Genomic DNA, 100404 nt, shown 5'->3' with positions numbered 1-100404 from the left:
GGGATATCAGTTACTACCTGATGGATTACTACAACTGGCGGCGTCCCCATCAACACAATGACGGGATCGCGCCAGCAAAAGCCGAGGATCGGCCTAACCAAGTGTCCGGATTTAGTTGACCACTACATACTGTCCCTTGCCGGTGAGCCGGGGCGTAAACCTCAGCCAAGTCTTCCCCTTTACCAGGACGGTTGACTCAACCACCGTAAAACAACCCCGGTACTGATGGCCACATCCAACTAGCCCAAAATAGAAAATGGATTGGACACCATCGGACCAGCTTTCTCCTCCACCACCGCCAACCATCGGATTGCGCCTGACGCAATCATCATCGCAAGAGATGAATTCCACCGCAGCCCCTACAGGGGTGACAGCTTCCTAAGAACGGCTAAGGAGCCCTCAACTTGATGCGTGAACTGCCAAAATCACGAGTACCGTTCGGCCTAAATCCCTTGCCTCTTGCCTTGGCGAGGTAACTGGCGCGATAGACGGCCTCAGCCAACAACGCAGGTAGGTCGATGAAGAGGTATGGTTTCGTAGGTACCGAGGTGGTTCCCCCCCTGCGTACCCAGATCTTGTCAAGCGCCTCAAGCAGCTTGCCCGGGTGCCTGATCTTGTCACCATCCAGCATCAAGACCAGGTGGTAATGCGGGTGCGGGACCTTCTCCTGCTCCCTCACCCACAGGAACCCCATATGCTTTGTTTGGTAACAGCGCAGAACATACTTGCGGGCAGCCTCAATGAACGCACTGACGTGTTCGCTGGTAGGTGCTGACTGAGGATGGTGAAGATCAATCCGGATAAACAGTACCCGCCGATAGATACTGACCATGGTGGTAAGTTGCTCGATGGCTCGCCGCAAGATCTGGGTATAGCAGCCCGACTTGGTCGAGTTGATCGGGTAGCTGGTGCCTGCGTAATGGTATTCGCCCTGGTGCGTCACGTGGTCATAGCGCTCACCTTGTTTGCGCTTGGGGCTGCCGGTCACCTTGGCAGCGACTGCAGACGGCAGTACATCGCCATCAGACATGTGCCGCCCCCCAAGAATGATACCTTTCGTGTACTACTACTTCTTTAGGGACATAAACCCCATTAACCCCCTCATAGATATTATAAAAAACCGCTATTTTTTTATGATTAACATTCCCCGCCAACCCGCCCCATTGCTGAAGATCTGCCCTTCTTTGTGGCGGGATTACCATGGCGGGATTAGCGCAAATCGTGCGAGGCGTTGAGATGGATTCTGTGGAGGCCATCTTGTGGTGGTTAGCCAGGGTGTGGTGGTCAACGTCGGACGGGGGCAATGGGGAACGGATGTGCAGATAGGATGGAACCAGACCATCATAGGCTGGCCCCACCACGGTGACAGATTCACGCATCCACATCGGGCGAGCCCCAACACACATCACGCGCCAACTCAGTACAGGGTGCCAACTCAGTACAGGGTGCCAACAACGTGGACAGCTGTTTCTTACGCTCAGTGAAGGGCATACCAGCATCCAAGAAGATGGCATTGTTATGCTCCAGATAAGCGATTTGCTCCAGCTGATCCACCGTCAGGTGGCGGCGCAACTCCCCCTCCAGCCCCTGCTCGGCAAGCCATTGCTTACTCTCCATCCCCAACACCAAGCGGTTAACCATGTTCGACTCGTTGATGTAGTGATGTTCAGCAGTCTCCTTGCCTAGTCGGGTGCGATGCTGCTGCAAGGCATGGCACATCAAGGCGTGATGGTATTTGGTGACCTTGCGTTTGGCTTGCCAGTGGTCCAAGGGGTGGGGTGCTTGGCACAGGCAGCGCTGGCTGTCGTTAGCCTCGCTGCACTGCTTCATGTATTGGAAGGGGGGCATGTTAGTTGGTCCCCTCATCCAACCGCTGGGATACCCACTGGTGGATCTCCTCAGAATCCCAACCAATGGCACGGATGCCGATCTTGCGAGCTTGGGGGAACTCGCCACGCTTCATCAGCTCGTAAATCCAGGCGCGACCGAAACCAGTGACGGTCTTGACCTGCGGGAACCGCATGATGCGGCGCTCGGGGGTGGGGGAACGAGTAGACATTGCTAAATCTCCTTGGTGCCCGATAGGGCTGAGTGGACTTAGCTTTTCCATTATATGTAGAGAAATATTACTTACAAAGTAAGCCATATTTCTCTACACACTTTATCTCTCTACTGACGTAATCCGACCTGAGCGTGTGGTAACGCATCCAGCACACGGCACAGACATTTCTCTACTACCAACGGCTAAATCCCCCCCCCAGACCACCCCGATTGAGGGGGATCATTGGTAGGGGCGCAGGAAATCATGAGCCAAGACGTTCACCTCGCTTGTCATTGAGCGAGGGTTAGATCCGACAACATCGACGGGCAACGGTTCAGCAGGTGAATGAATAGTGTCGGTCTGCTGGTCATGCGCAGAGCGCCCTGGCTATGTAGTCAGAGCGGCGCTGAGGTATTGATGAGCTGGGAGGGGATGCTTGGGAAGCGGTAATGCCAGAGGGGGCAACCGTAGCTAGTTTTGACGCTTACGCTTGCGTGCGGCCTCTTGATGGTTCATACAAAGTTTCACATACTTCGCGGCAGGTTCGCGCAATTGTTCGTTCTCCTGCTTTAGGGCCTTATTCTCACGTAGAAGTCTTCGGATCTCTTCGTGGCATTCCTCACGACTGCCGGGGAGGCGAATACCCCACTCTTCATCGTTGACCGAAGCAATTTCCTCTACACTATCCCGCAAAATTGGCCGAGGTAGATCGGCGAGCTTGACTAACCAGTCTACACCACTGACTTTCAGCGTCCGTGCCCAGGCAGCCATCACATCAATTTTGAACCGTTTCTCCACCTTCATCAGTTTTTTAGCGTTCACCGCGTATTCGATTCGTTTTCGCCAGCGGTCTATCCCCTGACGCAGGTCTTCACCTGACCGTTTGTCGCGTTGCGCCAGCAGGGTGGCGGCTTCGTTGAAGGTGAGCCAATCCCCACTTTGATATGTACGCAATGTTGGTTCTTTGCCACGCCTAACAGTCTTCATTTGAATGCCATTTGTAGGGTGTTATCGGTCTGATCAGTAGTGGCGTACCGTGCCCAATCCGCCATCAGCGGACGGCGCTTCTCCAGCAGGTCTGAACGGGAATAGGCAGATTCAGTCTCGTCGCGCTCATCGTGGTCCAGTGCCAACTCGCAAATTTCGCGTGGATAGTCGGTGAGCTCGTTGGCCCAGTCCCTGAAGCTGGAACGAAAGCCGTGTCGGGTAATATCGCAGTAACCCAACCGGTGCAATAAGGTGCGGATGGCGTTGTCATGCATCACCCCACTCTTGCCCTGGCCTGGAAACAGATAGGGACTTCCTTCCATTCGTTCCATACCCTGCAGCAAGATAATCACTTCGTGAGCTAGCGGGATCTTAAACGCATCGCGCATTTTCATGCGGCTGGCTGGCAGCGACCACACCCCAGTCTCCAAGTTAAATTCCGACCACTGGGCGAAGCGGATCATTTTGGCGCGGGCGCCGGTTAGGATCAACAGACGGGCCGCTGCAGCATCACGGCAGGCAAGTGATGACAATTCAACCATAAGCTTGGGAATGTCACACCAGTGCATGGCTGGGAAGTGCTGGCACTTCCGTGCTTTCTTTTTCTCCGACCTGCTCAGCAAATTGGACAAGTGGCCACGCCAGCGAGCGGGGTTGTCTCCATCGCGAAATCCACGAGTTTTAGCTGCATCCAGGATCTGCTCAATTTGCCCGCGGATTTCGTCAGCTGTGCGGTTCTTGATTGCCCAGATCGGGCGCAGAACGTTCAGGATATGCTCGGTCTGGATGGCATCCGCAGATAGGTGGCCAATGAGGGGAAAGACATGCAGATCCAGCTTGCGCAGCCAGCCTTTACGCCACTTTTCCGACCACAAAGCACTATGGGCAGAGTGATAATCTATGGCCAATTGTTGGAAACTCACCCGTCTTGCTGCAGCTTGGCGTTCCATCTCAAGCTGTACTGCGCGCTCAGCATCACGGGCCGCCAAGGGGTCGATCCCCAAGCTCAATAATTTTCGCGCGTCAGCAGCAAGCAGACGGGCCAGTTTCAAGGATACTGACGGGTATTTACCCAATCCCATCTCACGACGCCGACCTGCCAACTGATAGCGAAATATCCAGGACTTAGTCCCTTTGGCTTTGACCACCAACCGTAAGCCTTCACCATCTTCATAGGTGCCGGCGTCGACCAGATTCTCCACTTGCTTGGATTCGAGTTTTCCCATGCCATTCTCCTACCCAGTGGGGGATAAATAATATCCCCCCATTCATCCCCCCACCAATTCACCGGAAGACAGTCATTTTGAGTGGACAGCACTGGACAATATTCAGTCTAAATTTGTTTGTTTGTCAACACACTGATGGATTTAGGTGGAATGGGGTAGACATAAAAAAGGCCGCTCGATGAGCGGCCTTTTATCAGTGCAATCAGGACTTAGCTGTCGCGGCGCTTGTTGCCACCGAACTTGCGATCCTTGTTGAAGCCACCTTCACGGCGCTCCCCGCTCTTGTTGAACGGACGGTCACCGGCAGGACGGCGATCCTTGTTGAAAGGACGGTCCTTGTTGAAGGCAGGACGATCACTGGAAGGACGGGGGGCAGTGTTGGTGCCGGCCGGTACTTCGGTGTAGCGAGTGATCTGCAGCGGACGCTGGCAGACACGGGCCTTCTTGATCACTTCCAGCACATCGGCTGTCATGCCCTTGGGCAGATCGACGGTGGAGAAGTCATCGGCGATGTCGATGTTGCCGATGAAACGGCTCTCGATGTTCGCTTCGTTGGCGATGGCGCCCACGATCTGGCCCGGCTTGACGCCGTGATGGGCACCCACGTCTACGCGGTAACGCTCCATCTCTACGTCAGGATTGTCTTTGAGCGGGCGCGGCTCCAGGGACGGCATGCGACGGGCAGGACGATCACCACGGTCGGCGAAATCACGGGGAGCACGATCACCGAAGTCACGGCGCTCGAACTCACGGCCAGCACGATCGCTTGCCGGTTCAGTGATGGAGTCATCCAGCAGCAGCGGTTGGTCACCTTGCACCAGCTTGGCCAGGGCGGCAGCCAGCTCCAGCGGATCGGCAGAATCTTCTTCGATCAGCTCGTTCACCAGGTTCACGTAGATCTCAAGCTCTTCGCCCATCATGGTTTCCCGGATGCGCTCCTTGAACTTGGTCATGCGGTGCTGGTTGATGTCCTCGGTGCTCGGCATCTTCATCGGCTCGATGGCCTGACGAGTAGCGTGCTCGATGGCGCGCAGCATGCGGCGCTCGCGAGGAGCCACGAACAGGATGGCCTCACCCTTGCGACCGGCACGGCCGGTACGGCCGATACGGTGAACATAGGATTCGGTATCGTACGGAATGTCGTAGTTCACCACGTGAGTGATGCGCTCGACGTCCAGACCACGGGCGACGACGTCGGTGGCGATCAGGATGTCCAGCTGGCCTTGACGCAGCTTGTCAACGGTACGCTCACGCAGCTTCTGCGGGATGTCACCGTGCAGGGCTTCACAGGCGTGGCCACGGGCGGCCAGCTTGCCGGCCAACTCTTCGGCGGCATTCTTGGTGCGCACGAAGACCAGTACGGCTTCGTACGGCTCGACTTCCAGCAGACGGGTCATGGCGTCCAGCTTGTGCAGACCGGTTACCTGCCAGTAACGCTGACGGATGGTCGGTGCAGTGGACGTCTTGGAGACGATCTTGATCTCTTTCGGCTGCTTCAGGTGCTTCTGGGCAACACGACGGATCTGGTCCGGCATGGTGGCGGAGAACAGGGCAACCTGACGGCCGGCCGGGCACTGATCCATGATCCAGTCCACGTCGTCGATGAAGCCCATGCGCAGCATTTCATCGGCTTCGTCCAGCACCAAGGCTTTCAGACCGGAGAGATCCAGGTTCTTGCGACGGATCAAGTCCATCACACGACCCGGGGTACCCACGACAACCTGAGCACCACGACGCAGGGCGCGGGTCTGGGTTTCGTAGGAGGAACCACCGTAGATCGGCAGGACATGGAAGTCCGGCATGTGCTTGGCGTAACGTTGGCACGCCTCAGCAACCTGCAGCGCCAGTTCACGGGTCGGTGCCAGCACCAAAACCTGGGTGTTACGGTTACCAGCTTCCAGACGAGACAACAGAGGCAAGGCAAAAGCAGCGGTCTTCCCTGTACCGGTTTGCGCCTGCCCCAGCAGATCGTGTCCCGCCATCAGGTGGGGGATTGCTGCGGCCTGGATGGGAGACGGGCGCTCATAGCCCACGTCCTGCAGCGCTTTCAATACAGGCGCGGCCAGTCCAAGCTCACTAAAAAGGGGCAGTTGTTCGGTATCAGACATAGATTCGATTCTTCCAGATTAAGGCAGGCGGCTAACACCGCGGAATAGCAAAAAGGCGGCGATTATAGCGCCACTTTGTTCTGCTGTCTTGAAAAATGTGATAAGCATCTCAAGACGTTGGCAATTATAGAGGGATCTCGCGACTATGGCTTGCTTATTTTGCACGCATGGTGCGTTATTGCGGATCACTCCTCACGAAAGTCCTTGTCCCGCTTGTGTTTGAGCACGGCCATGGTCAGCCGGCTGGTGCACAACAAACGCATCCGTTCATCCCGGATCTCGATCTGCCACACCTGAGTCGTCGCCCCCAGATGCAAGGGGGAACAACGCCCCGTCACCACCCCTTCCCGCTTGGCCCGCAGATGGTTGGCATTGACCTCCAGTCCCACGCAATAGCTGTCTTCCCCGACCGCCATATTGGCCGCCAGTGACCCTAGCGTCTCCGCCAGCACCACCGAGGCTCCCCCGTGCAACATGCCAAGGGGCTGGTGGGTGCGGTGATCCACCGGCATGCTGGCCTCCAGCCAGTCGGGGCCAAAGTCCGTGTAACGGATGTCGAGATGGGCCATCAGGGTATTGCGGGAGCTGGCATTGAGCCCGTCTAGGCTCATGGGTTTGCGCCAGATGGGGGCGGTCTCTTGACTCATGACAGTCAGACTCCTTATGTGATTAATGAGTATGATCAATGGGTTGCCATTAACGATATCAAAATGGCCCGGGTCAGCGCAAAACGGTTTGATAAGAAATGCCCCGACAGGGGCATTGAACGAAGCAATCGGCCTCACCAGGGCCAGGTCAGCGTCACCAGGGATAGGCGACCCCAGGCCACTCGTCCCAGGGGATTTCCCGCCCCGGCAAGCGCGGGGCTGACCAGCGCCACGTCTTGCCAAGCCAGGCGCGCAACTCGCGCTCCAGCTCGCCATCGCTGAGCGGTGCCTCGGCCACCTTCCAGAAGAACAGCTCCACCTCCACCTCCGGCAATACCGAGGGGTAGAGATAGACCCCGCCCCAGAACTGGGGCTCCCGCTCCGGGCTCCACAGGCCATAGGCGAAGGAGCGCTTGGCCAGAAACTCGGAGCGCTGCCACTCCAGATCGGCCTCGTGCTGACTCAGGCTGAAGTGGGCGGAGGGCCAAACGTCGTCTCGGCGAAACAGCCGATGCAACTGCTCGCGCTCGCGCAGCATGGCCACAAACTCCACCACCGCCTGCTCCGGGCTGGTCGGCAACAACAGAAAGCGCGGGTGCCGACAGGCTTGCGGCACCCGAAACCGCTTGGGCAACGTCAGCATCAGAGCAGTTCCAGCAGGGCCTGCAACGGGTGCTTAAGTTTCTCCCCCTCCATCCGTTTCACCTGGCTGCGGCAGGAATAGCCGGTGGCCAGACAACGCTCCTTGGGCAGACGGGAAAGCGGCTCGGCCCAGCTTAAGGAGTAGATCCCCTTGGAGTTGTCCACCTGCTTGGCGTCGTGGCCATAGGTACCGGCCATGCCGCAGCAACCGACCGATACCGGCTGCAGCCGGGCGCCAAAGCGCTGGAACAGCGTGCTCCAGTCACCGTGAGTCGAGGGCTTGGCGGTCTTCTCGGTGCAGTGGGCGAACAAATACCAGGGCTCGGTCTGCTCGCCATCCACCACTTTGGCTTCAGGGGCGGGCAAGGTGTCTGCAGGTAAAGAGAGCAGCCACTCCTGCGGCAGCAGCACCTGGAAGTCGCCACGGGCGGGGCCCAGGGCCTTGGCATATTCATCGCGATAGCAGAGCACCAGGGAAGGATCGACCCCCACCATGGGAATGCCCAGGGCCGCTATCTTGTTGAGGAACTGGGCACTGTTGGCCGCGGTGCGGGCGAAGGCGCGCAGGAACCCCTTCACGTGCTGGGGCTTGCCGTTGGGCTTGAACGGCAGCAAATATGGCTGAAGCCCGAGTTTGCTGGCAAGTTTCACCAGATCCCGCACCACGGGGGCATCGTAATAACTGGTGAAGGGGTCCTGCACGATAAGAACCACTTTTTGACGCTGCTCGGCGCTCATGGCCTCTAGCCCCGGCAGGTCGAAGTAACGGGCGCGGTGATCGCGAAGAGAGTCCGCCAGGGTCGGCACCGAGAGCAGCGGCACATCCACCATGCCGATGCTCTTCTCGGTCGCCTTCTGGGCCCACTCTTTTTCCAGGAAGAAGTTGACCAGCTTCGGCGCCTTGGCCAGCAGCGGCGCATAACTCTCGACGGTGCCGACGAAGTAATCCTTGGGGCCACGCAGATAGCGGCCGTGATAGAGCTGCATGAAGCGGGCGCGGAAATTGGGCACATCCACCTTGATGGGACACTGGCTGGTGCACGCCTTGCACGCGAGACACCCCTCCATCGCCTCCATCACCTCGTGGGAGAAGTCATACTGGCCACGGGCGCGGGCCACCGTATTGCGGAACTTGTCGACGATGGCCTTGATGCGCAGTCCGCCGCTTTGCAGCGCCACCTCCTCAGCGAGAGGATCGAAGCCCTGCTCCGCCAGCTGGCGCAGCCATTCGCGCATCAGGCCCGCCCGGCCTTTCGGCGAGTGGCGCCTGTCCTTGCTGATCTTGACCGAGGGGCACATGGGGGAGTCGGTCTCGAAGGTGAAACAGAGGCCGTTGCCGTTGCAGTCCATGGCGCGGGTGTAGCTTGTCCGCACCGCAATCGGGATCTGGCGGTCGAACTTGCCGCGCTTGGGGCCGTCTACCGACACCAGCTCGGCGCCACTGCCATAAGGTATACAAATTTTGCCGGGGTTGATGCGGTTGTCGGGGTCGAAGGCCCCCTTCACCCGCTGCAACTCCTCCCACAGCTCGCCGAAGAAGGCGGGGCTGTACTCGGAGCGGAAACCCTTGCCGTGCTCGCCCCACATCAGGCCACCATATTTGGCGGTGAGCGCCACCACCTGATCCGAGATGCGGCGCAGCAGCACCTCCTGCTCGGGGTCGCACAAATCCAGCGCGGGCCGCACGTGCAGCACGCCGGCATCGACGTGGCCGAACATGCCGTAGTCGAGGCCATGGCCGTCGAGCAGGGCGCGAAACTCCATGATGAAGTCGGCGAGGGATTCCGGCGGTACTGCGGTGTCTTCGGTGAAGGCCACCGGCTTCTTGCGCCCCTCGGCGTTGCCGAGCAGCCCCACCGATTTCTTGCGCATGCCGTAGATGGTCTCGATGCTCGGCAGGTGGCTGCACACCTGATAGCCGATGATGCCGGCCTCGCCGCGCGCCAACAGCCCATCGATGCGCCGGCACAGCTCGGCCACCTTGGTCCGGTGCTCGCCCTCGTCGGTGTCGGCAAACTCGACGATGTTGAGCCCCTGCAGATCCTTGCCGGGCACGTCCTCAATGAACGCCTTGACCGAGTGCCAGATGATGTCGGCGCGGGCCAGCCCCAGCACCCGGGAGTCCACCGTCTCCACCGACAGGGCGTGGGCCTGCACCATGAAGGGGGCATTCCTGAGGGCCGAGGGGAAGCTGTCGTACTTGACGTTGACCAGGGTGCGATAGCGCGGAATGGCCGTGATATTGAGTCTGGCCTCGGTGATGAAACCGAGGGAGCCTTCAGAGCCGCACAACACCCGACTCACATCGAGGGTGTCGCTGTCGGGCTGATAGAGATGCTTGAGATCGTAACCGGTCAGGAAGCGGTTGAGCTTGGGGAAGATCGCTTCTATGTCGGCGCGGCGCTCCTTACCGATGCGGTACAGGGTGCGGTAGATCTCCCCTTCCCGATTCTCGAGGGCCAGCTTGTCGGCCAGACGCGAGCCGGTGACAGGCTCCGTGCTCATGAGATCGCCGTTTTCCAGCACGGCTTTCAGGCCCAGCACGTGATCCGAGGTCTTGCCGTACACCAGGGACCCCTGCCCCGAGGCATCGGTGTTGACCATGCCCCCTAAAGTGGCGCGGTTGGAGGTGGAGAGATCCGGCGAGAAGAAGTAGCCGTGGGGTTTCAAATAGGCGTTGAGCTGATCCTTGATCACCCCGGCCTGGGCCCGTACCCAGCCCTCCTCCAGATTAATTTCCAGGATCTGGTTCATATGGCGCGAGAGATCGACGATAATGCCGCCGCCCAGGGACTGGCCATTGGTGCCGGTGCCGCCGCCGCGAGGGAAAAAACTCAAGGCGGCATAGGCGCTCTCCTGAGCCAACCTGAGCATGACCACAATGTCATCCGCGCTGCGCGGATAGAGAACCGCCTGAGGTACGACCTGATAGACGCTGTTATCCGTCGCCATCGCCAACCGGCTTGCATAAGACTTTTCGATATCACCACGAAATGCGCTGCGTCCTAGCAACTCAAGAAACTGCAGGGTTGTGGGTGACAAACTGTCCTGGTAATCGAGTCTCGGGATCATGAATCCTTGTTCCCATCCTTTGCTTGATGCCGGAACTCCGGCGACAACGACCGCCAGGCCCGCCTCTATCGGGCTGCCTTGGCCGATCCGCTCACTGAGCGGGCAGTATATCAGCTAGAAAACCGCTTGCGCTCTGCAATCTTCACCATTTGAAAGGAGGACTTTTATGGCTCACCACAGCCATGTTATCAGTACGTTTGTCAGCACCGAGAAACAGGCTCTGACCCTGTCACTGTTCGGCTGCATCAGCTTCGCCATCTTCGGGATCGGCTACGGCCTGTTCGTCGGTTCCAACGCCATCATGCTCGATGGCATCTTCACCCTGTTCAGCATGGGCATGACGGGTTTAGGGTTAATCACCGCCTACCTGGTGACCCGCCCCTCCGACGATCGCTTCCAGTACGGCTACGCCCACTTCGAACCCATCACCAACGTCATCAACGGCACCGTCATCCTGCTGCTCTGCCTCGGCGCCTTCTATAGCGGCATCACCTCCTTGCTGGAGGGCGGACGGGAGATCGATCTCGGCCACGCCCTCATCTACGCCGCCGTCTGCACCTTCTTCTGCGCCATCATCTACCGGATCGAGGCCGGCGTCGCCGAGCGGCTCGACTCTGAACTGGTGCGGGTCGACTCCAAGGAGTGGCTGGTCGACACCCTGCTCAGCGCCACCCTGCTCATCGGCTTCGTGGTCGCCATCGGCCTCGAGGCCATCGGTTACGGCCACTACAACCGCTACATAGACCCCGTGCTGGTCACCCTGCTCGCGCTGTGCGCCACCCTGATCCCCATCAAGGTGCTGAGCCGCAACCTGCGGGAGGTGCTCAAAGTGGCGCCCAAGGGGGATGTGCCCCAGCGGGTCGAGCACGAAATAGAGGCCCTGCGCCAGCGCCATGGCATCGAGTGCTACAGCCATCTGGCCAAGAGCGGGCGCCGTTTCGATCTCGAACTCAACATCCTGGTCGCCCCGGATCAGGAGTGGCCCGTCGAGCGCCAGGACGCCCTGCGCCAGGAGCTCTGGTCCCGCCTCGGCGACACCCTGGGTGATGCCTGGCTCTCGGTCTGCTTCACCCGCGAGAAACGCTGGCTCTGACCCGCGTTTCGCCAATCCATGCCACGCGGGGCCCGGCCCCGCGTGTCTATGTGGCGTATCGGTCCCGGCGATGCCATGGCGCGGCGCCACGCCTCCCCCACCCAGGCCAAGTTGCCCATCGCCCAAGCCTTCCACTGCCCAGCCGCCATCGTTCTCTCCACTTTTTGTGCTTTCCCCTCATGGCTCAATATGATCTGAATAGGGATATCTCCCGGCAGAAATACGTGCCCCGCGGATAAGGAATCAAGAAGCATTATCAGCACCAAAAATAAATAACAAAAAATTCGTTGCTAAAATTAAGTGTCGCGGTTATTTATTTCCGGCACGGATGAAAGGCTATCGCCGCTCGACAATGGAATTGTTACCCGTCGGAAAAATAAAATAATAAATAACGTATCATTTTACAGTTAAGGTAATGTCCATGAAGAAAATACTGATGACAGTCATAACCCTGACCATGGCGGGCACGGCCCATGCCGCGCTTCCTCAATTGAACTATCAGTGTCCGGGCCAGATCCAGATGCACAGCGATGAAGGCGGCTCCGTCTATATCAACGGCCAGGCAGCCAAGCTCAAGAAGTACAGCGATGACTTCTATGAGGCCAAGGGCGCGGGCGTGACCCTCTCCATCAGCAAGACTGGGAGCCAATACGATGTCTCCTACACCCGCAAGAAAGCCTCTGGCATCTGCCAACCTGTCTCGGGCACCGTGGCCAAGAGCACCCCTGCCAGCAAGGCCAGCCCTGCCGAGAAGGCCTGCCTGAAGGCGGTCTCTGACAAGACCAAGGTGGCCCAGAGCCAGCTCAAGGTGACCGATGTGATGGACTCCGAAGCCGGGGTCGGTGTCACCATTCAGGTGCCGGGTGCCGATGCTCCCTGGTCTTGCCTGAGTGACAAGAAAGGCCGGGTTCAGGGCGCCGCCTACACCGGCAACTGATCTGCATGGGTGCCGCGTCCTGCGCGACTCGCCATAAACGATGTGTGATTCCAAACGAGGAGGCATGGCCTCCTTGCTTTATTTATCGGGTCTTATTTTGCGACTGACTATCGTCACATTAGTAAATGCGGCGTTAAAGAAAGAATAAAGACTCTATATTTACTCGATGTTAACAGACGCCTGTTTAAGCCATTTGCCATGGCATTTAAATATTCCCTCCAGGAATGATGAGACATATTTAGTTACAATTTTTAGTCTGGCCAGATAATCACCAATATGATCCGAGATCCTGCCTGTCGATAATGGTGACTCCCATGCATAGGTTTTATGGCTATGGCAAGATGCCGCCAGATCGTTGGCACAGTTTTCAGCTCCGGGTTACAACCTGAATATAAAGAGTACCGTTTGCCGCTGCCCGGCACAGGCACCTGCCCCCCCCACGGACGGCACCGATGAGCGCGGCCGCGAGATGAGATGGCCAACCAGCACCGATCGCGACCTTAGATCCTCATCACCCCTCTTGCCAAATCAGCGACAGCCGTTATCATCAGGGCTCATTTTTCACCCGAGGTTTTATTGCCCATCATGGACAATCCCCGAAGTTGCCCTTCGATTTTTCCCATCAAAGCTTATCTTTACCTGCTCAATCAGCGCCTCTGAACCGCCTCTGTGTTTTGCATTGCCACGGCCCTTGCCGTGACTGACATCCACTGCGTCTGTTTTTATTGAGGTTTATGACATGGAATTCTTGCTGGACCCTTCTATCTGGGTCGGTCTCTTTACCCTGATCATCCTGGAGATAGTGCTCGGGATCGACAACCTGGTGTTCATCGCCATCCTGGTGAAAAAATTGCCCCCCGCCCAACGGGACAGGGCCCGCATCATAGGCCTGTCGCTGGCACTGCTGATGCGCCTGGGGCTGCTGAGCGTGATGTCCTGGCTGGTGACCCTGACCCAGCCCATCCTGCAATGGGGTGAACTCTCCTTCTCCGGTCGGGATCTCATCCTGATGGGGGGCGGCCTGTTCCTGCTGTTCAAGGCCACCACTGAGCTGCACGAGCGGCTCGAAGCCAATCCCGAAGAGCATGGCCAGGTCGGCGTCTACGCCGGTTTCGGGGTGGTGATCGCCCAGATCCTGGTGCTGGATGCGGTCTTCTCCCTGGACTCCATCATCACCGCCGTCGGCATGGTGGATCACCTCGGCGTCATGATGGCCGCCGTGACCATCGCCATGGTGGTGATGGTGCTGGCCTCCAAGCCGCTGACCCGCTTCGTCAACGCCCATCCCACCGTGGTGGTGCTCTGCCTGAGCTTCCTGCTGATGATCGGCTTCAGCCTGGTGGCGGAAGGTTTTGGCTTCCACATTCCCAAGGGTTATCTCTACGCCGCCATTGGCTTCTCGGTGCTGATCGAGTTCTTCAACCAGCTGGCCCAGCGCAGTGCCCAACGCCATGAGTCCAGGCAGCCCCTGCGTGAACGCACCACCGCCGCCATCTTCAAACTGATGGGGGGCAGCAAGCACGGCGCCCACCCGCAAGAGGATGAAGCAGAGGAGCAGGACAGACCCCTGCCCCTCAGCTTCGGGAAGGAGGAGCGCTACATGGTGACCGGAGTGTTGTCGCTGGCCGAGCGCTCCATCCGCACCATCATGACCCCCCGCGCCGAGATGGCCTGGATCGACGTGAACGACAGTGCCGACGAGATCCGTGCCCTGCTGCAGCGAGTCCCTCACAGCCTGTTCCCGGTCTGCGACGGCGGGCTGGACGATCTCATCGGGGTGGTCAAGGCACGGGATCTGCTGTTTGCGCTGAACGAGGGCCAATCCTTGAGCGAACTCGCGCGCCAGAACGATCCCGTCATAGTGCCGCAGTCCATCAACGTGATCCGGCTGCTGGCGGAGCTGCGTCAGGCCAGGGGCAGCCTCATCCTGGTAACCGACGAGTTCGGCATCATCCAGGGGCTGGTCACCACTCACGATCTGCTGGAGGCCATCGTCGGCGAACTGCCGGATGAGGACGAAACCCCGGACGTGGTGGCCGAGGGAGAGGGCTGGCTCATCAACGGCAGCACCAACATCCACCAGGTGGAGCAGGCGCTGGGCTGCGACGGCCTGGTGAGCGACAGCGACGAGTACGTGACCCTCGCCGGCATGCTGCTCTCCCACTTCGGCAGCCTGCCCAGTACGGGCCAGCAGCTGCGGCTCGGCCAGTTCTGCTTCGAGGTGCTGGCGGTGAGCGAGCGGCGCATCGAGCGGGTGCGCGTCACCCCGCAGAGCCTCTGACTCTCTGACGAGAGCAGATGCAGCTGATAACGAAGAGAGGGAGGCATAGCGCCTCCCTCTCTTTTTTCATCTCCGCTCTGCCCCATCCAGATGAGCGTCATCAGTGCACCGCAATCCGGTGGCCTCTTTGCTTGCTCCAGCGCTATTGCTGCACGACTGGCAATTCTCTTCTGCGATTGCCCCTCTTTTTCACAATGACATCCGGACGTAGAGTGGCCCCAATCCCAAATGAGGAATTCAAGATGAGCCACGACAACCTGTTCTGCCCCCTGCGCCTCGGTCAATTGCACCTGAACAACCGTATCGTCATGCCCCCCATGACCCGCTCCCGCGCCAGTCAGCCGGGTGACGTGGCCAACGCCATGATGGCGACCTACTACGCCCAGCGCGCCGAGGCCGGCCTCATCGTCTCTGAGGGCACCCAGATCGATCCCCTGGGCAAGGGTTATGCCTGGACCCCGGGCATCCATAGCGCCGAACAGGTAGCAGGCTGGCAGCTGGTGACAGACGCGGTGCACGCCAAGGGCGGCACCCTCTTCGCCCAGCTCTGGCACGTGGGCCGGGTCACCCACCCGGACAACATCGGCGGCGCCCAGCCCATCTCGGCCTCCGCCATCCCGGCCGCCGGGGTCCGGGTGTTCGTCGATAACGGCAGCGACGCCCCCGGCTTCGTGGAAACCGCCACCCCGTGCGCCATGACTCAGGACGACATCGATGCGGTGGTCGGCCAGTTCCGCCAGGCGGCCCGCAATGCCATGGACGCCGGTTTTGACGGCATCGAGCTGCACGCCGCCAACGGCTACCTCATCAACCAGTTCCTGGACTCCGAGTCCAATGCTCGCACCGACAACTACGGCGGCTCTCTTGAGAACCGGCTGCGCTTCCTGAAAGAGGTGACACAAGCGGTCAGTGCCGAGATAGGGGCAGACCGCGTGGGCGTGCGTCTGGCCCCGCTCACCACCCTCAACGGCACAGTGGATGCGAATCCGGAGCTGACCTATCTGGCTGCCGCTCGCCTGCTGGGGGAGCTCAACGTCACCTATCTGCACATCGCCGAGGCGGATTGGGACGATGCCCCCCTGATGCCGGAGAACTTCAAGCAGGGGCTGCGGGCGGCCTTCCCCAACACCCTCATCTACGCGGGCAAATATGATGGCGAGCGGGCGCGTGCCGCCCTCAAGGCGGGCTGGGCCGACATGATTGGCTTCGGTCGCCCCTTCGTGGCGAACCCGGACCTGCCAAACCGGCTGCGCCACGGCTACCCCTGGGCCCAACACGATCCGGCCACCCTGTTTGGCGGCGCCGAGCAGGGGCTCACCGATTACCCGACCTATCAAGCCGAGACAGAGTCCCAGCCAGCCTGATCCGGCCCCCCGTGCCAGTCACAAAAACAGCGCACCCGCCATCGCGGGTGCGCTGTTTTTTCAGGGGGCCTGATAGACGCAGGCACTGCGCGCCGCTCAGCAAGCGAAACCCCATCCCTCTCCTGCCGAAGGCAGTCACTGACGTCCGTTTCCTAGATAGAGACACCGTGACTGGCCCCGTGGGCATGAATGTCGTGGGTCAGCCGCGCCTTGTCCGCGAAGCCGAGCCAGCTCGCTTCCACCGCGTTGAGGCTGAGCCGGCAGAGCTGCGCCCGGCTGGCGCCGAGATCCCGGGCCAGCGCCTGGAAATTGGCCCCCAGGTAGCCGCCGAAATAAGCAGGATCATCTGAATTGATGGTGATACATAGCCCCCGCTCCAACAGGGTTAGCACATTGTGCTGCCTCATGTCCTCGAACACCTTGAGTCGGGTGTTGGAGAGCGGGCAGACGGTGAGCGGCAGCCGGGTGTCGGCGAGGTAGCGCAGCAGCGCAGGGTCATCGACGCAGCGCACCCCGTGATCGATGCGCCTCACCTGCAGCTCGTTGATGGCCTGCCAGATGTAAGACGCCGGCCCCTCCTCCCCGGCATGGGCCACCACCGGCAACCCCAGCGCCCTGATCTCGGCAAAGACCCCGGCAAACTTGGTCGGCGGGTTGCCCAGCTCCCCCGAATCGAGCCCGACCCCGTGAATGCGCGCGAGATGGGGTTCGGCCTCGGCCAGAGTGGCGAAGGCCTCTTCCTCGCTCAAGTGGCGCAGGAAGCTCATGATCAGCCGCCAGCTGATGCCGAAGGTCTCTTCGCCTTCCTGCAGCGCCCGCTCTATGCCGCCGAGGACGGTGGCGAAGGGCACACCACGGGCGGTATGAGCCTGGGGATCGAAGAAGATCTCCACGTGTACCACCCGCTCGGCGGCGCAGCGCTTCAGATAGGCGAAGGTGAGATCGAAGAAATCCTGCTCGGTACGAAGCACGCTGGCACCCAGGTAGTAGAGATCGAGAAAGGATTGCAGGCAGTCGAACTCGTAGGCGGCCCGCACGCGCTCGACATCGGGCCAGGGCAGGGTCACGCCGTTGCGGGCGGCCAACGCAAACATCAGCTCGGGCTCCAGGGTGCCCTCGATATGCAGGTGCAACTCCAGCTTGGGCAAGCCGGCAATAAAGTTATCCATGGTGGCGGCCTCCTTGTCAGACTCCGGGCGCTCAGGCGGCTTGGACACCGGCTGCACGCCCCTCCATCACCATTGTGCACCCATCCCGTGCGCCGGGGGAGACTTGTCATCAAAGCGTCTTATAATGGCGGCACAAAAACCATAACCGATTGAAGACATTCGAGGTTGGCCATCGCCTCCCCCCTACAAGGAGTCCCTATGAAGAAAAACGTCATCTGCGATATCGACGGCGTCATACTGCACAACAACGATCTCATCCCCGGGGCCGACCGCTTCGTGCACCGCCTGCTGGAGCAGGGCAGCAAGCTGCTGTTTCTCACCAACTACCCGGCCCAGACCCAGAAAGATCTGCAGAACCGCTTCCGCTCCGCCGGCATCGAGGTGCCCGAGGAGTGCTTCTATACCTCCGCCATGGGCACCGCCGACTTCCTCAAGCGCCAGGATGGCAAGAAGGCCTATGTGATCGGCGAAGGAGCCCTGACCCACGAGCTCTACAAGGCCGGCTTCACCATCACCGACATCGACCCCGACTTCGTGGTAGTAGGCGAGACTCGCAACTACAACTGGACCATGATGCAGCTGGGCGCCAAGTTCGTGGATCAGGGGGCGCGCTTCATCGCCACCAACCCGGACACCCACGGCCCCATGATGTACCCCGCCTGCGGCGCCCTCTGCGCCCCCATCGAGCGGATGACCGGCAAGAAGCCCTTCTACGTGGGCAAACCGAGCGCCTGGATCATCCGCGCGGCGCTCAACCGGATGGAGGCACACTCCGATGACACCATCATCATCGGCGACAACCTGCGCACCGACATACTGGCGGGCTTCCAGGCCGGCCTGGAAACCGTGCTGGTGCTCTCCGGCGTGAGCAAGGTGGCGGACATCGACCGCATGCCATTCAGACCGAACCACATCTTCGACTCAGTGGTCGACATCGATATCGTCTGATCCCGCTTCCCGCTTCCCGGGTCGCAGGACGGCCCCTCTTGGCAAGGCAGGGCAGATCGTTTAACTTAAACGCAACATCGTTAAGAAAAGTAAACGACCGCGGGATCAGGACGATCCCGTTGCCCCCTTAGCCCTTGCAAGGAAGCCCCATGAAGAGCCTGAACGACTGGATCCTGCTGGACGATCACTTCGTCACCCCCACCCCTCTCACCCCACCGACGGATCGCATCAAGTCCGGTAACCCGAGCCAGACCCTGTGGAACCACTACTCGGATCCGAGCCAGCAGTTTCACGTGGGTTTCTGGGCCTGCGAGCCGGGCCGCTGGGCCGTGCACTACACGGAGCACGAATATTGTCAGCTGCTGGAGGGCGAGGCGCTGATCCACGACGGCCAGGGCGGCAAGCTGCACCTCACCCCGGGCAGCCAGTTCATCATCCCGGCGGGCTTCGTCGGCGAGTGGGAGACGCTGGTGGCCTGCCGCAAACTCTATGTGATCTTCGAGCCCGCGGCGGCCTGACGCGCGCGTCAACCCAGCCCCTTCTCACCACCTTATTCTTATGCCGCCAGCTTGACGCTCGCGGCATGATTTTGTGCGGTTTTCCCGCTTGCAAAAGGGTTTTGCGCTAGGCATTGTGATTGGCGAGGAATGTAAATGGAATTTCGAGCCCAAACGTGGGGGGCTCCATAAAAATCAAGAGGATTACCGCCAATGTGTTCTATTTTCGGCATTCTGGACATCAAATCCGATGCAGCAACCCTGCGTAAATCGGCGCTGGAAATGTCCAAGCGACTGCGTCACCGCGGACCCGACTGGTCCGGCGTCTACAGCTCCGACAAGGCCATACTGGTGCACGAGCGCCTGGCCATCGTCGATCCGGGCAATGGCGCCCAGCCGCTCTACAACCCCGAGCGCACTCACGTATTGGCCGTCAACGGCGAGATCTACAACCACAAAGAACTCGAGAAGAACCTCAAGGTCGACTTCCAGTTCCAGACCCACTCCGACTGCGAGGTGCTGCTGGCACTCTACAAGGAGAAGGGCCCGGCTTTCCTGGACGATCTCAACGGCATCTTCGCCTTCATCCTCTATGACGCCGAGCAGGATGCCTACCTGATTGGCCGCGACCACATGGGGATCATCCCCCTCTATACCGGCCGCGACGAGCACGGTAACTTCTATGTCGCCTCCGAGATGAAGGCCCTGGTGCCGGTGTGCAAAAGCGTCGAAACCTTCCCGCCCGGACATTACCTCTGGAGCAAGGATGGCGAGCTCAAGCAGTGGTACCAGCGCGACTGGATGGAATATCAGGCGGTCGAGCAGAACGTCAGCGACAAGGCGGAGCTCAAGGCCGCGCTGGAAGCGGCGGTCAAGCGCCAGCTGATGTGCGACGTGCCCTACGGCGTGCTGCTCTCCGGCGGCCTGGATTCCTCCGTCATCTCCGCCATCACCAAGCTCTACGCCGCCCGCCGGGTGGAAGACGATGGCAAGAGCGAGGCCTGGTGGCCGCAGCTGCACTCCTTCGCCGTCGGGCTGGATGGCTCGCCGGACTTGGCCGCCGCCCGCAAGGTGGCCGATCATCTCGGCACCATTCACCACCAGATCCACTTCACCGTGCAAGAGGGTCTGGATGCCCTGCGGGACGTCATCTATCACCTCGAGACCTATGACGTCACCACCATCCGCGCCTCCACGCCTATGTACCTGATGGCGCGCTACATCAAGGCGATGGGCATCAAGATGGTACTCTCGGGCGAGGGTTCGGACGAGCTGTTCGGCGGCTACCTCTATTTCCACAAGGCGCCGAACGCTAAAGAATTCCACGAAGAGAACGTGCGCAAGCTCGCCTCCCTGCACCTCTATGACTGCCTGCGCGCCAACAAGTCCATGGCCGCCTGGGGCGTGGAAGGCCGCGTGCCCTTCCTCGACAAGGAGTTCATGGACGTGGCGATGCGCCTGCAGCCCGCCGACAAGATGTGTGGCAACGGCAAGATCGAGAAGCACATTCTGCGGGAAGCCTTCGAGGAGCTGCTGCCCCACGAAGTGGCCTGGCGCCAGAAGGAGCAGTTCTCCGACGGCGTGGGTTACTCCTGGATTGACAGCCTCAAAGCCATGGTCGAAGTCGAGGTGACGGATCAGATGTTCGAGGCGGCGGCGTTCCGCTTCCCCATCAACACTCCGCTCACCAAGGAGGCCTACTACTATCGCGCCATCTTCGACGAGCACTTCCCGCTGGAAGCGGCCGCCCGCACAGTACCTTATGGCAAGTCGGTCGCCTGCTCCACCCCGACCGCGCTGGAATGGGATGCCAAGTTCAAGGAGATGGCCGACCCGTCCGGTCGTGCCGTGATGGATGTGCACCAGCAGAGCTATTAATTTTGGCAATGTTGATCTTTATATAGCTGACCCAACCTACGCAGATTGTTTGCTGGCGTAGGTTGGGCTGAGCAAAGCGAAGCCCAATCTTTAAGTCGTTCATGTGTGTATATCAGCGATAAATTAGAGAGGGTACCATAGTCGTGCTTGGCATTGTTCCTCATGTCGAATATTTTAGTGGTAGAAAACTATGTCACTTTTTGAATTTTGGGGGCAACTGGATAAGAGTGAAAACTATATTCATCCTGATGATCAATTGGTACTTAATGAGCTAAATGAAAGTCATGATGTTGATTTTAATTTCGATTTTCCACCAGGTCACTATTTTGGTCCATTAAAGACAGCAAAAATCGTTCTATGTTATGCAAATCCAGGCATAGATACCCCATCATTATCGGCCATTAAAGATGCGGATAATCGTAAATTTCTTCTGAAACAATTGAGCGGAGAAGAGCATTATCCATATAAAATCCCGGGTTGGTTTGAATGGTTCAGTAAAGTAGCAAATAGTTTATTTCTTGGTGACATTGAATTGGCAAGCAGTACCATTGCGGTTGCAAATTTACTTCCGTATGCATCAGTCAACATGGATAAATCAGAAGTCATTGCAAACTGCTTACCAAGTGCGTGGGCTATGCAAAATCACTTAAGAGAGAACCTGATACCCAGAGCTAAACATGGTGAGATCTTACTGATCATGTGTAGATCGAGTCATTTATGGGGATTACGTACATCACATAACGCAGAAAATATAATTATAAATAACACCAGAACAGGTTTTACCAAGAAAACAAAATCAAAAGTGTCTCACTTCATCGAAAAAATAAAAAATTAAACACCTATTTTACCTCTCCTCCAATTACACACCGCTAATCGATCCCACGATAAATATCATCCTTCACCTGCGTCTTGGTATTCCCCCCATTGCCCGCTATTTGTTGGGCTTCACTACGCTCAGCCCAACCTACGACTCCCTTCTCCCTTTGCGGGAGAAGGGCTGGGGATGAGGGGAAATCAGGCCTGCGCATCCGGCTGATTGGCGGGGGCGGCCTTGATAAAGGCCTGCAACTGCTCGCAGTTGGCGACGATGCGGGCGATGGTGGGGTAGTCGTCCAGGGTCATATTGAAGCGGTGGGCGTTGTAGACCTGAGGCACCAGCATGCAGTCGGCCAGGGTCACCTCATTGCCGACGCTGTAGACACCGGCGGTGGTCATCAGCAACTGCTCGAGGGCGGTGAAGGTCTCGTCAATCCAGTGGCGATACCAGATGTCCCGCGTCGTCTTGCCCTGCCCCAGCTCCTGCTCCAGATAATTGAGCACCCGCAGGTTGTTCAGGGGGTGGGTATCGCAGGCAATCATGTTGACTATCTGGCGCACCCTGGCCCGATCGATGGGGGCCGAGGGCATCAGGGGATAGGCGGGATAGGTCTCGTCGAGGTATTCCATGATGGCCACGGACTGGCCAATCTGCACCTCGCCGTCGATGAGGAAAGGTACCAGCCCCTGAGGATTGAGCCGGCGATAGGCTTTCTCTTTCTGTTCGCCCTTGCCCAGATGCACCGGGTGCTGCTCATAACCGAGTCCCTTGAGTTGCAACACCAGACGCACCCGATAGCTGGCCGATGAACGCCAATATCCAAACAACTGCAGCATATTCTGTCCCTGTGATGGCAGGTGTCCGCCACCTGCCTTGTCGCCTGCCGGCCTTGTACCGGCCCAGGCTTCCCTAGCTTGTCTGACTGGCCTCCATTTGCGTGACGCGCTGAAAAATGGTGCCAAACAGACTCATCCCGTTGCGATCCTGCATCGCGATGGACACTGTATCACCAAAGCGCAGGAAGGGTGTAGTGGCTTGACCTGACTCGATAATTTCCAGCATGCGCAGCTCGGCGAGGCAGGAAGAACCCCTGCTTCTGTCGTAGTTGGAAACGGTGCCGGAGCCGATGATGCAGCCCGCCCCGAGGGGGCGGGTTTTGGCGGCGTGGGCCACCAACTCGAAGAAGTTGAAGGTCATGTCGAGCCCCGCATCCGGGGCACCAAACAGGGCGCCGTTGAGGTGGGTCAGGAGCGGCAGGTGCACCTTGCCTTCGCGCCAATCCTGGCCGAGCTCGTCCGGGGTGATGGCCACCGGTGAGAAGCCGCTGGACGGCTTGGACTGGAAGAAGCCAAAGCCCTTGGCGAGCTCGCCGGGGATGAGGTTGCGCAGGCTGACGTCGTTCACCAGCATCAGCAGCTTGATGTGCTGAGCGGCGGCTTCCGGGTTGGTCCCCATGGGAACGTCGTCGGTGATGATGGCCACCTCGGATTCAAAATCGATGCCCCACTCCTCGGATCCCATGAGGATGGGGCCCCGGGGGGCGAGGAAGCTGTCGGAGCCCCCCTGATACATCAGGGGATCGTGCCAGAAGCTGTCCGGCAGCTCGGCGCCACGCGCCTTGCGCACCAGCTCCACGTGATTGACGTAGGCGCTGCCATCGGCCCACTGGTAGGCCCGGGGCAGCGGCGAGAGGCAGGCTGCCTCATCGAACGCAAAAGCATCGGCGCAGGCGCCGTCATTGAGTGCCTGATAGACAGCCGCAAGCTCTGGGGCCAGCTCGGCCCAGTCATCGAGGGCCGCCTGCAGGGTCGGGGCTATCTGGGTCACGCGCACCGCGAGGCTCAGATCGCGACTCACCACCACCAGGGCGCCGTCGCGCTTGCCGTTGTTCAAGGTTGCCAGTTTCATAGGGGATCCTTATTTGCCGCTTGGCGCTGTAGAGGGGTCGGGACGCAGCCAGCTGTTGACGTAGCGGGGGTTCTCCACCCCCTCGCACAGACCGCCCACACTCAGGGCATCGCGGGTGTCGAGCATCACCGCCACCTCGTCGGTGAAGGTCTTGGCGTGGGCGCGGCCGGCCGCAAACGCCTTGGGATGGGGACCGTGGGTGAAGCCCGCGGGATGGAAGGTGACCATGCCCCGCTCTATGTTGTCCCGGCTGAAGAAGTCCCCGGCGTGGTAGAAGAGCACCTCGTCGAAGTCGTCGTTGCTGTGGTAGAAGGGCACCCGCAGGGCGCCGGGGTCGCTCTCGATGGGGCGCGGCACGAAGGTGCAGACCACGAAGCGGCTCGCCACGAAGGTGGAGTGGGCCGAGGGAGGCAGGTGATAGCGGTGGCTCATCAGCGGACGGATGTCGCGCCAGTTGAGGCGCACTACACACAAGTCCCCGTGCCAGCCCTGGGCATCGAGCGGGTTGAAGGGCCAGGTGACGACCGAGACCTGGTTGTGGCGTTTGATCTGCAGGGACCAGGGATTTTCATCCTGCTGGGCCAGGAAGGCCGGGTCTATGGCGGGCACGTCCAGCGCCGCCGGATCGAAGATGGCATGATTTCCCACCAGGCCCTTGTCCGGCAGCTGATAACTGTCGTCGGTCGCCTCGATCATTAGAATAAACATCGGCTCTGCTGGCTCTATGCGCCACATTGTGCCACGAGGGATCACCACATAGTCCCCCTCTTTCAGCGTGAGATGGCCGTAGTCGCAATAGAACTCGCCGCTCCCCTCGTGGATGAACAGCAGCTCGTCGCCGTCGGCGTTGCGCACCAGAAACGGCATGGCATCGGCCAAGCGCCAGACCCGGTAGCGGCAGTGGGCATTGTGCAGTATGTCCGGCATCACCCAGGGGGAGAGGGAGCTTATCTCTTCCTGCAGACCGTTGAGATCGAAGGCTCTGGGCCGCAGCGGCCCCTCCCAACCCACCCAGTCGGTGGGAGGGTGCTTGTGGTGCATGTGAGTGGCGGGGCCGAAGAAGCCGGCACGCCCGAGCTCGCGCTCGTAGATGGCCTGCTCGGGCAGGTCGGCGTGGGCCTGACGGGAGTGGGTCCCCTCCCGGTGGGGGAAACTGATCCAGTTACGCATCGTTCAGTTCTCCGTTCTTCTCGCCATGCCCCTCTCCAGTCAGCACGCCACGGCGAATTTGGTCCAGCTCGATGGATTCGAACAGTGCCTGGAAGTTGCCCTCACCGAAGCCTTCGTTGCCCTTGCGCTGGATGATCTCGAAGAACACGGGGCCGATGACGGTGTCGGTGAAGATCTGCAGCAGGATGCCATCTTTGGTCGGCGAGCCATCGATCAGGATCCGCAGCGCCTTGAGCGCTTCCAGATCTTCCTGATGGCCCTCCACCCGGCGGTTCACCCCCTCGTAATAGGTATCCGGTGTCGGCATAAAGCCGGTGCCCCGCCCGCGCAGGGTGCGGATGGTCTGGTAGATGTCGCTGGACGCGAGGGCGATGTGCTGGATCCCCTCCCCCTTGTACTGGCGCAGGTACTCCTCGATCTGGGACTTGTCGTCGGAGGACTCGTTGATGGGGATGCGAATTTTGCCGCAGGGGGCCGTCATGGCGCGGGAATGCAGGCCGGTCAGCTTGCCCTCGATGTCGAAGTAGCGGATCTCCCGGAAGTTGCCGATCCGCTCGTAGAACTGGGACCAGAGATCCATGTTGCCGCGCTGCACGTTGTGGGTCAGGTGATCGATCTCGACCAGCCCGGCATCCACCGCCTCCATGCGCGCCTGCCAGTCGGGGTAGAAGACGAAGTCCACCTCATAGATGGAACCCTTGTCGCCGTAGCGGTCCACAAAGGACAGGGTGCTCTCGCCGATGCCATAGATGGCGGGGATGTTGAGCTCCATGGGCCCTATTTTGCCGACGAAGGGCTTGGCCCCCTTGGCGATGGCATACTGCTGGGCACGGCCCGCATCCGACACTCGAAACGCCATGCCGCAGACGCTCGGCCCGTGCGCACTGGCGAACTGCTCCGCCTGGGAGTGAGGCTCGGCATTGACCACAAAGTTGATGTCGCCCTGACGGTAGAGCCAGCACTGCTTGTGCTTGTGCTGCGCCACCTCGGCAAACCCCAGGGAGATGAACAGCGCCTTGAGGGCGGCAATGCCTGCGGCCGTCGGCGCCGTGTATTCGACGAACTCGAAGCCGTCCGTGCCAAGGGGGTTGATGGTGTGGGAAGAGGAAGAAGAGGGGGTCATGATGCGCTCCTTGCGGCTGGCCTGGGAATAAAATCGGGTAACACCGGATTGACGGAGCGGGCCAGGGCCAGGATGCTCGCCAATCCAGGTTGTTAACAACTTGTTTCATTAGAGGCGTGGGAACGGCAGAAGAAAAGAGGCGGGATCCAGATAGTCTTGTTGGCTTGTGCTCGAAAAAATGTAAATGGATTGTGACATTGAGGTGGAGGCCTTGCGGGCAGCCTCCTCAGGATCCGGGAGGCTGTCAGCTTTGCCTTACAGTGACCAGCGTTTGGGCAGGATCCGGGGCAAGTGCGCCTGTATTTTTTGCAGACGCGCAGGATTAGGGTTGATGAGCCAGGCCTGCTCACCCAGCGCCAACAGCGGCAGATCGTGCGGGCTGTCGCTCAAGGCGAGAGACGGCTTGAGTGCCAGGATCTCCGGCAGCAGCTTGTGCTGGCCGTGGCAGTAGAAGCGTGGCAACAGGCCACCAAGGCGGTAGTGCATCCGCGATCCCAGGATGCGGTGAGGCAGCCGGCCAGGCAGTTGTCTATGAAGCTGGGCGCGCACCAGGCCGCGGGGGCTGGCAGAGATCACCCAGCAGCGCGCCCCTTCTTCCAGTAACAGGGTTCTCGCCTCCCGATAGAGGCCGGATCGGGTGTGGCAATAGGCGCGCACCATTGTGCGCCAACCCAGGGGCGAGAGCCCGAGGGTGATGGCCCACCAGATAAGCGAGATTCCCTGACGCCGCAGGCTGGGCACCAGATAAACCAGGCCACCCAGTGCGATCACCGGCAGCAGCAGGAGTGGCCAGAGGCGGCGGCGCAAGATGAACCGTAGCAGGCCGGCGTGGCTGTCATCCGGCGCCAGGGTGTCGTCAAAATCAGCCAGGATCCAGCCCTTGGGCGGCACTGCCTCCACCCGGCTCATTCACCCAGCCCGGCGATAGCCCCGTGCAGCTCGGGCAGGAGGAACAACTGCCCCTCATCCGGTGGGCAGACGAAATCGAATGCCTCCTCCCCCAGAGAGAACGAAAGACGCCAGGCGTGCAGATAACCGCGATCTCCTGCTGTGCCGCCGTAGCGCTCGTCCCCGAGGATAGGGGCACCTATGCTCTTCAGCGCGACCCGGATCTGGTGGGTCTTGCCGGTCTGGGGCTTGATGCGATAGAGCCGCAAGCCCTCGCGCACCGGCGCCGAGTCGAACCAGCTGATGGCGGGATTGTCCAGGCTGCGGGCCAGCATCCAGCTGCCGCCGCGCCCCTTTTGCATATCCCCTTTGATCCAGCCCTGCTTCTTCTTCGGCTTCCGATCGGAGAGGGCCAGATACTGCTTGCTCACCTCCCGGGCGGCAAAGGCCATGCTGAGTGCGCGGTTCGCCTCCGGGGTACGGGCCAGCAGCACCAGCCCCGAGGTCATCTTGTCGAGGCGATGAACGGGGTAGAGCTCCAGTCCAGTCTCGGCACGTACCAGATTCACCAGGCCGGGTTCACCCGCCTCATCGTGCATGCCAAGGCCCGGGCCCTTGTTGATCACCATGAAATCTTTGTGCTGCAACTGTATCCGGTACATCTATAACCCTTTAGAATGTGATTTGTTAACAAGTTGAATGCGGGCCTGCTGGCCACCCCATGGATCCTCAGCACAAGAATCGCACGGATGAAGAGATACTTGTTTTGGCTGCTATTGCTTGGCGCCAGTTACGCTTCCCCTGTCCTGGCAAGTGACCGTCCCCATGAGCGTCCGGATCGGGTCGTCTTGCAGTTGCGCTGGCTGCATCAACCCCAGTTTGTGGGTTACCACATGGCCAAGGCGAAGGGATTCTATGCCGACGCCGGACTGGACGTCGAGATAAGACCCGGTGGCAAGGGGATAAGCCCGGTGCAGGAGGTGCTGGCCGGGCGCGCCGACTTTGGGGTCGGCAACACCGAGGTGCTGACCAGCTACGCCAGTGGCAAACCCCTGCTGGCGCTCGCCAGCGTCTATCAGCATTCGCCATCCATCTTCCTGGCCCGACGCGACAGCGGCATTCTCACCGTTGCGGACATGCGTGGCAAACGGATCATGATGTTTCCCGGCCACCAGGACGCCGAGCTGCTCGCCACCCTCTACTATCAGGGGCTGCACGAGCGTGAGCTCACCCCCGTTCCCACCTCGGTCAATATCGACGATCTGATCGCGGGCAAGATCGATATTTTCAACGCCTATCTGAGCAATGAGCCCTTTTATCTGGAGGAGCGCGGCGTCCCGATCTCCATCATCAATCCCCGCAACTACGGTGTCGATTTTTACAGTGACATCCTGTTCACCACCCAGGCCGAGGAGCAGGCCAACCCGGAGCGGGTTGAACGTTTTCGGGCCGCCAGCCTGAAGGGGTGGCGCTACGCCCTCTCCCACCCGGCCGAGGCCATCAGCCTGCTGCGCCGGGAGTATGGCGTCCAGCGCTCTCAGGCTCATCTGGAGTACGAGCTGCAGATGAGCAAGGAGATGATCCAGCCGCTCTATGTGGAGATCGGGTATATGAACCCGGATCGCTTCGCCCACATCATGCAGCAGCTGACGGAGATAGGCCTCATTTCAGGGCCCATACCGCTGGCGGATTTCCTCTATCAGGCCCCCTCGGAGCAGTGGACATTCTGGCGCCCCTGGTTCTTGTTGAGCCTGGGGGTGGGCACCCTCATCCTGCTGCTGGCCATCTACCTGTTCGTCAGCAACAAGCGGCTCAATCGGGAGGTCGCCCTGCGCAAGCAACGGGAAGAAGAGATACTGCAACTGGCCCGCCATGATCCCCTCACCGGCCTGCCCAATCGCCTCAGTCTGATGGAGCAGCTGGAGCGGCAGGTCCAGAGCCCCAATCCCGGCTGCCTGCTGTTTTGCGATCTCGATGACTTCAAACGCATCAATGACAACTTTGGCCACAGCCAGGGAGATGCCCTGCTCTGCCAGCTGGCCAGGCGGATCGACGATGCCATCGATCATCGCTGCTTCTTTGCCCGGCTGGCGGGGGACGAATTCATCCTGCTACTGCCCGACTACAGCTGCCGTCAGGCGCAGGATGTGACCGAGGTGATCCGGCTTGCCATGCAGTCGCCGTTCGAGGTGGATGGCCAGCTCATGCACATCGGGATCAGCATAGGCGTCAGTCACTACCAGAGCGGCTGGAGCGCAGAGCAGTGGCTCATCCAGGCGGACAGGGCCATGTATGATGACAAAAGCGGCAGCTTCGCCGCCTTGGCGGAACAATCCGGCTGACCCCACAGCGCGAGCGTGACACAGGCGCTGGCAGCGCCCGAGCCAGCTCAATACAGCCTCTGCCCATAAGCGCCAATCCACACTCCCAAAGAAACAACGAGGCCACCCTGGGGTGGCCTCGTTGCATGCGCGTCTTCATGGTGATTAACCGAAGGTCTGCCCCAGGGATTTGAGCTGCCGCGCCTTGGTGAGCAGGATGTCGCTCGACGCATCCATGTCCTGCATCTTGCTGCTGTTGGTGTGGGAGTGCAGGGAGATGGCGTTGACGTTCTGGCTGATGTCTTCGACCACCGCCTGCTGCTGCTCGGCCGCCGCCGAGATCTGGGTCGAGAGATCGACCACCTGCTCTATCTCCGCCAACACCTGATGCAGGCTCGCGGAACCCTGCCGGGTCAGGCTCACACAGGACTGGGTCTGATCCAGATTCTGCTGCATCATGCCCTTCCAGCCGTTCAGGGTGCGCTGGATCTGCCCTATGCTGCCCTGGATCTGCTCCGTCGCCTTGTGGGTGCGAGTGGAAAGGGTGCGCACCTCGTCGGCCACCACCGCGAAACCGCGCCCCTGCTCGCCGGCGCGCGCCGCCTCGATGGCCGCGTTGAGCGCCAGCAGGTTAGTCTGATCCGCGATCCCCTGGATCTCGCTCATCAATACCCCGATGCGATCCGACTCCTCCGCCAGCGCCACCGCTGCGCTGAAGGCCTGCTCGGCCTGGGTGGCCAGTTCGGTGACCCTGTGCTGGGTGTCCTCCAGCTGCTGGTTGGTGTGCTGGCAGTGCACCTTGGCCTGGGCTATCTGGTTGTCCGTCTCCTGGATGTTACGGGCTATCTCGTGGGCGGTCGCCGCCATCTCGGTGATGGCGGTCGCCACCTGCTGGGTCTGGATATCCTGCTCGGCGATGTCGGCACTCGCCTCGCTGGACGCCGTCTTGAGGTGCACGGCCAGCTCCTGCAGGGAGAGCGTCGCATCGTCGACCCGCCCGAGCACGGTCCGGATCCTGGCCTGCAGCAGCTTGATGTGGAAATCGGCGATGGCGCTGGGCTCGTCCCCCGAGTAGATGAGCCGGGTCAGGCTGTCATACTCGCGGGTCAGCTGCCCCAGATAGCGGGGGGTGGTGATGATCTCGTGCCGATAGATGAGGCCAAGCCACAACAGTGGCAGCAACATCAGCAAGGATTCCCAGCCCCCCATCCAATAGGCGCCCCCCACCAGCATCAGCACCAGCCCGACGATGGCCAGCCCATGGCGCATAGGACCGAGGGAGAAACCGGCCTTGCGCTCCCCTCGCTCCACCGCCTTCAACCTGGCGTAGGTGCGGGCGGCGATGGCCTTCATCTCGGGCTCGGCGCGGTTGCGCACCGACTGGTAGCCGTTGATCCGGCCCTGCTCGAAGATGGGGGTGACATAGGCATCTACCCAGTAGTAGCGGCCATCCTTGCAGCGATTCTTCACCATGCCGCGCCAGGGCTTGCCCTGTTTCAGCTTGCCCCAGAGATCGGCGAAGGCCGCCTTGGGCATATCGGAATGGCGCACCATGTTGTGGTGCTGGCCTATCATCTCGGCCCGGCTGTATCCCGCGACCCGGCAGAAGTGATCATTGGCATAGGTGATGACTCCCTGCAGATCCGTGGTGGAGACAAGTTGTTCATTTGCTGGAAAATCCACCTCTTCATCCACGAGATGAGTCTGGGTTTTATTCATGACGCACGCCTCTTGTGTGATAACTCAACTAGCGTAGTCAAGCCCATGGGGCCAAGCAACGCGGCCCCTCAGACAATGAGGATGCCTGAGGGGCCGCTGTGGGATTTTATGATGCTGCGCTCAGTTTTTGCTCGGCGTACTCAGCTCCTGCTCACGAATAAGCTTCTTGTTCACCTTGCCGACGCTGGTCTTGGGGATCTCCTGGACGATGCGGATCTGGCGCGGAATGGCCCAGCGGTTGATGCGGCCGCTGTCGACAAACCCTTGCAGATGCGTCTTGATGGCCTGACTGTCCAGGCTCTCCCCCTCCTTGCCAACCACCAGCGCCAGCGGGCGCTCTCCCCACTGCTCGTCAGGTACCCCCACCACGGCCACCGAATGCACCCCGCCGTGCGCGCTGATGAGATTCTCCAACGCCAGCGAGCTGATCCATTCGCCCCCGGTCTTGATCACATCCTTGATGCGGTCCTTGATCTCCACAGTGCCATTCGGCGTGATGGAGGCCATGTCCCCGGTGTGCAACCAGCCACCCTGCCAGAGTTCGGCCCCCTTGTCCGGCTCCTTCAGATAGCCCTGAGCCAGCCAGGGTGCGCGCACCACTATCTCCCCCATGGTCTCCCCATCGTGCACCACCTCGCGGCCCTGCTCGTCGATGATGCGCAGATCCACCAGCCCGATGGGCTTGCCGGTGCGGATCCGCAAGGGCAGTTGCTCGTCCATGGGCAGCGCCAGCTCGGCCTCGCCGAGGTGCACCACGCACAGCAGCGGGCAAGTCTCCGACATGCCGTAGCCCGCGTGCACCAGAATGCCCTTGTTGCTTGCCTGAGTGGCGAGGCCAAGTGGCAGCGCACTGCCCCCGAGCAGCATCTTCCAGCCGTCGAAGGAACCCTGTCTGGCCTCGTCGCAATCGAGGATCATCTGCAATATGGTCGGCACGCAGTGGGAGAAGGTCACCCCCTCTTCCCGATAGAGCCGCACCAGCTTGTTGGGCTCGTAGCGCCCCGGATAGACCTGCTTCACCCCCAGCATGGTCGCCACGTAGGGGACACCCCAGGCGTGCACGTGGAACATGGGGGTGATGGGCATGTAGACATCGTGTGATTGCAGCAGCGACTGCCCCGCATGGGCCGCCAGGGTGCCCAGTTCATTCAGGGTGTGCAGCACCAGCTGACGGTGGCTGAAGTAAACCCCCTTGGGATCCCCCGTGGTGCCCGTGGTGTAAAACAGGGTCGCCACCGAGTTTTCATCAAAGTCGGGAAAATCGAAGTGACCATCCGCCCCGGCCAGCAGCGTCTCATACTCCCCCAGCACCGGCAGGCGGGTCGCCGCCGCGTGCTCGTCGGTCAGCTGGACATAGCCTCGCACCGTGGGCAGCTGATCCGCGATGGACTCCAGCATCGGCACGAAATCGTCGTGCACCAGCACCAGGTGATCCTCGGCGTGGTGCATGGTGTAGGCAATCTGCTCCGGCGAGAAGCGCACGTTCACCGTGTGCAGCACGGCGCCGATCATAGGTACCGCGAAGAAGCATTCGAGGGAGCGGTGGCTGTCCCAGTCCAGCAGCGCCACGGTATCGCCGGGACCCACCCCCGCCGCCGTCAACAGGTTGGCCAGCCGGTGGATCCGCTGATTGAGGGTGCGATAGTCATAGCGCAACTTGTCTGCGTAGACGATCTCCTGATCGGGATAGTAACGCCCCCCCGACAACAGCAGGCTCTTGATCAGCAGCGGATAGGCATGGGCTCCCTGCGCTGGCGGTATGACCCTGGTCTTCACCATATGGACTCCTTTCGATTCATGCTCACAGAGCTGTGGACTGCCGGGGAAACTCCGTCCCCTTGAAGAAATAGATATTCAGCTATCGAGGCGCGCCAGCAGCGCCTGGGCCTGGGGCCAGGGACCGAAGCCACTGGCCGGATTGAGATGACCCACGGCCCCCGCATCGACCAGCTCGCTCCCCCAGTCGAAGGCCATGGCCTGCACCGCCTCACGGCTTGCCAGGGGATCGTTGTGGCTCATCACCACCAGGCTCGGGAACGGCAGCCGGGTATGCGGCAGCGGATGCCAGCCACCAGCCTGCATGGCGTCTGCACTCGGGTACTGGGCTGGCCAGGTGGCGCCGAGATCCGGCGGCGTCACCAGCAGGGCGCCCTTGATCTGGCGCTGGCTCTGCGCGGCCCAGTGCACCGTCATCAACACGCCGGCGCTGTGGGCCACCAGGATCACCGGCCCCTCGATGGAGGCAAGCGCCTGCTCGATGGCCTCGACCCTGGCCCGACAATTGAGCTTGTCCGAGGTTAAAGGCGACACAATGACCACCTTGTCCAGCTCGGCGGCGAGCAGCGTCTGCCAGTGCTCCGCCACATGCTCACGCAAACCAGGCACTATCAGCACCGTGGCCTTGGGTTGCCATTGCTTCATCTCACTCCCCTCTCCAGATGACCCGACGACGACCGGGTGATATGGGCATCACAGTAAGATGCCCTGCGCCCGGCTGCTTTACCTTGGGTGCCATGGACTTGTCTTTTTGTGACAGAGGCGCAGCCGCCTTATGATGGCGCCGTAGCCGCCGAATGACAAAAATGCAACCCTATGATGACAAAGAAGAAGCGGCGAACGGCTCGGCGAAAGGGCCTGAAACACAGGGTTATCCAGTGATACCGGTGAGCATCTTAGACTAATAGACCTATTAATAAGCCTTTTCATGATGTAAACAAGATGATAAAAAACAGTTAACAACCAGCAGATGAGCTGTCGCCATGGGAACCGCATTATGACCCTCCTTGCCAGAGCCGCCACCCTCACCAATTATCTCGACGTCGCCCGCCAACTGGGCCTGAACACCCCCAACCTGTTGTCCCAAGCCGGACTCAGCGCCTCCATTCTGGATGTCCCCAATCAGCGCATCCCGGTCGCCACCATCGTCAACCTGCTCGAACTCTCGGCCCGCACCGGTGGCTGCCAGAGCCTGGGGCTGCGCATGGCGGAGCATCGCCAGCTGTCGGATTTTGGCGAGGTCAGCCTGCTGCTCGGCTATCAGCCCAACCTGCGCGAAGCCTTGCAGGTGATGGTGCAATACATCCACCTGTTCAACAATGCGCTGGCCATCTTCATCGAAGAGGCGGGCAAGGCGGTCATCATCCGTGAGGAGATCATAACGGACGCGCCCATGCCGTCGCGCCAGGCCACTGAGCTCGCGGTCGGCGTCATGTTCCGCTTCTGCGCATCCCAGGTCGGGGTGGGGGCTAACTGGCATCCCATCAGCGTCAACTTCACCCATGATGCCCCGGCGGATCTCTCCATCCACAAGCGCCTGTTCGGCTGCAAGCTGGAGTTTGGCAGCGAGTTCAACGGCATCGTCTGCCACTCCGCCGACCTGGACATCCCCAACCCCCTGGCCAACCAGGCCATGGCCCGCCACGCGCGCCAGTATCTCGACACCCTGCTGGTGGAGACCCAGCAATCCTTGCTGACCGACGTGCGCAAGGCCATTTACCTGCTGCTGCCCATGGGGCGCGCTACCATAGAGCAGATCGCCCGCACCCTGGGAATGAACGTGCGCACCCTGCAGCGCCATCTCGAGGAAAGCGGTGCCACCTTCAGCGAGCTCATCAACGAGGTGCGCCGGGATCTGGTGATGCGCTACCTGCAAAACTCCGGTTACTCCCTCGGCCACATCGCCGACATGCTGGGCTACTCCATGCCAAGCTCCTTTACCCGCTGGTTCAACGCCCAGTTCGGCATGCCGCCCGCCACCTGGCGCACCCGCCACAAGATAGTGCCCCGAGTGGCCCAGAGCGCGCGCACCAGCCTGGCCTACGGCTAGACATCACATCTTGCGCCAGACGCAAAGAGGGAGGCTTAGGCCTCCCTCTTTGTATTTCCCTCTCCCATCCCCCGTGAGTCACTCGTCCTCGGCACCGGAGCTAAGGGGGCATCGCGACTCCTCCTATCTCCTATCCCCTTTCCTGCTCCCCCCGACCTTGCACTATCAACCCTAAAAGAAGAGGGAGGCACAGTGCCTCCCTCCTTGCATTCCCGTTAGCGAACCCTCAGTCATCAGCGGGCATCCGCCGACAGCGGTTTCGCCACCACGCTTTCCTGAGGTGCGCTGTGCTCCCCGTTGTTGTGCGGCGCCTCTGCCTCCGTCTTCGCCACAACCTGCTTGGGATCCCGGAGCAGGAAATAGGAGAGCGCAGGCACCCCGATCAGCGCCCCCAGCATGTTCCACAGGAACATGAAGGTGAGCAGTATCCCCATATCTGCCTGGAACTTGATCGGTGACCAGGCCCAGCCCACCACACCGGCGGCCAGGGTGATCCCCACCAACCCCACCACCCGGCCGGTAAAGGCCACGGCGTTGCGGTAGGACTCCACCAGCGAGAGGCCCTGGCGCTGGTAGTGCAGTTGCACGCTCAGCAGATAGAGCGCGTAGTCCACACCGATACCGACCCCGAGTGCGATCACCGGCAGGGTCGCCACCTTGACGCCTATTCCCATGAAGACCATCAACGCCTCGCACAACACAGAGGTGAGCATCAGGGGCACCAGGGCCACCACGGTCGCCCGCCAGCTGCGGAAGGTGATGAGGCAGAAGACGGTCACCGCCAGATAGACGTAGAGCAGCATGGTGCGGTTCGCCTCGTGCACCACCAGGTTGGTGGCGGCCTCGATGCCCGCCGAGCCTGCTGCCAGCAGGAACTGGCGATCCGCCGTGCTGTTGTCACGGGCAAACTGCTCGGCGATGGCGACCACGCCACTCAGGGTCTCGGCCTTGTGATCTTTCAAGTAGGCAATCACCGGCATCAGGGAGCAGTCAGTGTTGAACAGCTCGGGGCTGTTGACCGAGGCCTGTTGGGCGGCGTAGTTCAGCACGTTCTGGTTGCGCTGGATGCTGGCGAGCTTGGGGTTGCCCTCATAGGTGCCGGCGGTGATCTGGCGCACCGCATTGACCAGCGAGGTGGTGGCCTGCACCCCGGGATGCTGCTGCAGCTCCCAGCCCAGGCGATCCGCCAGGATCAGGGTCTTGTAGTCGAGACAGCCTTCCGGCGCCGTCTTGATCATCACCGCAAACAGGTCGCTCGAGAGCGCATAGTGGCTGGTGATGTAGCCGTTGTCCTTGTTGTAGCGGGAATCGGCGCGCAGCTCCGGCGCCCCGCTGTCCAGATCGCCGACCTTGAGGTTCAGGCTCATCAGGTAGCCGCCTATCCCCATGGCCAGCCCCAGCGCCACCACCAGGGTGGCCCACTTGCGCTCGGTGCAGCGATCGAGCAGATCCCAGAGTCTGCCAAAACCCTTGTGGGCGGCAGCGTTGTTCTCCATCCGCAGGGCCCGCTCGGCCGCCTTGCGACCGACCCCCACATAGGAGAGGGCTACCGGCATCAGCAAGAGGGAGGTGAAGATGAGCACGGCCACCCCGATGCTGGCGGTGATGGCGAGATCCTGGATGACGGGAATATCGATCAGCATCAGCACGGCGAAGCCCACCGCATCGGCGAGCAGCGCAGTGACGCCGGCCAGGAACAGGCGGCGGAAGGTGTAGCGGGCCGCGATCTGGCGATGGGTGCCGCGGGCGATATCCTGCATGATGCCGTTCATCTTCTGGGCCGCGTGGGAGACCCCGATGGCAAAGATCAGGAAGGGCACCAGCACAGAGTAGGGATCGATGGCGTAGCCGAGCCAGGCGACGATGCCGAGCTGCCAGATCACCGCGATCAGGGAGCATCCCACGACCAGCAAGGTGCTGCGCACGCAGCGGGTGTAGAGGAAGATGATGAGGAGGGAGGTCACCACCGCCAGGGCGAAGAACATGATCACCTGAATGAGGCCATCGATCAGATCCCCCACCAGCTTGGCAAAGCCGATGACCCGGATTTTGTACTTGCCGGTTCCCTCCTCTCCCACCTGGTGGGGATGGCCGTCAAACTCGATTGTGCTGCGCAGTTGCTCGATACGCTGGGAAAACTCGTGATAATTGAGGGGCTTGCCGGTGGCGGATGCCTTGTCCAGCAGGGGCACTATCAACATGGTGGACTTGAAGTCGCTCGCCACCAGGCTGCCGACGATGCCGGCTCGGTTGATGTTCTGGCGCAGCTGTTCGATGTCGGCAGGCTTGCCCTGATAGGCATCCGGCATCACGGGCCCGCCCTGGAAGCCCTCTTCGGTCACCTCGGTCCAGCGCACCGCCGGACTCCAGAGGGATTTCATCCAGGCCCGATCGACCCCTTCGGTGAGAAACAGCTCGTCATTGACCTGCTTGAGCACGCCGAGGTAGTCGGGGTCGAAGATGTCCCCTTGGGTGTTCTCCACCACCACCCGCACCGAGTTGCCGAGACCGCGCAAGGAGCTGCGGTTCTCCAGGAAGTTTTTGATGTAGGGCTGGCTCTGGGGGATCATCTTCTCGAAGCTGGGTGCCAGCGCCAGGCGAGTCGTCGCCATATAGCCAAACACCAGGGTCGCCAGCGTCATCAACAGCATAAACAGGGGTCTATGGTTGAACACCAGCCGCTCCAGCAGGTTGCCGGAGCGCCGATCGAACTGTGCCAACTCGTGGATCACCGGCATCGAATCTTGCTTCACATGGCCCATGTCTGGATCCTCATTCTCTTGTTATCGTTATCGGCCGTCATTCCATGACGGCTTTATTTGACGGTCAGGGTACGCACACCGCGACTGCCGACCAGCGCCAGAACCCCATCCGGGGTCAGCACGGCGCCCGCCACCGGTGAGGGCTCTGCCTCTGCCACCAGCTGCAGCGGATCGTTGCCACGCTGGCGCAACATATGTCCTGCCTGGGTAAAGAGGCGGAAATGACCCTCGGCATCCTGCACCGCCGCACTGATGCTGATGGGTACCTGGCTCAGGAGCCGGGTCCAGTTTTCGCCCCCGTCCGTGCTGCGATAGACGTGACCGCGCAGGCCATAGACCAGCAGTTCGCCGGGTTGGCCGATGAGGCCGAAATAACTGCCCTCGTAGGACGTCGGCAGGGCAACGAAGCGTTGCGCCGCCTCATCCCACTTGCGCAGCAGACCCTGCTCGCCGGCGAGGTAGAGCCCCTCCCCCGTCGAGTTGATAGCATTGAGGTGGAGCCCATCCGGGTTGTCGGTACGATCCTGCATCGGCGTCCAGTGCTGGCCGCCATCCTCGGTGCGCAGAATGAGGTTGAAGACTCCGACTACGTAGCCCACCTTGTCGTCTTGGAACCAGACGTCGAGCAGCGGCTTGTCGGCCCCCTCCTCCACCAGCCGCTGGCCCTCTTCCACCAGCGCGGCCCACTGTTCGTTGTCCGGCTCGATCTCAACCTTGGCGGCATAGAATGTGCGCACCAGCTCGCCAATCTGGCGGCCGTCCAGCTGCTTCTGCCAGCTGGCGCCACCGTCCTGGCTGTGCAGAACAACCCCATCCCCCCCCACGGCCCAGCCCTGCTCGGCCGTGGGGAAGGCGACGGCGGTGAGATCCGAGCTGACCGGCACCTTGGCCTGTTGCCAGTGCTGCCCCTCGTCGTCGGAATAGAGGATGTGACCCCGCTGCCCCACCGCCACCAGCCGGCTGCCGGCACGAGCCAGATCCAGCAAGGGGCTGCGCTGGGCCAGCGCGCTCGGTTTGGCCGGCAAGTCCAGCACGTCCACATACTCGGTCGCCTGCCCCGCAGTCACCCCTGTGCTCTGCATCAGCAGGGCGCAGCAGATCAATGGCGCCAACGTCTTGAATGAACCCATACCACGTCCTTGTCTCACTGTGCGGCGGGACGCCAGAGGGCGGCCCGACGCCAACATCGAGGAGCCTGGTTCGCCAATGACGAACCAGGCTCCCGTGACGGCTTAGCGGATCCCGGCGCCAGCCAGGGACTCCGGTGACCACTTCGCCTTCGACAGGGAGGCGCCGTACTTGATACCGCCGTAAGGCCCCACCACGCCGTTGATGTTGTAGGTCCCCGCCACCAGGTCATAGATCATGAAGGGGGTGGCATCCGGGGTCTGCTTGTCGTAGCTCTGGCTCAGGAAGGCGAAGGAGCCGCGATAGAGCTGACCACGGGCGTCGTACTGATCGGAGGCCAGGGCCACCCAGCTGTCTTCGTCCAGATAGAAGCGGCGCTTGGCATAGATGTGGCGCTCGCCTGCCTTGAGGTTGCCCTCCACCACCCAGACCCGGTGTTTCTCCCAGCGCACGTGATCCGGCGACAGGAAGTTCGGGGTGGTCAGCGCCTTGGCATCCTGCTCATAGGTCAGCTTGTAAGTGTTGTAGGGCACGATCATTTCCTGCTTGCCCACCAGCTTCCAATCGAAGCGGTCCAGCGCGCCGTTGAAAACGAAGACGTCGTCATAGGTACCGGCGCCCGAGGTGCCCGGGTTCGGGGTGTCGTAGGCCAGGTTCGGCGCCAGCTTGACCCGGCGCTGCCCCGGCAGGTACTGCCAGGCCTTGCGCGGCTGCTCCAGGGGGTTGGCGGCATCGCGCAGCATGATGGCTTCACCGGCCCGGCGGGCGGGCCCGGTGTAGTACAGCTTCATCTGGTAGTAGGTGTCCTTGGCCGAGATGGGCTTCTTCATGTCCTCGTAGATGGCGTAGTTGATGAACGCCTGCCCCGTGGTGGACAGCGCCGCCACCCCGGCGGCATCGACGTTCCAGGAGTCGTATTTGGTGGCGATGTTCACCCCCTGGTAGCGCAGCAGGAAGTTCCACATCGCCTCGGCCCCTGTCTTGGGGATCGGGAAGGGAATGCCCGGCAGCACCTGATCCACCGCCATGCCCCCTTCAAGGGTCTTGGCGTTCAGGGCGTTCTGTTTGGTGTTGTCCAGCACCGCCTTGGGCAGCGCCACGCTGCGGTGAGTCGGGTAGACATCGACTCTGAAGTCCGGGAAACGGCTCAGCAGCTCGGCGGTGGTGGCGGTCAGCTCGCCCTTGTACTTGGCTGCGTTCTTGCCGTCGATCACCAGCAGCGGCTTGTCGCCCGCATAAGGATCCGGGCGCATGCTGTCACCGGCCTTGAAGCCGGCGGGCGCGGTGGTCAGGCCGCCGGTATAGGCGGGGATGGAGCCGTCGGCGTTGGCCGCGGCATCGGCGCCGACCTGGGTCAGGTTGGTGCCAAGTGCTTGTGCCTCGCTACTGGAGACAGCCGCCTGGGCCTGACTGGTGAAAGCCAGGGCGAGGGACAGGGCCAGCATGGTCTGTTTATGTTTCATCATCTTGTTCTCCGACTCGGTCGCTTGACTCAATAAGTGGTCTTCAGGGTCAGGTAGACGGCGCCTCTGTCTTCCGTGGTGGCGCCGCCACCGGAGAAGGAGGAGTAACCACCGGCATAACAGGTGTTGCGCTGGGTCGCATCCAGGGCGTTGGGGGTGGAGCCATCGGTGGCGCCATCGTTACAGTCGGCAGACTTGCCGAAGGAGTCCACGTACTTCAGATCGACGAAATACTGGTTGTAGATGGTGGCACCGAGGCCGACCGCGTAGTTGCCGGTGTCTTTGGCGCCGCCGCCCTGCACGGGGGATACCCCCGCCAGGCCGAGGTTGACCGACAGCGGCATGCTCATATCGACACCGGGGAATACCTGATACCAGATCGGGGTGAAGTTGACCGCCAGACCCCAGTTGTCCGTGGTCGACTTGTCGAGACCCTGATAGCTGTCCTCACCCTTGTAGAGCGCCTTGTTGTGATCGTTGAGGCTCAACAGATTGCTGTAATAGAGCTCGGCCAGCAGAGCAGCGCCGTCAAACAGCGGAGAGTCGGCCATGGTCATCAGGCCGTTGATAGTCCAGTGCAGGGTCTCGCCGGTGGCGCTGTAGCCATCGGTGTCATCGGTGATCACCCCGGTGTTGGCGTTGCGCGGTGGCAAGGCACCGAAGCCACTGGCCAGGCTGTCAGATCCGGCGGCACTCAGCAGGGCCGGGATGCTGGAGAGCGGCATGTTGTGGCGATAGTTCAGATCGCTGCCAACGCTGACCCCGGCGATGTCCTTGGACAGGCTCAGCCCCAGGATGTCGATGTTCTCACCGTAGGCGAAGCTGTAGCTCGCCGTGTCCACCGAGTTGCGCAGCAGCGGCACCCCGGCCAGCCCTCTGCCACCGGTGTTCAGGCCACGAGCGTCCAGTACCGCCTGGGGCAGGATGTCGGCGGTGCGGCGATAGTAGGCACCCAGGGTGGCATCCAGCGACTCGGGGGACCACTTGGTCATGATGCCCCAGTCTCCGTGCTTGCCCGGCTCAATGTCTTCGCCGCGGCGAATGTTGCTCAGGGTACCGCTCGGGCCGGCCAGGCCGGGGCCGCCGGTGTGGCCCAGCAGGAAGGCGCGGGCACCGAAGCCCACCAGATCGGAGCCACCGTAGAAGGTGCCGGCCTCCGGCAGGCGGGCTGCGTCCCAGTCGAAGAAGTACTGCGCGGCAAAGGTCCACTCCGGATTCAGGGTGAAAGAAGCGGAGATCTGCTTGCGGGGCATGAACAGCTCTTTCGCCTCGGTGCCCGGGGACGCCGCGAGTTTGGCGAGATCCAGGCCAGACTGACCGTAGCTGATGGAGTGCACCGGGTTGAGCAGGGTCTCGCCCCAGAAGATGTTGTGCTGGCCAATCTTGACGCCGAGCAGCGACTCGTCACCGATCTCCATGTTGTGGAACACGAAGGCGTCGAGGATCTCGCCGGAGGGGCCGTTGTAGTAGCGATCGGCATAATCGCTCAGCCCCGGCTGGCCAAACATGGCGGGAGCGCCCGGGCGACCGGCCCAGCCGGCGATGCCAGAGCGGTCACCGTTGTTGTTGAGGAAGGGGTTGTCACTCGCGCCGACGTCGTCATAGGCATAGTCATACCAGCTCGCCGCACTGATGCGAAAACCGGTGTTGCCCTTGTTCACCACGTCCAGCTCGGTCAGCAGATCGAAGCGGGTGGTGACGGTGTCGCCAGAATCCTTGAAGTTGTAGTCACCGTCGTTGTTGTTCGGGGTGGCGAGCATGCGGGAGTCCGCGCTCTCGGTGCGTACGCCGTAGTTGAACTTGCCGGTGTTGTCGAAACGTACGGACCAGTCTTCACTGTCCGTGTCGATCTCCACCGCCTGAACGGTTGGCAGGAGAACGGCCGCGATGGCCGTCGCCAGCAGGCTGAGGCGCAGGGCACCGCAACCATGACTCGTGTGCTTGTAATCCATTACAGTCTCTCCGAGTATCGTCATCTGTTATTTGTTATTTGTTGTTCTGTGTTTAATCGCCGTTTCCGTTGGCTTTTTCTTCATGCAAGTGGAGATGACCTTCCTCATGGCGCACCACCTTGTTTGGCTCTCGAGGATGCAGCTCTGTTTTGCATCGGCCCCGGGGTGTCGCTCACTGTGATGAGACAGTCTTTCTCTCTTGTGTGCCGACTGTAAGGCCTAGCTTCAGGGCCGCGCTTGCCATTGAACGTCAGCCACTTTTCATTTGATGACAGGGGATGCAAGCGCTGACAAAGGCCCCTGAAAGCGGTGCCAGACAGCCCCTACACAGGGCCTTCAATCGATGAAGAGACAGAGAGGGTAGGTCTCAGGGGAGGTCACCTGTTGTCACGACCAGAGAAGATATGGGGGCGCTGACGTAAAAACGGCGGGGAAGGCCCAGGCCCCCTTCCCCACCGAAAACTCACGGCACTAGCGTGCTATGGTGCAGCCGGTCGCGGCCTGCAACTGCTCGAAGGCGATGCCGGGGGCCATCTCCACCAGCTTGAGGCCGGTCGGCGTCACATCCAGCACGGCGAGATCGCTGATGATGCGATCCACCACCCCGACCCCGGTCAGCGGCAGCTTGCACCACTCCAGTATCTTGTGCTCACCGCCCTTGGCGCAGTGCTCCATCAGCACCACCACCCGCTTGACCCCGGCCACCAGATCCATGGCACCGCCCATGCCCTTGACCATCTTGCCCGGGATCATCCAGTTCGCGAGATCCCCGCGCTCGGAGACCTGCATGGCCCCGAGTAGTGCCAGGTTGATGTGCCCGCCGCGGATCATGCCGAAACTCTCGGCGCTGTCGAAGAAGCTGCTGCCAGGCAGGGTGGTGATGGTCTGCTTGCCGGCGTTGATGAGATCCGGGTCCAGCTCTTCCTCACTCGGGAAGGGGCCGATGCCGAGCAGGCCATTCTCGCTCTGCAGCCAGACCTCCATGCCGCTCGGGATGTAGTTCGCGACCAGGGTCGGCAGGCCGATCCCCAGATTGACGTAGAAGCCGTCTTGCAGCTCCAGGGCGGCGCGTTGCGCCATCTCTTCACGGGTCCAGGCCATGTGATAAGTCCTTTCTCACTGTGCGCAGGTCGCTGCGCTGTTCAAAATGGGGGGAATCGAGTGCCCGTCGCGGCACCTCAATGCCGGTATGAGCGCTCGGTCAGCTCCTCAGGGTGCGCACCTCGATGCGCTTCTCGGGATGGGGATTGAGCACCAGCCGCTGCACATAGATGCCGGGCAGGTGGATCTCGTCCGGAGCCAGCTCCCCCACCTCGACTATCTCCTCCACCTCGGCGACGCAGACGCGCCCCGCCTTGGCACAGAGCGGGTTGAAGTTGCGCGCCGTCTTGTTGAACATCAGGTTGCCCGCCTTGTCGGCCTTGGCCCCCTTGATCAGCGCGATGTCGGCGGTCAAGGCGTGCTCCATCACGAACCACTCGCCGTCGAACTGGCGGGTCTCCTTGCCCTCGGCAATGAGCGTGCCGTAGCCGGTGCGAGTGAAGAAGGCGGGGATGCCGGCACCGCCGGCCCGCAGCTTCTCGGCGAGCGTCCCCTGGGGGGTGAACTCCAGCTCCAGTTCGCCCGCGAGATACTGGCGCTCGAACTCCTTGTTGCCCCCCACGTAGGAGGAGATCATCTTCCTGATCTGGCGGCTGTAGAGCAGCGGCCCCAGGCCAAACTCGTCCACCCCGCAGTTGTTGCTGATGATGGTGAAGCCGCGCTTGCCGGTCTCACGCAGCGCCTCGATGAGTTGCTCCGGGATGCCACACAGGCCAAACCCGCCGGAGGCGATGGTGATGTCGTCCTGCACCAGATCGCCAAGAGCGGCCTGGGCGCTGGGATAGATCTTGTTCATAAATACCTCTCTAGGGTCTACTGACGTTTCGGCGCAAGCCGCGTTGCCGCGTCAAAGGACGCCAGGCTAGGCGCGGGGTGCAGGTAATGGTTATTCCCTTGGCAAGCCCCGCAACAACGCATGGCGTCTTTTGCCGCACAACCCGCAGGGACGGGCCAGTTTTTCCGCGTAACGTTGTTACTCGGCGGCTCGTTTGGACTACCAAACTTCACGCCTCGCGCCTAGTTTCGCGAAAAAACTGACGCCGTCGCGGTCGTGATGGAACGTCAATAGACCCTCATCCATTGGCCACGGGGGCGCTGTCGTTGTTACTACGATTCTTCTTTATTTGGCGTGGTGCCGCGAACGTCCGTCATCATGGCTTGATGCCCCAATGCATCAGCGTCAGCACCAGGGCGATAAGGAACAGGGTCTCCCCCACCATCAGCAGGATGGGTTTGATGCCCACCGCCGCCAACTCCTTGAGCTGGGTCTTCATGCCGATGGCGGCGATGGCGATCACCAGACACCAGCGCGACAGCTCGTTGACCCCGCTCTGGATGACGGGGGGCACCCAGCCTGTGCTGTTGATGCAGGCCAGCACCAGGAAACCCACCGCAAACAGGGGCAACAGGGGCGGACGCTTGCCGGAGGCGGGATCCGCCCCCTGCATCCGGGTGATCATGGCGGCGACGACGATCACCGGTAGCAGCATGGCGACCCGCATCAGCTTGACCACGGTCGCCACGTCCCCGGTCTCGGTGGACATGCTGTAGCCAGCGCCGACCACCTGGGCCACGTCGTGAATGGTGGCGCCGAGGAAGACCCCCGCCTCCACCGGCGTCAGCTCGAAATAGCGGGCGATCATGGGATAGGTGATCATCGCGATCGTCGAGAGCACCGAGACCCCGATCACGGTGAACAGGGTGGCGCGCTCTTTTTGCGGGTGATTGGGCAGGGCGGCGGCCAGCGCCAGGGCGGCGGAGGCCCCGCAGATCGCGGTGGCACCACCGGTCAGCATGCCGAACAAACGCTGGAAGCCCATCAGCTTGGCCGCGACCACGGAGAGGCTGATGGTCACCACCACCAGAGTCACCACCAGGATCACAGGCATCCAGCCGAGCTCGGCGATCTGGCCGAGGGTGATGCGCATGCCGAGCAGGGCGACGCCGATGCGCAGCACGCTGCGTGCCGTGAACTCGATCCCCTTCTTGCAGGTCCCCTCGGCGCTGAGGAAGTTCAGCGCCATGCCGAGCAGCAGGGCAAACAGCAGCACGGGGGCGCCATAATGTTCGGCCAGGAAGGTGGCGGCGGCGGCCACCACCAGACTCACTGCCATACCGGGGGCGAGCTCGCGCACCCGCGAGAAACGGGCCGTCAGAGCGAGGGCGTGCATGGGAGGCTCTCCTGTGAGGCGATGACGATGAAGAGACTGTCCCCCTCCTGCTCGACCGGGTAGCGGCCGACCTTGAGCTGGTTCGATCCCAGCAGATAACCGGTGCGCAGGTTGAAGCGCAGGCCGTGGGAGCGGCACTGGACCACCTCCCCCTCCAGCTTGCCGCCACACAGGGAGGCGCCCTGATGGGGACAGCTGTCATCAATGGCATGAAAAGCGCCGTCGACGTTGAACAGCACCAGGCTCTTGCCCTGCTCTTCGATGAGGACGCGCTGGCCGGGGAGCGGTATCCGGCTGGCGGGCACCTCGATGCGGGTCTGCGCCGCCCCAAGCTGGGTGGCCACGGCCTGGCGCAGGCTGGCGAGCAGTCGCTCCACCGGCTGGGCGCCGGAGAGGGTCAGCGCGCCGTCGATCACGAAGCTGGGGACGCCCTGACCGGCGGGCCCCAGGGCGATCCCCTGGAAGGGGCTACCATCCCCGTGCAGGCCGCTCACCAGCGTCTCCAGCGCGAAACCGGCCTCTTCGGCGAGCCTCAGCAGGGTGCTGCCGTCACCCAGATCCCCTCCTTGCTGGAAGTGGCAGGCGAACAGCCGCTCCAGCAAGGCCTCTTGCTGAGCCGGCGAGCCTGACTGGCTGGCCTGCTGCCACAGGCGATGTGCATCGGCGGTGTTCGGCATCAGGGGGATAGTGGTGAAGTCCAGACTCAGGCCGACGCTGGCCGCGGCCTGCTGCACCTGGGCCTGGCGCAGGCGCACCGCCTGCTCGCCCCCGAGTCTGCGCAGATAGAAGGCGTGGAAATCCTCCCCCTGTGCCGGCAGGTAGGGCAGCAGTTGCACCCCGTGCCAGCGCAACTCCACCCGCAATTCGGGCCGCTCAGCCCGCAGCAGGGCCAGGGCCTGATCCAGCTGGCGTTTGCCAATCAGGCACCAGGGGCAGATGAAATCGAAATAAATCTCTATTTTCAGCGTCTTTTGCAGGGTACTGCTCATGCCCTTCTCTCCGTGTTATCAACTTCAGTCCGGCGAGTCGCCGCCGGACAGATAAAACTCACTGTGCTCCAGCGGGCGTCGTCAGGCCCTCGCCTCCGTGGGCGCCGGGTCGATGAGGGGGGCATCGGCGGCCTGAGGCTGCTGCTCCCCTTCCAGCCTGGCCACGTCCTTGTGGTAGTGGCGCTTGGCATAGAGGAAGACGATGGCCGCCGCGATGCTGATGAGCGGCACCAGCTGGAAGGCCTTGTCCAGGCCGATGTGATCGGACACCTTGCCGGTGATGAAGGGGCCAGGTGCGAGGCCGAGCAGGTTGTTGGCAAGCGTCAGGGTGGCAAAGGCGGTGCCGTGGATACTGGCGTGGGTCAGGTTAGCCACCATGGCGCCGGCGGGGCCCGAGGTGCCGGTGGCGATGAACATGCCGAGGCAGATCAGGAGCACCTGCGGCACCCCCACCGGCAGGGCGAACGCCAGGGAAAGCAAGGCACAGCTGCCGAGGCAGTAGCCGATGGCGAGGCTTATCTTGTGATCCGGCCGGGCCTTGCACAGCTTGTCGCTCAGCATGCCGCACAGGATCATGCCGGCGCCGCTGCACAGCACTATGATGGCCGCCGCCGCCCCCGCCTTGTCCGTCTCCATGCCGTAGTAGCGGTTGAAGTAGCTCGGCATCCAGACGATGACGGTGCCACCGACAAACAGCTGCAGACCGCTGCCCACGTAGGCGGCGATGACCGAGCGGCTGGAGTAGAGGCTGCGCAACGGATTGCGGCCCCCGCAGCCCTTCGAGGTCCGGTTGGCCTGGGCGATGCGGTCCTCCTTGACGATCAGGGGGTAGAGCGCCGCCAGCAGCAGACCGAACAGGGCCATGCCGGCGAAGGCCCAGCGCCAGCCCATCAGGTGGGCCAGTACGCCCCCCGTGGCCATGCCGAGCACGGAGCCGAACAGGCCGCCGGAGATGAAGGCGCCGGAGAGGGTGGCCCTCATCTCCCGCGGGAAGACGGAGACCACCACGGCGATGCCGACGCTGCCGTAGGCCGCCTCCCCCACTCCCACCAGGAAGCGGGCGATGAACATCTGCTCGTAGTTCTGGGCCAGGGCGCAGCCCAGGGTCGCCAGGCTCCAGAGCGCGGCCATCAGGGCCAGGCTCTTCACCCGGCCGAAGCGATCGGCGAGCAGGGACAGCGGGAAGGTCAAGAGCCCGACCATGAGCGCGACTATGCCGCTGAGCAGGCCAAGCTGGGTGTCCGAGAGCACCCACTCCCCCTTGAGCATGGGGAAGACGGCATTGAGCACCTGGCGCGACATATAGTCGGAGATGAGCAGACCAAAGGTCAGTGCAAACACTATCCAGGCATAACGACGGGGCACGGCAACCTTGCCAGCCTCTGCGTCATCATCGATATGATACGTAGCCATACAATCCCTCGCGCTACCACAAGTTGGGTTGGGTTCTCGGTCGACGAACCGGTGGACAGGCCCCCGGCTCGACAATATTGATTCATCGCTCAATTGCCTGAGGACTGCATAGTGCAAGGACAACCGGCGTTTGGCAAACAGAGTTATCGGGCCGCTGCGCCTGCCTTGGCGCGCAGCGGCCCAAGTGGGTTAGCCGCGTTGCGGCACCCCGGTTTGACCCGGCTTGCGGTTCGGCGCCATGCCGTTGGCCAGCAGCGTCTCTTCGATGCTGTCGTACTGCACGCCGATGCGGTAGATGGCGCGGGCCTCCTTGCCGTTGGCCACCTCACGACCCAGTTCATGGGCAACGCGCACGCACTGCTGGATCTGCTCGACCGAGCTCATGCGCTGACCGTGCTGACCTATGATGGTGTCCTCGATGCCGCAGCGCGGGTGCAGCCCCATGGCCATGGCCATCATATTGAAGGGCAACACGTTTTTGAGCAGCGACTCGGCGGTGACGCAGGCACCGTCCGGCGCACGGTGGACGAAGTTCATGAAGTTGAACGGGTTGGGGCCGTCGAAGCCGCCGCCGATGCCGATCCAGGTCAGGTTCAACGGGCCGCGGTAGATACCCTTGCGCACCAGGCGCTCCAGGGTCTCCAGGGCGTGCATGCCGGTCAGCTGGAAGTGCGGCTGGATGCCGTTCGCCATCAGGCGCTTGAGGTGCTCGGCCACCCAGGCCGGGCCGGCCGGGACCGTCATCTCGCTGTAGGCGGCCTGATAGGCCGGGTTCGCCAGAGAGGTACCTTCCAGGTACTCCGGGTAGAGCAGCTCCATGATGTTCATCTGGGTGGTGTTGATGGCGACCGTGACCTGATCCGGTTTCGGGGTCAGCTCGGCCAGCATGTGGCGGGTGTCGTCACTGAGCCACTTGGCCGCCTCGCCCTCACCCTCGGGGGCGAAGGAGATGGAGCCGCCGACCTGGATGATCATGTCCGGCACCGCCTTGCGTACCCCGGCGATCAGCTCGTTGAACTTGGACAGGCGCTTGGAGCCGGTACCGTCCAGCTCACGCACGTGCAGGTGCAGCACGGTGGCACCGGCTTCGTAGCAGTCGACCGCCTTCTGGATCTGCTCCTCCATGGTCACCGGGATGTCTTCCGGGAAGTCTTCCGGTGCCCACTCGGGGCCATAAGGTGCCACTGTGATGACCACTTTTTCCTGGTTTTCCGGGTGCAGGGAATCGTCAAAGAATTGCATCTGTTCTTTCCTTGAATAGTCAGGCCTTGCATCAAGACCCTTGAGTGGTGTGTTCACCCGGACAATCCTGCCCGGGCAGAGTACGGTTTCAGAACGGGGTGTCGCCCATGATCCCGGCCCGCTCCATCTTGCGATGGCAAGGGGGGTAATCCATGGCGGCGTAGTGCTGGGTGCTGCGGTTGTCCCAGATGGCGATGCTGCCCGGCTGCCAGCGCCAGCGCACCTGATACTCCGGGATATAGGCCTGGCTTATCAGGTAGCGCAGCAGATCGCTGCCCCCCATGCTGTAGTCCTGGCCGACCCGCACATGGGCCGGGGTGTGGAAATTGGTGAAGTGCGTGGCGAAGGCGTTGACGAACAGGATCTTCTCGTCCGTCTCGGGATGGGTGCGCACCACCGGGTGCTCCGCATCCGGGAACTGCGCCTTCAAGGCAAGCCGCTTCTCGATGGGCATGGCCGCCCCGAAGCTCGCCTCTATGCTGTGGCGGGCCCGCAGCCCCGCGATCTTCTGCTTGATCTCTTCCGGCAACTGCTCGTAGGCCACCACCATGTTGGCCCAGAGGGTATCGCCGCCCACCGGCGGGGTCTCCACGCAGCGCAACACGCAGCCCATCGGGGGTTGAGCGCGCCAGGTGGCGTCGGTGTGCCAGGCGTTCTCGTAGCGATCGTTTTGCACCTCCGGCGACTTGTAGATGCGCACCAGCCCGGGATGCTCCGGATCGCTGCCTGCCACCGGGTGATCCTCCAGCTCGCCGAAGCGGCGGGCAAAGGCCACGTGATCTCCCCGGCTGATGTCCTGATTGCGCAGGAACAGCACCCTGTGCTTGAGCAGCAGGGAGCGGATCTCCGTAAACAGGCCCCCATCGTGGACGGCATCCGCCAGCTTGACGCCACTGAGTTCGGCGCCGATATGGCAGGTCAGTTGTTCTACACGCATGTCTCTCTCCCTAGATGACAAGTCGGTGCTGCCCGGCAGACCCGGGCACTGCCCCGCGGGGCAGGCCTGGGCCACTGGCCTAGATGACGAAGACGGAGGAACCCGTGGTCTTGCGCGCCTCGAGATCGCGGTGCGCCTGGGCGGCATCCTGCAGCTCATACTTCTGGTTGACTTCGATCTTGATCCGCCCGCTGGCGACGTGGTCGAACAGCTCCCCCGCCAGGGCCGTCTTCTCGGCCGGATCGGCGATGTAGTCAGCCAGCGCCGGACGGGTCAGGTAGAGGGACCCCTTCATGGCCAGCAACTGGGGATTGAAACCGTCGATGGGACCGGAGGCGGTGCCGACGCAGACCATGAGGCCACGGCGTTTGAGGGAATCGAGCGACGCGAGGAAGGTGCTCTTGCCGACGCTGTCGAACACCACATCGACACCGGCGCCCTCGGTCAGGGCACGCACCCGCTGGGCCACGTCTTCGTGGCTGTAGTCGATGGTGTAGTCACAACCGTGAGCCCGAGCCACCTCGGCCTTGGCGTCGCTGGAGACGGTGCCGATCACGGTCAGTCCCAGCAGCTTGGCCCACTGGGCGACGATGAGGCCAACGCCCCCTGCCGCGGCATGCAGCAAGATGCTGTCACCGGGCTTGAAGCCGTGGATGCGGCGCATCAGGTAAGCGGACGTCAGACCACGCATGGTCATGGCGGCGGCAGTCTCGCAGGAGATGTTGTCCGGCAGCTTGATGAGCGGCGCGGCCGGGATCAGACGCTCTGTTGCATAGGCGCCGAGTGTGTTGATGAAGCCGGTGTAGGTGACGCGATCGCCGACCGCCACATTGGTGACGCCCTCGCCAATGGCCTCCACCACGCCGGCCCCTTCGACGCCCAGGCCGTTGGGCATGGGGATGGGGTAGGTGCCGTTACGGAAATAGGTGTCGGCATAGTTGAGACCGACTGCGGCATGGCGCAGACGGACCTGGCCCGGGCCGGGTTCACCGACGGTCACTTCTTCGTAGCGCAGGACCTCGGGGCCCCCTGTTTCATAAAAGCGTATGGCGTGGGCCATGGCTGTTCTCCAGATTCATTCATGGGTGAAAACATCGTCCAGAGTGAATCTAGGGGGTTACGTAAACGTCCGCTTTGCATCGGGCGACAGCCACTTTTCATCTCATGACACCCCCCGTCTAATTCGTTGCCCACCCGGGATGAAGAGGCCAGAATCCCCCTGACCTACCATGGCGACAGCCCCATTAACAGTGGCAACACGCTGGAATGACGGGGCCATCGAGGTGAATTGAGTGACGTATTGCCCAGCTCAGCGAGGAGCCGGCCAGCGCCGGGTCTTCTACCTAAGCAGCATTGACGTTAACGTAAACGTGGTGTGAGATGGTTCTATCCGCAGCAAGACATGAGCAGCATGAAAGGAGTCACAATGTCCAACCTATCCCCCTCGGCCGGGAAGCGTTTTCGCCTCGCCCTTGCCAACGAAAAACCCCTGCAGATCGTCGGCACCATCAACGCCTACATGGCGCTGATGGCCGAGCGTAGCGGCTTCAAGGCCCTCTATCTGTCCGGCGCCGGGGTGGCCAACGCTTCCTATGGCCTGCCGGATCTCGGCATGACCTCCATGAACGACGTGCTGATCGACGCCGAGCGCATCACGGCCGCCACCCAGGTTCCCCTGCTGGTGGACATCGATACCGGCTGGGGCGGCGCCTTCAACATCGCCCGCACCATCCGCGCCTTCGAGCGCGCCGGGGTCGCCGCCGTCCACATGGAAGATCAGGTCGCCCAGAAACGCTGCGGCCACAGACCGAACAAGGCCGTGGTCAGCATCACCGAGATGGTGGATCGCATCAAGGCGGCGGTGGATGCCCGTCAGGATCAGGACTTCGTCATCATGGCCCGCACCGACGCCCTGGCGGTGGAAGGGCTGGGCTCGGCCCTCGAGCGCGCCGCCGCCTACAAGGAAGCGGGTGCCGACATGATCTTCGCCGAGGCGGTCACCGAACTGGAGCAGTACGATCGCTTCAAGCAGGCGGCCGGGGTGCCGATCCTCGCCAACATGACCGAGTTCGGCAAGACGGAGCTGTTTGACAAGGAGGCCCTCGCTGCGCACGGCGTCGACATGGTGCTCTACCCCCTGAGCGCCACCCGCGCGGCCAACCAGGCGGCCCTCAACGTCTATCAGCAGCTGCGCCACGATGGCCACCAGCGCGCCGTGGTCGACACCATGCAGACCCGGGAGTCCCTCTACGACTTCCTCGGTTACCACCACTACGAGCAGACCCTGGATCGTCTGTTCACCAAGGAATAAGCCGGCGACCAGCCGCCTCATGCTGGCGGCTGGCGCTTCAACGGACTGAATGAGGAAACATGTGATGAGCGCCATTTCAGAAACCACTACCGGCTTCAAGCCGAAGAAATCCGTCGCCCTCTCCGGCACCGCCGCCGGCAACACCGCCCTGTGCACCGTCGGCCTCTCCGGCAACGATCTGCACTACCGTGGCTACGACATCCTGGATGTCGCCACCAGCTGTGAATTCGAAGAGATCGCCCACCTGCTGGTGCACGGCAAGCTGCCGAACGCCGCCGAGCTGGCGGGCTACAAGGCCAAGCTGAAGGCCCTGCGCGGCCTGCCGGCCGGGGTCAAGACAGCCCTGGAGCAGTTGCCCCCGTCCGCCCATCCCATGGATGTGATGCGCACCGCCGTCTCCGTGCTGGGTTGCCTCTCCCCCGAGAAGGACGATCACAATCACCCGGGCGCCCGCGACATCGCCGACAAGCTGATGGCTTGCCTCGGCTCGGTGCTGCTCTACTGGTATCACTTCAGCCACAACGGCAAGCGCATCCACGTCGAGACCGACGACGACTCCATCGGTGGCCACTTCCTGCACCTGCTGCACGGCGAGAAGCCGCGCGACTCATGGGTGCGCGCCATGCACACCTCCCTCATCCTCTACGCCGAGCATGAGTTCAACGCCTCCACCTTCACCGGCCGCGTCATCGCCGGTACCGGCTCCGACATGTTCTCCTGCATCACCGGCGCCATCGGTGCCCTGCGCGGGCCCAAGCACGGCGGCGCCAACGAGGTGGCCTTCGAGATCCAGAAGCGCTATGACAATCCGGCCGAGGCCGAGGCCGACATCCGCGCCCGGGTCGAGAAGAAGGAAGTGGTCATCGGTTTCGGCCACCCGGTCTACACCGTCTCCGATCCCCGCAACAAGGTGATCAAGGAGGTGGCGCGCGAGCTCAGCGAGGAACAGCACAACACCAAGATGTTCGACATCGCCGCACGTCTCGAAGAGGTGATGTGGGACGCCAAGAAGATGTTCCCGAACCTCGACTGGTTCAGCGCCGTCAGCTACCACATGATGGGGGTGCCCACCGCCATGTTCACCCCGCTGTTCGTCATCGCCCGCACCTCCGGCTGGTCGGCCCATGTCATCGAGCAGCGCATCGACGGCAAGATCATCCGCCCGAGCGCCAACTACGTCGGCCCGGAAGATCTCAAGTTCGTGCCGCTCAAGGAGCGCACCTGATGAACAGCCAATACCGCAAGCCCCTGCCCGGCACGGCGCTGGACTACTTCGACGCCCGCGCGGCAGTCGAGGCCATCGTCCCCGGCGCCTGGGACAGGCTGCCCTACACCTCCCGGGTGCACGCCGAGAAGAATCAGGAGCGCAAGTGATGAACAGCAACTATCGCAAGCCCCTGCCCGGCACGGCGCTGGACTACTTCGACGCCCGTGCGGCGGTCGAAGCAATCGTCCCTGGCGCCTGGGACAGGCTGCCCTACACCTCCCGGGTGCACGCCGAGAACCTGGTGCGCAAGTGCGATCCGGCCATCCTCACCGAGTGTCTGACCCAGATTGCGCAGGGCAAACGTGAGCGCGACTTCCCCTGGTATCCGGCCCGGGTGGTGTGCCACGACATCCTGGGCCAGACCGCTCTGGTGGATTTGGCGGGCCTGCGTGACGCCATCGCCGATCAGGGCGGCGATCCCGCCCAGGTCAACCCCGTGGTGCCGGTGCAGCTGATCGTCGATCATTCATTGGCAGTGGAGTGCGGCGGCTTCGATCCCCAGGCATTCGAGAAGAACCGCGCCATCGAGGATCGCCGCAACGAGGATCGCTTCCACTTCATCAACTGGACCAAGCTGGCGTTCAAGAACATCGAGGTGATCCAGCCCGGCAACGGCATCATGCACCAGATCAACCTGGAGAAGATGTCGCCGGTCATCCACAACGATCGCGGCGTGGCCTACCCGGATACCTGCGTCGGCACCGACAGTCACACCCCCCACGTGGATGCCCTCGGCGTCATCGCCATCGGCGTCGGCGGCCTCGAAGCCGAGAACGTGATGCTGGGGCGCGCCTCCTGGATGCGCCTGCCGGAGATCGTCGGCGTCGAGCTGACCGGCAAGCCGCAACCCGGCATCACCGCCACCGACGTGGTGCTGTCCCTCACCGAGTTCCTGCGTCAACAGAAGGTGGTCGGCGCCTATCTGGAGTTCCGTGGTGAGGGCGCCGCCGCCCTGACGCTGGGCGATCGCGCCACCATCTCCAACATGGCGCCGGAATATGGCGCCACCGCGGCCATGTTCTTCATCGACCACCAGACCCTCGACTACCTGCGCCTGACCGGCCGTGACGGCGAACAGGTCAAGCTGGTGGAGACCTATGCCAAGGAGGCGGGCCTCTGGGCCGACGCCCTGGCGAGCGCCCAATACGAGCGCGTGCTCAGCTTCGATCTCTCCACCGTGGTGCGCACCCTGGCGGGCCCGTCCAACCCCCATCGCCGCCTGCCGGTGGCCGATCTGCGCGATCGAGGTATCGCCGTGGATCTGGACAAGGCCCGCGCCCAGGAGGCCGAGGGCATGCTGCCGGATGGGGCCGTGATCATCGCCGCCATCACCAGCTGCACCAACACCAGCAACCCGCGCAACGTGATTGCGGCAGGATTGCTGGCACGTAACGCCAACCAGCTCGGCCTGGTGCGCAAGCCCTGGGTGAAATCCTCCCTGGCCCCCGGCTCCAAGACGGTCGCCCTCTACCTGAAAGAGGCGGGTCTGGACGAGGAGCTTTCCCAACTCGGCTTTGGCATAGTGGGCTTCGCCTGCACCACCTGCAACGGCATGTCCGGCGCCCTGGATCCCGCCATCTCGCAGGAGATCATCGCCCGCGACCTGTACGCCACCGCCGTGCTGTCAGGCAACCGCAACTTCGACGGCCGCATCCATCCCTATGCCAAGCAGGCCTTCCTCGCCTCGCCGCCGCTGGTGGTGGCCTACGCCATCGCCGGTACCATCCGCTTCGACATCGAGAAGGATGTGCTGGGGGTGGTGGACGGCAAGGAAGTTCGCCTCAAGGACATCTGGCCAACGGATGAGGAGATCGACGCCGTGGTCAAGGCCTCGGTCAAACCGGCGCAGTTCCGTCAGGTCTATATCCCCATGTTCACCATAGAGGAAGACCATGGCCCCAAGGTCGCGCCCCTGTATGACTGGCGCCCGCAGAGCACCTATATCCGCCGCCCACCCTACTGGGAGGGTGCATTAGCCGGTGAGCGGACCCTGAGTGGCATGCGGCCGCTGGCGGTGTTGCCGGACAACATCACCACCGATCATCTGTCGCCCTCCAACGCCATCATGCGCAGCAGCGCGGCCGGCGACTATCTGGCGAAGATGGGCCTGCCGGAGGAGGACTTCAACTCCTACGCGACCCACCGCGGCGATCACCTGACCGCCCAGCGCGCCACCTTCGCGAACCCCCAGCTGGTCAACGAGATGGCGGTGGTGAACGGCGTGGTGAAGAAGGGGTCCCTGGCCCGCGTCGAGCCGGAAGGCAAGGTGATGCGGATGTGGGAAGCTATCGAGACCTACATGGCGCGCAAACAGCCGCTGATCATCGTCGCCGGCGCCGACTACGGGCAAGGGTCTTCCCGTGACTGGGCGGCCAAGGGGGTGCGGCTGGCCGGGGTGGAGGTGATAGCGGCGGAAGGCTTCGAGCGCATTCACCGCACCAACCTGATCGGCATGGGGGTGCTGCCCCTGGAGTTCAAGCCGGGCACCACTCGCCTGACCCTTGGCCTGGACGGCACCGAGACGTACGATGTGGTGGGCAAGCGCCAGCCTCGCGCAGATCTTACCCTGGTGGTTCGCCGCCGCAACGGCGAGGTGATAGAGGTGCCCATGACCTGCCGCCTCGACACCGCCGAGGAGGTCTCGGTCTACGAGGCGGGTGGCGTGCTGCAACGCTTCGCCCAGGACTTCCTGGAGTCGACCACCCACAAGGCCGCCAGCTGAGCCCAACGTCAAGACGGCAGCCACCCAGGCTGCCGTCTTCTATCCCGAACAAGCACGATCAGGACAATCCTATGGTCCACACACCTCAAATCAGAATCCCGGCCACCTATCTGCGCGGCGGCACCAGCAAGGGCGTCTTCTTCCGTCTGCAGGACCTGCCAGAGCGCTGCCAGGTACCGGGCCCGGCCCGCGACAAGCTGTTTATGCGGGTCATCGGCAGCCCGGATCCCTACAGCGCCCACATCGACGGCATGGGGGGCGCCACCTCCTCCACCTCCAAGTGCGTGATCCTCTCCAAGAGCCAGCAGCCCGATCACGACGTGGATTACCTCTACGGCCAGATTGCCATCGACAAGGCGTTCGTGGACTGGAGCGGCAACTGCGGCAACCTCTCCACCGGCGCCGGCGCCTTCGCCATCCACGCCGGTCTGGTGGACCCGGCCCGCATCCCGGACAACGGCACCTGTGTGGTGCGGATCTGGCAGGCCAACATCGGCAAAACCATCATCGCCCAGGTGCCGGTGAGCAACGGTCAGGTACAGGAGACAGGTGACTTCGAGCTGGACGGGGTCACCTTCCCCGCCGCCGAAATCGTGCTGGAGTTTCTCGACCCCTCCGATGACGGTGAAGATGGCGGCGCCCTCTTCCCCACCGGCAATCTGATGGACGAGCTGGAGGTGCCCGGCCTTGGCACCATCAAGGCCACCCTGATCAGCGCCGGCATCCCCACGGTGTTCGTCAACGCCGATGAGATTGGCTACAGCGGCACCGAGTTGCGCGAGCAGATCAACACAGACCCCGACGCCCTCGCCCGCTTCGAGGCGATCCGCGTCGCTGGCGCCCTGCGCATGGGGCTCATCAAGACGGCAGCAGAGGCGGCCACTCGCCAGCACACGCCCAAGATAGCCTTCGTCGCACCGGCGAAGGATTACCTCAGTGCCAGCGGCAAACAAGTCAAGGCAGGGGACGTCGACCTGCTGGTGCGAGCGCTCTCCATGGGCAAGCTGCACCACGCCATGATGGGCACCTGCGCGGTGGCCATCGGCACCGCCGCGGCCATCCCCGGCACCCTCGTCAACATTGCCGCCGGTGGCGGCGAGCGGGAGGCGGTACGTTTCGGCCACCCGTCAGGCACTCTGCGAGTCGGGGCCCAGGCGCGGCAAGTGGACGGGGACTGGACGGTGACCAAGGCGGTGATGTCCCGCTCCGCCCGCATCCTGATGGAAGGCTGGGTACGGGTGCCGGAGGATGCCTTCTAGTCCGAGCATCCCCCTTTGCACCATGAAAAAGAGCCAAGGCAACTGCCTTGGCTCTTTTTTACAACATATTCCACTACCCCATCCCATTTATCATTGCGGTCTGGGCACGCACTCCACCTGACGCGGGATATTCCGCTTGGCATCGCCGCCGATCAGCTGCTTCACCTGACTGGCCGGGCACTGACCATCGTCCACATAGACCTTCTTCCCGTACGCGAGGCCACCGGGCGGCGGATCCTGCGGCAGATACTCGACGGGGGCCGGGGTGACGATGGCACAACCGGACACCAGGCTCACCACTGGCAGCAGCGCCAGCAACATCGATCTCTTCCATGCAACAGCCATAGGCCACTCCTCTGTGTGATCGCATGCGCCGGGTTCCCACGGGCCGCATCGACCCAGGCAGTGTAGTCACCCCTGCCCCCGAGCCGATACCCGCCCCCGGCTGCGCTGTGACGGATCCAGACACAGAAAAGCCAAATGACAGGAACGGCGAGCCCCCTGGATCAAACTCTCATCTTTGCAACCGGCTGAGCGCGAGTTGCCGCCAGGGCTTGGCTTATTGTCCGTAATAGTGTTCGAGCAGGGCGTCGGCCTCTGCCGGGGAGATCTGCATCTGGGGCCAGCGTTTGGCCTTGTCCCTGATGTCCATCAGGTTCTCCCGCTCCGGCTTGAGCTCGCTGCCGAGCTGCCTGTTCAGGGCATCGTAGCGGGCGATGACCGCCTGCCGGGTGAAGACCCCGGGGGTCAAGTCCAGCCGGTAGCCCCGAAACAGCCACTGCAGCCCCTGATAGACCGCCAGGTGATAGACCGAATGGTGATCTTCCTCTTCAAAGTAGCGACTGGTGACGTGCAGGTTCTGGCCGGGCTGCGCCGCTACGCTTCGGGCAAATTGGCGCAGGTGATCCCGGTGAAACTCGGAGCGCCCGAACCCCGGCGTGTAGGGGTTGTTGGCCACCGCGATAAACAGTGATGAAGCGTGCTTGAGCGGATGGGTCAGGGCCCGCTCGATGCGCTGATAGTTGGCCGGATAGTCGAACCAGAGGCTGGCATCGACCGAGAGGTAGCCCTGAAACTGACCGGCGTCTCTTGCCACCGTGTCCAGGGCCAGCAAGCCCCCGAGAGAGTGGCCCACCAGCAGGGCCGGCGAGGCGGTGCGATACCGGCCCTCGATGAGCGGGCGCAGCTCCCGGGTCAGGTACTGCATGAAGGCAGGGCCGCCTCCAGTCTTGGCATAACCGGCTCCCGCGGGCTCCCCATTGGGCAGCACCATGGTATGGCTCGGGGTGTAATCCCGCATCCGGTCCCTGTTGTGCACCGCCACTATGATGAGGGACGGGATCGCCGGGTTCAGCCCGGCCCGCAGCGCCTGGGTGATGCCCGCGACCTCGATCAGGAATTTCTCCCCGTCGAGCAGATAGAGCACGGGGAAGTGCTGATCTGGCTTTTGTTCGTAGTCATCCGGCAGGTAGACACTGTATTGCCGCGCCTCGTCGAGCAAGGTCGAGTGATGGTTGAAGCCCTCGGCGTAGTGGAGCATGCCGGCCTGGGCAGAAGCGAGATGGAGCATAGTGAACAGTACCGCGATGAATCTTTTCATAAGGGGGTCGGAGGAATTTGGTTCGGATAAACGGCAACAGGGCCGCCAGGCCCTGCTGCCGTATGGGTTACAGCTTGTAGGTGAAACCTGCCATCAGGTTGGCCGGTTCGCCGTACATGTTGAAGGTGCTCGTCGAGCCGACCCGGTAGAAGTACTCCCGATCGAAGATGTTGTAGACATTCAGGGTCGCCTGCATCTTGTCGTTGATGTCGTAGCGCACCGCCGCATCAAACAGGGCATAGCCCCCCTGATGGGTCGTGATCCCATTCTGGTTGAAGGAGTAGTCGCTGACCGCCGTCATCCCCGCCCCCAGGTGCAGCCCCTGCACCCAATCCGCCAGGTGGTAGTCGGTCCACAGAGACAGGGAGTGACGCGGGATCGCATCGAATTTCGGATTGTGACCCCCGGATTTCTCCTCGATGTCGGTGAAGGTATAGCCGGTCATCACCATCCAGTTCTGGCTCAGATAGCCGGTCGCCTCCAGCTCCACCCCCTGGGTGTCCACCTTGCCGGTCGCCCAGTAGGTGTTGGCAATGGCGATCCCCTGCTCGTCATAGGCCTGGGCCGCGATGTTATTGTCCTTCATCAGGAAAGCGGTCGCCCGGGTGTTGAGCTGGCCATCCAGCAGGGATGACTTGACCCCGGTTTCCCACTGGCTGCCCTCGCGCGGCTTCAGCATGTCACCATTTTCATCCTGACTGGTCTGCGGCTTGAACACCTTTGAATAACTGGCATAGAGGGTGTGTTCATCGGTCAGGTCATAGACGGCCCCGGCATAGGGAGTGAATTTCCCATTAAAATCACCCGACTGGCTGTTCTGCGCCCCCGAGCTGAGGGTCGTGCTGACGACCTCGGTGTCATACCAGGAGACACGGGCCCCGGTGATCACGGCCAGCGACTCCATCAAGCGCCAGGTCACCTTGCCATACAGACCCAGTTCTGACTTCTCTTCGTAGTCGTTCTTGGTGTACTGGTAGTGTGGCTTGGCGACCGTGGTCGGATCGAAATTGAACACATTGATCTTGCCGATATTGCGGTTGGTGTAGGTCTGGATATCGGATTCATAGCGCTTGTAGTCAGACCCCAGCACGAACTCGCTCTTGTGCCCAAGCAGGCCAAACATCTGGCTGTAGTTGGCATCCAGCGCGACGTTCTGCTGCTGGTTCGCCTGGGCATTGAACATCAGCCCGGTGTTCCCCGCGGCATCCACCGGACCGTTGGTATAGGTCTGCTCCAGGCGCATGTCGTGATCCATGTAACGGGCCGAGAGCTGGCCGACGCCACCGTTGGCAAAGGCATGCTGGAGGGAAGCGCCCACATCGGTGGTGTTCGCGTCGAAGAAGTCTTCGTCAGAACCGAGGTAGGTGCTGCGACTGATGTCGAGCATGCTGCCATCGCTGTACGCCGGCAGACCATTGGTGGGCAGGATGTCCTTGGTTTGATGCAGGGCATAGACCGACAGCAGGGTGCGATCCGACAGCTCGAACTCCAGGGTACCGTAGTAGGTCCCGTTATCGTTGTTGTTGTAGTCAACCTGGTTCTTGATGTCGGCGTTGCTCACCACGAAGCGGCCGAGCACAGAGCCCTCCTCGTTGAGCGCCCCCCCCATATCCGCTTCCAGATAGTGCCGATCCCAACTGCCATAGCGCGCCGTGACCGAGCCCTTGAACTCGTCGGTCGGGCGCTTGAGCACCATGTTGATCACGCCACCCAGTTCGCTGGTGCTGTTAAACAAGCCGGAAGGGCCCCGCATGATCTCCACACGGTCGACGGCGGCCAGCGACGGCAGGGTGCCGAATTTGCTCTGCATGGGCGATGGCAAGCCGTTGAGGCTCACCTCATCGTATTCGTAGCCGCGGGAGAAGATGGAGGAGCGGCCGCTGTCGTTGACCATGGTGCGCAGACCCGGCGTGTATTTGGCCAGATCGTCCACCGCCACGAAGTTGCGCTCTTTGATGTAGTCGTTGGTCAACACCGTGATCGACTGGGGAATGTCTTTCAGGGCTGCCGGGGTCTTGGTACCCACGGTGGCCGAGTCGACGCTGTAACCTCCGGTCTCCTCCGACGGCGCCATCCCGTACAGGGGATTGCCGTAAACCACCAGAGGTTCATTCGCAGCGATATCCTGTTCTTGCGCCCACACAGGGGCAACGACAATGACAGCCAGGGCAGCAGAGACGGCCAGAGCCAGCGGGCTCGGCGCTTTATCCTTAAAGACAACCATAGAAAGAGTGACCCCTACAGGATGATAATGATTTTCATTTGATTTTTAGGGGGCTAATATAGCATCCAAGTTTCCGCAGTAGTTTTGCGGTTTGGTCATTTAACTCTTCGATCTGGTCAAAGTGCACATGACGGACACTGTGGTGAGGGATACGGCGGTCCGCAAACGCGGCCTGTTTACCGGCAGGGTGGAAAACCTGATGATTCAGGACGGCATCCTCTTCCACAACAAGGACATAGTCCACAAGGCCGATTTCGCCACCCAGCGAGAGCTGCCGCCACAGCTGATCATCGCCATCCCGCTCGAGAGCAAGGCGCTGATGACCTATGGCGCCACACACCGGCTGAGAGGCTGTCGCTTTCACAAGTCAGACCCCATCGTCGCCACCGCCATTCTCTATACCGAACCCGACATGGTGCAGGGCGCCGCCAAGGCCCATGTGCGCAGCCGCAGCATCGTCTTGTCGCTCAGCCTGCCCTGGCTTGAGCGCCACCTGATCGGCAAGCACCGAGTCCTGTTCGAACGCATATTCAGCCATCATCTGAGTCGCTGCGACTGGTCGCTACCGCCGCATCTTGGCCAGATGGCGGAAGCCTTGAACCTCACCAGCAGCCAGAATGCCCCCGAGATGCTGATGAGGGAGGCGTTTGCGCTCACCGTCTGGGAGAGCCTGATGGTCAACATCCAGCAGATCGCCTTCGTCTGTGGCCAGCGGCACAACGAGCAACCGACTCGCCTGAAAATGTTGCTGATGGATGAGAAGGTGGACGAGATGGCCCTTGCGGACATTGCCGAGGCGCTGGGCATGAGCGTCTCCACCCTGCAGCGGGCGGCCAAGAAAGAGCTGGGCATCAGCCTGCAGCGTTACTTGCGCGAGCGAAAGTTGCAGGAGGCGAAGGTGAAGCTCGAAGAGCGCAGCATGTCACTGCAGGAAGCCGCCGAGCATGCGGGCTACAACCATGCGGCAAACTTCATTACGGCGTTTCGAAAACTGTTTGGCTTCTCGCCACGGCAGATCATCAGACAGGGCGCGGCAACCGCAGAGGCGTGATGAGCAGCGAGCCTGGCAGCGGCCCAATACCCTCCCCCAAATGGCCTGCCCGGCGGCTACTGTGGACGCGGCACACACTCCACGTGGCGTGGGATATTCTTGCTCGCATCACCGCCGATCAGCTTCTTCACCTGACCATCCGGGCATTGACCATCGTCCACATAGGCAAGCTTCCCATAAGGGAGGGCGCCCGGCGCGGGATCCTGGCTCAGATAGGTGATGTGGGTCGGGGCGAAGTTGGCACAACCCGACACCAGGCCCACCAGCAACAGCCCCCCTGACAACCTTGCTCTCTTCCATCTGACAACCATCGGCCGTTCCCTCTGTGTGATCCTGCTACTGCGCCAATTCGCGCGTACTCCCCCCGTCCCGTCAACCCAGCCAGTGTAGTCACCGATCACCGCCGACCGATAGCCTCACCCGGCGGCCTACCGACGGATCCAGACACAAAAAAAGCCCAAGTGACAGGGTCACTTGGGCTTTTTACTCCATTACGTCATAAAGGCAGACAAGCAGGATGCTACCTGTCACATCCTGTCAGGATCTGCGGCTGACACCGTTATGGCACCGAGGCGGACAGCCCATATACCCAGGCTGTCCGCACGCCGGCTGCCGCCAGACTCGCTATCCCTCCTCGCCATGCCCCCTGCGCTTGAGGGTGAGCGTTGGTCACCAGCACAAATTACTCTGCTGCCCGCCGGCACGACACAAAATGGAAGTAAGCGTCGGGAACCGAAGAATGGCGGCCATACATAGTGCTGAACGCATAGTGATTGCTGCCACTGCTATAATCGCCCGTCCAGTGATAGGAGCTAGTCGGCCAACCGGCAGCTATCGACAAGTCACCGAACTCCGCAAAGAGTCCCTGGTACTCAGCCAGGGTTGGCAGGCGAAAACCTTGCCCCAGGTAAGTGCAATAGTTGTTTCCGTTAGGCCATGTCATCGTGACGTAGGTCTTTCCATTGTGTTTAATTGTGCCGTCATATGGGATCCCCGCGGCATCCACCTCGCTTTGCAGCGGCGGACAAGTCCATTCGGCACCAAAACTGTCGACCAATATGCCTATAACACAGCCAGTACCATAAGCTGGCAGGGGGTAATACACGGTAAGCTGCGTAGTGGCACTGACCCCTGAACTATCCTGCATCGTCGCAGCAATGGTGGTGGCACCACCAGCAACCCCCGTGGCCAGGCCGCCGCCATTGATGGTGGCAATGGCGGTGTTGCCGCTGCTCCAGGCGACGCTGGCACTCGCATCAACAACGCTCCCATCGGACAGAGTGGCCATGGCGGTGAACTGCTTGGTTTCCCCTATCAGGAACGAGCTATCAGCCGGCGTCACGACCAGGGAGACCGTTGTCGGAGGCAGCTTCACACAGGTCACATACAGGTCGTTGTGGTCATCGTAAGTACCACCATCGTGGCCATTCTTCAGATCGATGGCGTGGTGGCTACCCGCATACTGCGCCATGGTGGCCGACCAGTAATACAGGTAAGTCGGCCAGCCCGCATGGGTTTCCAGGTCACCAAACTCGGTGTACAGACCCAGCAGCTCATCCCGTCCCGGCAGATAATAGCCATCCCCCAGGCCGGTACAGTAGGCACTCGCCTGCGGCCACTCCAGCAGGGCATAGACAATGCCGTTCTCGGTGCGCGTGGCGGCATAAGGGATGCCATCGGCATCGGCCTGGGACTGGGTCAGCGGACAGGTCCAGGTCTTGCCCGTCCCATCGGTCAGGGTATCCATGGAACAACCACCCGCGACCACCTCCAGCTCGGCCGTGTCGCTAAGCCCGGAGCCATCTTGCGTCATCGCCGTGATGGTGCTGCTGCCCACCGCTACCCCGGTCGCCAGGCCGGTGTTGCTGCCGATGGAGGCGACGGCGAGATCGCCGCTGCTCCAGCTGACCGAGCTGGTCATATCCTGGCTGCTGCCATCGGACAGGGTCGCCGTGGCGCCAAACTGTTGGTTCTGCCCCACCGCGACAGTGGCGCTCTCAGGGGTCACGGCCAGCTCTGTCATGACGGCATTGGTCACATTCAGGGCCGCGCTGCCGGACTGACCGCTGGCGATATCGGTGGCGGTGATATTGGCACTGCCCACGCTGACGCCGGTCGCCAGCCCGCCGATGACGGTAGCCACCCCGGTGGCATCGCTGCCCCAGCTGGCGGTGCCAGTGATGTCCTGGCTGCTGTTGTCGGAGAGCTGGGCGGTGGCGGTCAGCTGCATACTGAGCCCGACCGGCACCGTGGCCGGATCCGGTGTGACCACCACCCCCATCACGGCGGCGTCGCCCACGCTCAGGGACGCACTGTCGCTCAGGAACAGACCGTTGATACTGCCGGCGGCGCTGATATAGGTCGAACCCTGCGCCACCCCGGTCGCCACCCCGGTGCTGCCATCGACGGTGGCGATGCCGCTGTCGTCGCTGCTCCAGCTGATATTGTCGTTGCCGGTCACCTCCTGACTGGTGCCATCCGACATCCAGGCGCGTACCGTGAACGGCTTGCTCAGGCCAGCCGACACCGTCTCGATGCCCGGGCTCACTTCCAGACTGGTCACCTCGGCACCGGTCACAGTCAGGGACGCGCTGTTGCTGACGGACACGCCATTGACGACGGCGGTCACACTGATATCGGTGGAACCCACTCCCACCCCGGTGGCCAGGCCCTTATCCACGGTGGCGATGAGAGGATCGCTCACCCAGCTGGCGCTGGCGGTCATCGGCAGGCTGGTACCGTCAGACATCAGCGCGGTGGCGTCGTATTGCTGGGCCAAGCCGATGGGCACAGTGCCCCTGGCCGGGGTCACCTGCAAGGCGGTCACGGTCGCGTCGGTCACGGTCAGTTGCGCGTGCCCGCTGAAGAGCTGGCCGTTGAGGGTGGTGCTGGCGTTGAGGGTAGCGGTACCGGCGCTGGCCCCCGTGGCCAGGCCGGTGGTACTGATGGTGGCCATGCCGGGCTCACTGCTGTGCCAGCTGGCATCCAGCACAGGCTGGCTGCTGCCATCGGACAGCATGGCGGTCGCGCTGTACTGTTGCGGCAAGCCGACCGGCGCCCTGAGCTTGGGCGGCGTCAGCTGCAGTGCTGTCACTGTGGCGTCGCTCACCTTCAACTGCGCCGAACCCGCGAGATCCTGACCATTGAAGAGACCCGAGGCCATGATGGCCACGGTGCCGGCACCGAGGCCGCTGGCCTGCCCCCATTTATCCTGCTCATTGCTGACGGTGGCGATGGCGGTGTCGCCACTGCTCCAACTGACGGAGTCCGTGACTACCTGGCTGGTCCCATCGGACAGCATGGCGGTCGCAACGAAGGGCAACGCCAGGCCGACCGCCGTCGTGCTCGATGCCGGGGTCACCTGCAAGGCGGTGACGGTGGCATCGCTCACGGTGAGCTGCGCCGCACCGCTGATCGTCTTGCCCTGGAAGAGACCGCTCGCACTCAAGCCGGCCATGCCCGCCCCGACGCCGCTCGCAAGTCCCTGAGCGACGGTGGCGGTGCCGGCGTCATTGCTGCTCCAGCTCAGGTCGCGGGTCACATCCAGGGTGGTGCCATCGGAGAATTGCAAGATGGCAGTGAACTGCTTGTTCAGGCCGGCGGCCACCCTGGCCGCCGCGGGCGTAATCTGCAGCCCGGTGGCCTGGGCATTGCTGATCTCCAGCTGCGCCTTCGCCTCGATGGGGGCACCATTGGCCCCCATCCCCGATGCCGTGATGGTGACACGGCCCGGTGCGACCCCGGTCGCCAGGCCAGTGCTGGTGATGGTTGCGATGGCGCTGTCACTGCTGCGCCACTGGACGTCGCCGAGCGCGGTCACATCCTGCACCTTGCCGTCGCTCATCACCGCCTGCGCCACATACTGCTGCGGCAGCGCCACCGGGATGCGCCCCTGGGGCGGGGTGATCTGCAGCGAAACCATGCTCGGCGCACCGCTCCCGGAGTCCGTAGATGACGAGTCGTCATCCCCCCCACCGCATGCGGCCAGTAACAAGGCCGCCATGGACGCGTAGATCCACATGAATATTTGCTTCATCGTAAGTCCTAATAAGCTGTTCATCTTATGCTCCTGACCGTCCCTGCCCGCTCGTCTGCGCGACAGGGGCCGGCGGCAAACACCCATTCCGACGCAACAGATGCCAGCCAGGCGCATCGGGGGGTGCCAGATCGTCATGGCCAGTCCCGATCGCCGGGACCACGCCATCACAGGGGGTAACTGAAAACGAGAGAACCGGATCCACCGGAGCATCGCGCAAGGCGATCGCTGGGCATCAAAGCAGACATGGGGTCAAACAGATGCCGCCAGAGGGCGCGGCCTGGCCAGGGGTCACCCTCTGGCCGGATAGTGGCAGCCACTGAGCGGCTTATGGGTATTCCACATTCAAGACGGCCTGGGCGGTGAAGGTGCCGGGCTCTGGCAAGACGCCGGTACCGATGGGTGCCGCATAGAAGAGCACAGTCCCCTGCCCACTCTGCAATGGCACCGACAATGTGCCGGTATTAGGCAGGATCCAGTAGGCGCTGTCGGCCACGTCGCTCTGGGTTGACAGCGCCACCCCCAGGCCAGGTTTGCCCGTCTCGATGAGTGCGGGGTTCTCTGCCGAGGGGACCGCGTTCATGCGCAGCGTCACCGGCGTGCCCATGTCCACGCAGGTGATGGGCATCGAAACCGTCTGGATCAATCCGGGTTGGGAGGGCGGTGCGCCCAGCCGGATGCTGTTGGTCGGGAAGGTCCCGAAGTCCACGATTTCGGCCGCGTTGTTGTTAATGACACAGCCAGGCTGGATCAGGGTAGCGCGCACCTCTACCGTGACGTCCGCCGCTTCTGCGAAGAAGAGGGCGCCGCACAGGGCAAGACCGACCCCCGCCGCTATTTTGCTTTTCATCATCCCGCCTCATTGATAGGAAAAAGTGACACCCACGAGGGCTGTCGCTGTGCCCGCCACCATCTGTTCAGTCCGGATATACCGAAAACCGAGGGGGAAGTTGAACACGCCACCACTGGGACCACTCAGCCCCAACGGATACTGGTTGATCTCATGGTCACCGGCGTCATCGGGTCCCAGCCGATAAGGCGCCCCCGTTCCGGGATTGACCACCTGAACGCCAAGCCCCCGGGCCGTACTGGCGGCAGTCAGGTTCACGATATCGGTTCTATTGCTCGGGTCGGTCTGGTCCGAGAGGGTGACGTTAATCTCGACATTGGGATCGCACTGCAAGTTGATCATGCTGGAAATGATGCCGGTGGTACTGCCCACCGCCGGAAAGTCGCCGGTACTCAGTTCACCAAAGTCGATGTAGGTATTCGCCGGAGAAGTCACATCGCACCCCCGGGCGGCTACATTGACCGTGAAGCCCCGCTGCCCGACGCGATCCTGATATGTCTTCCCTTCCTCATCTCGGCAATCAACACCCAAAAACGCCTCCATTTGCGGAATCACATAACTGCCTGCTGGCAGCTCACCGGGCATGGCATACAAGACATAACGAAATCTTGCATCAATCGCATCTGTGCCAGGTGCCCGCGTGGCGTTGGGAGTCGGATACCAAGTCGTGAACGTCCAGGCAAGGGGGACGGCATCACTGTCTGGGGCTGAGGTATCCCTGGTCGGGACTATGACCCCAAAATAGGGATTACCCGTTGACATGAGGGTATGTACTTTGCCATTAAATTCGACAGTATGAGCCGTGGCCGCCGTATAGCTGAAAAAACTACCCTCTCTATCCTTGATATTAGAATCACTTGGATGGCAGACATTGGCGGCAGTAAATCCCGCATTCGCCACCAAATAAGGTTCATTGTTTCCTTCTGGCACAGAGATATTTATCTGGCTGCCTGGTGGCCCTAAATACGTCTTGGCCGCGACACTTGATGTATTAACAGCACTCAACACAAGGCCGCACCATAAGCAGCCAATGGTTGCCCCCCGTATTACTCTGGCGCAAACACGCTTGCCATCAACATTAATGGACATGTCCCGGCTGGCTGCAGAATAAATAAAAAGCTTCATCACCCACACCTTTACATTTAAAAGACAGGAACAGATAACCAGCAATCAAACGAATTGCTAATAACTATATATTTATCCTAACGGCACTCGATGGCTAAGCGGATGATGGGTTCCGATTTCGCGGATTCTGGCAGTTGGTAATTGGCCCCACAACGCTGACCCTGACCCTCTCCCCATTGGATGTCTAAGGTGCCTTCGTTGGCCAGCCCGGCCAGGTAAACGAGTCCCTCATCACTCACGATGGCGGATGCCACTTCATCCTCGTTGACCACCCGTGCACCAAAGGGTACCGGCTTGCCATTGAACGTCAGCGTGAACAGGCCGCGGCTCCCTTTCTTGGTCTCAAGCTCTGCGCGCACCAGGGCGCCATCGGTCGGCACCACCATCGCAACGGCTTCATCAACCTCGACATCCGCTTGCAATGAATTCACATCCAACGCAACGCGGTTCAAGCGGTAACTGGATGCATAGGGGATGACTGCATAACCATCCGCATCGGTGGCCATGCCAATAGTATTTTCAATATCAACTCCCCCCGCTCCCGGGGCGGCAACCAGAATATTGGTATTACCCAGCGGTTGGCTGAATGTCACACCGTCCGCATGGACCACCAGCCCACCCGACCCTCCGTAGGTAATTTGCTGCTGATCCTCGCTATAGTTATACCCAAGCTCAATATTACCCTTGGTACCCTGATATTGAATATGCGCGTTACCATTGGCTCCCACGCCCTTATTGGTATATCCCTGCTGAACGCTGTAATTCAGATTTTTTTCTTCCAATGCGGTCCCGCTCAACCCCACTCTATGGGTCGTCTTGCCATCCGCATCATAACTGACGCCGTAATCCGCATAGGCTGAAGAATAATCATCCGCCGTCGCTAACCATTTCCCAATGGGGAAGGAGAGGTTCAGCGAGATGACTTTGTTCTCATCCAGTTCAAAGGCACTCTGGTTATAGCTGTAGGCGATCGAGTAAGTAACGTCATTCCAGACACCGGAGTAGCCAAGCTGCAGATATTTATCCGCTTCGTCGGTCTCCCAATAATTTTGCACGCGAGCGCTCAAATAGATTGATTCAGCATCCCCGACCTGTTGGCTGATACTGCCTTCCAGTCTGCCACGCTTGGCATAATGGAGGTCATAGCTGGTTATAGGTTCATCCGTCAGGTCAGAATCATCCGAGCCTTCATTGCCATCTTCGTCAATAGAACCCGACATGTCCTTATAGGTGCTGTCGGCGAAGGTGTAATATCCCTGCGTCGAATAGTGGGCTCCCAATAACTGCAGATCGGTGCCAAAATCCACCAGCGACTTGGCATAGAGCAGACTGAAAGATTGCCCTTGTGTCTCGGTGTCGTCCGGTAATACTGTGTTGGCATGAGATAACTTGACAGAGAGCGCACCGAAGTCCCCCATGTTTTTACCCATACCCACAGCAAAGGAAGAATAATCTGATGACAGCTGGGTCCCCCCAAAGAGCGTAACCGTTTCCGTTACCCCCATGGCAAGCGAGCCCTGGACAAATTCTGGATCCTCTTGCGCATCACTGCCGGAACGATATTTACCCACGGTAACGTCGTATTTCACCCGACCATCACGGAGTAAATTTGGAATAGATGCGAAGGGCACCGTATAATGATTGACGCTACCATCATTTTCTTTTATTTCGACATCCAGATCACCGTTTGCTGAGGTCGCAAACAGATCTTCAATCAGAAATGGTCCCGGTGGGACATGAGCTTGATAAATCACGAAACCATTTTGCTTGATGGTGACGCTGGCATTACCCTTGGCAATGCCCCGTATCGTTGGCGCATATCCCTGCAAGCTGCTGGGATACATTTGTTCATCTGAGGCCAGTTGAGCACCACGAAAGCCGACACTGTCAAATATGTCTGAGGATGTGCTGCTATCACCTATGATGAGCTCGCTCTTCAATGGAATAATAGCCCGAGCGAGGTGGTTGCTCACACTCTGCAGTTCGTTAACCTCGTCACCCTTGTTCCAGGTTGAATAATTTCTAAAACGCCATGCGCCAATATTCAAGCCGGAGTTCAACGCAATGAAATAGTCATCACCGATATCCTCCTTACCCACGCTATTACTGCCACTGAACATATAGTTCAACATCAGGGCGTTGATGCCTTCATCCCAGAGATCTTCTGATACCTCTCCTAGCGCACGCTTGGTCATGGCGGCCTGCGGAATGCTCAAGTCCAGTCGCAAACGCTCAAAATAGAAGACAAAATCGGCCCCCGGGATCAGGGTTCTGATATCAGTTGGCTCGGCGCTGCCCCCGGTCTCACCGGATTGCGATTCAGGCAGGGTCTGCGCATCAATTCCCATGGCAATCAGTTCATCGACTGACAGCACAGGACTCAACCCATCGCCATCCTTCTCGGATGTGCTGGCGACGAAGGCCATATCCCTGGTATCGACGAATTGATCGTTCAAATAGATATCGACCCGATAGGTTCCCGGTAACTGGCCATTATTTTCAAACGCGGCCAGATCCGCTACAGCGGACGGATCTCCGGATAAAAATGCAGGATTAAACTGGACATCGGCCCGGGCATCAGAGATAACGACCCATCCCGCCAATAATACGGTCAATGACTTCGAATTCAACATTGCTTCCATCCATGATTATGTTGGACAAATGGACGGCTTGGTTTGAGAACCGTAATCATTGATAGATTGAAACACCACGTTACCGGCCAGATTGCCGACATCGACACTCTCTGTTGTCAGTGGCGGTACCATCATGTTCGCTATTTTTGTCTTCCCTATCTGCAGGTTGACCATGGTGACAAAATAGGGGGACGGGTTGCTGACCTTCAGCATGCCACGCTCGATGTTGCAACGCAGGCTGGCGGGTGCGTCTGCCGACGCCGTCGGTAATCCCTGAGGACGGAAAAATAGCTTGATGACACTTTGCGTGGCAATCTGCAGGGTATTGCTCTTTTGGGCCGCCTCAGACACCGCCGGAATGGCCTTGGCATTAAGGTAGTACACACTCTCGCGATCACTTGGCAGGGGGTTAGTGCCCACATAAATCATCCTGAGGGTGTTCTCTTTTTTCGGCAGCAATTTAAACAGCGGAGGAGTCACCACGAAATCACTGCTTTTCTTCTCGGCGCTATCCGTGATCCAGGACTGGATCAAAAAGATGGCTTTTTCATCGGTATTGGTCACCGCCAGTGACACCTGTTTATTACCCTGAGGATAAATCACGCGAGTGGCACCCAACACAACCCCACCCGCCTGGGCGGCAGTGGTCATGAGGAAAAAGGTGGCCCCTATAAAGAGTGAATAGATGTTTTTGTGCGCTATCATAAATACCTCTCAGGGATAGGCGACTAAAAAATAAACAGGAACACTGATGGGTGACTCACTGGACATGGGCACCAAAAACTTGAATTTTGAATGGAACCGAAAGACGGGACCATTCACGGAATGCACGAGGGTCGGCGCGTTGGCAACCCGAATGACCACCCGGCCATCGGACCAATCCCAGGCATCCTCCTCATCCTTGGCCAGGCTGCCGATGAAGCGCGAACCATCGCCCTCTTCAACGCCGCTGAAACTGGCACTCACTTGCTGACTGACCGAGGAGACACACTCGCTCAGCCGAATATCAAACAACTCTGCATCGGTCCACTCTGCGGACATGACACGCCCCTCTTGCCACGATATCAGCTCGGCAACTTCGGGGGCGCCAACGGCGCAGGATGAGTAAACGATGCGGCCTTCAAGGTTGATATCGCCGGCGGTATGCACTTTCTGGCGCTCGTCAGCCACGGCACCGAACGACGGCATCACTACCAGAATGGACAATAACGTCCCCTGCAATACTCTTTGCACCGACTGACCTCTTCACAACGACCGATAACAAAATGATGCCCGGGGATTGGTGGACCCAGGCCATCAAGAGAGAGTCCTCGCCTCGCTCACACGAGATCCCTTGTCTCTGCACGCCTTGTGTTCACTCCACCTCAGGCAGCAATGACATGAAGGAAGCAACCGCGCCGTCCATGTAAATGATCCGGATGCCTGTCTATCGGACGGGAAATATCGGCGCTGGCGGCGAAGACGGAGGCGAGAGCGGGAAATAGAACTCATACACTGCTGACACGGGACGCCAGGGCCCCATGCCATCTAAATTTGGGATATAGCCATAAAAGGGTGACTCGCCAAGCGAGTCACCCTGTCACTCTATTTAGCTATCACGCTATTTATTCGTAATGCACATTGAAGTTAGCCACGCTGCTGACGGGGCCTGGCGTCACCGTTGTGCTGGTGGAGATATAATCGACCGACAATGGGATGACGGTAGTACCATCCATGACCGACACAGTGCTTGATGGAACCCCGGTGTTGATCGGCAGCACGGCACCATCCGGCCCCATCAGTACCAGACCCACACCCTGGGCAGCACCGGCACCCGCCGTGTTGGCCAGCACGGAGGTCTTGCCGCTCACGGTCGTACCGCTGAACGACACCGCGGCAGTGGCCTGCACGGTGGGATCACAGTCGACCAGTTTGATCTCGAAGCTTTCCGGCTGATTCGCAGGTGCATCCGACGTTGAATTGAACGCTGCCGTACGTACTTGATCCAGATAGACGGTTTGATCCATGGAGTCAGAGCTCACCGCACACGCCGCGTTGACAACTTCACCGTTGAAATACACGGTGCCACCGGTCACAACAGTCGGGATAGCGAACGCATTCAAGCTCATACCAGCGGACAGAACAACAGCTACGGCTAACAGGGACTTTTTCATAAAAACTTTTAAACCTCAAATGAATGTGTAAACAATGAATATAAAACTTATCAATTTCAGTATTTCTGAACGTTGTTTCGCCCTGAATCTGAATGCATGACAAGAAAATAAAATTAAAAAACAAACAAGGCTATATGAGATGTGTAAACATCTAGACACATGCCCTTGATATCACAGTTCCCTGACTCAAGCCTGTCTAACAACACACGTCCATGATCATTCATATTATTATAATGAATAAATTAAAATCACTGAATAAAAAAATATTAGTCGAATGCCAACTAATTTAAATTTTATTTGTTGTTTGCCAAGCAAAATGACAACAAATCACCCGACCAGTCAATCATTAACAGATAAACCTAGTCACAATGAAAAAATACATGAACCTCAACTAGATATTGTGTTCGGTTCCCATTGGTCAATCATGTGGAATCTCATCGTTCCATGGTACGTCACGCAGACGAGGATACCAACGTAGCGAATTATTCACATTCTGATATGAGCAAAATATGCATCCATCCTGTGCCAGAGCCAGTAGATGCAAACGGGCTGAATAGATGGTCTCATTGCACGCATCTGCAATTTCTCGCGTCTTTGGCCACATATCACAGGGGGGCACTTCGATCCCCGTAGCCGGGGCGAGTACAACTAACGCCCTGTATATCTGCCGCTTCTTTATGTCACTTTTCTTCACAATTTACCTGGCTTAACTCATATTGAAAATGATGGTCCATATCATTAGCAAAGCGAATCCAGATAATAATCCCGGTGATTCGATGCTTTGTAGAATTAGTTTTTAATAGACTCGGCAAGGGCATAAAACAGCGCACAGCGTACCCTCCCATCTTTTTCATCAATGAATCGTTCTATCTGTTGACACTGTGATGCAGTGAGCTGTTCAGTTTCATTGGCCCGGCGTTCTCGGCTCAAGGCACGATGTTGGAGCTGGCCGCTATCAGCATTAACAGTCAGAACCAATTTCATGACTTCATCGACTACTGCCTCATGCAGGGGCCTGATTACCCCGCCAAAGCGAACAAGATGACTCATGCCAGGACAAGCCGATATTTTTGAGGTGTGCATTACTTCAGGATCGAAGCAAATAAATAGATAGCCAGGAAATAATGGTTCCAGTACTGCTCTAAAATGCCCCGGACGATCCAATCTTGGCTGACGGATACAAACCTGAGGAATAAACACCTCAACACCCAGGCGTGCCAAGAGTAACTGAACCTTAAATGAATGATGTTTTCCTGTCTTGTGACAGGCCAGATACCATTGCTCCATATCGACTCCCATAATGGTGCACACTGGAAGGTGATAATTAATGAGTAAGCTCCGCCAAAACTGCACCCAAAGAATGCAACTCTATATATTCAACGATAGTTGTTTTCACACCACTCATGCAGATCATATTGCTTTATCAAAGATGAACCCCAGAGTTTAACTCCTCGATTCTCTCTCATCACATTGAGGTGAGATAAATCACCACATCAGCACAAAACGCTACTGAGCATACGATAACGTTAAATTAGCGGCTTTAAAATACGTTTTTAGTTGAAAAGCCGCATAACGACATAGTAAAACAGGATTATATCCCGCGACATCGCTTCCACTCGACAAGTAGATTGCGAAGTGAGCAAATTTTTCGATATATTCGATCGAGAACATGTATGGAAAAACGATATTCACATGTTCGATACCGCTGTTTTTTGTACCAAAACTGAATCAGTGCTTAATGGATTTAATCTTGATGTGTTCAGATAGAAATATAAAATTATAATGATTGGTTTTTGATTAATTCCATATTTAAGATAATGGCATCTGCGCCACATATAACCCCATAAAAAGCCTCAAACAACACCTCATCATGAGGACGCACAAGCAGACATTGGGTTCGCCACAAGCGCCTATTGTCATCTGCGAATTGAAGGGACTATTTGCCTGGCACCGGGCTCCTGCAACGATTGCTAGCTATCGCGAGGTACAGGTTATCGAGGAGAGTACGAGGCAGGATGGGATGGTGTTGTTGCCTGATGGCCAGCAGCCAATCACCGAGATAGAAAGGCTATGTCCAAAACACAGATACAAAAAGCCCCAGACAACGAGGTTGTCTGGGGCTTCTCTGAAGATGGCGGAGGAGGTGGGATTTGAACCCACGGATGGTCGCCCATCGCCGGTTTTCAAGACCGGTGCATTCAGCCGCTCTGCCACCCCTCCGAACGGCGTGCATACTACGTCAAGCCCTTGTTCATATGCAATACATATTTGTTCTGGAACAATGGGCTACAACTGGTTGGAGAGCCGCTTGAAATCAGCACTCGTCATCCTTACATTCAGTGCATACAATGCGTTAACGAAGCGGAATGTGCCGCCTCAACCCGGAAATCAAGAGGACATCAAGATGGATACCCGTTCTATCTACACTGGCACCCAGAGTGCCGTGCGTGACACCAACAAGGTGCTGCGCAATACCTACATGCTGCTTTCCCTCACTCTTGGCTTCTCTGCCGTGGTGGCCGGGGTTGCCACCGTGATGAACATGCCGCCCCTGCACTGGGCCGTGTTCCTGATCGGCGTATACGGGTTGATGTTCCTGACCCAGAAGAACCGCGACAACGGCATGGGGCTGGTGTTCACCTTCGCCCTGACCGGTCTGCTTGGCTACAGCCTGGGCCCCATCATCAACATGTACATGAACAATGGTGGTGGCGAGATCGTGATGACCGCGCTCGGCGGTACCGCGCTGACCTTCTTCGGGCTGTCGGCCTATGCCCTGACCACCAAGCGTGACCTCTCCTTCATCGGCGGCATGCTGTTCGTCGGTTTCTGGGTACTGCTGGTGGCCATGGTCGCCAACATCTTCCTGCAGATGAGCGCCCTGAGCCTGGCCCTGTCCGCCATGTTCATGCTGTTCTCCTCCGGCGCCATCCTGCTGACTACCCAGCAGATCATCCGCGGCGGCGAGACCAACTACATCTCCGCGACCGTGACCCTGTATGTCTCCATATACAACATCTTCCTGAGCCTGCTCAGCCTGCTCGGTGGCAACCGCAACTAAGCACAACCCGTGCAGAAAACCCCGCTTCGGCGGGGTTTTTATTGGCCGCTCACCCTGCTAGGGTGGAAGCTAGTCGGCGCGAAACCTTGCATGAAGAACGCGGCCCTGATTTGGATCAGGGCTCTTTCGTGACCGACGGACTATCCTCTCGCTTTCGATTTGCTCAAGGGTTGCACCTATCCCATGCCCATGGACTTCTCTACTCTACTTCGCCGCCTGCTAAGCGACAGCCGTATCGATTTCACTGCACTCAAGGATGGTGTCTCCCATGCCCATTGATCTCGCGGGCCTGCTGCGCCGTCTCCTTAGCGACAGCCATATCTACTTTGCCCTCAAGGTGTTGCTGGCCATAGTGGGGCTGCTCGCCTTCGCCCTGGTAAGCGGCGACATCTCGCTGACCGTGTTGCTCTCCCTCGGGGTAGTCGCGGGCGCCATTGCCGAGACAGACGACAGCCTCTGGGGCCGGGTCAAGAACCTCGCCATGACGCTGGTGTGCTTCCTGTTTGCCTCCCTCTGCGTGCAGTACCTCTTCCCCACTCCCTGGCTGTTTGCCCTGGGGCTTGCCGGATCGACCTTCATCTTCGTGATGGTGGGGGCGCTCGGCCAGCGTTACGCCACCATCAGCTTCGGCGCTCTGCTCATCGCCATCTATACGATGCTGGGGGCCGCCAAGGCGCCGGATCTCTTCTACCAGCCGCTGGCCCTCGGCGCCGGCGCCCTCTGGTACGGGCTGGTGTCGCTGCTCTGGCTCTGGCTCTTGCCCTACAAGACGCTGCACGAGCAGCTCGCCCAGAGCTACTTCGCCCTCGGCCGCTACCTGCTGGAAAAATCCCGTTTCTTCCCGGCCGACGAACACGGCTCCCAGGCCATTCGCCACAACCTGGCCCAGCTCAACATCAACCTGGTAAACGCCCTCAATCTGACCAAGACGGCGCTCAACGCCCGCCTCAGCACCCGCCATCAGGCGGCGCCCGAGCTCGCCAGCCTGCTGCGCCTCTATTTGCTGGCGCTGGAAATTCAGGAGCGCGCCACCTCCAGCCACTACCCCTACAGCAAGCTGGAGGCCGAGCTCAAGCAAGGCATCGTCCTCGACGGCTTCCAGGAGGTGTTTCTGCAACTCTCCGAGGCGTGTCAGCAGCTGGGCTACGCCATCCTGGTACACAAGCCCTACGTCCATCACAAGCGCATCCACTGGACCCTGGAGGCCCTCGGCGATCAGTTGGAGTTCACCCATCTCAAGCAGCACTATCCCAAGACGCTGCTGACGCCGATGAAGTTCCTGCGCCGCAACCTCGCCAACATCAACCAGCTGCTGGCAAGCGCCGAGGAGTTGCAAAACCCGGCCCTGCCCCCCCAAAGCCTGCCCATCCTGGCGAGACCTGCGCCCCTGCCGCTGCTGACCCTGTTCAAGCAGCACCTGACCCCGAACTCCATGGTGTTTCGCCACGCCCTGCGCCTCACCCTGGGGCTGGTGGTCGGCTATGGCATACTGCAGGCGTTCCATCTGGACAAGGGCTACTGGATCCTGCTAACCGTCTTGTTCGTCTGTCAGCCCAGCTACAGCGCCACCCGGCGCCGGCTGGTGCAACGGATGCTCGGCACCTTCGCCGGCATCCTGATCGGCGTGCCCGTGCTCTGGCTGTTCCCCGAGTTGCATCTGCAGCTGGGGATCATGGGACTCGCCGCCTTCCTGTTCTTCACCCAGGTGCGCAGCAACTACAGCGCCGCCGTCTGCTTCATCACCCTCTATGTGCTGATGGCGTTCAACCTGCTGGACGGCATCGGCTTCGCCATCCTGGGCCCGCGCCTGCTCGACACCTTCCTCGGCTGCCTGCTCTCCTACGCCCTGGTGGCCTGGCTGTGGCCGGACTGGCAATACAAGCGGCTGCCCAGCCTCATCGCCAATTCGCTGTCGGCCAACGCCCGTTATCTCTCTGCGGTGCTCGCCAGCCTGCATCGCCAGCGTGACGAGTCCCTCGACTACCGGGTCGCCCGCAAGTGTGCCCATCTGGCCGACAGCGAGCTGGCCATGGCCTGGCAGAGCATGCTGGTGGAGCCGAGCAAGCGCCGCCGCTTCCTCGAACTCTGTTTTACCCTCACCTGGCGCAACCACGCCCTGCTCTCCTACATCTCGGCGCTGGGGGCCCATCGCGACAAGCTCGAGCCTATCCCCGAGCTCGACGAGATCAGCCGCCACATCAGCCATACCCTGGAGAGCGCCGCCGGCCACATGGCGGGTGAGATGCCGGCGCAGCTCGAGGGCCAGTGCCCGCTCATCGCCCCGGACAGCAGCGAGGAGCAGCTGATGCTGACCCAGCAGCTCAACCTCATCAGCCAGCTGGCGGACGAGCTGCTGGAACTCGCCAACGAGAGCCGGTTGCTCACGAGAGATCAAGACGCTACCATGCCCGCCCAATCCCGATAGCCTTATTTGCGAGGAGCCCCCTATGTCTGAGCCGCAGTCTGAACATCATCAGCTGGCATTCAATGGCCACACCATCGAGACCGATGCCAAGGGTTATCTGCGTCACATCGAAGACTGGAGCGAGGCGCTGGCACTGGTGCTGGCCGAGCGGGAAGGCATAGTGCTGGAGGAGCCGCACTGGGAAGTGGTGCGCTTCGTGCGGGCGTTTTATCTGGAGTTCAACACCTCCCCCGCCATCCGCGCCCTGGTCAAGGCAATGGAGAAGCAGTACGGCCCCGAGAAGGGCAACAGCCGCTATCTCTACAAACTGTTCCCGGAAGGACCCGCCAAGCAGGCCACCAAGATAGCCGGCCTGCCCAAACCGGTGAAATGCATCTAAAAACCAGCCCGGTCTCTCGCCGAGAGACCCTGAACGGGTACCAAAAAAATACCGCGCCCATCTGTGAAATGAGGCGCGGTATTTTTTTGTTCGGCGTTCGTCAAACCCGCATCAGGGGTTGTATGCCACCACAGAGCCACCAAGCCCGGTCATCTGGCTTATTTTGCTCTGCATGCCCTGCAGCTTGGCCTTGGACACATCCGGCCCGACGAAGACCCGGGTTATCTGGCCTTGCACCGGTGTTCGGGGTGAGGTCTGAGCCGAGTAGCCCGCCGCCCGCAGTTTGCTCACCAGGGCATTGACACTGTCTGCGTTCTTGAAGGCGCCGAGCTGCAAGATCCAGCTGCCCTGAGCAGGGGCCGCCGCGGCAGGTGCCGGAGTAGCCGGGGTCGTCATCTTGCTCGCGATGAGATCGTCCATGGACTTGATCTGACCCACCTGCGGCTTGGTTTCCACCGGTTTCTTCACCTCGACCGGTTTGGGGGGAACCGGTTTTGGCTTGGGCTGCTCCACCGGTTTCTTGGCAACCACCTCGGGCTTGGGCTGAGGCTGGGCAACCGGCTGGGTCACGGGCTGCTGTGCCTGGGCGGCTGACGGCTGATTGGCGGCCAGGGTCACGGCACCGCCGATCTCCTCGACCTGCCACTGCTCGGCCGCCGCCGCCTGTTGCTGGCTGGCGACGTGGTCCGCCGGCAGGGTGCTGGCGGCCGAGACCTGCAACGCGGGCTTGGCCGGCTCAAGCTCGGGACGCAACGGGATGTTGGCAAAGGCCTCGTCCTTTTGCTCCAGCTTGTTGCCGTCCATCAGATCCGGCAGAAAAATGACAACCAGGGCGACCAGAATAACGGTCCCCACCAATCTGTTTTGAAACTTCGAAGCCAAGTTAATTTCCACCCATGTTACTTAGAACCTACTGCTATTTTGCGGACACCAAACTCAGGCATTCACCGCCAGCACGTCGGCGACAGTGTAAAACGAGCCGAAGACAATGACCATATCATCAGGACTCGAAACGGCCAGCGCAGCCCGATAAGCCTCAGTCACCGACTCAAACAGCACGGCCGGCCCCTGCTCGCCCGGCGTTGCAACCAGGAGTGCGGCAGCCAGCTGGGCTGACGTGGCGGCGCGCGGACCCTGCAGGCTCGCGAGATGCCAGTCGTGGATAAGATCGCCCAGCTCGGCAAGGGAACCCGCCATGTCCTTGTCTTTGAGCATGCCGACCACGGCACGCCGTTTCCCCTTGCAAGGGATCAGGCGCAACTGGCTCGCCAGATAGGCCGCCGAGTGGGGATTGTGGGCCACATCGACGATCACCAGAGGCGCGCTTTGCAGCCGCTGCATCCGCCCGGCCAGCCGAGCCTCCGCCAGCCCCTGCCGGATGGCCGTCTCCGGCAGCGGCAGTCCCAGGGACTCCAGCGCCGCCAGCACGGTCACCGCGTTCATCAGCGGCAGCGCGGGCTTGGGCAAGCCCTGCCAGTGGTGCAGGCCGTGGTAATCCCAGCCCTCGTCGTGCTCATCGGCAAAAAAGTCCACCCCGACCTGACGCAAGCAAGCCCCCAGACGCAGGGCTTCGCTCGCGATGGTCTCAGGTGGGTTTGGCTCGCCGCTGATGGCGGGTTTACCCGCACGATAGACACCGGCCTTCTCCACCGCCACCGCCTCGCGGGTATCCCCGAGCCAGTCACAGTGATCCAGCGCGATGGAGGTGATCATGGCGACATCGGACTCCACCACGTTGGTGGCATCGAGCCGACCGCCCAACCCCACTTCCAGCAGCAGCACGTCCGGCGCGGCGCGCCCGAACAGCCACAAGCCCGCCAGGGTCGCAAACTCGAAGAAGGTGAGCGCTATCTCGGCGCGGGCCGCTTCCACCGCGGCGAAGGCGTCGCAGTGATCTTGCTCTGAGAGCTCCTCACCATCGATCCGCACCCGCTCGGTGAAGCGCAGCAGGTGCGGCGAGGAGTAGACCCCCACCTTGTACCCGGCGGCCATCAGTATGCTGGCCGCCATGGCGCAGGAGGAGCCCTTGCCATTGGTGCCCGCCACCGTGATCACCTTGAAGGGCAGCTCGGTGAGGCCCATGCGGCGGGCGACGGCGCCGACCCTGTCCAGCCCCATGTCGATGTTGACCGGGTGGATCTGCTCCAAATAAGAAAGCCAGTCGACCAGCGACCGGCTTTGGGAAGATTGCATCTGTGAACTCATCTTACTCTTCGATGACTTGGGTGTTCATCAGCTTGGCCAACAGGCTGGCCAGGCGGTTGCGCATCTCGCGGCGGTCGATGATGAGATCGATGGCGCCTTTCTCCAGCAGGAATTCGGAACGCTGGAAGCCTTCCGGCAGCTTCTCGCGCACCGTCTGCTCAATGACCCGCGGGCCGGCGAAGCCGATCAGCGCCTTGGGCTCGCCCACGTTGATGTCACCCAGCATGGCCAGGCTCGCGGAGACGCCACCCATGGTGGGGTCGGTCAGTACAGAGATGAAGGGCAGACCCGCCTTGGTGAGCCGGTCCAGCGCCGCACTGGTCTTGGCCATCTGCATCAGGGAGAACAGAGCTTCTTGCATCCGCGCCCCACCGGAGGTGGAGAAGCAGACCAGGCCGCGACCTTCCTTGATGCACTCCTCGACGGCGCGCACGAAGCGGGCACCAACCACGGAGGACATGGAGCCACCGATGAAGGAGAACTCGAATGAACAGGCGACGACCGGCACCCCCTTGAGGGTCCCCTTCATCACCACCAGCGCATCTTTTTCTCCCGTCTCTTTCTGAGCGGCAGACAAACGATCCTTGTAGCGCTTGGAATCCTTGAATTTCAAGATGTCCTGCGGCTCCAGCTCGGCCGCGACTTCGCTGCGGCCTTGCTCGTCGAGGAAGCTCTCGAGGCGGGCGCGGGCGCGGATCCGCATATGATGATCACACTTGGGGCACACTTCGAGATTGCGCTCCAGTTCTGCCCGGTAGAGCACCTGTTCGCAAGCGGTACACTTGGTCCACACCCCTTCCGGAATGTTGTGACGACGCGGTGTAGTGATCTTGCTCTTGGGAAGGATCTTCTCAAGCCAGCTCATGGAATTCCTTAATGCTTTTGTGCCTGACAAAACGCATCGGGCCTTGGTAGTTCAATGACTTACGGCGCGATGGCAATAAATGACGGATCATTAAACCACAAATTTTCGGGGCCAGTTACTAAAAACTGGTCGTACCCGGTGCCGAGTCCGGCAGCCAGAGCGGGCCGAGTGGCAACTGCGGCAGGGCGAACTCCGCCGGGTAATCCACGTCCACCAGATAGAGGCCCCCCGCCTTGGCGGTCGGCCCGGCCAGATTGCGATCCTTTGCCGCCAGCACCTCGGCAATCCACTCCACCGGTTTGAGGCCCTGCCCCACCAGCAACAGGGAGCCGGTGATGTTGCGCACCATGTGGTGCAAGAAGGCGTTGGCCTTGATGTCGAGCACGATGTAGGGGCCGGAGCGGCTGACGCACAGGTGGGTCACGTTGCGCCAGGGGGTGTTGGACTGGCAGGCGATGGCCCTGAAGGTGCTGAAGTCGTGCTCCCCGAGCAGACTCTGGCCCGCCTGGTGCATCAGCGTCGCGTCTATGGTCTCGTGGTAGTGGCTGACGCCACTGCCGAGGATGGCCGGGCGATAGTTGTGGTTGTAGATGACGTAGCGGTAGCGACGGGCGGTGGCGCTGAAGCGGGCGTGGAAGCTCTCGTCCACCTCCTTCACCCAGCGCACGGCGATGTCCGGCGGCAGGTTGGAGTTGAGCCCCAGGGTCCAGGCCCCCTCGGCGCGGTTGGCGTGGGTATCGAAATGGATCACCTGGCCGGTGGCGTGTACCCCGGCATCGGTGCGACCGGCGCACTGGATGGACACAGGGTGGTTGGCGATGCGGCTGAGGGCAGTCTCCAGCTCGGCCTGTACGCTGATCACTTCTCGCTGACGCTGCCAGCCGAAATACCGGCTGCCGTCATATTCAATACCTAGGGCAATTCGCATGGATGACACTTGTCTTATGGGAAACGGTGAAAGAAACGGGGCGGATTATACGCGCTTGAGTCAAAAAGTCCCAAACCTGCCAGATCCTGGCGACCCGGCACAGGCCCCATAACAAAGAGGGCAGCCCACGGGCTGCCCTTTTCATCGTCACAAGCGCCTTAACCCAGGCGTTTGAGCAGCCTCTCGGCTTCGGTGCGCTGGTGCTCGCTGCCCTGGGCCGCGGCCTCTTGCAGCAGCTCGCGGGCGCTCTCCTTGTCGTCGATCTCGAGGTAGGCGCGGGCCAGATCCAGCTTGGCTCCCACCCCGCCATCGTCCGCATCCACATCGAAACCTGTGGACTGGGGCAACACCTCGGGAAAACCATCCAGCCCCACGTCCAGGGAGAAGCCCTGATAAGGCTCCTGCTCCGAATTGCTGGCGTTGGCCTCGGCCAACAGCTTGTCGATCTCCACGTAGTCGTTCGCCTGAACCTGCTCGCGGGGCTTCACCTCGCCCGGATGAGAGTCCACCTCGGTGAAGGCATCCTCGAAATCGGCGAGGGCCAGCTCGTTGGGATCCCAGGCCGACGGTTGGGCAGCGCCCTTGGCCTGCGTCGGTTCGAGTCCGAGCTCGGCCAGCATGTCGTCCACATCGCTCTTGCCGTAATCAGCCGCTTCACTCTTCGCCGTCGGCGCCTTGTCGGCGGGCTCGTCGAAGGCTGAGCCAAAATCGCTCAGATCGAAATTGGCGAGCTCCTCGTCACGGCGGTGAGCGGTGGCCGTCGACAGCTGATCCTGGGCCAGATCCGTATCCAACTCCGCATCCAGCTCGGCAAACAGGGCGGCTTGCAGCTCCTCCTCGCTCATCAGGTCATCGGCCGGATCATGCCTGGGCTTGGGGGTATCGAAGGCGCCCTCGTGGGCCAGGTCGAGCTCGGGCACCAGATCCGGATCCCGGTTGGCCGTGGCCACCGCCGGCTCGATGTCGAAGGCGGAGAGCGCCAGATCCCCATCGTCGCTGAAGATGACATCGTGGGATTCTGTGAATGCCGCGGGGTCATCCGGCACATTGAGATCCGGCCTAGGGTGCATGGGTTCATCGTCGGCGATGCCGACCGTCATCAGCTGATCGAACTCGCTGCTCTCCTCCCCCATCACCATGGCGGTGGATTCGGACAGGCTCTTCTCCTGCTCTTCCAGCTCACGGCGAGCGCGGGCCCGCAACCAGAGTGTCACCAGCGCCAGCACCAGCAGCACGGGCAACAGGATGATCATGGCGAGGTTGAGCGGTGAGGCAAGCAGCTCCATCAGCCAGTTCTGCTTGTGTACCGGGGCCACCACCGGCGGTACCGGCTTGGCCTTGAGCTCGGCCACCTCTTTCTCGAGTGCAGTCTGATCCAGCAGCTGGGCCTTGAGGGTCTCCACCTCTTCGGTCAGGGATTGCAACCGCAGCTTGAGCCTGTGGTTCATCTCGGTGACCTGACCGAGCTGGGCATTGGCATCTTCCAGCGCCAGCGCCATCTCGGTGGAGGGCTTGCCGACCGGGGCCGCGACATCCGCAGGCAGAGGGGCTGGCACGCTGGCCACGGCCGCGCTGGTGGCCACCGCCGCGCTCGGGGCTGGCTCGGCAACCTTGACCTCTGCCTTCACTTCGCTCGCCGCGGGCGGCGTGCCGACCTTGGCCGTGGCCACGGGGATAGGCGCAGCCTTGGGCGCCGTGGCGGCGGAGGCCTTGGTGGGCGCGGCGGCGACCTGAGTCTCGACCGGCTTGGCGGGCTGGGCATGTTTGTTGGCCAGGTATTTGGGGCTCAGCCCCTTCCAGCTGGCGTTGTCGCTGTTGAAGCGCTGGCGAGCCTGGGCATCGGTGATGCGGCTGGCCTCGGCGGCGCTTGGCAGCAGAATGCGGGAGCCCACCAGGATGTGATTGATGTTGCCATCGGCAAAGCTGCGGGGATTCTTGTCGTAGATCGCCACCATGGTCTGGTAGACGCTGACCCTGTTGGAGGGTCTGTGCTTGCTCGCCAGGCTCCAGAGGGTGTCGGCAGGACGGACGGGGCCATAACTGCCCGCCTGGGCGGGGGCGACCTGACGCACTATGGGCTGCGCCTTGGGCAAGGCGACGGGAGCCACGGGCAGGGCCTGAGGCTGTGGTTGCACAGCGGGTGGCGGTGAGCCATCCGGCCCCTTGAGCTCGACAAAGAAAGGCTCGCGCCCCGCCTCGTCGGCCTGAACCGTGCCCAGAAGACCCAATGCGAGTAGCGTTGCCAGCGTTATGCGGGAATGTCCCATGTTCGTTCCTTCGTATGATGGCCCTATCACATTGAAAAATCTGGATAGTTACCCCAAAACAATCGGCTCAATATAAATCAGGCGCCAGTCTCAAGCCAGCGATCCGACATATTTAGCGTTCAACTCGTGCCCGGCGCACGCCCAATGCGGGCCTGCGTACCGGACAGAGTGTAGAAAAAAACTTAATCGACTGATCTCACGCAACATTCCCAACACCGGAGACTGCGTGTCTGGTCACACCTGGAAACGCGGATCCGAGGCGGGGCTCCTTCCCCGCCACCGGGCAACCCCCTGGCTTAGAGGTAGTCACGCACCAGCAGCTCGGCGATCTGCACGCTGTTGGTTGCCGCGCCCTTACGAACGTTATCGGCCACGATCCACATATTGATACCGCTCGGGTGAGAAATATCCTGGCGCACCCGGCCGACCAGCACCTCGTCCTTGCCGGTGGCGTCGCGCACCGGGGTCGGGTAGTCGGCGTCGTCATCGAACAGGGTGACGCCCGGGGCGTTGCGCAGCAGCTCCTTGACCTGATCCGCATCCAGCGGCTGATGCAGCTCGACGTGCACCGCCTCGGCGTGACCGTAGAACACCGGCACCCGCACGCAGGTCGGGTTCACGGCGATGTTGGCATCCCCCAGGATCTTCTGGGTTTCCCACACCATCTTCATCTCCTCACGGGTGTAACCGTTGTCGGTGAAGGCGTCGATCTGCGGGATCAGGTTGAAGGCGATCTGCTGCGAGTAGAGGGTCGGCTCCACCGGACGGCCATTGAGCAGGTGTGCGGTCTGGCCAGCCAGCTCGCTCACCCCTTCCTTGCCGGAGCCCGAGACGGACTGATAGGTCGCCACGTTGATGCGGGCGATGCCCACCTCGTCGTGCAGGGGCTTGAGCGCCACCAGCATCTGGATGGTGGAGCAGTTCGGGTTGGCGATGATGTTGCGGTTGCGGAAATCCGCCAGCGCGTCCGGGTTCACTTCCGGGATCACCAAGGGGATGTCTTCGTCGTAACGGAAGCAGGAGGTGTTGTCGATGACGATGCAGCCCTGCTCGGCGGCGATCGGTGCCCACTTGGCAGAGATCTCGGCCCCGGCGGAGAAGAGCGCGATCTGCACCTGGCTCCAGTCAAACTCCTCCACGTCCAGGATCTCGCGGTTCTTGCCACCAAAGCGCACCGTATCACCGGCGCTGCGGCTGGAGGCCAGCGGATAGAGGGTGGCGACCGGGAAGGCACGCTCCTCCAGGATCTCGATCATGGCCTGACCCACGGCGCCGCTCGCGCCCAATACCGCTACGTTGAATTGCTGACTCACTGATGTTCTCTCCTGTGATGATGACGGTGACGGCTGGCGCCACCGCTGGCAGGCAGACCTGCCTGATATGAGGGCTGGGGAGTCGACCTGGGCCGACTCGGGCCGGGCGACATCGCCCTGGCCGATATGGGATCCGGGCTAGCCTGGCCGGACCATGAAACCGAGCCGGGCCAGCGTCTCGCCGGCGAAGGGGCCACACACCTGCAAGGAGGATAGCTCCCGTCGCTCCGGGTAATGTTTGCGCTGCTCATCGAAGCTGCCGGGCTGCTCAATCCGGTTGCGAAAACGGGCGTCGTCCCGGCGCACGTCATAAATAAGGTGGACGAGCTGCTTGATGAGCGCCTGATCGCTGGCCTGACCCGGCGTCAGCTCACGCACCTCGGGGGCAGGCAGCAGGGCTTGCAGATCCTGGCGCGGCGTGCGCCCAAGCTGCTGGCAGAGCGCCTGATACAGCATCCAGGTGCCGCGCGCCTTGCCTTCCAGGCTGTAACCCGCGATGTGCGGGGTCGCTATCTCGGTATGGGGCACCAGGGCACGCAGGGGCTCTGGTTCTCCTTCCCAGACGTCCATCACCAGTCGCAACGGTACATCGCTCTGCTGGCGGGCGAGCAGGGCCTGGTTGTCCCACACCTCGCCCCGGGAGGCATTGATGAGGAACTGCCCCGCTGGCCTTGCCGCAATCTCGCTCTCCCCCAATAAATGGAAGGTCGCGTCCAAACCGGTGCGGGTCAGCGGCACGTGGAAGCTGACGAAATCGGCCTCGAGCGCCGTCTGGTAATCCACAAAGCCCGCGGCCCCTTCAGCCCTGGCACGGGGAGGATCGCAGCGCAGCACTCGCATGCCGAGCGCCTCGGCCTTGCCCGCCACGCACTCGCCGGTGTTGCCCGCACCGATGACGGCGAGGCTCATCTCGCACAGCGCCAGCTCATGGCGCTCCGCCAGCACCAGCAGGGCGGACAGCACATAGTCACCGACCGAAACTTTGTTGCAACCGGGGGCGCTGAAGAAGGGGATGCCCCGCGTTGCCAACAGCGACTTGTCGATGTGATCCGTGCCTATGGTGGCGGTGCCGACGAAACCGAGCCGTGGGCTGCTCGCGAGGAGCGCGGCATCGACCCGGGTCACCGAGCGCACCAGCAGCACATCGGCGTCCTGCAGATCCGCCGCCGAGATCTGCCGTCCGGGCAGAGAGACCACCTCGCCGAACTCGGCAAACAGCTCCCGGGCATGGGGCATATTTTCATCAACGACGATTTTCATCAGTTTCTCTTATGAGCTTGAGGGTCACAACCGGCCACAGGGGCGCCATTCTAGCGCAAAGCGCCTCGAGTTTCAGATGCTTATTCTCGACTCGCCAGGGCCATGGCCCGTGCTCGGTGCACCCCGCTGCCACCCGGTCCATGGTGCTTTACCTCAGAGAGGCGGCCCGCGTGCACCGCAGTGGCGGGATCCGCCGCGAACGGGGATTTGTAACCGCATGTTGTTGTCCCTGCCCCGCGACTTGACCCGGGGATCCTGGCTGGCACAATGGCGCCTCTTTTTTAGCGGCCGCCGGGCCGCCCCGTTAAGAGCCTCGTCATGACAACGCCACCCTCTTCGCTGCCGCGCCGTCAGGTGCTGGCTTTCAGCGCCGCCCTGATCCTGCCGCTGATGCTGCTGGCCTGCCTGCCCTGGCAGCCCTTCATGAGCCATGCTCTGCAATCGGGCTGGCTGTGGTGGCCCTATGCCCTCACCCGCATGGTGGACCTGCCCGGCCTCGCCGTCACCCTCGCCGCCCTGCTGCTGCTGACCCGACACAAGCTGACGCTGGAGAGATCCGCCCTGCTGGCCCTGGGGGCGGCGCTGTTTGCCGTGCTGGCGGGGGATTGGGTGATCAAGAGCCTCATCAAGCAGCTGACCGAGGAACCCCGCCCCTATCTGCTCTGGCTGGAGGGTCAGAACCTCATCCCCGCCATCCGCCAGTTCTACGCCGCCAGCGCCGAGCTGCGCAGCGAGCAGGTCCACGCGGCGAGCCAGTTGCTGGCGCTGCCCCAGTGGCTCGGCAACCACTGGCAGGGGGAGGTGAACTACGCCTTCCCCTCCGGCCATAGCATCGCCGCCATGAGCCTCGCCCAGTTCTTCGGCCTGATCTGGCTGGCCCGCGCCCCGCGCGGGGTCTGGTTGCTGCCGCTCTGGGCCGTCGGCATCGCCCTGTCACGCACCCTGATCGGCATGCACTGGCCGCTGGATGTGCTGACGAGCGCCCTGCTCGGCAGCCTGACCGCCCTGCTGGCCGCCCGTTGGTGGCTGCACCGTTACTGACCCAGTACCTATGCGGTAAGGACACAAGGCACACTCTGTTTAACAGGCAGCCTGACCCATCTGCTTCTGGCCGCCCGCCGGTGGCTGCACCGTTACTGACCCGTCAGCAAGATACGCACGCATCAATGATAACGGGCACCCTGGGGTGCCCGTTATTCTATCCGTCGTGCGGGCTATCAGCCCTTGCTCTGCCAGCCCTGGGGGTACTTGTAACCCTGGAAACGCTTGGCGGCGTAGGCCTTGAACTCAGGGGAGTTATAGGCGGCCGCCACATCCTTGGCGAACGGCTTGGCCGCGTCATCGCTCTTCACCACCACCCAGTTGATGAAGTCGTAGCTGCGCTCGAGGAAGAGCCCCTCACTGAACGGGATGCCGCTCGAGGCGGCGAAGTTGCCGTTGATGACGGAGAAGTCCACGTCTTCACGGGAGCGGGGCAGTTGCGCCGCCTCCAGCAGCACCAGCTTGATGTCGTGGGGATTGCTCACCACATCGAACTCGCTCGCCTTGAGGGGGTTGATCCCCTCTTTCAGGGTGAGCCAGCCGAGATCTTGCAGCATCAGCAGGGCCCGCGCCTGGTTGGTAGGGTCGTTCGGGATGGCGACGGTGCTCCCCTCTTTGAGCGCCTTCAGCTCACCCAGCTTGCCCGCATAGAGCCCCATGGGACCGGTCGGCACCTGGGTGATGGGGGCCAGGGACAGGCCCCTGTCTTTGGCGAAGCTCTCCAGATAAGGCTTGTGCTGGAAGCAGTTCACATCGAGCGAACCGTCCGCCAGGGCGATGTTGGGGGTCACGTAGTCGGTGAACTCCACCAATTTCACCTTGTAACCCTTGGCCTCCAGCTGCGGCTTGATGGAATCGGTCACCATGTCGGCAAAATCCCCCACCGTGGTGCCGATCACGATCTCCTGCTTGGCGGGATCGGCGGCAAGGGCGGTGAAAGAGACGCTGCTGGCGAGCAGAGCAAGGGCGGAGAGCTTGAAGAAGGAACGGCGCTGCATGGGGACTCCTTGTCGTACTGATCATCGAAACGGTGGCCGGGTTGCGGTCTTTGCCACAACGAGCAGAACCACCACAACCATCTAGCCATCCAAATGGCTAATTGCAGCCACAATAACAGAGCCTTTCGACTTCGCCAAGCAACAAAATCGGGCAAGCTTAACCGGAAGATAGTTAAGCCCCCCATGTCCCCAGTGCAAAAAATCTTTGATAAACCACACAGTTATCGCATGGCCCCTCCACTGGCGGGGCTCGGCTGACCTATGGTGGTGTTGGGGTGTCGCCAGGTTCGGGCAACCCAGCAGGCTCGCCGGGAGAGAACGGATGGTCTGCAACTTGCGGGGAAGTGAGGCGGGAAATTCGTTCACACTCGGCAATCCGAGTGCAACAAGCTGATCTCAACAATCTGGGCCCAACAAAAAAGCCCCGCGGTCATCGACGGCAGGGCCTTGGGAATGCACGAGCGATCACATCGCTATCGTCGGATTACTTGACCGCCTTGCTGGCGTTCTCCATCGCCTGCTTCTCGGCGGCCCCCAGGATGGCGGTCTGGCGATTCTGCTCCGCCAGATAGCAGGTGTCCTTGCTGACTCCCTGCGCCTGGCAATCCGCCATGCGTTGCGCCGGGCTGGAACAACCGGCCAGGAGGCCGATCAGGGAGACAAACAGGATTATTTTCTTCATGGTGATACCCATCGTTAATAAAATATCGTCCAACTACGAAGGCATGGTCATTCCCACTACAGAGACCGATGACAGCCGATGCCGCTCGCCACGTCGGGCGAGCACGACTGGTGACCCGTCTCATGGCGCGGATACTAACTCCGCCCGCCGGGGGCGTCAGCGCAAAAGTTGTTTCGAGATGTACGAGGCAATGGGTCTCAATATGGCGCCCTTTCTCATCCGCTATTTATCGAGGAGACAGTAATGCTGAAGAGCAACCAGACCGGCCTGCTGGTCGTCGACATTCAGGGCAAGCTGGCCCGGTTGGTGGAGGGGAGTGAGGAGCTGATCGCCAACACGGCGCGGCTGGTGCAGGGGGCGCAAGCCCTGGGCTTGCCGGTGATCTGGCTGGAGCAGAATCCGGACAAGCTAGGTGCCACCGTGCCCGAGCTGCAGCCGCTGCAAGCCAGCAGCCCTGTGCTTCCCAAATTCAGCTTCGGCGCCCTGGGGGAGCCACAAGTGGCGGCGGTCCTCGCCCAGAGCGGGGTGAAGCACTGGCTGGTGTGCGGCATCGAGGCCCATATCTGCGTCTACCAGAGCGTGCTGGGACTGCTCGATAGCGGGGCCAGCGTCTCGCTGGTGACCGATGCGGTCTCATCCCGCGATCCAGCCAACCGGACGCTCGCCATCGGCCAACTGGCGGCACGGGGCGCGGCCCTCACCTCGGTGGAGATGTGTCTCTACGAGCTGATGGGAGATTGCCGCCATCCGGCGTTTCGCCAGATCCTCTCCTTGGTGAGATAAGCGCCATGATGGATAACATGGCGCCCTTTATGTTTGGTCTGTTCGCTTTCCAGGTCGCACTGGTAGTCACCATGATCGGCATGGCGGCGACTCGTCTCTATCTGGGCTGGCTCTGGCTTGGTTCCATGCTTTTTTACGCGCTCTGGTGGCTGCTACTCGGCTATCCCCCACTCCTTCCCGAGGGGTGGCCAACGCCGTCCCAATAAATAGCACCGAGGCCTGGGCCAATCACAATGACTCCCCCTCCCCCAATCGCTCTTGCAGATAGTCATAACCGCCGGCGCCATCCGGCACGAAGCTCAGGCGGTGGCTGAGGCCGGGGGGCGCATCCTCGGCGTGATGGGAGACGAACAACAGCTGGGTGCCCTCGCCGATGAGGCGCACCACCATCTCCCGTACCAGATGGCGGTTGAGGGGATCCAGCCCCTGCAGCGGCTCATCCAGGATCAGCAGCGGCGGATGCTTGACCAGGGCGCGGGCGATGAGCACCAGCCGCTGCTGGCCGAAGGAGAGGCTGTGAAACGGCAAGGCCCCCTGCTCCCCCAGCCCAAGCAGGGCCAGCCACTGGTTGGCGAGGGCCAGCTGGCGATCCCCGGGGCGGCTGTAGAGGCCGATGGAGTCGTAGAAGCCCGACAAGATCACCGTCTGCACCGAGCAGTTGACGCGATAGTCCAGATGCAGGGCCGGGCTGACCAGCCCGATGTGGCGCTTGATCTCCCAGATGCTCTCGCCGCTGCCCCGGCGCACTCCGAAGAGATGCAGATCGTTGCTGTAGCCTTGCGGATGATCCCCGGTGATGAGGGAGAGCAGGGTCGACTTGCCCGCGCCGTTGGGGCCCACCAGTTGCCAATGTTCCCCCTCCGCTATGGTCCAGTCGAGCCCGTCGATGACCACCTGCTCCCCGTAGGCAACCCGCAGCTTGCGCATCTGCACCCGGGGACCCGTAGGCAAGGGAGTGGGGGCCGCCGGGGGCGGCGGCAGCTCCGCCAGGGTTCCTTCGACCCGTGCCAGCTGGGCCACTTCCCGGCTCCCCAGCACGGCCGCGCGCTCTCCTGCCAGCAGCAGGCAGCGCTCCCCGAGCAGGCCGAGGTGGCTGGCAAAGGGGGGGATCTCGTCGAAGCGGTTGACGATCACCACCAGCCGCAGCCCCTCCGAGGCCAACTGGGCCAGCAGCACCATCAGCTCGTGGCGCGAGCCCTGATCCAGTCCATCGAACGGCTCGTCCAGCACCAGCAGCTCCGGCCTTGCCAGCAGGGCGCGGGCCAGCAACAGCTTGCGCCCCTCGCCACTGGAGAGATAGCGGTAGGGTCTATCCCAGAGCCCTTCGATGCCAAAGCGGGCCAGCAGGGCCCGCGCCTCAGGCTCCTCCCCCTCCTCCAGCATCAGGCTGGATACCTGATAGCCCGCCTCCTCCTCTTCCCCCAGCATGTCGGTGTTGCGCCGCTGATAATCCCGCTCGCCGAGTTGCTGCTGGGATTCGAACGACAGGCGCGCCGCCGCCAGTTGCCCCCGGGCCTGCCCCGAGTGCAGGGCGAGCTCGCCGCACAGGGCCGCGGCCAGCGCCGTCTTGCCGCTGCCGTTGCTGCCGACGAAGGCCCAGCACTCCCCCGGGGAGAGGGTCAGTTCGGGAATGAAGAGGGTGCGATCGCCGCGAAGGGCCAGCCTGGCCGAGTGCCACTGCAATAGGGTCATGAGTCCATCCTGTTAACCTGTCTGTCGCTACCTTAACAGGGATCGTGGCGGACAGCAGCCATGGACGGCACAGGGGAAGACGCAGAACAGATAGCCCTGGCACGGGTTAAAAACAGGGCGATCTATAGACAAAAAGATCACTAGCGATGGATGCGAATAGCTCTCAATAAAACATGATCTTGGTCGCATTTATACCCCCATATGGACTTAAATGAGATTTATATGAACCCCTTCACAACTATTGAACAGAGAGCCTTTTGAATCGTAATTTCTCATGTATAGATGCCAGCGCACCTCGGACGGTGCGCCCTTAAGATGGAGTTTATCAATGAGAAAAACATCACTAGCGTTGGCAATCACGGCCCTGCTCTCGGCCCTGCCTGTCACCTCGGTTCAGGCGACAGAGAGTTGTGCCCCCCTCACCGGCAGAGAAGCCAATCTGGATACCGGCCGCGCCAGCGCAGAGCGCTGCCTGCCCGGCATCAATCCTCTACAGGATCAGCAGTGGCACCTGCTCAACAGCGGTCAGGATTCCTTCAGCGCCCGTGGCGGCGTGGCGGGCAATGACCTCAACCTCTGGTGGGCCCACCGCACCTCGGTGCTCGGCCAGGGCATCAACGTGGCCGTGGTAGACGATGGTCTGGCCATCGCCCACCCGGATCTGGCGGACAACATTCGCCCCGGCTCCAAGAACGTGGTGACCGGCAGCAATGATCCGACCCCGACCGATCCGGACAGTGCTCACGGCACTTCGGTCTCCGGCATCATAGCCGCGGCCGACAACGCCATCGGCACCCGGGGGGTGGCGCCTCGCGCCCAGTTGCAGGGCTTCAACCTGCTCGACGACAATAGCCAGCAGTTGCAGCAAGACTGGCTCTATGCCCTCGGCAGCAGCCAGGCCAGCCGTGACAACCGCGTCTTCAACCAGAGCTACGGCATGAGCCTGGTCGACCCGCAAGGGGCCAACGGGCTGGATCAGGTGCAACTCGATCGCCTGTTCGAGCAGATGACCCAACAGGATCAAGGGGCGGCCTATATCAAGGCGGCGGGCAACGGCTTCAGCCGCATCGCCGCCGGCAACTATGTGCTCAACCGCACCGGCGGCGAGCTCAGATTGCCGTTTGAAAACAGCAACATCGATCCCTCCAACAGCAACTTCTGGAACCTGGTGGTCAGTGCCAGCAACGCGGATGGCGTGCGCTCCTCCTACTCGAGCGTCGGCAGCAACGTGTTTCTGACAGCCCCGGGCGGCGAGTACGGCACCGCCTCCCCGGCCATGGTGACCACCGACTTGCCCGGCTGCGACATGGGCTACAACCGGGTAGACGATCCCAGCACCAACCGGCTGCACGGCAACCCGGCGCTGGATGCCAGCTGTGACTACAACGGCACCATGAACGGCACCTCCTCGGCCACCCCGAACACCGCCGGCGCCATGGCGCTGCTGATGTCGGCCTATCCGGATCTGTCGGTGCGGGATCTGCGGGATCTGCTGGCGCGCAACGCCACCCGGATCGACGCCAATCAGGCGGCGGTACAGCTGAGCTACAGGGCGGCCAACGGCCAGCAACGCCAGGTGACCGGGCTGGAAGGCTGGGAGCGCAACGCCGCCGGGGTCTGGTTCAACCCGACCTATGGCTTTGGCCTCATCGATGTGAACAAGACCCTGGCGAGCGCCGCCACCCACAACCCCTTGCCGCCGCTGGTCCAACTGCCGTGGCAGAAGGTGACGGTGCAGGATCGCGCCGCGGGCGCCATCCCGGATCTGGGCAGCAGCCCGACCACCTCCAGCACCCGGGTCAGTCAGCCGCTGACCGTGGAAGCGGTGCAGGTGCTGGTCACCCTGGATCACCAGCGTCTGCCTGACTTGCTGATCGAGCTGGTCTCCCCCTCCGGCACTCGCAGCGTGCTGTTGAACCCCAACAACAGCCTGGTGGGGCAATCCCTCGACCGGCAACAGCTGGGATACGTGCGCACCAAGGGGCTGCGCGACATGCGCATGCTCTCCCACAAGTTCTACGGTGAATCCGCCGAGGGAGAGTGGCAACTGGCGGTGACCGACGTCGCCAGCGGCACCCGTCAGGTCTCCTTGTTCAATCGCGGCACCAATGTGCGCAGCACCCTGACCGAGCGCAACAACAGTCAGCCGGGTCAACTGCTCAACTGGTCCCTCAAGGTGATCGGCCATGACGCAGCCCCTCTCTAACTTGCACAGGAGTCACAACATGAAACACAGCTTACTCAGCCTTGCCCTGGCAAGCCTGCTGGCCTCGGTCTCTATTCAGGCCGCGGCCGACGAGTCGGTGGTTGTCGATGGCAAGCAGTACCGCACCATAGAGGTGAACGGTCAGACCTATCTCACGCCGGATAACGGCAGCAAGAAGCGCGTCGCCCGCAGCCTGGACGGCCAGGCAACCCAACCCAGCCTGCGCAGCGGTGACGTCTTGTTGCAGGGGGTCGCCAGCCCTGAGCTGATTGTCAGCGGCACCCTGCTGGTGGCGGCCGAGGACGCCGAGGCGAAGGCGCTGGCGAGCCGTCACGGTCTGCGCTTCAAGCAGAGCAGCGGCGGCATCGCCCTGTTGGAGGCCAAGCCCGGCACCGATCTGAACGCCATCGCCAGCCAGCTGAAACAGGAGGGTATAGAGGTGCAGATCGAGCTGGGGGGCGCCCAGCAGCAGCCCAAGTGAGCTAGCATCCGATCCCGCGGGATCATCTCAAAGGGGCCGCTGGCCCCTTTTTCATGGTCGGCCAGCCGCCGATGGATGTGGTGAGAGAAGAAGCCAGGATCCTGGCGATGGAAGATGGCCCGCATCTGGGCACCCTCTGCCACGCCTCGCGCCCGGCCGGCAAACGGGCGCGGTCAACTCCCACCAGCACCACCGTAGAGAAGGGGGCAGGGTTGTCCCATCAAAGACCTGTGGCGCGATAAATGCGATCCTTGCCATCTTGCTTGGCGCGGTACAAAGCCTGATCGATCTGCTCCATCAGCTCTTCCGGAGTGCGCCCCTCGGCCGCACCGATGCCGCCGCTGAAGGTTACCTTCATCGCATCATCCCGCCATTTCATCTCACCCACCCCTTGGCGCCACTGTGTCATCAGCCACTCGGCCTCGGCCAGGGTGCAATGTTCGAACAGGGCGACCAGCTCCTCGCCACCATAGCGGCACAGGGACGCCGCATTGGCAAGCCGCTCCTGCCCCAGCGAAGCACAACGGCGCAACACCACATCACCGACGCCATGGCCATAGCCGTCATTGATGCTCTTGAAATTGTCGAGATCGACCAACGCCAGCACGAACGACCTCCCCTCGCTGTGCAGTTGCCTGAGCCGTTCATCCAGGAAGCGTCGATTGTAAAGGCCGGTCAGCGCATCCCGGTTGGCCGCATCGTGTGACGCCTGCAAGCGATCAGAGACCAGATTCAGCTCCTCGTGCAGCTCCGCTATCTCCGGAAAATCGGGCAAAATCATCGTTGCTCTCTCCTGCGTCGAACTCAAACGCAGCAGGCGCACCATCTGGATAAGCCCCCCGATCAGCGCCGACAGGCGCAAGCGAAAGAGGATAGCCATCACGGTGAACAGAGCGCTCGATAACAGCAGCAGCACCATGACGGCACCACCCCCCACCACGGCCACCGCGTCTCGCCTCGGCTGCGTCGTGATGGCCAGTATGTTCGAGCGCCCCGGCAGAGCCTGATAAGCCACATACTGACCGACCTCATCCGAGAAGAAGGTGCCGGATGCTCCCTCCAGCCGCGCTATCCAGGGATAGGCGATGACCTGACCATTGAACTCGGCCTGTGAATGGACCAGGATCTGACCCGTGCTTCGGTCAAACAGCAGGTGATTCAAGCCGTTGTCCCGGTAGAGCATGGTGCTGAGCCGCTGCGACCAGGCGGGCAGGTTGATATCGAGGCTGATGACGCGATCCTTCACCCCCCCAAAGGGTCTTAGCCGATGGGAGACGGTCAGGGTATAGGCCCCGGTCAGCGCATCCTGATAGGCCCCGGTCCAGCTGAAGTCGGACGTTCTGAGCGCCCCCTTGAACCAGGCACGGCTGGTCGCGTCAAGCTTGGTGGCGTCCCAGGCCAGATCCTGCTCCTCGTTGTTGGAAAAGCTCTGTCCGCTCGAATCGGCGTAGAAGATCAGGTTCAGCTGATTGCCGAGTGTCACCTTGCCATTCCATAGGTTGCGACTGAAGGCTTTGGTCTCTTCGGAGAAGGTCAGGGGGCGCAGCTGGTCGGCATTGACCTCGGTGGCCAGCACCTGCTCTACCTGCTCGAGGCTCTCCTCTTCGGCGATCGCAATGGCGTGGTTGAGAATGATCAACTTCTGCTCCACCCCGGCGCGATGGTTAAAGATGGAGAGTGCAAACACACCCCCGATCCCCAGCAGCATGGGCATGGCCAGTAACCAGAAGTATTTGGTACTAAAAGCATATTTGGTCGTTGGACGGACAGTGTGAGACATGCAGGAAACCCTCGATACATCCCATGGTATGGTCCCCGACCCGCTCGCTAAAAAGCAGGCATCTGTCCGCCTTGTCCATATTGGCGACATGGCTCACTCAGGTCAGGGAAATTCATTGATGCACAACGACATCACACCGATATTGATATCAGCATCAATGTATGGTGATTCATCGCCGTTGCTTCCTGTTTATAAGATAAGGGGCGTTGGCGTTTTATTTTCTACATATCCATATTAACCACGACCGAACACACCTAATAGGTACTCACCTCATTCCTTTGGACCAAGGAGGTTATTCAGATATCACTGACTCGAGATGAGATTGCGTGATAATTTGGCCCGCCAATAAAAACCCTGCCCCTGAACATAACCATGCAACTTGACGAAGGAGAGATGATGCTTGTTTTCGATCCCTTCGATGATCACATTGTCATGTCCCCACGCAGCCGTGAGCCTGGTCATAGCGCTGCCATCACACCGGGTGAAGCTGCGCCAGAAGAACTGTTTATTGACTCTGATGCCATCGAACAATGCTGATGATACATGGTCCATAGACAACAATGATTCGTCGGCATTGTTTATCCATAACTTGACCCCTGACTGTCTGAGCCTCGCCATATTACTCAACGCCGTATCAGAGATGCCGCCGGCTATATCCGTCATCTCAAAGGCCATGCTCAGCCCGAAATCCGATATAAACGAAATGAAGTCTTCCCAAGATATAAAACATTCCATCAACTCCATATCGACACTGAGAAACGCCGTGTGATAGAGGCTACTGTCGTTTTTATGCAGATCTTGGAAAAACGCCAGTTGCTGTATGAATAGCCATGCGGCGTAGGGGGTGGTCATGCTGTTGAAATCGGCTTTGGAGAAAACTGCCTTATGTTCTGAAAATGAAATAACTGCAACTGCCATAATATCCCCGGCACGGAAATTGGCAATGGGTTCAATTGTGTGCCTGACATAATGAGAACCTTTGGCGCCATGGCTTATGGTGATCGTCATCCGCTATTATCCCTCCTGAGTGGCGTGGATAGAATAGGGTGACAGTCACCAGACAATGACGACGAAAAGCAACTCGAATGAGTCACCACATCATCTCTGATATCCACCCCAAACATGGCCACCGCTTTACCAACCCATGCCATGACCCTGTCTGGCTCACCGGTATCTTCCCTTATACGGGGCTATTATCAATTCTATTGCTGTATCCAGACTGAATCATTTTATGCTCACAAATAAGGCGATCGGTGAATGGCCATGACATCACTCCGCCACCAATTAACAATAAGGTTGTTATATAACAATGACATATGAGCACGCAACTGAGAGAAGGGGAAAGAATGAGCAAGATGAAAAAAATGAACTTTCAATATTTTTTGGCATTAAACTCTGAGTTCATTACATTAATTGAAACCAAGGATCACCGCGAGAAAACGCTTTCAAAGTCAGTCTTTATTTCATGACGAGGAGATAGCCCATAAGAAGCCTGGCATCTGATAGGTTCCCATAACCCTCTTATTGCTTTATTTGATATTCAGGTGCTATCGACAGCGGTGACGAATGTTATTTCCATGGAAAACGGCGCCATTGCGGCGCCAATTCATCATTGTTGGGTTGTATCAGCCCGAGCTCAGCCAGCCTTGTGCCGCTAGGTGATAAAACCCGGGCCATCGGACGGGCTTCGCATACTCTGGCCCGAACGAGGTCGATATAAGGACGCTGAGTTATCTTCGATGGGCGGGTCCCTGCATGGCTTCAGTGCCAGTGGGCATGCCGCGACAGTTTCGCTCGCCAATGAAATCCCTGCCCTTGCACCAGTCCCCGGGCCCTGACAAAGGAGAGGTGGTGCCTGTTCTCGACGCCCTCGACGATGACGCTCTTGTTGCCCCAGACCGTGAAAGCATGCTCCATAAAGGCCGCGTCATTCCTGTTGAAGCATTGCCAGAAGAAGCGCTTGTTTATCTTGATGCCGCTGAAGGCGTGCAAGATATCGGCAGGCACCTTGTACAAGGCGTCATCGGCATTATTCAGCCAGAGCGTCACTCCCAGCTCCTTGAGCTGCAGGAGACGCTCCAGAGCCGGCGCTGACATGCCATCGACCAGGCTGGCCGTGTCGCAGCCGATGCTCAGCCGGAATTGGAGGATGAAGGGGACGAAGTCTTGCCATGACAACCAGTGCTCAAACAGGCTGGGGGGCACGTTGACAAAGGCCGCACGGTAGAGCTGGGGATCGTGCTTGTTCAGCTTCTGAAAAAACGCCAGCTGTCTCGTCAGCAGCGAGACCATGGGGTACTGCTCGACATCGCCAAAGTACGACTGATCGAGCAGAGCCCTGCTCTCGGAGAATGAGCAGACTTCAAATGACAGAATATGGCCGGCGTCGAGCTCGACGATGGGCTCCAGGGCGTGCCTGATGGCTCCTAACTGTGCCCTCTCCATATGGTCAGTCATGGCTATCCTCGACAGTGAATCCAGAGCGGTAGGGGTAAAATATGTAGCCGGCTCTGGCGACCGTCACCAGACAGCGGCAATCCTGATCCACCCTGCGCAAGAGCTTTCTGATATTGGACAATGCCACCGACACCGTATTTTCACACACTATCCTGCCATGCCAGACACTGTTCAATATTTCATCCTTGGATACCAGATATCCACTGTTGCTGACCAGATATCGGAGAACGCTGGCTTCTCTCGAACCCATTCTTATTATTTGACTCTGCTGCGTACCGGCAAAATACAGAAAGGTAAAAGTCCCATTCATTAAATCAACGACGATGCTTTTGTCCTTGTTTACCAGATAAGTTGCCGCCGCGCGTTCTTTGCGCTCTTTTATCATTTCAAATTCATGCATAACCAGCCTCCGTGTTCACCGTAACCGACGATCTTGCATCCTCTCTGTGCTCCGCAATGACTCACCCAATCGTCGTATTCAGGCTGAACAACGGTATTCTCACAGAAGTGGTGCGTGAATTGATGATAAT

At 60.9% G+C, this 100404-nt stretch carries 81 protein-coding genes and 1 tRNA gene; 24 read left to right on the top strand and 58 right to left on the bottom strand.

Going from position 1 to position 100404, the window contains the following annotated elements; genetic code table 11:
* Positions 1-388 precede the first annotated feature (388 nt).
* From MM194_RS13770 to MM194_RS13730, 9 genes are all read right to left on the bottom strand, one after another.
* Positions 389-1030: an inovirus-type Gp2 protein gene (locus MM194_RS13770; RefSeq protein ID WP_241343860.1), complete on the bottom strand. Its 642-nt coding sequence runs from the start codon at positions 1028-1030 to the stop codon at positions 389-391.
* Positions 1031-1371: 341 nt separating this feature from the next.
* Positions 1372-1770 carry a hypothetical protein gene (locus tag MM194_RS13765; RefSeq protein WP_241343859.1) on the bottom strand — a complete coding sequence of 133 codons (399 nt, stop codon included), beginning with the start codon at positions 1768-1770 and terminating at the stop codon, positions 1372-1374.
* Between the two features lie 79 nt (positions 1771-1849).
* Positions 1850-2059: an AlpA family transcriptional regulator gene (locus tag MM194_RS13760; protein ID WP_241343858.1), complete on the bottom strand. Its 210-nt coding sequence runs from the start codon at positions 2057-2059 to the stop codon at positions 1850-1852.
* 453 nt (positions 2060-2512) lie between these two features.
* Positions 2513-2995: a hypothetical protein gene (locus tag MM194_RS13755; RefSeq protein WP_241343857.1), complete on the bottom strand. Its 483-nt coding sequence runs from the start codon at positions 2993-2995 to the stop codon at positions 2513-2515.
* A 29-nt stretch (positions 2996-3024) separates the two neighbouring features.
* Positions 3025-4254 carry an integrase arm-type DNA-binding domain-containing protein gene (locus MM194_RS13750; RefSeq protein WP_241343856.1) on the bottom strand — a complete coding sequence of 410 codons (1230 nt, stop codon included), beginning with the start codon at positions 4252-4254 and terminating at the stop codon, positions 3025-3027.
* A gap of 209 nt (positions 4255-4463) precedes the next feature.
* Positions 4464-6362: a DEAD/DEAH box helicase gene (locus MM194_RS13745; RefSeq protein WP_033130850.1), complete on the bottom strand. Its 1899-nt coding sequence runs from the start codon at positions 6360-6362 to the stop codon at positions 4464-4466.
* 185 nt (positions 6363-6547) lie between these two features.
* Entirely contained in the window at positions 6548-7009 is a 462-nt protein-coding gene (locus tag MM194_RS13740) for a hotdog fold thioesterase (protein ID WP_241343855.1), read from the bottom strand.
* Positions 7010-7163: 154 nt separating this feature from the next.
* Entirely contained in the window at positions 7164-7652 is a 489-nt protein-coding gene (locus MM194_RS13735; RefSeq protein ID WP_241343854.1) for a hypothetical protein, read from the bottom strand.
* Positions 7652-10723, bottom strand: a complete 3072-nt coding sequence (locus tag MM194_RS13730; protein ID WP_241343853.1) for an FAD-binding and (Fe-S)-binding domain-containing protein — start codon at positions 10721-10723, stop codon at positions 7652-7654. The genes MM194_RS13735 and MM194_RS13730 overlap by 1 nt, the downstream gene beginning before the upstream one ends.
* Positions 10724-10889: 166 nt before the next feature.
* Here MM194_RS13730 and MM194_RS13725 point away from each other — a divergent pair, with 166 nt between their 5' ends.
* From MM194_RS13725 to MM194_RS13710, 4 genes are all read left to right on the top strand, one after another.
* Complete coding sequence (locus tag MM194_RS13725) at positions 10890-11816, top strand: cation diffusion facilitator family transporter (RefSeq protein WP_033130854.1); 927 nt, start codon at positions 10890-10892, stop codon at positions 11814-11816.
* A gap of 421 nt (positions 11817-12237) precedes the next feature.
* Positions 12238-12753, top strand: a complete 516-nt coding sequence (locus MM194_RS13720; RefSeq protein WP_241343852.1) for a hypothetical protein — start codon at positions 12238-12240, stop codon at positions 12751-12753.
* A gap of 739 nt (positions 12754-13492) precedes the next feature.
* Entirely contained in the window at positions 13493-15034 is a 1542-nt protein-coding gene (locus tag MM194_RS13715; protein ID WP_241343851.1) for a TerC family protein, read from the top strand.
* A 242-nt stretch (positions 15035-15276) separates the two neighbouring features.
* On the top strand, positions 15277-16398 hold the full coding sequence (locus MM194_RS13710; RefSeq protein ID WP_241343850.1) for an alkene reductase: 1122 nt from the start codon (positions 15277-15279) through the stop codon (positions 16396-16398).
* Positions 16399-16550: 152 nt separating this feature from the next.
* Here the strand turns inward: MM194_RS13710 and MM194_RS13705 are convergent, their stop codons facing one another.
* A complete protein-coding gene (locus tag MM194_RS13705) occupies positions 16551-17567 on the bottom strand; it encodes an adenosine deaminase (RefSeq protein ID WP_033130893.1) in 1017 nt (338 codons plus the stop codon).
* A gap of 198 nt (positions 17568-17765) precedes the next feature.
* Between MM194_RS13705 and MM194_RS13700 the strand changes: the two genes are divergently transcribed.
* The 4 genes from MM194_RS13700 to MM194_RS13685 all read left to right on the top strand — a co-directional run bounded on the left by MM194_RS13700 (position 17766) and on the right by MM194_RS13685 (position 21725).
* Entirely contained in the window at positions 17766-18515 is a 750-nt protein-coding gene (locus MM194_RS13700) for an HAD-IIA family hydrolase (RefSeq protein WP_033130858.1), read from the top strand.
* 149 nt (positions 18516-18664) lie between these two features.
* Complete coding sequence (locus MM194_RS13695; RefSeq protein ID WP_033130859.1) at positions 18665-19033, top strand: cupin domain-containing protein; 369 nt, start codon at positions 18665-18667, stop codon at positions 19031-19033.
* A 192-nt stretch (positions 19034-19225) separates the two neighbouring features.
* The gene (gene asnB / locus MM194_RS13690; RefSeq protein ID WP_241343849.1) at positions 19226-20890 is read left to right on the top strand and encodes an asparagine synthase B; all 1665 of its coding nucleotides are present in this window, start codon (positions 19226-19228) and stop codon (positions 20888-20890) included.
* A gap of 190 nt (positions 20891-21080) precedes the next feature.
* Entirely contained in the window at positions 21081-21725 is a 645-nt protein-coding gene (locus tag MM194_RS13685) for a hypothetical protein (protein WP_241343848.1), read from the top strand.
* A gap of 179 nt (positions 21726-21904) precedes the next feature.
* Here MM194_RS13685 and maiA read toward each other — a convergent pair whose 3' ends face one another.
* The 6 genes from maiA to MM194_RS13655 all read right to left on the bottom strand — a co-directional run bounded on the left by maiA (position 21905) and on the right by MM194_RS13655 (position 27458).
* Positions 21905-22543 (bottom strand): maleylacetoacetate isomerase, encoded by a 639-nt coding sequence (maiA, locus tag MM194_RS13680; protein WP_241343847.1) that lies wholly within the window; start codon positions 22541-22543, stop codon positions 21905-21907.
* 73 nt (positions 22544-22616) lie between these two features.
* Positions 22617-23615 carry a fumarylacetoacetate hydrolase family protein gene (locus MM194_RS13675; protein ID WP_241343846.1) on the bottom strand — a complete coding sequence of 333 codons (999 nt, stop codon included), beginning with the start codon at positions 23613-23615 and terminating at the stop codon, positions 22617-22619.
* Positions 23616-23624: 9 nt separating this feature from the next.
* Positions 23625-24785, bottom strand: a complete 1161-nt coding sequence (locus tag MM194_RS13670) for a homogentisate 1,2-dioxygenase (protein WP_241343845.1) — start codon at positions 24783-24785, stop codon at positions 23625-23627.
* Positions 24778-25908, bottom strand: coding sequence for a 4-hydroxyphenylpyruvate dioxygenase (hppD, locus tag MM194_RS13665; protein ID WP_241343844.1), 1131 nt, complete (start codon positions 25906-25908; stop codon positions 24778-24780). The genes MM194_RS13670 and hppD overlap by 8 nt, the downstream gene beginning before the upstream one ends.
* A gap of 255 nt (positions 25909-26163) precedes the next feature.
* Positions 26164-26817 carry an HAD family hydrolase gene (locus MM194_RS13660; protein ID WP_241343843.1) on the bottom strand — a complete coding sequence of 218 codons (654 nt, stop codon included), beginning with the start codon at positions 26815-26817 and terminating at the stop codon, positions 26164-26166.
* Positions 26814-27458 (bottom strand): TIGR01621 family pseudouridine synthase, encoded by a 645-nt coding sequence (locus tag MM194_RS13655; protein ID WP_241343842.1) that lies wholly within the window; start codon positions 27456-27458, stop codon positions 26814-26816. Before MM194_RS13655 ends, MM194_RS13660 begins: the two co-directional genes overlap by 4 nt.
* 87 nt (positions 27459-27545) lie before the next feature.
* Between MM194_RS13655 and MM194_RS13650 the strand changes: the two genes are divergently transcribed.
* Positions 27546-29138, top strand: a complete 1593-nt coding sequence (locus MM194_RS13650) for a GGDEF domain-containing protein (protein WP_241343841.1) — start codon at positions 27546-27548, stop codon at positions 29136-29138.
* A gap of 144 nt (positions 29139-29282) precedes the next feature.
* Here MM194_RS13650 and MM194_RS13645 read toward each other — a convergent pair whose 3' ends face one another.
* The 3 genes from MM194_RS13645 to MM194_RS13635 form a co-directional block, all read right to left on the bottom strand.
* On the bottom strand, positions 29283-30836 hold the full coding sequence (locus MM194_RS13645; RefSeq protein ID WP_033130743.1) for a PAS domain-containing methyl-accepting chemotaxis protein: 1554 nt from the start codon (positions 30834-30836) through the stop codon (positions 29283-29285).
* 120 nt (positions 30837-30956) lie between these two features.
* Positions 30957-32615: a fatty acid--CoA ligase gene (locus MM194_RS13640; RefSeq protein ID WP_033130742.1), complete on the bottom strand. Its 1659-nt coding sequence runs from the start codon at positions 32613-32615 to the stop codon at positions 30957-30959.
* 75 nt (positions 32616-32690) lie between these two features.
* Positions 32691-33257, bottom strand: coding sequence for an alpha/beta hydrolase (locus MM194_RS13635; RefSeq protein WP_033130741.1), 567 nt, complete (start codon positions 33255-33257; stop codon positions 32691-32693).
* Between the two features lie 352 nt (positions 33258-33609).
* On the opposite strand from MM194_RS13635, the gene MM194_RS13630 reads away from it, so the two are divergent.
* A complete protein-coding gene (locus tag MM194_RS13630) occupies positions 33610-34662 on the top strand; it encodes an AraC family transcriptional regulator (protein ID WP_033130740.1) in 1053 nt (350 codons plus the stop codon).
* A gap of 233 nt (positions 34663-34895) precedes the next feature.
* Here MM194_RS13630 and MM194_RS13625 read toward each other — a convergent pair whose 3' ends face one another.
* The 12 genes from MM194_RS13625 to MM194_RS13570 form a co-directional block, all read right to left on the bottom strand.
* Positions 34896-37424 carry an MMPL family transporter gene (locus tag MM194_RS13625; RefSeq protein WP_241343840.1) on the bottom strand — a complete coding sequence of 843 codons (2529 nt, stop codon included), beginning with the start codon at positions 37422-37424 and terminating at the stop codon, positions 34896-34898.
* Between the two features lie 53 nt (positions 37425-37477).
* Positions 37478-38554: a YCF48-related protein gene (locus tag MM194_RS13620; protein ID WP_241343839.1), complete on the bottom strand. Its 1077-nt coding sequence runs from the start codon at positions 38552-38554 to the stop codon at positions 37478-37480.
* Positions 38555-38656: 102 nt separating this feature from the next.
* A complete protein-coding gene (locus MM194_RS13615; protein WP_241343838.1) occupies positions 38657-40018 on the bottom strand; it encodes a DUF1329 domain-containing protein in 1362 nt (453 codons plus the stop codon).
* Between the two features lie 26 nt (positions 40019-40044).
* Positions 40045-41967: a DUF1302 domain-containing protein gene (locus MM194_RS13610; RefSeq protein ID WP_241343837.1), complete on the bottom strand. Its 1923-nt coding sequence runs from the start codon at positions 41965-41967 to the stop codon at positions 40045-40047.
* Between the two features lie 471 nt (positions 41968-42438).
* Complete coding sequence (locus MM194_RS13605) at positions 42439-43068, bottom strand: CoA transferase subunit B (protein WP_241343836.1); 630 nt, start codon at positions 43066-43068, stop codon at positions 42439-42441.
* 100 nt (positions 43069-43168) lie between these two features.
* Positions 43169-43864 carry a CoA transferase subunit A gene (locus MM194_RS13600; protein WP_241343835.1) on the bottom strand — a complete coding sequence of 232 codons (696 nt, stop codon included), beginning with the start codon at positions 43862-43864 and terminating at the stop codon, positions 43169-43171.
* 355 nt (positions 43865-44219) lie between these two features.
* Positions 44220-45239 carry a putative sulfate exporter family transporter gene (locus tag MM194_RS13595; protein WP_241343834.1) on the bottom strand — a complete coding sequence of 340 codons (1020 nt, stop codon included), beginning with the start codon at positions 45237-45239 and terminating at the stop codon, positions 44220-44222.
* Positions 45221-46228: a DsbA family protein gene (locus tag MM194_RS13590; RefSeq protein ID WP_081966155.1), complete on the bottom strand. Its 1008-nt coding sequence runs from the start codon at positions 46226-46228 to the stop codon at positions 45221-45223. The genes MM194_RS13595 and MM194_RS13590 overlap by 19 nt, the downstream gene beginning before the upstream one ends.
* 81 nt (positions 46229-46309) lie before the next feature.
* Positions 46310-47641: an MFS transporter gene (locus MM194_RS13585; RefSeq protein WP_241343833.1), complete on the bottom strand. Its 1332-nt coding sequence runs from the start codon at positions 47639-47641 to the stop codon at positions 46310-46312.
* Between the two features lie 189 nt (positions 47642-47830).
* Positions 47831-48883 carry a 3-keto-5-aminohexanoate cleavage protein gene (locus MM194_RS13580; RefSeq protein WP_033130733.1) on the bottom strand — a complete coding sequence of 351 codons (1053 nt, stop codon included), beginning with the start codon at positions 48881-48883 and terminating at the stop codon, positions 47831-47833.
* A gap of 88 nt (positions 48884-48971) precedes the next feature.
* Positions 48972-49820, bottom strand: coding sequence for a TauD/TfdA family dioxygenase (locus tag MM194_RS13575; protein WP_241343832.1), 849 nt, complete (start codon positions 49818-49820; stop codon positions 48972-48974).
* A gap of 79 nt (positions 49821-49899) precedes the next feature.
* Positions 49900-50880, bottom strand: a complete 981-nt coding sequence (locus MM194_RS13570) for a quinone oxidoreductase (RefSeq protein ID WP_241343831.1) — start codon at positions 50878-50880, stop codon at positions 49900-49902.
* Positions 50881-51246: 366 nt separating this feature from the next.
* On the opposite strand from MM194_RS13570, the gene prpB reads away from it, so the two are divergent.
* The 5 genes from prpB (at position 51247) to prpF (ending at position 57379) form a co-directional block, all read left to right on the top strand.
* Positions 51247-52131, top strand: coding sequence for a methylisocitrate lyase (gene prpB, locus MM194_RS13565; RefSeq protein WP_033130730.1), 885 nt, complete (start codon positions 51247-51249; stop codon positions 52129-52131).
* Between the two features lie 64 nt (positions 52132-52195).
* Positions 52196-53356: a 2-methylcitrate synthase gene (gene prpC, locus MM194_RS13560; RefSeq protein WP_033130729.1), complete on the top strand. Its 1161-nt coding sequence runs from the start codon at positions 52196-52198 to the stop codon at positions 53354-53356.
* Positions 53356-53505, top strand: a complete 150-nt coding sequence (locus MM194_RS13555; RefSeq protein WP_241343830.1) for a hypothetical protein — start codon at positions 53356-53358, stop codon at positions 53503-53505. Before prpC ends, MM194_RS13555 begins: the two co-directional genes overlap by 1 nt.
* Positions 53505-56120, top strand: a complete 2616-nt coding sequence (acnD, locus tag MM194_RS13550) for a Fe/S-dependent 2-methylisocitrate dehydratase AcnD (RefSeq protein WP_241343829.1) — start codon at positions 53505-53507, stop codon at positions 56118-56120. Before MM194_RS13555 ends, acnD begins: the two co-directional genes overlap by 1 nt.
* A 71-nt stretch (positions 56121-56191) precedes the next feature.
* On the top strand, positions 56192-57379 hold the full coding sequence (gene prpF, locus MM194_RS13545) for a 2-methylaconitate cis-trans isomerase PrpF (protein ID WP_241343828.1): 1188 nt from the start codon (positions 56192-56194) through the stop codon (positions 57377-57379).
* Positions 57380-57469: 90 nt separating this feature from the next.
* Here prpF and MM194_RS13540 read toward each other — a convergent pair whose 3' ends face one another.
* The 3 genes from MM194_RS13540 to MM194_RS13530 all read right to left on the bottom strand — a co-directional run bounded on the left by MM194_RS13540 (position 57470) and on the right by MM194_RS13530 (position 61203).
* Positions 57470-57724 (bottom strand): DUF6719 family protein, encoded by a 255-nt coding sequence (locus MM194_RS13540; protein ID WP_152599198.1) that lies wholly within the window; start codon positions 57722-57724, stop codon positions 57470-57472.
* Positions 57725-57938: 214 nt separating this feature from the next.
* A complete protein-coding gene (locus MM194_RS13535) occupies positions 57939-58979 on the bottom strand; it encodes an alpha/beta hydrolase-fold protein (RefSeq protein WP_241343827.1) in 1041 nt (346 codons plus the stop codon).
* 67 nt (positions 58980-59046) lie between these two features.
* Positions 59047-61203 carry a TonB-dependent siderophore receptor gene (locus MM194_RS13530; protein WP_241343826.1) on the bottom strand — a complete coding sequence of 719 codons (2157 nt, stop codon included), beginning with the start codon at positions 61201-61203 and terminating at the stop codon, positions 59047-59049.
* Positions 61204-61330: 127 nt separating this feature from the next.
* Between MM194_RS13530 and MM194_RS13525 the strand changes: the two genes are divergently transcribed.
* The gene (locus MM194_RS13525) at positions 61331-62254 is read left to right on the top strand and encodes an AraC family transcriptional regulator (protein WP_241343825.1); all 924 of its coding nucleotides are present in this window, start codon (positions 61331-61333) and stop codon (positions 62252-62254) included.
* 56 nt (positions 62255-62310) lie between these two features.
* Here the strand turns inward: MM194_RS13525 and MM194_RS13520 are convergent, their stop codons facing one another.
* The 10 genes from MM194_RS13520 to MM194_RS13475 all read right to left on the bottom strand — a co-directional run bounded on the left by MM194_RS13520 (position 62311) and on the right by MM194_RS13475 (position 75271).
* Positions 62311-62565 (bottom strand): DUF6719 family protein, encoded by a 255-nt coding sequence (locus MM194_RS13520; protein WP_241343824.1) that lies wholly within the window; start codon positions 62563-62565, stop codon positions 62311-62313.
* 371 nt (positions 62566-62936) lie between these two features.
* Positions 62937-66176, bottom strand: coding sequence for an Ig-like domain-containing protein (locus MM194_RS13515; protein WP_241343823.1), 3240 nt, complete (start codon positions 66174-66176; stop codon positions 62937-62939).
* A gap of 442 nt (positions 66177-66618) precedes the next feature.
* Complete coding sequence (locus MM194_RS13510; protein WP_241343822.1) at positions 66619-67140, bottom strand: fimbrial protein; 522 nt, start codon at positions 67138-67140, stop codon at positions 66619-66621.
* 9 nt (positions 67141-67149) lie between these two features.
* Positions 67150-68265, bottom strand: a complete 1116-nt coding sequence (locus MM194_RS13505; RefSeq protein WP_241343821.1) for a fimbrial protein — start codon at positions 68263-68265, stop codon at positions 67150-67152.
* Between the two features lie 77 nt (positions 68266-68342).
* Entirely contained in the window at positions 68343-70898 is a 2556-nt protein-coding gene (locus MM194_RS13500; RefSeq protein WP_241343820.1) for a fimbrial biogenesis usher protein, read from the bottom strand.
* Positions 70899-70913: 15 nt separating this feature from the next.
* On the bottom strand, positions 70914-71603 hold the full coding sequence (locus MM194_RS13495; protein ID WP_241343819.1) for a fimbria/pilus periplasmic chaperone: 690 nt from the start codon (positions 71601-71603) through the stop codon (positions 70914-70916).
* A gap of 9 nt (positions 71604-71612) precedes the next feature.
* Positions 71613-72131 carry a hypothetical protein gene (locus MM194_RS13490; RefSeq protein WP_241343818.1) on the bottom strand — a complete coding sequence of 173 codons (519 nt, stop codon included), beginning with the start codon at positions 72129-72131 and terminating at the stop codon, positions 71613-71615.
* Between the two features lie 371 nt (positions 72132-72502).
* A complete protein-coding gene (locus MM194_RS13485; protein WP_241343817.1) occupies positions 72503-73051 on the bottom strand; it encodes a fimbrial protein in 549 nt (182 codons plus the stop codon).
* A 789-nt stretch (positions 73052-73840) separates the two neighbouring features.
* Positions 73841-74338, bottom strand: a complete 498-nt coding sequence (locus tag MM194_RS13480) for a transcription termination/antitermination NusG family protein (protein WP_241343816.1) — start codon at positions 74336-74338, stop codon at positions 73841-73843.
* Between the two features lie 845 nt (positions 74339-75183).
* A tRNA-Ser gene (locus MM194_RS13475) sits at positions 75184-75271 on the bottom strand.
* 184 nt (positions 75272-75455) lie between these two features.
* Between MM194_RS13475 and MM194_RS13470 the strand changes: the two genes are divergently transcribed.
* The 3 genes from MM194_RS13470 to MM194_RS13460 all read left to right on the top strand — a co-directional run bounded on the left by MM194_RS13470 (position 75456) and on the right by MM194_RS13460 (position 78916).
* Positions 75456-76112: a Bax inhibitor-1/YccA family protein gene (locus MM194_RS13470; protein ID WP_241343815.1), complete on the top strand. Its 657-nt coding sequence runs from the start codon at positions 75456-75458 to the stop codon at positions 76110-76112.
* 268 nt (positions 76113-76380) lie between these two features.
* Positions 76381-78537 (top strand): YccS family putative transporter, encoded by a 2157-nt coding sequence (yccS, locus tag MM194_RS13465; RefSeq protein WP_033130922.1) that lies wholly within the window; start codon positions 76381-76383, stop codon positions 78535-78537.
* A 22-nt stretch (positions 78538-78559) separates the two neighbouring features.
* Entirely contained in the window at positions 78560-78916 is a 357-nt protein-coding gene (locus tag MM194_RS13460; RefSeq protein ID WP_033130921.1) for a TusE/DsrC/DsvC family sulfur relay protein, read from the top strand.
* A 111-nt stretch (positions 78917-79027) separates the two neighbouring features.
* Here the strand turns inward: MM194_RS13460 and dedD are convergent, their stop codons facing one another.
* The 7 genes from dedD to MM194_RS13425 all read right to left on the bottom strand — a co-directional run bounded on the left by dedD (position 79028) and on the right by MM194_RS13425 (position 87754).
* A complete protein-coding gene (gene dedD, locus MM194_RS13455) occupies positions 79028-79798 on the bottom strand; it encodes a cell division protein DedD (protein WP_033130920.1) in 771 nt (256 codons plus the stop codon).
* A gap of 54 nt (positions 79799-79852) precedes the next feature.
* Entirely contained in the window at positions 79853-81121 is a 1269-nt protein-coding gene (gene folC, locus MM194_RS13450) for a bifunctional tetrahydrofolate synthase/dihydrofolate synthase (protein WP_241343814.1), read from the bottom strand.
* Between the two features lies 1 nt (position 81122).
* On the bottom strand, positions 81123-81986 hold the full coding sequence (gene accD, locus MM194_RS13445) for an acetyl-CoA carboxylase, carboxyltransferase subunit beta (RefSeq protein WP_033130918.1): 864 nt from the start codon (positions 81984-81986) through the stop codon (positions 81123-81125).
* A gap of 118 nt (positions 81987-82104) precedes the next feature.
* Positions 82105-82914 carry a tRNA pseudouridine(38-40) synthase TruA gene (truA, locus tag MM194_RS13440; protein WP_033130917.1) on the bottom strand — a complete coding sequence of 270 codons (810 nt, stop codon included), beginning with the start codon at positions 82912-82914 and terminating at the stop codon, positions 82105-82107.
* A 158-nt stretch (positions 82915-83072) separates the two neighbouring features.
* Positions 83073-85181: a FimV/HubP family polar landmark protein gene (locus MM194_RS13435; RefSeq protein WP_241343813.1), complete on the bottom strand. Its 2109-nt coding sequence runs from the start codon at positions 85179-85181 to the stop codon at positions 83073-83075.
* Positions 85182-85477: 296 nt separating this feature from the next.
* The gene (locus tag MM194_RS13430) at positions 85478-86494 is read right to left on the bottom strand and encodes an aspartate-semialdehyde dehydrogenase (RefSeq protein WP_241343812.1); all 1017 of its coding nucleotides are present in this window, start codon (positions 86492-86494) and stop codon (positions 85478-85480) included.
* A 138-nt stretch (positions 86495-86632) separates the two neighbouring features.
* Positions 86633-87754: a 4-phosphoerythronate dehydrogenase gene (locus MM194_RS13425; RefSeq protein WP_241343811.1), complete on the bottom strand. Its 1122-nt coding sequence runs from the start codon at positions 87752-87754 to the stop codon at positions 86633-86635.
* Between the two features lie 318 nt (positions 87755-88072).
* On the opposite strand from MM194_RS13425, the gene MM194_RS13420 reads away from it, so the two are divergent.
* Positions 88073-88795, top strand: a complete 723-nt coding sequence (locus tag MM194_RS13420; RefSeq protein WP_241343810.1) for a phosphatase PAP2 family protein — start codon at positions 88073-88075, stop codon at positions 88793-88795.
* A 176-nt stretch (positions 88796-88971) separates the two neighbouring features.
* Here MM194_RS13420 and MM194_RS13415 read toward each other — a convergent pair whose 3' ends face one another.
* Positions 88972-89793 (bottom strand): MetQ/NlpA family ABC transporter substrate-binding protein, encoded by an 822-nt coding sequence (locus MM194_RS13415; protein ID WP_241343809.1) that lies wholly within the window; start codon positions 89791-89793, stop codon positions 88972-88974.
* A 484-nt stretch (positions 89794-90277) separates the two neighbouring features.
* On the bottom strand, positions 90278-90475 hold the full coding sequence (locus tag MM194_RS13410) for a hypothetical protein (protein WP_241343808.1): 198 nt from the start codon (positions 90473-90475) through the stop codon (positions 90278-90280).
* Positions 90476-90718: 243 nt separating this feature from the next.
* Here MM194_RS13410 and MM194_RS13405 point away from each other — a divergent pair, with 243 nt between their 5' ends.
* On the top strand, positions 90719-91258 hold the full coding sequence (locus MM194_RS13405) for an isochorismatase family protein (protein WP_241343807.1): 540 nt from the start codon (positions 90719-90721) through the stop codon (positions 91256-91258).
* 5 nt (positions 91259-91263) lie between these two features.
* Positions 91264-91464, top strand: coding sequence for a hypothetical protein (locus tag MM194_RS13400; protein ID WP_241343806.1), 201 nt, complete (start codon positions 91264-91266; stop codon positions 91462-91464).
* Positions 91465-91486: 22 nt separating this feature from the next.
* On the opposite strand, the gene modF is transcribed toward MM194_RS13400, so the two are convergent.
* Complete coding sequence (gene modF / locus MM194_RS13395; RefSeq protein ID WP_241343805.1) at positions 91487-92950, bottom strand: molybdate ABC transporter ATP-binding protein ModF; 1464 nt, start codon at positions 92948-92950, stop codon at positions 91487-91489.
* A gap of 328 nt (positions 92951-93278) precedes the next feature.
* Between modF and MM194_RS13390 the strand changes: the two genes are divergently transcribed.
* Positions 93279-95156, top strand: coding sequence for a S8 family serine peptidase (locus tag MM194_RS13390; RefSeq protein ID WP_241343804.1), 1878 nt, complete (start codon positions 93279-93281; stop codon positions 95154-95156).
* A gap of 19 nt (positions 95157-95175) precedes the next feature.
* Positions 95176-95637: a hypothetical protein gene (locus MM194_RS13385; protein WP_241343803.1), complete on the top strand. Its 462-nt coding sequence runs from the start codon at positions 95176-95178 to the stop codon at positions 95635-95637.
* 220 nt (positions 95638-95857) lie between these two features.
* Here MM194_RS13385 and MM194_RS13380 read toward each other — a convergent pair whose 3' ends face one another.
* The 4 genes from MM194_RS13380 to MM194_RS13365 all read right to left on the bottom strand — a co-directional run bounded on the left by MM194_RS13380 (position 95858) and on the right by MM194_RS13365 (position 100274).
* On the bottom strand, positions 95858-97417 hold the full coding sequence (locus tag MM194_RS13380; RefSeq protein ID WP_161785829.1) for a sensor domain-containing diguanylate cyclase: 1560 nt from the start codon (positions 97415-97417) through the stop codon (positions 95858-95860).
* Between the two features lie 303 nt (positions 97418-97720).
* Entirely contained in the window at positions 97721-98425 is a 705-nt protein-coding gene (locus MM194_RS13375) for an EAL domain-containing protein (protein WP_033130907.1), read from the bottom strand.
* Between the two features lie 753 nt (positions 98426-99178).
* Entirely contained in the window at positions 99179-99874 is a 696-nt protein-coding gene (locus tag MM194_RS13370; RefSeq protein WP_033130906.1) for an EAL domain-containing protein, read from the bottom strand.
* Positions 99867-100274 (bottom strand): winged helix-turn-helix domain-containing protein, encoded by a 408-nt coding sequence (locus tag MM194_RS13365; protein WP_033130905.1) that lies wholly within the window; start codon positions 100272-100274, stop codon positions 99867-99869. The genes MM194_RS13370 and MM194_RS13365 overlap by 8 nt, the downstream gene beginning before the upstream one ends.
* Positions 100275-100404 lie beyond the last annotated feature (130 nt).

The organism is Aeromonas sp. MR16 (assembly GCF_022549315.1).
GTDB lineage: Bacteria > Pseudomonadota > Gammaproteobacteria > Enterobacterales > Aeromonadaceae > Aeromonas > Aeromonas aquatica.
Note: the sequence above shows the minus strand (reverse complement) of the source record. Positions and strands in the feature narration are given on the sequence as shown.

Coding starts and splice junctions, on each gene's coding strand:
- MM194_RS13630 (WP_033130740.1), top strand. CDS start 33,610: ATGACCCTCCTTGCCAGAGCCGCCACCCTCACCAATTATCTCGACGTC.
- folC (WP_241343814.1), bottom strand. CDS start 81,121: ATGAGTTCACAGATGCAATCTTCCCAAAGCCGGTCGCTGGTCGACTGG.
- MM194_RS13575 (WP_241343832.1), bottom strand. CDS start 49,820: ATGCGTGTAGAACAACTGACCTGCCATATCGGCGCCGAACTCAGTGGC.
- MM194_RS13415 (WP_241343809.1), bottom strand. CDS start 89,793: ATGCAGCGCCGTTCCTTCTTCAAGCTCTCCGCCCTTGCTCTGCTCGCC.
- MM194_RS13435 (WP_241343813.1), bottom strand. CDS start 85,181: ATGGGACATTCCCGCATAACGCTGGCAACGCTACTCGCATTGGGTCTT.
- MM194_RS13695 (WP_033130859.1), top strand. CDS start 18,665: ATGAAGAGCCTGAACGACTGGATCCTGCTGGACGATCACTTCGTCACC.
- MM194_RS13460 (WP_033130921.1), top strand. CDS start 78,560: ATGTCTGAGCCGCAGTCTGAACATCATCAGCTGGCATTCAATGGCCAC.
- MM194_RS13760 (WP_241343858.1), bottom strand. CDS start 2,059: ATGTCTACTCGTTCCCCCACCCCCGAGCGCCGCATCATGCGGTTCCCG.
- MM194_RS13720 (WP_241343852.1), top strand. CDS start 12,238: ATGAAGAAAATACTGATGACAGTCATAACCCTGACCATGGCGGGCACG.
- acnD (WP_241343829.1), top strand. CDS start 53,505: ATGAACAGCAACTATCGCAAGCCCCTGCCCGGCACGGCGCTGGACTAC.
- MM194_RS13400 (WP_241343806.1), top strand. CDS start 91,264: ATGATGGATAACATGGCGCCCTTTATGTTTGGTCTGTTCGCTTTCCAG.
- MM194_RS13385 (WP_241343803.1), top strand. CDS start 95,176: ATGAAACACAGCTTACTCAGCCTTGCCCTGGCAAGCCTGCTGGCCTCG.
- MM194_RS13540 (WP_152599198.1), bottom strand. CDS start 57,724: ATGGCTGTTGCATGGAAGAGATCGATGTTGCTGGCGCTGCTGCCAGTG.
- accD (WP_033130918.1), bottom strand. CDS start 81,986: ATGAGCTGGCTTGAGAAGATCCTTCCCAAGAGCAAGATCACTACACCG.
- MM194_RS13595 (WP_241343834.1), bottom strand. CDS start 45,239: ATGCACGCCCTCGCTCTGACGGCCCGTTTCTCGCGGGTGCGCGAGCTC.
- MM194_RS13655 (WP_241343842.1), bottom strand. CDS start 27,458: ATGTACCGGATACAGTTGCAGCACAAAGATTTCATGGTGATCAACAAG.
- MM194_RS13530 (WP_241343826.1), bottom strand. CDS start 61,203: ATGGTTGTCTTTAAGGATAAAGCGCCGAGCCCGCTGGCTCTGGCCGTC.
- truA (WP_033130917.1), bottom strand. CDS start 82,914: ATGCGAATTGCCCTAGGTATTGAATATGACGGCAGCCGGTATTTCGGC.
- MM194_RS13710 (WP_241343850.1), top strand. CDS start 15,277: ATGAGCCACGACAACCTGTTCTGCCCCCTGCGCCTCGGTCAATTGCAC.
- MM194_RS13670 (WP_241343845.1), bottom strand. CDS start 24,785: ATGCGTAACTGGATCAGTTTCCCCCACCGGGAGGGGACCCACTCCCGT.
- MM194_RS13700 (WP_033130858.1), top strand. CDS start 17,766: ATGAAGAAAAACGTCATCTGCGATATCGACGGCGTCATACTGCACAAC.
- asnB (WP_241343849.1), top strand. CDS start 19,226: ATGTGTTCTATTTTCGGCATTCTGGACATCAAATCCGATGCAGCAACC.
- MM194_RS13770 (WP_241343860.1), bottom strand. CDS start 1,030: ATGTCTGATGGCGATGTACTGCCGTCTGCAGTCGCTGCCAAGGTGACC.
- MM194_RS13650 (WP_241343841.1), top strand. CDS start 27,546: ATGAAGAGATACTTGTTTTGGCTGCTATTGCTTGGCGCCAGTTACGCT.
- MM194_RS13675 (WP_241343846.1), bottom strand. CDS start 23,615: ATGAAACTGGCAACCTTGAACAACGGCAAGCGCGACGGCGCCCTGGTG.
- MM194_RS13525 (WP_241343825.1), top strand. CDS start 61,331: ATGACGGACACTGTGGTGAGGGATACGGCGGTCCGCAAACGCGGCCTG.
- MM194_RS13510 (WP_241343822.1), bottom strand. CDS start 67,140: ATGAAAAGCAAAATAGCGGCGGGGGTCGGTCTTGCCCTGTGCGGCGCC.
- MM194_RS13620 (WP_241343839.1), bottom strand. CDS start 38,554: ATGGGTTCATTCAAGACGTTGGCGCCATTGATCTGCTGCGCCCTGCTG.
- MM194_RS13570 (WP_241343831.1), bottom strand. CDS start 50,880: ATGGCCCACGCCATACGCTTTTATGAAACAGGGGGCCCCGAGGTCCTG.
- yccS (WP_033130922.1), top strand. CDS start 76,381: ATGCCCATTGATCTCGCGGGCCTGCTGCGCCGTCTCCTTAGCGACAGC.
- MM194_RS13745 (WP_033130850.1), bottom strand. CDS start 6,362: ATGTCTGATACCGAACAACTGCCCCTTTTTAGTGAGCTTGGACTGGCC.
- MM194_RS13485 (WP_241343817.1), bottom strand. CDS start 73,051: ATGAAAAAGTCCCTGTTAGCCGTAGCTGTTGTTCTGTCCGCTGGTATG.
- MM194_RS13495 (WP_241343819.1), bottom strand. CDS start 71,603: ATGATAGCGCACAAAAACATCTATTCACTCTTTATAGGGGCCACCTTT.
- MM194_RS13660 (WP_241343843.1), bottom strand. CDS start 26,817: ATGAGCCGGGTGGAGGCAGTGCCGCCCAAGGGCTGGATCCTGGCTGAT.
- MM194_RS13715 (WP_241343851.1), top strand. CDS start 13,493: ATGGAATTCTTGCTGGACCCTTCTATCTGGGTCGGTCTCTTTACCCTG.
- MM194_RS13520 (WP_241343824.1), bottom strand. CDS start 62,565: ATGGTTGTCAGATGGAAGAGAGCAAGGTTGTCAGGGGGGCTGTTGCTG.
- MM194_RS13610 (WP_241343837.1), bottom strand. CDS start 41,967: ATGGATTACAAGCACACGAGTCATGGTTGCGGTGCCCTGCGCCTCAGC.
- MM194_RS13480 (WP_241343816.1), bottom strand. CDS start 74,338: ATGGAGCAATGGTATCTGGCCTGTCACAAGACAGGAAAACATCATTCA.
- MM194_RS13515 (WP_241343823.1), bottom strand. CDS start 66,176: ATGGTTTCGCTGCAGATCACCCCGCCCCAGGGGCGCATCCCGGTGGCG.
- MM194_RS13600 (WP_241343835.1), bottom strand. CDS start 43,864: ATGAACAAGATCTATCCCAGCGCCCAGGCCGCTCTTGGCGATCTGGTG.
- MM194_RS13405 (WP_241343807.1), top strand. CDS start 90,719: ATGCTGAAGAGCAACCAGACCGGCCTGCTGGTCGTCGACATTCAGGGC.
- prpC (WP_033130729.1), top strand. CDS start 52,196: ATGAGCGCCATTTCAGAAACCACTACCGGCTTCAAGCCGAAGAAATCC.
- MM194_RS13390 (WP_241343804.1), top strand. CDS start 93,279: ATGAGAAAAACATCACTAGCGTTGGCAATCACGGCCCTGCTCTCGGCC.
- modF (WP_241343805.1), bottom strand. CDS start 92,950: ATGACCCTATTGCAGTGGCACTCGGCCAGGCTGGCCCTTCGCGGCGAT.
- MM194_RS13505 (WP_241343821.1), bottom strand. CDS start 68,265: ATGAAGCTTTTTATTTATTCTGCAGCCAGCCGGGACATGTCCATTAAT.
- prpF (WP_241343828.1), top strand. CDS start 56,192: ATGGTCCACACACCTCAAATCAGAATCCCGGCCACCTATCTGCGCGGC.
- MM194_RS13685 (WP_241343848.1), top strand. CDS start 21,081: ATGTCACTTTTTGAATTTTGGGGGCAACTGGATAAGAGTGAAAACTAT.
- MM194_RS13640 (WP_033130742.1), bottom strand. CDS start 32,615: ATGGTGAAGACCAGGGTCATACCGCCAGCGCAGGGAGCCCATGCCTAT.
- MM194_RS13615 (WP_241343838.1), bottom strand. CDS start 40,018: ATGATGAAACATAAACAGACCATGCTGGCCCTGTCCCTCGCCCTGGCT.
- MM194_RS13375 (WP_033130907.1), bottom strand. CDS start 98,425: ATGACGATCACCATAAGCCATGGCGCCAAAGGTTCTCATTATGTCAGG.
- prpB (WP_033130730.1), top strand. CDS start 51,247: ATGTCCAACCTATCCCCCTCGGCCGGGAAGCGTTTTCGCCTCGCCCTT.
- MM194_RS13425 (WP_241343811.1), bottom strand. CDS start 87,754: ATGAAAATCGTCGTTGATGAAAATATGCCCCATGCCCGGGAGCTGTTT.
- MM194_RS13585 (WP_241343833.1), bottom strand. CDS start 47,641: ATGGCTACGTATCATATCGATGATGACGCAGAGGCTGGCAAGGTTGCC.
- MM194_RS13590 (WP_081966155.1), bottom strand. CDS start 46,228: ATGAGCAGTACCCTGCAAAAGACGCTGAAAATAGAGATTTATTTCGAT.
- MM194_RS13500 (WP_241343820.1), bottom strand. CDS start 70,898: ATGTTGAATTCGAAGTCATTGACCGTATTATTGGCGGGATGGGTCGTT.
- MM194_RS13470 (WP_241343815.1), top strand. CDS start 75,456: ATGGATACCCGTTCTATCTACACTGGCACCCAGAGTGCCGTGCGTGAC.
- MM194_RS13735 (WP_241343854.1), bottom strand. CDS start 7,652: ATGCTGACGTTGCCCAAGCGGTTTCGGGTGCCGCAAGCCTGTCGGCAC.
- MM194_RS13370 (WP_033130906.1), bottom strand. CDS start 99,874: ATGACTGACCATATGGAGAGGGCACAGTTAGGAGCCATCAGGCACGCC.
- MM194_RS13605 (WP_241343836.1), bottom strand. CDS start 43,068: ATGGCCTGGACCCGTGAAGAGATGGCGCAACGCGCCGCCCTGGAGCTG.
- MM194_RS13365 (WP_033130905.1), bottom strand. CDS start 100,274: ATGCATGAATTTGAAATGATAAAAGAGCGCAAAGAACGCGCGGCGGCA.
- MM194_RS13625 (WP_241343840.1), bottom strand. CDS start 37,424: ATGGGCCATGTGAAGCAAGATTCGATGCCGGTGATCCACGAGTTGGCA.
- MM194_RS13380 (WP_161785829.1), bottom strand. CDS start 97,417: ATGTCTCACACTGTCCGTCCAACGACCAAATATGCTTTTAGTACCAAA.
- MM194_RS13740 (WP_241343855.1), bottom strand. CDS start 7,009: ATGAGTCAAGAGACCGCCCCCATCTGGCGCAAACCCATGAGCCTAGAC.
- MM194_RS13535 (WP_241343827.1), bottom strand. CDS start 58,979: ATGAAAAGATTCATCGCGGTACTGTTCACTATGCTCCATCTCGCTTCT.
- MM194_RS13555 (WP_241343830.1), top strand. CDS start 53,356: ATGAACAGCCAATACCGCAAGCCCCTGCCCGGCACGGCGCTGGACTAC.
- MM194_RS13635 (WP_033130741.1), bottom strand. CDS start 33,257: ATGAAGCAATGGCAACCCAAGGCCACGGTGCTGATAGTGCCTGGTTTG.
- maiA (WP_241343847.1), bottom strand. CDS start 22,543: ATGCTGCAGTTGTTTGGATATTGGCGTTCATCGGCCAGCTATCGGGTG.
- MM194_RS13705 (WP_033130893.1), bottom strand. CDS start 17,567: ATGGATAACTTTATTGCCGGCTTGCCCAAGCTGGAGTTGCACCTGCAT.
- hppD (WP_241343844.1), bottom strand. CDS start 25,908: ATGACCCCCTCTTCTTCCTCTTCCCACACCATCAACCCCCTTGGCACG.
- MM194_RS13645 (WP_033130743.1), bottom strand. CDS start 30,836: ATGAATAAAACCCAGACTCATCTCGTGGATGAAGAGGTGGATTTTCCA.
- MM194_RS13730 (WP_241343853.1), bottom strand. CDS start 10,723: ATGATCCCGAGACTCGATTACCAGGACAGTTTGTCACCCACAACCCTG.
- MM194_RS13580 (WP_033130733.1), bottom strand. CDS start 48,883: ATGCAATTCTTTGACGATTCCCTGCACCCGGAAAACCAGGAAAAAGTG.
- MM194_RS13750 (WP_241343856.1), bottom strand. CDS start 4,254: ATGGGAAAACTCGAATCCAAGCAAGTGGAGAATCTGGTCGACGCCGGC.
- MM194_RS13410 (WP_241343808.1), bottom strand. CDS start 90,475: ATGAAGAAAATAATCCTGTTTGTCTCCCTGATCGGCCTCCTGGCCGGT.
- MM194_RS13725 (WP_033130854.1), top strand. CDS start 10,890: ATGGCTCACCACAGCCATGTTATCAGTACGTTTGTCAGCACCGAGAAA.
- MM194_RS13420 (WP_241343810.1), top strand. CDS start 88,073: ATGACAACGCCACCCTCTTCGCTGCCGCGCCGTCAGGTGCTGGCTTTC.